The organism is Conyzicola lurida, assembly GCF_014204935.1.
In the GTDB taxonomy this organism is placed as follows: Bacteria; Actinomycetota; Actinomycetes; order Actinomycetales; family Microbacteriaceae; genus Conyzicola; species Conyzicola lurida.
On the sequence record NZ_JACHMJ010000001.1, the window covers coordinates 109932 to 223675 of the forward strand.

General features: G+C 66.6%; 116 protein-coding genes and 1 pseudogene (2 of these 117 cut by a window edge). 96 read left to right on the top strand and 21 right to left on the bottom strand.

What is annotated here, in order from left to right; translation table 11 throughout:
• The 3 genes in view from HD599_RS00590 to HD599_RS00600 are tightly spaced (at most 32 nt apart) and all read right to left on the bottom strand, a layout consistent with a single transcriptional unit that may run on beyond the window.
• Positions 1–539, bottom strand: the beginning of a protein-coding gene (locus HD599_RS00590; protein WP_246376058.1) for a PQQ-dependent sugar dehydrogenase. Its footprint begins 676 nt before the window's first position; the window shows 539 of its 1215 coding nt (coding positions 1–539); it begins with the start codon at positions 537–539; its stop codon lies beyond the left edge, outside the window.
• A 32-nt stretch (positions 540–571) separates the two neighbouring features.
• A complete protein-coding gene (locus HD599_RS00595) occupies positions 572–1429 on the bottom strand; it encodes a spermidine synthase (RefSeq protein ID WP_184232672.1) in 858 nt (285 codons plus the stop codon).
• A 27-nt stretch (positions 1430–1456) separates the two neighbouring features.
• Positions 1457–2125, bottom strand: a complete 669-nt coding sequence (locus tag HD599_RS00600; protein WP_184232674.1) for an AAA family ATPase — start codon at positions 2123–2125, stop codon at positions 1457–1459.
• A 250-nt stretch (positions 2126–2375) separates the two neighbouring features.
• Between HD599_RS00600 and rpoB the strand changes: the two genes are divergently transcribed.
• The 44 genes from rpoB (at position 2376) to map (ending at position 45225) form a co-directional block, all read left to right on the top strand.
• The gene (gene rpoB / locus HD599_RS00605) at positions 2376–5900 is read left to right on the top strand and encodes a DNA-directed RNA polymerase subunit beta (RefSeq protein WP_184232676.1); all 3525 of its coding nucleotides are present in this window, start codon (positions 2376–2378) and stop codon (positions 5898–5900) included.
• 44 nt (positions 5901–5944) lie between these two features.
• Entirely contained in the window at positions 5945–9826 is a 3882-nt protein-coding gene (locus tag HD599_RS00610; RefSeq protein ID WP_184232677.1) for a DNA-directed RNA polymerase subunit beta', read from the top strand.
• 127 nt (positions 9827–9953) lie between these two features.
• Complete coding sequence (locus HD599_RS00615) at positions 9954–11396, top strand: L-serine ammonia-lyase (RefSeq protein ID WP_184232679.1); 1443 nt, start codon at positions 9954–9956, stop codon at positions 11394–11396.
• 120 nt (positions 11397–11516) lie between these two features.
• Positions 11517–13187, top strand: a complete 1671-nt coding sequence (locus HD599_RS00620; protein ID WP_184232681.1) for a GspE/PulE family protein — start codon at positions 11517–11519, stop codon at positions 13185–13187.
• A 1-nt stretch (position 13188) separates the two neighbouring features.
• The gene (locus HD599_RS00625; protein ID WP_343061813.1) at positions 13189–15354 is read left to right on the top strand and encodes a type IV pilus twitching motility protein PilT; all 2166 of its coding nucleotides are present in this window, start codon (positions 13189–13191) and stop codon (positions 15352–15354) included.
• Positions 15355–15356: 2 nt separating this feature from the next.
• A complete protein-coding gene (locus HD599_RS00630; protein WP_184232683.1) occupies positions 15357–16595 on the top strand; it encodes a type II secretion system F family protein in 1239 nt (412 codons plus the stop codon).
• Between the two features lie 131 nt (positions 16596–16726).
• Complete coding sequence (locus tag HD599_RS00635) at positions 16727–17170, top strand: type II secretion system protein (protein ID WP_184232685.1); 444 nt, start codon at positions 16727–16729, stop codon at positions 17168–17170.
• A 124-nt stretch (positions 17171–17294) separates the two neighbouring features.
• A complete protein-coding gene (locus HD599_RS00640; RefSeq protein WP_343061814.1) occupies positions 17295–18743 on the top strand; it encodes a prepilin-type N-terminal cleavage/methylation domain-containing protein in 1449 nt (482 codons plus the stop codon).
• Positions 18744–18769: 26 nt separating this feature from the next.
• Entirely contained in the window at positions 18770–19435 is a 666-nt protein-coding gene (locus tag HD599_RS00645; RefSeq protein ID WP_184232689.1) for a type II secretion system protein, read from the top strand.
• A complete protein-coding gene (locus HD599_RS00650; protein WP_184232691.1) occupies positions 19435–21246 on the top strand; it encodes a hypothetical protein in 1812 nt (603 codons plus the stop codon). The genes HD599_RS00645 and HD599_RS00650 overlap by 1 nt, the downstream gene beginning before the upstream one ends.
• Positions 21243–22088, top strand: coding sequence for a prepilin peptidase (locus HD599_RS00655; protein ID WP_184232693.1), 846 nt, complete (start codon positions 21243–21245; stop codon positions 22086–22088). Before HD599_RS00650 ends, HD599_RS00655 begins: the two co-directional genes overlap by 4 nt.
• 31 nt (positions 22089–22119) lie before the next feature.
• On the top strand, positions 22120–23166 hold the full coding sequence (pilM, locus tag HD599_RS00660; RefSeq protein WP_184232695.1) for a type IV pilus assembly protein PilM: 1047 nt from the start codon (positions 22120–22122) through the stop codon (positions 23164–23166).
• Positions 23163–23900: a hypothetical protein gene (locus HD599_RS00665; RefSeq protein ID WP_184232697.1), complete on the top strand. Its 738-nt coding sequence runs from the start codon at positions 23163–23165 to the stop codon at positions 23898–23900. Before pilM ends, HD599_RS00665 begins: the two co-directional genes overlap by 4 nt.
• The gene (locus tag HD599_RS00670; protein ID WP_184232698.1) at positions 23900–24535 is read left to right on the top strand and encodes a hypothetical protein; all 636 of its coding nucleotides are present in this window, start codon (positions 23900–23902) and stop codon (positions 24533–24535) included. Before HD599_RS00665 ends, HD599_RS00670 begins: the two co-directional genes overlap by 1 nt.
• Positions 24536–24698: 163 nt before the next feature.
• Positions 24699–25532 (top strand): hypothetical protein, encoded by an 834-nt coding sequence (locus tag HD599_RS00675; RefSeq protein ID WP_184232700.1) that lies wholly within the window; start codon positions 24699–24701, stop codon positions 25530–25532.
• 8 nt (positions 25533–25540) lie between these two features.
• Complete coding sequence (locus tag HD599_RS00680) at positions 25541–25978, top strand: DUF6121 family protein (RefSeq protein WP_184232702.1); 438 nt, start codon at positions 25541–25543, stop codon at positions 25976–25978.
• Between the two features lie 317 nt (positions 25979–26295).
• A complete protein-coding gene (gene rpsL / locus HD599_RS00685) occupies positions 26296–26670 on the top strand; it encodes a 30S ribosomal protein S12 (RefSeq protein ID WP_184232704.1) in 375 nt (124 codons plus the stop codon).
• Positions 26670–27140, top strand: coding sequence for a 30S ribosomal protein S7 (rpsG, locus tag HD599_RS00690; RefSeq protein WP_130981948.1), 471 nt, complete (start codon positions 26670–26672; stop codon positions 27138–27140). Before rpsL ends, rpsG begins: the two co-directional genes overlap by 1 nt.
• Positions 27141–27226: 86 nt before the next feature.
• Positions 27227–29344 (top strand): elongation factor G, encoded by a 2118-nt coding sequence (fusA, locus tag HD599_RS00695; RefSeq protein WP_184232706.1) that lies wholly within the window; start codon positions 27227–27229, stop codon positions 29342–29344.
• Positions 29345–29485: 141 nt separating this feature from the next.
• The gene (gene tuf, locus HD599_RS00700; RefSeq protein ID WP_184232708.1) at positions 29486–30679 is read left to right on the top strand and encodes an elongation factor Tu; all 1194 of its coding nucleotides are present in this window, start codon (positions 29486–29488) and stop codon (positions 30677–30679) included.
• Positions 30680–30894: 215 nt separating this feature from the next.
• Positions 30895–32103 (top strand): CAP domain-containing protein, encoded by a 1209-nt coding sequence (locus HD599_RS00705; protein ID WP_184232710.1) that lies wholly within the window; start codon positions 30895–30897, stop codon positions 32101–32103.
• 432 nt (positions 32104–32535) lie between these two features.
• The gene (gene rpsJ, locus HD599_RS00710) at positions 32536–32844 is read left to right on the top strand and encodes a 30S ribosomal protein S10 (protein WP_147783478.1); all 309 of its coding nucleotides are present in this window, start codon (positions 32536–32538) and stop codon (positions 32842–32844) included.
• Between the two features lie 10 nt (positions 32845–32854).
• Positions 32855–33508 (top strand): 50S ribosomal protein L3, encoded by a 654-nt coding sequence (gene rplC, locus HD599_RS00715; protein WP_184232712.1) that lies wholly within the window; start codon positions 32855–32857, stop codon positions 33506–33508.
• Positions 33509–33512: 4 nt separating this feature from the next.
• Positions 33513–34184: a 50S ribosomal protein L4 gene (gene rplD / locus HD599_RS00720; protein WP_184232714.1), complete on the top strand. Its 672-nt coding sequence runs from the start codon at positions 33513–33515 to the stop codon at positions 34182–34184.
• Entirely contained in the window at positions 34181–34480 is a 300-nt protein-coding gene (rplW, locus tag HD599_RS00725) for a 50S ribosomal protein L23 (RefSeq protein WP_184232715.1), read from the top strand. The genes rplD and rplW overlap by 4 nt, the downstream gene beginning before the upstream one ends.
• Before the next feature lie 18 nt (positions 34481–34498).
• The gene (rplB, locus tag HD599_RS00730) at positions 34499–35338 is read left to right on the top strand and encodes a 50S ribosomal protein L2 (protein WP_184232716.1); all 840 of its coding nucleotides are present in this window, start codon (positions 34499–34501) and stop codon (positions 35336–35338) included.
• A gap of 12 nt (positions 35339–35350) precedes the next feature.
• Positions 35351–35632, top strand: a complete 282-nt coding sequence (rpsS, locus tag HD599_RS00735) for a 30S ribosomal protein S19 (protein WP_184232718.1) — start codon at positions 35351–35353, stop codon at positions 35630–35632.
• Positions 35632–36030, top strand: a complete 399-nt coding sequence (rplV, locus tag HD599_RS00740) for a 50S ribosomal protein L22 (RefSeq protein WP_184232720.1) — start codon at positions 35632–35634, stop codon at positions 36028–36030. The genes rpsS and rplV overlap by 1 nt, the downstream gene beginning before the upstream one ends.
• Positions 36030–36830, top strand: coding sequence for a 30S ribosomal protein S3 (gene rpsC / locus HD599_RS00745; protein ID WP_184232722.1), 801 nt, complete (start codon positions 36030–36032; stop codon positions 36828–36830). The genes rplV and rpsC overlap by 1 nt, the downstream gene beginning before the upstream one ends.
• A 2-nt stretch (positions 36831–36832) precedes the next feature.
• Complete coding sequence (gene rplP / locus HD599_RS00750) at positions 36833–37252, top strand: 50S ribosomal protein L16 (RefSeq protein ID WP_184232724.1); 420 nt, start codon at positions 36833–36835, stop codon at positions 37250–37252.
• On the top strand, positions 37252–37587 hold the full coding sequence (gene rpmC, locus HD599_RS00755; protein ID WP_184232726.1) for a 50S ribosomal protein L29: 336 nt from the start codon (positions 37252–37254) through the stop codon (positions 37585–37587). The genes rplP and rpmC overlap by 1 nt, the downstream gene beginning before the upstream one ends.
• Positions 37588–37589: 2 nt before the next feature.
• Positions 37590–37898, top strand: coding sequence for a 30S ribosomal protein S17 (gene rpsQ, locus HD599_RS00760; RefSeq protein WP_184232727.1), 309 nt, complete (start codon positions 37590–37592; stop codon positions 37896–37898).
• Positions 37899–38267 carry a 50S ribosomal protein L14 gene (gene rplN, locus HD599_RS00765; RefSeq protein WP_184232729.1) on the top strand — a complete coding sequence of 123 codons (369 nt, stop codon included), beginning with the start codon at positions 37899–37901 and terminating at the stop codon, positions 38265–38267. It begins immediately after the preceding gene.
• A gap of 2 nt (positions 38268–38269) precedes the next feature.
• Positions 38270–38629: a 50S ribosomal protein L24 gene (rplX, locus tag HD599_RS00770; RefSeq protein WP_184232731.1), complete on the top strand. Its 360-nt coding sequence runs from the start codon at positions 38270–38272 to the stop codon at positions 38627–38629.
• A complete protein-coding gene (gene rplE, locus HD599_RS00775; protein ID WP_184232733.1) occupies positions 38629–39207 on the top strand; it encodes a 50S ribosomal protein L5 in 579 nt (192 codons plus the stop codon). Before rplX ends, rplE begins: the two co-directional genes overlap by 1 nt.
• 158 nt (positions 39208–39365) lie before the next feature.
• Positions 39366–39764 carry a 30S ribosomal protein S8 gene (rpsH, locus tag HD599_RS00780; protein WP_184232736.1) on the top strand — a complete coding sequence of 133 codons (399 nt, stop codon included), beginning with the start codon at positions 39366–39368 and terminating at the stop codon, positions 39762–39764.
• Between the two features lie 6 nt (positions 39765–39770).
• Positions 39771–40307 carry a 50S ribosomal protein L6 gene (rplF, locus tag HD599_RS00785; RefSeq protein ID WP_184232738.1) on the top strand — a complete coding sequence of 179 codons (537 nt, stop codon included), beginning with the start codon at positions 39771–39773 and terminating at the stop codon, positions 40305–40307.
• A 2-nt stretch (positions 40308–40309) separates the two neighbouring features.
• Positions 40310–40681: a 50S ribosomal protein L18 gene (gene rplR / locus HD599_RS00790; RefSeq protein WP_184232740.1), complete on the top strand. Its 372-nt coding sequence runs from the start codon at positions 40310–40312 to the stop codon at positions 40679–40681.
• A 26-nt stretch (positions 40682–40707) separates the two neighbouring features.
• Entirely contained in the window at positions 40708–41400 is a 693-nt protein-coding gene (rpsE, locus tag HD599_RS00795; RefSeq protein WP_425489148.1) for a 30S ribosomal protein S5, read from the top strand.
• Positions 41400–41582, top strand: a complete 183-nt coding sequence (rpmD, locus tag HD599_RS00800; protein ID WP_184232742.1) for a 50S ribosomal protein L30 — start codon at positions 41400–41402, stop codon at positions 41580–41582. The genes rpsE and rpmD overlap by 1 nt, the downstream gene beginning before the upstream one ends.
• Positions 41582–42331, top strand: coding sequence for a 50S ribosomal protein L15 (rplO, locus tag HD599_RS00805; protein WP_184232744.1), 750 nt, complete (start codon positions 41582–41584; stop codon positions 42329–42331). The genes rpmD and rplO overlap by 1 nt, the downstream gene beginning before the upstream one ends.
• Positions 42332–42449: 118 nt before the next feature.
• On the top strand, positions 42450–43778 hold the full coding sequence (secY, locus tag HD599_RS00810) for a preprotein translocase subunit SecY (RefSeq protein ID WP_184232746.1): 1329 nt from the start codon (positions 42450–42452) through the stop codon (positions 43776–43778).
• Positions 43775–44380, top strand: a complete 606-nt coding sequence (locus tag HD599_RS00815) for an adenylate kinase (RefSeq protein WP_184232748.1) — start codon at positions 43775–43777, stop codon at positions 44378–44380. Before secY ends, HD599_RS00815 begins: the two co-directional genes overlap by 4 nt.
• A complete protein-coding gene (gene map / locus HD599_RS00820) occupies positions 44380–45225 on the top strand; it encodes a type I methionyl aminopeptidase (protein WP_184232750.1) in 846 nt (281 codons plus the stop codon). The genes HD599_RS00815 and map overlap by 1 nt, the downstream gene beginning before the upstream one ends.
• Positions 45226–45373: 148 nt before the next feature.
• Here the strand turns inward: map and HD599_RS00825 are convergent, their stop codons facing one another.
• Both HD599_RS00825 and HD599_RS00830 read right to left on the bottom strand, forming a co-directional pair.
• On the bottom strand, positions 45374–45817 hold the full coding sequence (locus HD599_RS00825; protein ID WP_184232752.1) for an SRPBCC family protein: 444 nt from the start codon (positions 45815–45817) through the stop codon (positions 45374–45376).
• Positions 45818–45856: 39 nt separating this feature from the next.
• Complete coding sequence (locus HD599_RS00830; protein ID WP_184232754.1) at positions 45857–46228, bottom strand: hypothetical protein; 372 nt, start codon at positions 46226–46228, stop codon at positions 45857–45859.
• A 108-nt stretch (positions 46229–46336) separates the two neighbouring features.
• Between HD599_RS00830 and HD599_RS00835 the strand changes: the two genes are divergently transcribed.
• The 5 genes from HD599_RS00835 to HD599_RS00855 are packed head-to-tail and all read left to right on the top strand — an operon-like array spanning position 46337 to position 51209.
• Entirely contained in the window at positions 46337–47149 is an 813-nt protein-coding gene (locus HD599_RS00835; protein WP_184232756.1) for a UbiA family prenyltransferase, read from the top strand.
• Positions 47146–49509 (top strand): PEP/pyruvate-binding domain-containing protein, encoded by a 2364-nt coding sequence (locus HD599_RS00840; RefSeq protein ID WP_184232758.1) that lies wholly within the window; start codon positions 47146–47148, stop codon positions 49507–49509. The genes HD599_RS00835 and HD599_RS00840 overlap by 4 nt, the downstream gene beginning before the upstream one ends.
• Positions 49499–50101 (top strand): CDP-alcohol phosphatidyltransferase family protein, encoded by a 603-nt coding sequence (locus HD599_RS00845; protein ID WP_184232760.1) that lies wholly within the window; start codon positions 49499–49501, stop codon positions 50099–50101. The genes HD599_RS00840 and HD599_RS00845 overlap by 11 nt, the downstream gene beginning before the upstream one ends.
• Positions 50089–50586, top strand: coding sequence for a GNAT family N-acetyltransferase (locus tag HD599_RS00850; protein ID WP_184232762.1), 498 nt, complete (start codon positions 50089–50091; stop codon positions 50584–50586). The genes HD599_RS00845 and HD599_RS00850 overlap by 13 nt, the downstream gene beginning before the upstream one ends.
• On the top strand, positions 50583–51209 hold the full coding sequence (locus HD599_RS00855; protein WP_184232764.1) for a diacylglycerol/polyprenol kinase family protein: 627 nt from the start codon (positions 50583–50585) through the stop codon (positions 51207–51209). Before HD599_RS00850 ends, HD599_RS00855 begins: the two co-directional genes overlap by 4 nt.
• A gap of 15 nt (positions 51210–51224) precedes the next feature.
• Here the strand turns inward: HD599_RS00855 and HD599_RS00860 are convergent, their stop codons facing one another.
• Complete coding sequence (locus tag HD599_RS00860) at positions 51225–51767, bottom strand: CDP-archaeol synthase (protein WP_184232766.1); 543 nt, start codon at positions 51765–51767, stop codon at positions 51225–51227.
• A gap of 235 nt (positions 51768–52002) precedes the next feature.
• Between HD599_RS00860 and infA the strand changes: the two genes are divergently transcribed.
• The 6 genes from infA to rplQ all read left to right on the top strand — a co-directional run bounded on the left by infA (position 52003) and on the right by rplQ (position 55115).
• Positions 52003–52224 (top strand): translation initiation factor IF-1, encoded by a 222-nt coding sequence (gene infA, locus HD599_RS00865; RefSeq protein WP_055811571.1) that lies wholly within the window; start codon positions 52003–52005, stop codon positions 52222–52224.
• 89 nt (positions 52225–52313) lie between these two features.
• Positions 52314–52427: a 50S ribosomal protein L36 gene (gene rpmJ / locus HD599_RS00870; protein WP_022883251.1), complete on the top strand. Its 114-nt coding sequence runs from the start codon at positions 52314–52316 to the stop codon at positions 52425–52427.
• A 132-nt stretch (positions 52428–52559) separates the two neighbouring features.
• Positions 52560–52934 carry a 30S ribosomal protein S13 gene (gene rpsM / locus HD599_RS00875; protein ID WP_184232768.1) on the top strand — a complete coding sequence of 125 codons (375 nt, stop codon included), beginning with the start codon at positions 52560–52562 and terminating at the stop codon, positions 52932–52934.
• Positions 52935–52998: 64 nt separating this feature from the next.
• Positions 52999–53397, top strand: a complete 399-nt coding sequence (gene rpsK, locus HD599_RS00880; protein ID WP_184232770.1) for a 30S ribosomal protein S11 — start codon at positions 52999–53001, stop codon at positions 53395–53397.
• Between the two features lie 157 nt (positions 53398–53554).
• Positions 53555–54550: a DNA-directed RNA polymerase subunit alpha gene (locus HD599_RS00885; protein ID WP_184232772.1), complete on the top strand. Its 996-nt coding sequence runs from the start codon at positions 53555–53557 to the stop codon at positions 54548–54550.
• A gap of 46 nt (positions 54551–54596) precedes the next feature.
• Positions 54597–55115, top strand: coding sequence for a 50S ribosomal protein L17 (rplQ, locus tag HD599_RS00890; RefSeq protein WP_184232775.1), 519 nt, complete (start codon positions 54597–54599; stop codon positions 55113–55115).
• Between the two features lie 203 nt (positions 55116–55318).
• On the opposite strand, the gene HD599_RS00895 is transcribed toward rplQ, so the two are convergent.
• Entirely contained in the window at positions 55319–57202 is a 1884-nt protein-coding gene (locus HD599_RS00895; protein ID WP_184232777.1) for an acyltransferase family protein, read from the bottom strand.
• A 49-nt stretch (positions 57203–57251) separates the two neighbouring features.
• Here HD599_RS00895 and HD599_RS00900 point away from each other — a divergent pair, with 49 nt between their 5' ends.
• The 4 genes from HD599_RS00900 to glmM all read left to right on the top strand — a co-directional run bounded on the left by HD599_RS00900 (position 57252) and on the right by glmM (position 60751).
• A complete protein-coding gene (locus tag HD599_RS00900; RefSeq protein ID WP_184232779.1) occupies positions 57252–58262 on the top strand; it encodes a tRNA pseudouridine synthase A in 1011 nt (336 codons plus the stop codon).
• A 143-nt stretch (positions 58263–58405) separates the two neighbouring features.
• Positions 58406–58852: a 50S ribosomal protein L13 gene (rplM, locus tag HD599_RS00905; protein ID WP_184232781.1), complete on the top strand. Its 447-nt coding sequence runs from the start codon at positions 58406–58408 to the stop codon at positions 58850–58852.
• Positions 58853–58883: 31 nt separating this feature from the next.
• On the top strand, positions 58884–59369 hold the full coding sequence (rpsI, locus tag HD599_RS00910) for a 30S ribosomal protein S9 (RefSeq protein ID WP_184232782.1): 486 nt from the start codon (positions 58884–58886) through the stop codon (positions 59367–59369).
• 20 nt (positions 59370–59389) lie between these two features.
• A complete protein-coding gene (gene glmM, locus HD599_RS00915; RefSeq protein WP_184232784.1) occupies positions 59390–60751 on the top strand; it encodes a phosphoglucosamine mutase in 1362 nt (453 codons plus the stop codon).
• A 15-nt stretch (positions 60752–60766) separates the two neighbouring features.
• On the opposite strand, the gene coaA is transcribed toward glmM, so the two are convergent.
• Together coaA and HD599_RS00925 are read right to left on the bottom strand one after the other, a co-directional pair.
• Entirely contained in the window at positions 60767–61714 is a 948-nt protein-coding gene (gene coaA / locus HD599_RS00920) for a type I pantothenate kinase (protein ID WP_184232786.1), read from the bottom strand.
• A gap of 60 nt (positions 61715–61774) precedes the next feature.
• Positions 61775–62419 carry a TetR/AcrR family transcriptional regulator gene (locus tag HD599_RS00925; protein ID WP_184232788.1) on the bottom strand — a complete coding sequence of 215 codons (645 nt, stop codon included), beginning with the start codon at positions 62417–62419 and terminating at the stop codon, positions 61775–61777.
• Between the two features lie 73 nt (positions 62420–62492).
• Here HD599_RS00925 and HD599_RS00930 point away from each other — a divergent pair, with 73 nt between their 5' ends.
• From HD599_RS00930 to HD599_RS00975, 10 genes are all read left to right on the top strand, one after another.
• Positions 62493–63794 (top strand): glycosyltransferase, encoded by a 1302-nt coding sequence (locus tag HD599_RS00930; RefSeq protein WP_184232790.1) that lies wholly within the window; start codon positions 62493–62495, stop codon positions 63792–63794.
• A gap of 99 nt (positions 63795–63893) precedes the next feature.
• Positions 63894–65744, top strand: a complete 1851-nt coding sequence (gene glmS, locus HD599_RS00935) for a glutamine--fructose-6-phosphate transaminase (isomerizing) (RefSeq protein WP_184232792.1) — start codon at positions 63894–63896, stop codon at positions 65742–65744.
• A 19-nt stretch (positions 65745–65763) separates the two neighbouring features.
• Positions 65764–66135, top strand: coding sequence for a holo-ACP synthase (locus tag HD599_RS00940; RefSeq protein WP_184232794.1), 372 nt, complete (start codon positions 65764–65766; stop codon positions 66133–66135).
• The gene (gene alr, locus HD599_RS00945; protein ID WP_184232796.1) at positions 66132–67229 is read left to right on the top strand and encodes an alanine racemase; all 1098 of its coding nucleotides are present in this window, start codon (positions 66132–66134) and stop codon (positions 67227–67229) included. The genes HD599_RS00940 and alr overlap by 4 nt, the downstream gene beginning before the upstream one ends.
• 29 nt (positions 67230–67258) lie before the next feature.
• Complete coding sequence (gene tsaE / locus HD599_RS00950) at positions 67259–67699, top strand: tRNA (adenosine(37)-N6)-threonylcarbamoyltransferase complex ATPase subunit type 1 TsaE (protein WP_184240146.1); 441 nt, start codon at positions 67259–67261, stop codon at positions 67697–67699.
• 177 nt (positions 67700–67876) lie between these two features.
• Positions 67877–68494 carry a tRNA (adenosine(37)-N6)-threonylcarbamoyltransferase complex dimerization subunit type 1 TsaB gene (gene tsaB / locus HD599_RS00955; protein ID WP_184232798.1) on the top strand — a complete coding sequence of 206 codons (618 nt, stop codon included), beginning with the start codon at positions 67877–67879 and terminating at the stop codon, positions 68492–68494.
• Positions 68494–68985 (top strand): ribosomal protein S18-alanine N-acetyltransferase, encoded by a 492-nt coding sequence (rimI, locus tag HD599_RS00960; protein ID WP_184232800.1) that lies wholly within the window; start codon positions 68494–68496, stop codon positions 68983–68985. Before tsaB ends, rimI begins: the two co-directional genes overlap by 1 nt.
• Complete coding sequence (gene tsaD / locus HD599_RS00965; protein WP_184232802.1) at positions 68982–70034, top strand: tRNA (adenosine(37)-N6)-threonylcarbamoyltransferase complex transferase subunit TsaD; 1053 nt, start codon at positions 68982–68984, stop codon at positions 70032–70034. Before rimI ends, tsaD begins: the two co-directional genes overlap by 4 nt.
• Before the next feature lie 67 nt (positions 70035–70101).
• Positions 70102–70452 (top strand): DUF4190 domain-containing protein, encoded by a 351-nt coding sequence (locus tag HD599_RS00970; protein WP_184232804.1) that lies wholly within the window; start codon positions 70102–70104, stop codon positions 70450–70452.
• Between the two features lie 53 nt (positions 70453–70505).
• On the top strand, positions 70506–70985 hold the full coding sequence (locus HD599_RS00975; protein WP_184232806.1) for a DUF4190 domain-containing protein: 480 nt from the start codon (positions 70506–70508) through the stop codon (positions 70983–70985).
• On the opposite strand, the gene HD599_RS00980 is transcribed toward HD599_RS00975, so the two are convergent.
• Positions 70982–72157, bottom strand: a complete 1176-nt coding sequence (locus HD599_RS00980) for a class I SAM-dependent methyltransferase (RefSeq protein WP_184232808.1) — start codon at positions 72155–72157, stop codon at positions 70982–70984. The two genes, HD599_RS00975 and HD599_RS00980, sit on opposite strands and share 4 nt — an antisense overlap.
• A 152-nt stretch (positions 72158–72309) precedes the next feature.
• Between HD599_RS00980 and groES the strand changes: the two genes are divergently transcribed.
• From groES to HD599_RS00995, 3 genes are all read left to right on the top strand, one after another.
• Positions 72310–72606, top strand: coding sequence for a co-chaperone GroES (groES, locus tag HD599_RS00985; RefSeq protein WP_184232811.1), 297 nt, complete (start codon positions 72310–72312; stop codon positions 72604–72606).
• Positions 72607–72691: 85 nt separating this feature from the next.
• On the top strand, positions 72692–73636 hold the full coding sequence (gene rarD / locus HD599_RS00990; protein WP_184232813.1) for an EamA family transporter RarD: 945 nt from the start codon (positions 72692–72694) through the stop codon (positions 73634–73636).
• Between the two features lie 215 nt (positions 73637–73851).
• A complete protein-coding gene (locus HD599_RS00995; RefSeq protein ID WP_343061816.1) occupies positions 73852–75054 on the top strand; it encodes an ABC transporter substrate-binding protein in 1203 nt (400 codons plus the stop codon).
• A gap of 72 nt (positions 75055–75126) precedes the next feature.
• On the opposite strand, the gene HD599_RS01000 is transcribed toward HD599_RS00995, so the two are convergent.
• The 5 genes from HD599_RS01000 to HD599_RS01020 are packed head-to-tail and all read right to left on the bottom strand — an operon-like array spanning position 75127 to position 80093.
• On the bottom strand, positions 75127–75948 hold the full coding sequence (locus HD599_RS01000) for a hypothetical protein (protein WP_184232817.1): 822 nt from the start codon (positions 75946–75948) through the stop codon (positions 75127–75129).
• Between the two features lie 47 nt (positions 75949–75995).
• Positions 75996–76733: an ATP-binding cassette domain-containing protein gene (locus HD599_RS01005; protein WP_184232819.1), complete on the bottom strand. Its 738-nt coding sequence runs from the start codon at positions 76731–76733 to the stop codon at positions 75996–75998.
• A complete protein-coding gene (locus HD599_RS01010; protein ID WP_184232821.1) occupies positions 76730–77698 on the bottom strand; it encodes an ATP-binding cassette domain-containing protein in 969 nt (322 codons plus the stop codon). The genes HD599_RS01005 and HD599_RS01010 overlap by 4 nt, the downstream gene beginning before the upstream one ends.
• Positions 77691–78719 carry a branched-chain amino acid ABC transporter permease gene (locus tag HD599_RS01015; RefSeq protein ID WP_184232823.1) on the bottom strand — a complete coding sequence of 343 codons (1029 nt, stop codon included), beginning with the start codon at positions 78717–78719 and terminating at the stop codon, positions 77691–77693. Before HD599_RS01015 ends, HD599_RS01010 begins: the two co-directional genes overlap by 8 nt.
• Positions 78720–78728: 9 nt before the next feature.
• On the bottom strand, positions 78729–80093 hold the full coding sequence (locus tag HD599_RS01020) for a branched-chain amino acid ABC transporter permease (RefSeq protein WP_343061817.1): 1365 nt from the start codon (positions 80091–80093) through the stop codon (positions 78729–78731).
• Positions 80094–80317: 224 nt separating this feature from the next.
• On the opposite strand from HD599_RS01020, the gene guaB reads away from it, so the two are divergent.
• A complete protein-coding gene (gene guaB, locus HD599_RS01025) occupies positions 80318–81820 on the top strand; it encodes an IMP dehydrogenase (protein WP_184232825.1) in 1503 nt (500 codons plus the stop codon).
• 192 nt (positions 81821–82012) lie between these two features.
• Here the strand turns inward: guaB and HD599_RS01030 are convergent, their stop codons facing one another.
• Complete coding sequence (locus HD599_RS01030) at positions 82013–82918, bottom strand: NAD(+)/NADH kinase (RefSeq protein WP_184232827.1); 906 nt, start codon at positions 82916–82918, stop codon at positions 82013–82015.
• Positions 82919–82920: 2 nt separating this feature from the next.
• Positions 82921–83958 (bottom strand): SPFH domain-containing protein, encoded by a 1038-nt coding sequence (locus HD599_RS01035; protein ID WP_184232829.1) that lies wholly within the window; start codon positions 83956–83958, stop codon positions 82921–82923.
• Positions 83959–84031: 73 nt separating this feature from the next.
• On the opposite strand from HD599_RS01035, the gene HD599_RS01040 reads away from it, so the two are divergent.
• The 7 genes from HD599_RS01040 to guaA all read left to right on the top strand — a co-directional run bounded on the left by HD599_RS01040 (position 84032) and on the right by guaA (position 91737).
• Complete coding sequence (locus HD599_RS01040; protein ID WP_184232831.1) at positions 84032–85153, top strand: GuaB3 family IMP dehydrogenase-related protein; 1122 nt, start codon at positions 84032–84034, stop codon at positions 85151–85153.
• A 47-nt stretch (positions 85154–85200) separates the two neighbouring features.
• Complete coding sequence (locus HD599_RS01045) at positions 85201–86928, top strand: glycerol-3-phosphate dehydrogenase/oxidase (RefSeq protein WP_184232833.1); 1728 nt, start codon at positions 85201–85203, stop codon at positions 86926–86928.
• Between the two features lie 103 nt (positions 86929–87031).
• Positions 87032–87559, top strand: a complete 528-nt coding sequence (locus tag HD599_RS01050; protein WP_184232835.1) for a cation:proton antiporter regulatory subunit — start codon at positions 87032–87034, stop codon at positions 87557–87559.
• A gap of 2 nt (positions 87560–87561) precedes the next feature.
• Positions 87562–88938: a cation:proton antiporter domain-containing protein gene (locus HD599_RS01055; protein ID WP_184232837.1), complete on the top strand. Its 1377-nt coding sequence runs from the start codon at positions 87562–87564 to the stop codon at positions 88936–88938.
• Between the two features lie 3 nt (positions 88939–88941).
• Positions 88942–89718, top strand: a complete 777-nt coding sequence (locus HD599_RS01060) for an SURF1 family protein (RefSeq protein WP_184232839.1) — start codon at positions 88942–88944, stop codon at positions 89716–89718.
• Positions 89719–89722: 4 nt separating this feature from the next.
• Positions 89723–90166, top strand: coding sequence for a DUF3817 domain-containing protein (locus tag HD599_RS01065; protein WP_184232841.1), 444 nt, complete (start codon positions 89723–89725; stop codon positions 90164–90166).
• A complete protein-coding gene (guaA, locus tag HD599_RS01070) occupies positions 90154–91737 on the top strand; it encodes a glutamine-hydrolyzing GMP synthase (protein WP_184240150.1) in 1584 nt (527 codons plus the stop codon). The genes HD599_RS01065 and guaA overlap by 13 nt, the downstream gene beginning before the upstream one ends.
• Before the next feature lie 215 nt (positions 91738–91952).
• Here guaA and HD599_RS01075 read toward each other — a convergent pair whose 3' ends face one another.
• From HD599_RS01075 to HD599_RS18385, 3 genes and pseudogenes are all read right to left on the bottom strand, one after another.
• Positions 91953–92753 (bottom strand): Bax inhibitor-1/YccA family protein, encoded by an 801-nt coding sequence (locus HD599_RS01075; RefSeq protein WP_184240153.1) that lies wholly within the window; start codon positions 92751–92753, stop codon positions 91953–91955.
• Between the two features lie 96 nt (positions 92754–92849).
• Complete coding sequence (locus HD599_RS01080) at positions 92850–93032, bottom strand: hypothetical protein (protein ID WP_246376059.1); 183 nt, start codon at positions 93030–93032, stop codon at positions 92850–92852.
• 3 nt (positions 93033–93035) lie between these two features.
• Positions 93036–93164: pseudogene (locus HD599_RS18385) on the bottom strand (double zinc ribbon domain-containing protein); the annotation flags it as partial.
• Between HD599_RS18385 and HD599_RS01085 the strand changes: the two are divergent.
• The 3 genes from HD599_RS01085 to HD599_RS01095 are packed head-to-tail and all read left to right on the top strand — an operon-like array spanning position 93136 to position 97261.
• Positions 93136–94149 (top strand): glycerophosphodiester phosphodiesterase family protein, encoded by a 1014-nt coding sequence (locus HD599_RS01085; protein ID WP_184232845.1) that lies wholly within the window; start codon positions 93136–93138, stop codon positions 94147–94149. The pseudogene HD599_RS18385 and the gene HD599_RS01085 overlap by 29 nt on opposite strands.
• Before the next feature lie 55 nt (positions 94150–94204).
• Entirely contained in the window at positions 94205–96649 is a 2445-nt protein-coding gene (locus HD599_RS01090) for an ATP-dependent helicase (RefSeq protein ID WP_184232847.1), read from the top strand.
• Positions 96650–97261 carry an SGNH/GDSL hydrolase family protein gene (locus HD599_RS01095; protein WP_184232849.1) on the top strand — a complete coding sequence of 204 codons (612 nt, stop codon included), beginning with the start codon at positions 96650–96652 and terminating at the stop codon, positions 97259–97261.
• A 267-nt stretch (positions 97262–97528) separates the two neighbouring features.
• Here HD599_RS01095 and HD599_RS01100 read toward each other — a convergent pair whose 3' ends face one another.
• The gene (locus HD599_RS01100; RefSeq protein WP_184232851.1) at positions 97529–98299 is read right to left on the bottom strand and encodes an oxygenase MpaB family protein; all 771 of its coding nucleotides are present in this window, start codon (positions 98297–98299) and stop codon (positions 97529–97531) included.
• Positions 98300–98456: 157 nt separating this feature from the next.
• Here HD599_RS01100 and HD599_RS01105 point away from each other — a divergent pair, with 157 nt between their 5' ends.
• From HD599_RS01105 to HD599_RS01165, 13 genes are all read left to right on the top strand, one after another.
• Positions 98457–99044: a hypothetical protein gene (locus HD599_RS01105; protein WP_184232853.1), complete on the top strand. Its 588-nt coding sequence runs from the start codon at positions 98457–98459 to the stop codon at positions 99042–99044.
• 241 nt (positions 99045–99285) lie between these two features.
• A complete protein-coding gene (locus tag HD599_RS01110) occupies positions 99286–99816 on the top strand; it encodes a hypothetical protein (protein ID WP_184232855.1) in 531 nt (176 codons plus the stop codon).
• Positions 99817–99947: 131 nt separating this feature from the next.
• The gene (locus tag HD599_RS01115) at positions 99948–100526 is read left to right on the top strand and encodes a hypothetical protein (protein ID WP_184232857.1); all 579 of its coding nucleotides are present in this window, start codon (positions 99948–99950) and stop codon (positions 100524–100526) included.
• Between the two features lie 125 nt (positions 100527–100651).
• On the top strand, positions 100652–101815 hold the full coding sequence (sucC, locus tag HD599_RS01120; protein WP_184232859.1) for an ADP-forming succinate--CoA ligase subunit beta: 1164 nt from the start codon (positions 100652–100654) through the stop codon (positions 101813–101815).
• A gap of 13 nt (positions 101816–101828) precedes the next feature.
• A complete protein-coding gene (sucD, locus tag HD599_RS01125; protein WP_184232861.1) occupies positions 101829–102719 on the top strand; it encodes a succinate--CoA ligase subunit alpha in 891 nt (296 codons plus the stop codon).
• Between the two features lie 104 nt (positions 102720–102823).
• Positions 102824–103009, top strand: a complete 186-nt coding sequence (locus tag HD599_RS01130; RefSeq protein WP_184232862.1) for a hypothetical protein — start codon at positions 102824–102826, stop codon at positions 103007–103009.
• Between the two features lie 128 nt (positions 103010–103137).
• The gene (locus HD599_RS01135) at positions 103138–104679 is read left to right on the top strand and encodes an alpha/beta hydrolase (protein ID WP_184232864.1); all 1542 of its coding nucleotides are present in this window, start codon (positions 103138–103140) and stop codon (positions 104677–104679) included.
• 55 nt (positions 104680–104734) lie between these two features.
• Positions 104735–106222, top strand: a complete 1488-nt coding sequence (locus HD599_RS01140; RefSeq protein WP_184232866.1) for a cell division protein PerM — start codon at positions 104735–104737, stop codon at positions 106220–106222.
• Between the two features lie 10 nt (positions 106223–106232).
• Positions 106233–106826 carry a phosphoribosylglycinamide formyltransferase gene (gene purN / locus HD599_RS01145; protein ID WP_184232868.1) on the top strand — a complete coding sequence of 198 codons (594 nt, stop codon included), beginning with the start codon at positions 106233–106235 and terminating at the stop codon, positions 106824–106826.
• Positions 106823–108436 (top strand): bifunctional phosphoribosylaminoimidazolecarboxamide formyltransferase/IMP cyclohydrolase, encoded by a 1614-nt coding sequence (gene purH, locus HD599_RS01150; RefSeq protein WP_184232871.1) that lies wholly within the window; start codon positions 106823–106825, stop codon positions 108434–108436. Before purN ends, purH begins: the two co-directional genes overlap by 4 nt.
• A gap of 167 nt (positions 108437–108603) precedes the next feature.
• Positions 108604–109815 (top strand): dimethylargininase, encoded by a 1212-nt coding sequence (gene ddaH, locus HD599_RS01155; RefSeq protein ID WP_281381774.1) that lies wholly within the window; start codon positions 108604–108606, stop codon positions 109813–109815.
• 356 nt (positions 109816–110171) lie between these two features.
• Positions 110172–111995: an ABC transporter ATP-binding protein gene (locus HD599_RS01160; protein WP_246376060.1), complete on the top strand. Its 1824-nt coding sequence runs from the start codon at positions 110172–110174 to the stop codon at positions 111993–111995.
• Positions 111992–113744: the 5' portion of an ABC transporter transmembrane domain-containing protein gene (locus HD599_RS01165; RefSeq protein ID WP_184232875.1), read on the top strand. It continues 62 nt past the right edge of the window; the window shows 1753 of its 1815 coding nt (coding positions 1–1753); the start codon lies at positions 111992–111994; its stop codon lies off the right edge, out of view. The genes HD599_RS01160 and HD599_RS01165 overlap by 4 nt, the downstream gene beginning before the upstream one ends.

Genomic DNA, 113744 nt, shown 5'->3' on the forward strand with positions numbered 1-113744 from the left:
CCGATCGCGTACGCGCCCGGTTCGCCGCCGAGGGGCATGCGCACGATGCGGTTGTCGTCGGCACCGGTGAAGTAGGCGTAGAGCCAGAGGCCGGCCCCTGAGCGTGTCGAAGGGCTCGTCCCATCGCCCGCACTCTCCGCCCCCAGCACCGCGAGCCCGAGCAGGCCGCCCTCGCCGCCCGGCACCACGCCCGCGACCTCGCCGACCACACGCACTGAGCCGTCCGCGGTGATCTCTTTCACGAGGGCGGTGTCGCGCTCGCTGACGAGGGTCGATCCGCTCGCGAGCCGCGCGATGGACCACGGCGACGTCAGCCCCGTGGCGATGACGACGGGGTCGCCCGACGGGAGCGCGAGCGGCTCGGCCGTGGCGGTCGGCGTGCCCGTGCCGGTCGGCACCGGAGCCGGTTCGCCCGCCGGCTGCGTCGCGCATCCGGCGAGCAGCGCCGTCACGCCGAGAATCGCGGACAATCGCGCGGCGGTGGTGTGCCGTGTGCTGTTCCGTCCCGCCGAGTCCATGTTCCAGTCTCTCCCGGGCATCCGGGAGAGACAACTGTCGTGGCGGGTGGCCCCTACGGGCGCACCTGGAAGATGCTCTTCGCGGGCGGCGGCGACTGGATGGCGGTGGCGTCCGTGACGATGGGTGCTCCGGCGATGAAGTCGCGCAGCTCGGCCCCGGCCACGACCTTCGACGGGTGCGGGCCGCCGGCCAAGAGCCGCGGCATCCATTCGAGGGGCAGGGGAGTCTGTGACCCGACGAGCACGACATTGCCGAACCGGCGGCCCTTGAGGATCTGGGTCTCGGCGAGCACGGCGACATCGGCGACCACCGAGGCGAGGGTCGATGTCTGGCCGCGGGCGAAGGCGAGGCCGGGTCCGTCGGCGACGTTGACCAGCACGATGCCGTCCTTCGACAGCAGCGAGACGGCCGACTCGTAGAACTCGAGGCTCGTGACGTGCGCCGGCGTGCGGGCGCCGCTGAAGATGTCGATCACCAGGAGGTCGACCGAACCGCGGAGGCCGGGCGGGAACTTGCCGACGACCTCCCGGGCGTCGCCGTGACGCACGCGGATCTGCGCCCGGGGCGACCACGGCAGGTTCGCACGCACGAAGTCCACGAGGTCGCTCTCGATCTCGACCACCTGCTGCCGCGAACCGGGACGCGTGGCCTCGATGTAGCGCGGCAGGGTGAACGCGCCGGCACCGAGGTGCACGGCCGTGATCGGCTGGCCCGGGTCGCCGATCTGGTCGATCACGTGGCCCATGCGCTGGATGTACTCGAAGAACAGCTCCGAGGGGTCGTCGATGTTCACGTGGGACTGCGGCGTGCCGTCCACCACGAGGGTGAACGATCCGGGAACCCAGCGGTCGGGTTCGATCACGGCGCGGTAGCCGCTGTGGGCCAGCACGATCGACGGGAGTTCTTGCATGTGATGAGCCTACGGCGGGCCGCGGGATCAGGAGACGGGAGGGCGCTCCGCCAGGACCTCGTCGATCAGGCGGATGCACTCGGCCAGCCGCTCCTCGCGGTTGCCGCGCACGAACTGGCCGCGCTCGCCGTGGATCAGCAGCTCGTCGACGAACCACTGCGTCATCGTCGCGCGGAACTGCTCTCCGTCACGAATACCGTCCTGCTGGAACTCCACGTCGCGGTGGTCGGTGAGCAGGTAGAGGGCGCGCGGCGGGAGGTCCGGCAGGGCGTCACGGGCCGCCGTCGATTCGTTGCCGAGGTAGCGCCGCTCCCAGATCTGGGTGGCGAGAGCATCGGTGTCGCAGAAAAGAACGGGCGAACCAGCGGATGCCGCGGCGTTCTCTAATCTCTGCTGCTCGAGTGCGATCACCGCGAAGTCCTCGCTGGTCCAGTCGGCGCTGCGGAATTCGGCGTCGTCTTCCCAGCCGATGCCGAGCTCGGCGATTTTGGCGACCGTGTAGTCGCGCCCGTACTCGGAGACCCAGAGGGTGTTCGCCCAGACGCCGCCGCGCGAGCGGTAGTGCTGCACCAGATCCTGCGTGAGAGTGGTCTTGCCCGTGGACTCGGCTCCGACGAGGATGACGCGTGCCGTCAGCTTCTCCCGTTCCCGGGGAAGCAGCGAATCCCAGCCGGAATAGGGGTCTGGCGCGGTCATTCCTTAGAGCTCCGTGGGTCTTATAGCCGAATCCACGATTGTGGTCAAGGAATAGCTAGACAAGGACGGTTGTTTCGTCCTATAGTTGTTCTTTGCGCTCCCAGACAACCATGCAGTCATATTGTGGACAGTTGGTGCGCCCCGAGTATAGCGGCGGGGTAGGCCTTCAGAGGCCCTGGTGAGCTTTTCATTACCGACAGTCGGTTTTTTACCGGCATAAGGCCCGACGGGGTCCACGGAGGTTATTTCCTTGGCTGCTGCGCGCAACGCGTCCACCAAAAAGTCCACTAAGAACGGCCGCACCGCATCGCGTGTGTCGTTCGCAAAGATTACCGACACGCTGACGGTTCCCGATCTGCTCGCATTGCAGACCGAGAGCTTCGACTGGCTCGTCGGAAACGACATCTGGAAAAAGCGCATCGAGGAAGGTCTGGCCCAGGGCCGCACCGACCTCCCCACGCGCTCTGGTCTCGATGAGATCTTCGAGGAGATTTCTCCGATCGAAGACCTCGGCGAAACCATGCAGCTGTCGTTCACCGGCCCCGAGCTCGAAGAGCCGAAGTACACGATCGACGAGTGCAAGGAACGCGGCAAGACCTACGCGGCTCCTCTCTACGTCAACGCGGAATTCATGAACCACCTCACCGGTGAGATCAAGACCCAGACGGTCTTCATGGGCGACTTCCCGCTCATGACGATCAAGGGAACCTTCATCATCAACGGCACGGAGCGCGTCGTCGTCTCCCAGCTGGTTCGTTCTCCCGGTGTCTACTTCGACCGCACCCCCGAGAAGCTGTCCGACAAGGACATCTACTCCGCTCGCATCATCCCGAGCCGTGGTGCATGGCTCGAGTTCGAGATCGACAAGCGCGACCAGGTCGGTGTCCGCATCGACCGCAAGCGCAAGCAGAGCGTCACGGTGTTCCTCAAGGCCCTCGGCCTGACGAGCGAGCAGATCCTCGAGGAGTTCAAGGGCTTCCCGTCGATCGAGCTCACCCTCGAGAAGGACAACATCCTCACGAAGGAAGAAGCCCTCAAGGACATCTACCGCAAGCTCCGTCCCGGCGAGCAGGTTGCCGCCGAGGCCGCGCGTGCGCTCCTCGACAACTTCTACTTCAACTCGAAGCGTTACGACCTCGCGAAGGTGGGTCGTTACAAGATCAACCGCAAGCTCGGCATCGACGCTCCGCTGTCCGACTCGGTACTGAGCCTCGAGGACATCCTCGCGACCATCAAGTACCTCGTCTCGCTGCACGACGAGTCCGCCCCCAACGTCACGGTGCACGACAACAGCCTGTCGACCGTCAAGGGCGTTCGCGACGGCAAGAAGGTCGACGTCCGTCTCGACGTCGACGACATCGACCACTTCGGCAACCGTCGCATCCGCGCGGTGGGCGAGCTCATCCAGAACCAGGTCCGCACCGGTCTCTCCCGCATGGAGCGCGTCGTCCGCGAGCGCATGACCACGCAGGACATCGAAGCGATCACCCCGCAGACCCTGATCAACGTGCGCCCCGTCGTCGCTGCGATCAAGGAGTTCTTCGGTACCTCGCAGCTCTCGCAGTTCATGGACCAGAACAACCCGCTCGCGGGTCTGACCCACAAGCGCCGCCTGTCGGCTCTTGGCCCGGGTGGTCTGTCGCGTGAGCGTGCAGGCGTCGAGGTCCGAGACGTCCACCCCTCGCACTACGGCCGCATGTGCCCGATCGAGACCCCGGAAGGCCCGAACATCGGTCTGATCGGTTCGCTCGCATCGTTCGCACGCATCAACGCGTTCGGATTCATCGAGACGCCGTACCGTCGTGTCGTCAATGGCAAGGTCACCACCACCATCGACTACCTGACCGCGAGCGAAGAGGACGACTACATCGTCGCCCAGGCAAACGCTCCGCTCACCGCCGACGCCCACTTCGCCGACCCTCGCGTGCTCGCACGTAAGAAGGGTGGCGAGGTCGACCTCATCCCCGTCGAGACCATCGGTTACATGGATGTCTCGCCGCGCCAGATGGTGTCCGTCGCAACGTCGCTCATTCCCTTCCTCGAGCACGACGATGCAAACCGCGCACTCATGGGTGCCAACATGCAGCGCCAGGCTGTCCCGCTGCTCCGCAGCGAGAGCCCGCTCGTCGGAACCGGTATGGAGGGCTACGCGGCTATCGACGCCGGCGACGTGCTCACCAACGAGAAGGCCGGTGTGGTCGCCGAGGTTTCGGCCGACGTCATCGTCGTCCAGCTCGACGAGGGCGGAACGCAGGAGTACTACCTGCGCAAGTTCGACCGCTCCAACCAGGGCACCAGCTACAACCACCGGGTCATCGTCAACGCGGGCGACCGCGTCGAGGTCGGCGAAGTGCTGGCTGACGGTCCCGCGACGGAGAACGGCGAGCTCGCGCTCGGCAAGAACCTCCTCGTCGCGTTCATGCCGTGGGAGGGTCACAACTTCGAAGACGCGATCATCCTGAGTCAGAACCTGGTGAAGGACGACGTCCTCTCCTCGATTCACATCGAAGAGTACGAAGTCGACGCCCGCGACACGAAGCTCGGCAAGGAAGAGATCACCCGCGACCTCCCGAACGTCAGCCCGGAACTCCTGGCCGACCTCGACGAGCGTGGAATCATCCGTATCGGTGCAGAGGTTCGCCCCGGCGACATCCTCGTCGGAAAGGTCACGCCGAAGGGCGAGACCGAGCTTTCCGCCGAAGAGCGCCTGCTGCGCGCCATCTTCAACGAGAAGAGCCGCGAAGTGCGCGACACCTCGCTGAAGGTTCCCCACGGTGAAGAGGGCACGATCATCGCCGTCAAGGAGTTCTCCGCGGAGAACGACGACGAGCTCGGCTCGGGCGTCAACCAGCGCGTTGTCGTCTACATCGCCCAGAAGCGCAAGATCACCGCTGGTGACAAGCTCGCCGGCCGTCACGGCAACAAGGGTGTTATCTCGAAGATCCTTCCGGTCGAGGACATGCCGTTCCTCGCCGACGGAACTCCGGTCGACATCATCCTGAACCCGCTCGGTATCCCCGGCCGCATGAACTTCGGCCAGGTCCTCGAGACCCACCTCGGGTGGATCGCGAAGCAGGGTTGGGACATCGACGGCAAGCCGAAGTGGGCCGAGAAGATTTCGGATGAAGCACGCAGTGCAGCGCCCGGAACCAAGGTCGCCACCCCGGTGTTCGACGGTGCGCTCGAAGCCGAAATCGAAGGACTGCTCGACTCCACCACGCTCACGCGTGACGGAGAGCGTCTCATCGACTCCAGCGGTAAGACCCGCCTTTTCGACGGCCGCTCCGGCGAGCCGTTCCCGCAGCCTGTCTCCGTTGGTTACATGTACATCCTCAAGCTGCACCACCTTGTCGACGACAAGATCCACGCACGCTCGACGGGTCCGTACTCGATGATCACGCAGCAGCCGCTCGGTGGAAAGGCGCAGTTCGGCGGACAGCGCTTCGGTGAGATGGAAGTGTGGGCTCTCGAGGCCTATGGAGCCGCGTACGCGCTCCAGGAGCTTCTCACCATCAAGTCCGACGACATCCTCGGCCGCGTGAAGGTTTACGAGGCCATCGTCAAGGGCGAGAACATCCAGGAGCCCGGTATTCCGGAGAGCTTCAAGGTTCTCATCAAGGAGATGCAGTCACTGTGTCTGAACGTCGAGGTTCTCTCGGCCGACGGATCCATCGTGAACCTGCGCGACACGGATGACGAAGTCTTCCGCGCCGCTGAGGAACTCGGCATCAACATCTCTACCCGGTTCGAGTCCTCGTCTATTGACGAGATCTAGACCGAACCCGACAACTACTTCAGTTATCTAAGAGAGAAGCTAAATTGCTCGAAGTTCACGCTTTTGACGAAATCAAGATTGGTCTCGCGACAGCAGACGACATCCGTCGTTGGTCGCACGGCGAGGTTAAGAAGCCAGAGACCATCAACTACCGCACCCTGAAGCCCGAGAAGGACGGTCTGTTCGGCGAACAGATCTTCGGACCCTCGCGCGACTGGGAGTGCTCCTGTGGCAAGTACAAGCGAGTCCGCTTCAAAGGGATCGTTTGCGAGCGTTGCGGCGTCGAGGTCACCAAGTCCTCCGTACGTCGCGAGCGCATGGGCCACATCGAGCTCGCCGCACCCGTAACGCACATCTGGTACTTCAAGGGCGTTCCGTCGCGCTTGGGCTACCTGCTCGACATGGCGCCGAAGGACCTCGAAAAGGTCATCTACTTCGCCGCGTACATGATCATCTCGGTCGACGTGGATGCACGTCACGAGGACATGCCCGGCCTTGAGAACGAGCTCCGCCTCGAGATCAAGACCCTCGAAGGCCAGCGCGATGCCCGCATCGCCGACCGCCTGGGCAAGCTCGAGGAAGACCTGGCTGCCCTCGAGGCAGAGGGCGCCAAGAGCGACCAGAAGCGTCGCACCAAGGACGCCGCCGAGAAGGAGATGGGACAGGCCCGCAAGTCGTTCGACGAGCAGATCGCCCAGCTCGAGCGCGTGTGGGATGACTTCCGCAGCCTCAAGGTCGGCGACCTCAAGCCGGAGGACGCTGTCTTCCACGACCTGCAGGACCGTTTCGGAACCTACTTCGAGGCCTTCATGGGCGCCGAGGCAATCCAGAAGCGCCTCCAGGCCTTCGACCTCGCCACCGAGAGCGTCGACCTGCACGACCAGATCGCCAACGGCAAGGGCCAGAAGAAGATCCGCGCGATCAAGCGACTGCGCGTGGTCAACTCCTTCCTCCAGACCGGCAACTCGCCGGCCGCCATGGTGCTCGAAGTCGTCCCGGTCATCCCGCCCGAGCTGCGCCCGATGGTGCAGCTCGACGGTGGTCGCTTCGCGACATCCGACCTCAACGACCTCTACCGTCGTGTGATCAACCGCAACAACCGCCTTCGTCGTCTGCTTGACCTCGGTGCCCCCGAGATCATCGTGAACAACGAGAAGCGCATGTTGCAGGAGGCCGTTGACGCGCTGTTCGACAACGGTCGTCGTGGTCGCCCCGTCACGGGTACCGGCAACCGCGCCCTGAAGTCCCTGAGCGACATGCTCAAGGGAAAGCAGGGTCGTTTCCGCCAGAACCTGCTCGGAAAGCGCGTCGACTACTCCGGCCGTTCGGTGATCATCGTGGGACCGCAGCTCAAGCTGCACCAGTGTGGTCTCCCGAAGCAGATGGCTCTCGAGCTGTTCAAGCCGTTCGTGATCAAGCGCCTCATCGACCTCAGCCACGCTCAGAACATCAAGAGCGCCAAGCGCATGGTCGAGCGTTCGCGCCCGCAGGTGTGGGATGTCCTCGAGGAGATCATCCGCGAGCGCCCCGTGCTGCTGAACCGCGCACCTACCCTTCACCGCCTGGGCATCCAGGCCTTCGAGCCTCAGCTCGTCGAGGGCAAGGCGATTCAGCTTCACCCGCTCGTGTGTGCCGCGTTCAACGCCGACTTCGACGGTGACCAGATGGCAGTCCACCTGCCGCTGTCCGTCGAGGCGCAGGCCGAGGCCCGCGTGCTCATGCTCGCGTCGAACAACATCCTCAAGCCGTCTGACGGTCGCCCGGTGACCCTGCCCACACAGGACATGATCATCGGTCTGCACCACCTGACCACGCTCAAGGAAGGCGCTGCAGGCGAAGGCCGTGCGTTCTCGTCGATCTCCGAGGCGATCCTCGCGTTCGACCAGCACTCGCTCGACCTCAACGCCAAGGTGCGTATCCGTCTCGAGAACCTCCACTTCGCCGAGGGCGAAGCACCCGAGGGCTTCGAGCAGGGCGACAAGGTTCTGCAGCACACCACGCTGGGCCGCGCGATCTTCAACGAGACCCTGCCGGCCGACTACCCCTACATGGAGGCAGTCGCCGACAAGGGACAGATCTCCGCGATCGTCAACGACCTCGCCGAGCGCTACCCGAAGGTGGAGGTCGCAGCAGCACTCGACCGCATCAAGGACGCCGGTTTCCACTGGGCTACCCGCTCCGGTGTGACCGTCGCGCTCTCCGACATCCTGACGCCGCCGAACAAGCGCGACATCATCCAGGGCTACGAGAAGCAGGCCACCAAGGTTCAGGACCAGTTCGAGAAGGGTCTGACGACAGAAGCAGAACGTCGTCAGGAGCTCATCGAGATCTGGAACAAGGCAACCGCCGAAGTCGCCAAGGCGATGGAAGACAACCTGCCCGACGACAACAACATCAACCGCATGGTGTCGTCCGGTGCGCGTGGTAACTGGATGCAGGTCCGCCAGATCGCCGGTATGCGTGGTCTCGTGTCGAACCCGAAGGGTGAGATCATCCCTCGCCCGATCGTTAACAGCTACCGTGAAGGCCTCTCCGTGGCCGAGTACTTCATCTCGACTCACGGTGCCCGTAAGGGTCTGGCTGACACCGCACTGCGTACGGCTGACTCGGGATACCTCACCCGTCGTCTCGTGGACGTCTCGCAGGATGTCATCATCCGCGAAGACGACTGCGGTACGTCGAAGGGTCTCGACATGCCCATCGCCGCACAAGACGCGACCGGCGCCTGGATCCTCGACAGCAACGTCGAGAACTCGGTCTACGCTCGCAGCCTCGCGACCGCAGCAGTCAACGACAAGGGCGAAGTCATCGCAGAGGCCGGAGCGGACGTCGGAGACGTCCTCCTCGACACCCTGCTCGCCGCTGGCGTTCACAACATCAAGGTGCGTTCGGTTCTCACGTGTGAGTCCGCCGTCGGTGTGTGTGCCGTCTGCTACGGCCGCTCGCTTGCGACCGGTCTTCTCGTCGACATCGGCGAGGCCGTCGGTATCATCGCGGCCCAGTCGATCGGTGAGCCCGGTACCCAGCTGACGATGCGTACCTTCCACACCGGTGGTATCGCGTCCGCTGACGACATCACCCAGGGTCTGCCCCGCGTCACCGAGCTGTTCGAGGCCCGTACCCCCAAGGGTGCGTCCCCGATCGCCGAGGCCGCTGGTCGCATCACCATCGAGGACACGGACCGTAGCCGCAAGCTCATCCTGACCCCCGACAACGGTGACGAGCCCGTCGCGTACCCGGTTCTGCGTCGTGCAACCCTCCTCGTCGAGGACGGCCAGCACGTAGAGCTCGGACAGCAGCTGCACATCGGTAACCTCGACCCGAAGGAAGTTCTTCGCGTCAAGGGTGTCCGTGCAGTCCAGCTGCACCTCGTCGACGGTGTCCAGGGCGTCTACCGCTCGCAGGGTGTGCCGATTCACGACAAGCACATCGAGGTCATTGTCCGCCAGATGCTCCGCAAGGTGACCGTGGTTGACCACGGTGACACCGGACTCCTGCCGGGTGAGCTCGTCGACCGCTTGAAGTACAACGAGCTCAACCGCGCTGTACTCACCGAGGGCAAGGCAACCGCCTCCGCTCGCCAGGAAGTGCTTGGTATCACCAAGGCCTCCCTCGCGACCGAGTCGTGGCTGTCGGCCGCTTCCTTCCAGGAGACCACCCGCGTTCTCACGCAGGCGGCCATGGAGGGCAAGAGCGACCCGCTCATGGGCCTCAAGGAGAACGTCATCATCGGAAAGCTCATCCCGGCCGGCACGGGTCTCCCGCGCTACCGCGATGTGTCTGTCGAGGCGACGGAAGAAGCCAAGGCCGAGCGTTACCCGAACCGCATCTTCACGGATGACTCGGTATTTAGCGAGGCAGACCTGAGCTTTGTCGACTTCGACACGTTCTCGTCTGACGATTACACCCCCGGTACCTACAACTAAGTAGTTAAGTAGTGCCACATGAAGGGCCCCTCACCACGGTGAGGGGCCCTTTGTGGTTTCCCGCGCGACTACTCTTTCTACAGATGCAGTCCCCACAAGGGACGCCTCGCAATGACGGGAGACAACCATGACCGCGTACGTATCGCTCTTCGACCTGCTCTCGGTGGGCATCGGCCCGTCGAGCTCGCACACCGTCGGACCCATGCGGGCGGCGCGCACCTTCGCCCTGCGCCTCGTCGATACCGGGATCATCGACGACGTGCGTTCGGTCACCTGCTCGCTCTTCGGCTCGCTCGGCGCCACGGGCATCGGGCATGGCACTCCCGACGCGGTGGTCGCCGGCCTCGAGGGACTCGATCCCGAGACCTGTGACCCGGTGCTGGTGCACGGCGCCTGGACGGGGCTGGCCGACAGCGGACGGCGTGTGCCGGTCGGGGCTGTTTCCGGCGCCCGGATGCTCGCACGAGCGTTGCCGAGAGGCACTCGCGAAACACTGCGGCTTGCCGGCACCCACGAGATCACCTTCCATCGTGACGACATCCAACTTGTCCCTCAGACGCGCCTGCCCGAGCACCCGAACGCCCTCACCCTCGCGGCCTGGGGCGACGACGCCGAGACCCCGCTGCTGAGCGAGACGTACTACTCGATCGGCGGCGGGTTCATCCGCCGCGAGGGCGAGGAGGCGAAGCTCGCCTCGCGCAAGCCACACCCGCTGCCGTTCGGCACGGCCGACGAGCTGCTCGCCATCTGCGCGCGCGACGGTATCGCGATCGACGAGGTCGCCTGGCGCAACGAGCTCGCGCTGCACCCCGACAGCGACATCGGCGCGCGTGTCGACGCGATCTGGGCCGCGATGGCGTCGTGCGTCGAGAACGGGCTGAACACGCCCGGCATGCTCCCGGGGCCGCTCGGCGTGAAGCGGCGCGCGTCGCTGCTGCGAGCCAAGCTCGAGGCCGACCTGCCGCGCATCGACCGCGAGCGGTCGGGGGAGTGGCTGCAGGCGTTCGCGCTGGCCGTCAACGAGGAGAACGCCGCGGGGGGCCGCGTCGTCACCGCGCCCACCAACGGTGCCGCCGGCATCCTGCCCGCGGTCGGCTACTACTACCTGCGCTTCGTGCCGGGCGCGAGTGCCGAGGGAATGCGCCGCTACCTGCTCACAGCGACCGCGATCGGCTCGCTGTTCAAGGCGAACGCGTCGATCTCGGGGGCGGAGGCCGGCTGCCAGGGCGAGGTCGGCTCGGCGTGCGCCATGGCGGCCGGAGCGCTCTGCGCGGTGCTCGGCGGCACACCCCAGCAGGTGGAGAACGCGGCGGAGATCGCGATGGAACACCACCTCGGCCTCACCTGCGACCCGGTCGGCGGCCTCGTGCAGATCCCGTGCATCGAGCGCAACGCGATCGCCAGCTCGACCGCGGTGAGCGCGGCCCGGCTCGCGCTGCTCGGCGACGGCACGCACGTGGTGAGCCTCGACACCGTCATCGAGACGATGCGGCAAACCGGAATCGACATGTCTACGAAGTACAAGGAGACAAGCGAGGGTGGCCTCGCTGTGAACGTGATCGAGTGCTGACACCCCGCGCCCCCCGGTAAGGGGTATGGTTATGCCTCTCTCAAAAGGTTACGTTTGCACTCTATTCTCGAGATGCCGCGCGGGGGGCCCACGGCATCCTTATTTTTGTGAGGTGATGCAATGGCAACCCTCACCGAAATTCTGATTCTGCGCGGAGTCGTCCCCATCGAAAATCTTGACTCCATCTCGGGTGCCTGGGGTGAAGACGAAGACGCCGTCAAGGCGCTCGTCGACAAAGGCATAGTCACCGAGGTGCAGGTTGCCTCGGCGCGTGCCGCCCAGGCCGAGCTGCCGTTCGTCGAGTTGATGGAGTTCCCGGTCGATCGAACGGCCGTCTCGCTCGTTCCCGCGGCCATGTGCCGGCGGTACCAGATCCTGCCGATCGGAATCATCGGCGACATCCTGACTCTGGCAATGGTCGACCCGGGTGACGTCTTCGCCATCGACGACGTGCGCGCCGCGGCCCGCATGCAGATCCGCCCTGTCGTCGCCGCGCCCAGCGACCTGCGCCAGGCGATCGACCGCTACCACCGCGCCGACGGCGAGCTGAGCGACCTCACCACCGCCCTCGAAGAAGAGAGCAGCACGACCGACGTCGTGATGGCGGGCGAGAACGACTCGATGGAAGACGACGCGCCCATCGTGCGTTTCGTCAACCTGCTGATCAGCCAAGGCATCCAGGACAAGGCGTCCGACATCCACATCGAGCCGGGCGAGCGCGAAGTGCACGTGCGCTACCGCATCGACGGCGTGCTGCACCAGATGCAGTCGGCGCCCAAGGCGATTCAGAACGGCGTCATCTCCCGCCTGAAGATCATGAGCGAGATCGACATCGCCGAACGACGCAAACCACAAGACGGCCGGATGTCGGTGACCCACGGTGGCCGGAAGATCGACCTCCGCGTCGCGACCTTGCCGACCGTCTGGGGCGAGAAGGTCGTTATGCGAATTCTCGACACCTCGTCGACGACCGTGTCGATGGACAACCTCGCGCTGCTGCCGCGCAACATGGCCGCGTACAAGTCGTCGTACACGAAGCCGTACGGCATGATCCTCGTCACCGGTCCGACGGGTTCGGGTAAGTCGACGACCCTGTACACGACCCTCGGCGCCGTGGCCCGGCCCGAGATCAACGTCATCACGGTCGAAGACCCGGTGGAATACCGCATGCCGGGCATCAACCAGGTGCAGGTCAACGCCAAGGCGGGCCTCACGTTCGCGTCGGCGCTGCGCTCCATCCTGCGTTCCGACCCCGACGTCGTGCTGATCGGTGAGATCCGCGACCACGAGACCGCGCAGATCGCCATCGAAGCGTCGCTCACGGGTCACCTCGTGCTCTCCACGCTGCACACCAACGACGCCCCGAGCGCCATCACGCGTCTCACCGAGATGGACATCGAGCCCTTCCTCGTCGGTTCCGCTCTCGATTGCGTCGTGGCCCAGCGTCTCGCGCGCCGCCTCTGCGACCGCTGCAAGGCGCCGTACCAGCACGACCCCGAGCAGCTCGCCGCACTGCGGTTCGCGTTCGACCCGAACCGCCCGCCGCCCACGCTGTACAAGCCGGTCGGCTGCACCAACTGCTCGAACACCGGATACCGCGGCCGCATCGCGCTGCACGAGGTCATGATGGTCACCGAGCAGATCGAACGCCTCGCCGTCGCCCGCGCCTCGAGCGCCGAGATCGGCAAGGTCGCCATGGAGCAGGGGCTCATCCCGCTGCGCTGGGACGGGTGGGCGAAGGTGCAAATGGGTCTGACGTCGGTCGAAGAGATTATGAGAGTGGTTGTCTAACGTGCCTACCTACGACCCCGACGGCGAACTGCCGCCGCCCCCGCCCTCGAACGCCTTCAACCCCGCGTCGTACCTGAACGCGCCGCCGCCCACCACACCGCCGGCGTCGTTCGGGAGCTACACGCAGCCCCCGCCCCCGCCCGGCTACGAGCAGCCGTTCGATCCGACGGGCTTCCCGCCGCCGTTCGCCGCCGCGGACCCCTCTGCCCCTCCTGTGCCCTTCGGCAGCGAGCAGAACTTCGACGCGGCCTTCGACCCGGCCGCGTTCGCGCCGCCGACCGGTGCCTACGAGACCACCTCGTACGACAGCGCCTTCGACCCGACCGCCTTCGCGGCCCCCGCCACCGACTACACCCAGGCGTTCGACCCCTCGGCATACACCCCGCCCACGTCGTACGACGAGGCTTTCGACCCGAACTCGTTCGCCGCTCCGCCGGCGCCGGCAGCGCCATCCTTCGAGGACGTCCTGTTCGCCCCCGTCGACGAGTCGGTTCCCGTCTTCGACACGTCGGCGTTCGACATGCCGGCCCCGACCGCGGCCGTGCCGCCGACGTATGAGGCGCCGATTCCCGAGGCGGCTGCCCCGGCAGCGCCCGCTTGGGAGGCTCCGGCCGCCGCCGCTGCTACTGCGTCGGCCGCTCCCGCCGCTCCTGCTGCTCCCGCGTGGGAGGCACCCGCAGCTACCGCTCCCGTCTGGGAGGCCCCGGCCCCGACTCCCGCCGTGCCGGCACCGGTTGCCTCCGCAGCGCCCGTCGCCGACCTGCAGCCGCCCGCCCCGGCCGTGCCGAGCTACACGCTGCCGATCCCGGTCGAGGCGCCCACCGAGGTGCTGCCGACCGCGGCCCCCGTCGTCGCGCCGGCTGCCACGTTGCCCAAACCCGCCGCGGCCCCCGTCGCATCCTCGATTCCGGGCGAATCGCTCGGCCGCCACGCGGAGCGCCCCGAGCCCACCTTCGATGCCAGCGCGCCCATCGTGCCAGCCACTCTGCCCCAAGAACTCGGCGTCGGCCAGGTCGGCAGCGACCTCGACCTCGTTGCCGCGCTCAACGCCGTCGTGCAGCTGCGCGCATCCGATCTCCACATCGGTGTCAACGCGGTGCCGATGATCCGCGTCGACGGCGGCCTGCGCCCCATCCCCGGTTTCGAGGAGTGGGACGCCGACAAGGTCATGACGGCCCTGCACAGCATCATGTCGCCCGAGCACCGCGACCTGTTCGCGAACGAGCTCGAGCTCGACTTCGCCTACACGCTCTCCGAGAAGTCGCGTTTCCGCGTCAACATCTACCAGCAGCGCAACGTGCTCGGCGCCGCCTTCCGACTCATCCCCACCGAGATCAAGCAGCTCGCCGCCCTCGGCATCCCCGAGCGCATCGGCAAGTTCGCCCAGCTGCCCCGCGGCCTCGTGCTCGTCACCGGGCCCACGGGTTCGGGCAAGTCGACGACTCTCGCCGCGCTCATCGACCTCGTCAACTCGACCCGTGCCGACCACATCGTGACGGTCGAAGACCCCATCGAGTTCATGCACGAGAACAAGAAGTCGCTCGTCAACCAGCGCGAGGTCGGCCACGACACGCACAGCTTCAACAACGCGCTCAAGCACGTGCTGCGGCAGGACCCCGACGTGATCCTCATCGGCGAGCTCCGTGACCTCGAGACCATCTCCGTCGCGCTGACCGCTGCCGAGACCGGCCACCTCGTCTTCGCGACCCTGCACACGCAGGACGCACCGCAGACGATCGACCGCGTCATCGACGTCTTCCCGCCCCACCAGCAGGACCAGGTGCGCGCCCAGCTCGCCGCCACCCTGCAGGGCGTCGTCTGCCAGACCCTGATCAAGAAGGCCCACGGCGAAGGCCGCGCGGTCGCGACCGAGGTGCTCATCACGACGCCCGCCGTCGCAAACCTCATCCGCGAGGGCAAGACGTACCAGATCCACTCGGCCATGCAGGCGGGTCGTGAAATGGGCATGCACACCATGGACCAGCATCTCGCCGACCTCGTCAACGCGCGCCAGATCACGCACCAGGCCGCGCACGAGAAGGCGCACGACCTCGAAGACCTCAAGCAGCTCATCTCTCGCAGCGAGGTGGGTGGCGGTGGCCAGGACTTCTCAGGCCAGGCATCCGGTATTAACTTCGACGACTCGTTCTCGAACAAGGGGGCCTGACAATGGCCGCCACAAATACCAAGACTTTTGCCTATACCGCTCGGGATGGCGCGGGGAAGGTCGTCAAGGGACGTGTCGAGGGCACGACCGAAGCCGTCGCGATCGGCAAGCTCCGCACCATGGGCGTCTCGCCCATCACGGTCGCCGAGTCCAGCGGTGGCACCGGCCTCAATCGCGAGATCAGCTTCGGCTCCTTCGGCCAGAAGCGCGTAGACCTAAAGGATCTCGCCGTCATGAGCCGCCAGCTGGCGACCATGCTGGCCGCCGGTCTGTCGCTCCTGCGCGCGCTGACAATCCTCGCCGACCAGACCGAAAACAAGAAGCTCGGCGAAACCCTCAACGACGTGCGGTCCCAGATCGAGAGCGGCTGGTCATTCTCGGACAGCCTCGCCAAGCACCCTGACGTATTCCCGCGGCTCATGGTCTTCCTCGTCAAGGCCGGCGAGACCGGCGGATTCCTTGACGGCGCGCTCGAATCGATCGCGGGTAACTTCGAGTCCGACGTGAAGCTGCGCGCGACGATCAAATCGGCTCTGACTTATCCAATCGCGGTGCTGATCATGGCGTTTCTCGCGGTCATCGGCATGCTCATCTTCATCGTGCCGGTGTTCGAAGCCATGTTCGCGGATTTCGGTGGGGAATTGCCGTTCGCGACGCAGGTTCTTGTCGTCCTTTCGGCGAACATGATCTGGATCGTTCCGCTTCTCGCGGTCATCATCATTGCGGGCACCGCGTGGTGGCGCAAGAACAAGAACGAAGACCGCGTCCGTGCTTTCATTGATCCACTTCGACTCAAAGTCCCCGTGTTCGGCTTGCTGTTCAAGAAGGTCGCAATCGCCCGGTTCACCCGCAACTTCTCGACCATGATGGGTTCGGGTGTGCCCATTCTGCAATCGCTTGCCATCGTCGGCGAGACATCAGGCAACTGGGTAATCGAAGAGGCCCTGCGTAAAGTGCAGGACTCGGTGCGCCAGGGTCGCTCGATCGCGGCGCCGCTCGCCGAGGAGCCCGTGTTCCCTGCTATGGTCACGCAGATGATCGCCGTCGGTGAGGACTCCGGTTCGTTGGAGACGATGCTCGCGAAAATCGCGGATTTTTACGACGAAGAAGTGCAGAGCACTGCGGAATCGCTTACGGCGCTTATTGAACCTTTGATGATCGGCGTTATTGGCGCGGTCATCGGCGGCATGATTATCGCGCTGTACATGCCCGTGTTCAGCATTTTCGAGCAGATCAACTAGGCGAATCCCCTTCAGTCCACCCCCTGTACTAGGGTCTGTCGGCCTGAACTGTTGTCATTCAATATTGCTGGTAGGGGGCAATTCTTCTTGGGGGCCACCTGTCCACATTCATCCATAGACAGGATTCTGTTATGTTCACCAGCATCAACCGGGCGCTCGACGCCTCCCGCCTCAAGCGCGAAGAGAACGAAAAGGGCTTCACCCTGATCGAGCTCCTCGTCGTGGTCATCATCATCGGCATCCTCGCCGCGATCGCGATTCCCGTATTCCTCAGCCAGCGCGAGAGCGCGTGGAAGGCTTCGGTCGAGTCCGACCTCAAGAACGCCGCAATCGTTGTCGAAACCTACGCGACCAACAACAACGGCAAGTACCCGGTTGAGGCGACTGCGAAAGCGATTAACACCGTCACCGGTCTTGACGGCGTGAAGCTCAGCGCCGAGAACAACGTTCTTTACACCGCGGCAAACGCCAACGGATACACGCTGACCGGATCGACGACCAACATCACCACCGGCAACAAGATCCTCCGCTACAACAGTGCAACGGGGGGCCTTGGCTCCTGGACCGCGAACTAGTCCGCGCTTTTCCAGCACAAATTGTGGGGCGTCGCTTCGGCGGCGCCCCGCATTCAGTTCCACGGAGGAACGGGCCGCCTTACACAGCGGCTACACACACAATGAACAGCTCGGGGGGAGCGTTGTGTTGAAGCATTATCACGACCGCATCCGAGCGGCGTCCGATCGGGAAGACGGAATGACCCTCATCGAGGTCATAGTCGCCATGTTCATCTTCAGCGTCATATCCATCGGCTTCATCTACGGCATGATCATGGTTCTTTCCGTGAGTCGCGATGCTCGCGCAACGCAGGTGGCAAGCAACCTCGCCTCGCAAGAGATCGACCTGGCTCGGGCAGCAGAAGACCTCTTCGCATACGGCGTTGGCCAGAGTGCCGTCCGTCCCGACCAAACCATCAACGGCGACACCTTCCACACCAAGATCACGGCAGCCTGGGTCTCCGATCCCGGACTCGCTCTGCAGTGCGGCAATACGGCGAGTGGAGCCGGGGCCCCGCTGCGATACAAGCGCGTCGACGTCATGGTTACCTGGGACGGCATGCGCTCATTGTCGTCCGCAGTTCACAGCTACACGATCATCAATCCCAAAGAGCGCATCAATGATCCGGCACTGGGCACGATCCTCGTCTCGGTCACCACCGATCTCGGAATCGGTGTGTCAGGCGTGACTGTCACGGCGACTCCGGCGACTCCGGCGAATGGTGCAGTCGCGCTGACAACGACACCCTCCGCAACTGACGCGCAGGGCTGCTCCTACGTTCTCAAGGTCGTGCCTGGCAACTACATCGTGTCAGTCTCGAAGACGAATTACCTGAGCAGCGGAGGAACCTCCGAGGATCAGAAGTCGACGCCGTCGGTAAACCCGGTTGTGGTGACCGCAGGCAAATCGACGTCGCAGAATTTCATCTACGACAGCCAGTTTAATTTCGGTCTCACCTACGCGTCGAACTCGAATGCAGCTGGGATCCGAATCCCCACCAATATGGACACGAGCTTTTTACACGTGCGCGGATTGTCGGTGTCGACCGCCACGTCAAATGCACTGACGCGGACAGTTTCACGATTCCCGTTTGCAAGCGGCACCTACAACATCATGGCCGGCACGTATGTCGCGCCTACTGCTGGTGACGGCGCAACGGCCGCCGCGGCCGGTTGTGTGGCCGTCAATCCAACGGCTTGGCCGCAAGTAGTCGAGGGCGCTGTGACGTACGGTCCTCCGGCGTCGACCGTTCCCGGCACCACGCCAGGGGGCAGCGCTAATGTCGGCGTTCCCATGGGAGTATTCACGCTTGTCGGAGCGAAAAACAAATATGTAAAAGCAGTTTCGCAAAATGCGAGTCCAGCCTGCGCGAACACAATGACCTATGTATTCGGCCTGCTTCCCAACACGTCCGCAGGGGATGCGGCAAGTATCGCCCTTCCCTTTGGCTCCTGGAAGTTGTACACGGGCAGCACTGCGGGCACTCAGACCGATGCGGTCGCGGGCAACAAGATGGTTCCCCTCACCAGGGGAACGTCCAATGCCGCGACAAATGTGATCCTCCTCGACCCGAGGGTGCCGGTGACGCCGTGATGCGACTTCGCCGGGACGAGTCCGGCATGACTCTTATCGAACTGTCCACCACGATTCTGGTGCTGGGAATCCTCAGCACGATCGTGGTGAGCCTCTTCGTCAATATCTCGACCAACTTCACTCGCGATCGCGCGGCCACGGACAGCACGAACATCGCTGCTATTGGCATGAATGAGATAACTCGAGTCATCCGCGCCGGAACCGAGATCCGGGTCGCCAACGTAACTCTCAACGACCCGGTTTTTGTGACCGCGAACAGGGAAGAGATGACTATCTATTCCTATCTCGCCGATTCCTCCACTGGCGTGCTCTCACCGGTCAAGGTGCAACTGGCTGTTAACGCCACTTCGCGAGAGCTCCGTGAGACTCGTTGGTCGAGCACGAAGAACAGCGCCGGGTATTGGATCTTCAGCACGACACCTGGCGCAACTCGCACCATCGCGCGCCTTATCCCGCCTATCACACCGCCGCTCACTGCGGGACAGAAGTACTTGTTCACCTACTACGACTCACGTGGCGTCGAGCTGACGATGCCGGCGTCCGGCGGCCTCACCGAGTCGCAGCGACGCGCAGTCGCGGCAGTGCAAGTGACTGTTACCGTCCAGGCGGACCTCAGCGCGCGTGCCAAAGCATTTACCCTTCAGAACACCGTGGGCATGCCTAACCTTGGCGTGTCGAGAGTGGGGCCATAATGATCCGACGACTGTACAGACGGCGACTCAAGCGGGACGGCGAAGAGGGCCTCGCGCTCATCATGGTGATCTCGATTGGGGCTGTGCTGACGATCCTGGTCGCGACGGGTGTTACTTACGCGCTTGGCGGGTTCCGTAAAGCCAATACAGACGAGGCGTGGAGCGCGGCGATGGCCGCGGCATACGCCGGCGTTGAGGAGTATCAGAGCCGTCTTGCCAATGATTCCACCTACGTGAAGTACGGCAATCCTTCGTCACTGTTCACCTCTGGCACCGGCAGTTCCGTCATCGTTCCCACAGAGGCCAATCCGGCATTCGGCATCGGCACCGCAGGCACCTGGGCGACAGTGCCACGTGATCCCGCCGCCGACGTCAATGTCAAGAACGACCCGGCACAGTTCCGGTACGAGGTCGACAACTCGAAGTACAGCACGACGGGCACACTTCGCATTCGGTCGACGGGCAAAGTAGGAAAGTCCACACGAACGATCGTCGCCGACTTGCGTCAGCAGGGTTTTATCGATTTTCTCTATTTCACCAACTACGAGATCTCGGACCCGGCGTTCACCAGCGTGAACAGCGCGTGCGTTAAGTACAAGTGGGCCGGCCGGCCCGACAGGGACACAGCAAACAGGGACTGCAGTGAAATCCAATTCGGGACGAACGACGTTATCGCGGGCCCGGTCCATTCCAACGACACGATTCGCGTCTGTGCCTCGCGCTTCAAGGACACGTTCACCACGTCGAACCCGACAAGTGGTCTCAAGTACACCTCGGTAACCGGCTGCGGAGCGGCAACTTTTGATCTAGCTGCGAATGGATACCCGGCCTATAGCCCACCCCTGACGATGCCGGCCTCCAATGGAGCGCTCATCCAGGAAACTCGATCCGACGTCGCGGCGCTCAATAGCACGCTGCCCGGATGCCTCTTTACCGGCCCGACGAGCATCGAATTTTTCGGAAACGGCACGATGACCGTGCGTTCGCCGTACACACTGAAAACGAACATTGTCGGGTCGCCGGCGACAAGCGGCTCGGTTTCTGCAAGCTGCGGTACGCCGGGGGTTCAGGGCCTGGGTTCGGCTCTCGGCCAGAACATTCCAGTGCCCGACAACAATGTGATCTACGTACAGTCCGTTCCGACGAAAGCGGCCGGCTCGAGTGACCCGAACGCGTGGGACGCGACGGGAAGCAATTCGAAGCCGGCGCAGTTCAACTGCAAGGGTCTGCCCACCACCGGCTCGAACTCGACCACCCCCGACGGCAACGGAATCGGCTACCCGACAACCAACGAGCCGGTGTCTGCGACGATCACCTACGGATGCCGTAGCGGTGACGTGTTCGTCAAAGGAAAGCTAGACGGCAACGTGACCGTCGGTGCCGACAACTACATTTTCATCACTGGAGAGCTCACCTACGAGGACTCCAACGATGACATGCTCGGTCTAGTTGGCAACAACGCCGTGATTGTTTGGAACCCTGAGGACCGCAACAACAAGAGTCTCCTTACCGACAGCGCCCGCCGAATCGACGCTGCCATCCTCTCGGTAAACCACACGTTTACAGTGCAGAACTACGAGAACGGCGACTACCGCGGGGTGCTCACTATCAACGGAGCGATCGCCCAGCAATTCCGTGGTCCGGTGGGACTCGCGGGCAACAGTTCCGGGTACTCGAAGGCATACGAGTATGACAAGCGGATGAGGTATACCGCGCCACCGAAATTCCTCTCGCCAGTGTCGACAACCTATGGCGTGAATACCTGGGTGGAGACCAATGTGGCCTTCGCCGCAGACGGGTCACCGCGATGATCGCCGAGGACGCCGCGATCCTCAATGTGATCATGATCGTGATCGTCGGCGTGCTGGGACTCGTAATCGGCTCGTTCTTGAACGTGGTGATTTACCGTGTCCCACAGGGCATGTCGGTCGTCAACCCGCCCAGCGCGTGCCCGCACTGCGGCTCCCACATCGGTGCTAGAGACAACGTCCCTGTGATTTCCTGGCTGTTATTGCGAGGCAAATGCCGGACCTGTGCCGAGCCAATCTCTGCCCGCTACCCGATCGTCGAGCTCGCCACAGGCTTGCTCTTTGCCGCAGCGGCATATCGTTTCCCGCTTCCCTACTCGGCACCTGTCCCGATAATCATTGCCACCGCGTTTCTGCTTGTGGCGTTTCTGTATTTTGCAGCGATCAGCGTCGCGCTCACCGGCATTGATATCGACACGCACAAGCTGCCGAACGCGATCGTGCTGCCTGCGTACCCCGTCGTCGCGATACTGCTGATTGCGGCATCGCTCATCTACGGTGACTACACGCAACTGCTTCAGGCAGCCATCGGTGGAGCGATCCTATTTGCGGTCTACTTCCTCATGGCGCTGGTTTATCCCGGCGGAATGGGTTTTGGCGACGTCAAGCTCGCTGGCGTGATCGGGGTCATCCTCGGGTTCCTCGACTGGGGGAGTCTGATCATCGGTGCTTTCGCAGCGTTCCTGCTTGGAGGCCTATTCGGCATCGCGCTGCTTCTGACTCGCAAGGCAGGCCGCAAGAGCGGTATTCCATTCGGACCGTGGATGCTCGCCGGTGCGTGGATAGGAATATTTTTCGGGGGGCGCGTCTGGGCCGGGTATCTCAGCCTGGTCGGGCTTGCATAACATGCACGGCATCACAACAAGGGGTAAGTGAATGGCATCACGAATAGTAGGCATTGATATCGGTAGCACTAGCGTGCGCGCCGTCGAGATTGAGGGCACGACTAAAGCTCGACCCACGATCGTGCGCATGCACGAGGTGCCGCTGCCGGACGGCGCGGCGAAGAACGGTGAGGTCGTCGAAACCCACACCGTCGCGTCCGCCCTTAAGAAGCTCTGGACCGTCGGGGGGTTCAAGAGCAAGGACGTCGTCTTGGGTATGGGCAACCAGCGGGTTATCGCCCGGGACTTGGTGATGCCGAAGGCGTCACTTGCGCAAATTCGCGAGGCATTGCCCTTCCAAGTTCAGGACATGCTTCCCATGCCTGTCTCTGAAGCGCTGCTCGACTTCTACCCGATATCCGAGTCCGATGCAGAAAGCGGTCCCATGGTGAACGGACTACTCGTCGCAGCGGTCAAGCAGTCTGTTCTCGCGAAGGTCGATGCCGCGATTCTCGCGGGTCTGCGGCCGCTCGAGGTCGACCTGATCCCGTTCGCGCTGTCCCGGCTGCAGGCGCGTTCCCACGGCGGGCCAGAAACGATTGCGCTAGTAGATGTGGGGTCGTCGACCACGAGCGTTATCATCCTCATTGCTGGTGTGCCGCAGTTCGTGCGCATCATTCCTGCGGGCGGCAACGATGTGACGCTCGCGGTATCGATGAGCCTTGAAATCGAAGAGGGTCTTGCTGAGAATGCCAAGCGAGCTCTCGGGCTGACTCCCGCGTCGATTCTTAACGAACATCGACCGATTCTCGAGCACATCCATCGGTCGACAGCGGAACTACTGAATAGCATTCGCAACACTCTCAGCTACTTTGACAACACGCACCCGGTGGGCAATGTCGAGCGAATCGTCCTCAGCGGGGGAGGCTCCCGTCTCGGGGGCTTCCCGGCGGCGCTGCAAGAACTCACGCGGGTCGAACTTGTCCAGAGCGATCCCTTCGCCACACTGACCGTTGCCAAGAGTGTTGGCACGCAGCCGATGGAGATCCGCGATTCAATGTCGGTCGCTCTCGGTCTCGCCCTGGGAGCGGCAGCATGAGCCCGCGCAGCGCCAAAGAAGCCAACCTCGTGTTGGGCGCGTCCCCTCGCGTCAATCTTCTTCCGCCGGAAGTTGCCGATCGCAAGCGTGACGCATCCATCCGGCGCTCGGTTGTGTTCGGCATCATTGGTGCCGTTCTAATCTCCGCGGCAGGTTACGGCTTCGCGAGCTGGAAATCGATCGAAACGTCGGACAAGCTCGCTGTCGCACAAGAAGAGACCACCAGCTTGCTCGCGCAGCAGAATGAGTTCGCCGAGGTGCGAAACCTCGCCCAGCAAAAGGCGACCATCGATGAGGCACTCATCGTCGGCGCGTCCACCGAGATCGACTGGAAGAGCTATTACGAGAAGATCATGGCATCGCTGCCCGCCGGCATGGTTCTCGACTCCTTCGTCGCTGATTCAAAGGCGCCGGTGGAGGGCATCGCCGCAGTGACCGCGCCGACCCAAGCGGACCGCGACGCAACGATCAGCTTCTCGATGGAGACGCCGAACTTCGGCGACGTGGATGTGTGGCTCAAATCCCTCAAGACACTGCCCGGATACGTGGACGCGACCGCGTCAGGTATTGCGCTCGACCTAAACGGGTTCTACGTGGCGTCGGTCACGCTGAACATCTCCAGCGGGGCGTACAGCAATCGCTACGCCGCGGAGGCAGAGGCTCCAGCTGAAGGCGCGGCGACCGACGAAACCGCACCTGACGGCACCACCACCGAGGGCGAAGGAACCAACTGATGATTACCAATAGCCGAATCTGGGTCATCGCCGGAGTACTCCTTATCGTCGTCATCTTCGTTCTCGGCGGCCTGCTGGGGGTCAAGCCTCAGCTCGACGCCGCCGCGGCGAATGATTCGGAACGCGCTGGCGTCGAGGTGCTCAACCTGCAACAGCGTGCCGAGCTGCTGCGGCTTCGCGAAGAGTCCGCTCAGACAGCGGCGATCACCGCCGAGGTGGCCGAACTGCAGGAGCTGATTCCCGCCGAGGCGAAGCTCGACGACCTGATCGGTGAGCTGGCGGTTTTGCAGACGACATACGGCGTCTCGATTACGGCATACTCCTCGCTTGACGAGGCGCTATTTATGCCCACCGAGGAAGCGCTAGCAACCCTGCCCGCTTCGATCACGTCGAACAACTTCACAACAACCGCCATCCAACTGAGCATCGCTGGATCGCGTGACAACATGATGGCCTTTGTCGACGGTCTCCAGAGAGGTTCGCGACTATTTCTGGCGAGCGACATCACGATGTCTTCCGTCGATACCGTCGATATCAAGGGGTTCGTCTACCGACTGCTCGAGACCCCGGTCGTTGACCCAACAGCCGCTGCGGTCGACGGGGCGGTAACCGATACCGGCGCAGTAGCGGAGTAGCGCCGACCGAAATCGCAATGCCCGCGGCCGCCCCCACCCGGCGCCCGCGGGCATCGCGCATTTAACGCGCTCCCCGGCTAGCCGTCGCGTGCTCGGAAGCTTCGATTGGTAGAGTTACCCATCAATTCGGATGGCCTCCTGGGCCTGTTTAAGGAGTACCTCGATGGCCGACAAGACTGACGAACCGATCACCCCGGCTGAGTCGACCCCGACGACGCCCGCCAGCGGCAGCCCCGTCTACGACAGCCTCGCCGACCGCGAGCCCGTGATCGCCACCGTCGACTCCGAGCCCGTCGTCGAGAAGCCCGCGCTCGTCGAGCCCGAGGAGATCGTCGTCGAAGACACGTCCGCCGTGCCCATCTCGGAGCCCGTGGTGAATGAAGAGCCAGTGGCGCCCGTCTACACGGCCCCCGAGCCCACCTACGTCGCACCCGAGCCCACGCACCAGCCGCAGGTCGTCTACGTGAACGCCCCCACTCCGCCCGCAGAGAAGGGCAACCGCGGCTTCGGCGTGCTCATCGCCGTCGCCGCGACGGTCGTGTTCATGGCCGTTCTCGTCGTCGTCATGACGATCGTCTACGGCTCGATCCTCGGCGCCGTCAACCTCGGCTTCCTCGGCCAGACCGCGTTCTACGTGCCCGCCCTCTTCTTCGTGGCCGCCCTCATCGCGCTCGTCCTGATCGTGAACCGCGCCGGCTGGTGGACCTACGTCATCGGCAGCATCTTCGTCGGCCTCGTCGTCTACCTCGGCACCATCGCCGCCCTGCTGCTCGGCTCCAACATCTTCGCGCAGACCGCCGAGGTCGCCGCCGAGCAGTTCCGCCAGGGACTCGCCGACCCGTTCACCATCGCCGCGGGCCTCGTCGCCCGCGAGGTGTCGATCTGGGCCGGAGCGATCATCGCGAGCCGCGGACGCAAGGTCAAGCAGCGCAACATCGAGGCGCAGGCCGCGTTCCAGCGCGAACAGTCCGAGCGGGCCCAGACCCGCGGTTACTAGCCGCGACCGTGGCTGACTCGCCGCGTCAGCTCCCGCCGCCGGCCGACCCGCGCATGCTCGCGGTGCTCGTCGTCGTCACCTACGCCGCCGCGGTCATCGCGCTCTGGGGCTTCGTCAGCCTGGCGCTCGACGTGAACGTGGTCGCGCAGACCGACGCGGGTCCACTGCTCGGACCGGCGATGGTGCTCGCGTCCGTGGTCGTGACCTTCGTCGCGCTGCTGCGGGTGCGGCGGCGCAGGTCGCCGGTCGTCGCGGGTGTGCTCGCCGCGGCATCCGTCTATGTGGTCATGCTTGTCGTCGGGGCCGTCGGTTACACGCTTATTCGAGCGGATGCCGCGTGGCTGGTGCTCTTCGTCGGCGCCTACGCGCTCAGTCCGTTCGTGCTCGGCGCTGCGGTGTTGGCGGGGGCGGCGGTCGTCGTGATGTGGGCCTCGACGAGGCGCTGATCTATCGCGCCCAGACCGGGGGATTTCGACAGGCTCAATCCGCCGTGACGGGGTACGCCGCAGGCGAAACCATTTGACCGCCAGCCCCGCCGGGGATAGTATTTTGCAGGTGTGCGCTTTGTCGTGCGCTCCCGTCGTGCCCTCGTGGCGCACTGGGGCCACAATCCGCCACACACAGGGTGTGATCCTCTCGGGTCTCCCCCCACGGCATACCTGACTTCGTCGGGTCCAGATGAACTCGTGATGAACCGCAAGGTTCTCCCGAATGCTAACCATCATGCAACTGTCACCGTGCAGTTATTACAAGGAGTTACTTAGTGCCCACCATTCAGCAGTTGGTCCGTAAGGGCCGTTCGCCGAAGGTCGTCAAGACCAAGGCGCCCGCCCTCAAGGGCAACCCGCAGCAGCGCGGCGTTTGCACCCGCGTCTACACGACCACCCCCAAGAAGCCGAACTCTGCACTCCGCAAGGTCGCTCGCGTCAAGCTGAGCAACGGCACCGAGGTCACCGCCTACATCCCCGGTGAAGGCCACAACCTCCAGGAGCACTCGATGGTCCTGGTCCGCGGCGGTCGCGTTAAGGACCTCCCCGGTGTCCGTTACAAGATCGTTCGTGGCGCGCTGGACACCCAGGCCGTCAAGAACCGCAAGCAGGCTCGCAGCCGTTACGGCGCGAAGATGGAGAAGAAGTAATGCCTCGCAAGGGTCCAGCTCCCAAGCGCCCCGTAGTAGCCGATCCGGTCTACGGCGCCCCCATCGTCAGCCAGCTCGTCAACAAGATCCTTCTTGATGGCAAGAAGGGCCTCGCAGAGCGCATCGTCTACGGTGCACTCGAAGGCGTGTCCGCCAAGAACGGCCAGGACGCCGTCGTCACCTTGAAGAAGGCTCTCGACAACGTTCGCCCCACCCTTGAGGTCCGCAGCCGCCGCGTCGGTGGCTCGACCTACCAGGTCCCGGTCGAGGTCAAGCCTCACCGTGCCAACACGCTCGCTCTCCGCTGGCTCACGAGCTACGCCAAGGGCCGTCGTGAGAAGACCATGACCGAGCGCCTCACCAACGAGATCCTCGACGCATCGAACGGCCTCGGCGCCGCGGTGAAGCGTCGTGAGGACACTCACAAGATGGCCGAGTCGAACAAGGCCTTCGCGCACTACCGCTGGTAACCAGCTTTATTCCGGTGACGGATGCCGCGGCATCCGTCACCGGAATCAGCACCACCCATCTACCCAAACTCTTTCGGAGGAACTCCGTGGCACAAGACGTGCTCACCGACCTGAACAAGGTCCGCAACATCGGCATCATGGCTCACATCGATGCTGGCAAGACGACGACCACTGAGCGCATCCTGTTCTACACGGGCATCACCCACAAGATCGGCGAAGTCCACGACGGCGCCGCGACGATGGACTGGATGGCGCAGGAGCAGGAACGTGGCATCACGATCACGTCCGCTGCAACGACGTGCTTCTGGAACAACAACCAGATCAACATCATTGACACCCCCGGTCACGTCGACTTCACGGTCGAGGTGGAGCGCTCGCTCCGCGTCCTCGACGGCGCAGTCGCAGTGTTCGACGGCAAGGAGGGCGTTGAGCCCCAGTCCGAGACCGTCTGGCGCCAGGCCGACAAGTACGACGTTCCCCGCATCTGCTTCGTCAACAAGATGGACAAGCTCGGCGCGGACTTCTACTACACCGTCGACACCATCATCAACCGCCTCGGCGCCAAGCCGCTGGTCATCCAGATCCCGATCGGGTTCGAGTCGAGCTTCGAGGGTGTCGTCGACATCGTCGAGATGCGCGCGCTCACCTGGCGTGGAGACTCCAAGGGTGACGTCGAGCTCGGTGCGAAGTACGAGATCGAAGAGATCCCCGCCGACCTCCTCGACAAGGCCAACGAGTACCGTGCAACGCTGCTCGAGGTTGTCGCCGAGACCGACGACGCGCTCCTCGAGCGCTTCATGGAGGGCGACACCGATTTCTCGGTCGCCGAGATCAAGGCTGCGATCCGCAAGCTGACCGTCAACAGCGAGATCTACCCGGTCCTCTGTGGCTCGGCGTTCAAGAACCGCGGCGTCCAGCCGATGCTCGACGCTGTCATCGACTACCTCCCCAGCCCGCTTGACGTGCCCGCAGTTGAGGGCCACGACGTGCGTGACGAAGAGAAGATCATCGAGCGTCACCCGATCACGAGCGACCCGTTCGCGGCTCTCGCGTTCAAGGTCGCCGTCCACCCGTTCTTCGGCCGCCTCACGTACATTCGCGTGTACTCGGGCCAGGCCGACTCGGGCGCCCAGCTGATCAACTCGACCAAGGGCAAGAAGGAGCGCATCGGGAAGGTCTTCCAGATGCACGCCAACAAGGAGAACCCCGTCGAGTCGATGGCCGCCGGCCACATCTACGCGGTTATCGGCCTCAAGGACACCACGACGGGCGACACGCTGTCCGACCCGGCGAACCAGGTCGTCCTCGAGTCGATGACGTTCCCCGAGCCCGTCATCGAGGTCGCTATCGAGCCGAAGACCAAGGCCGACCAGGAGAAGCTGGGTGTCGCCATCCAGAAGCTCGCTGAAGAGGACCCGACCTTCCGCACGGAGCAGAACCAGGACACCGGCCAGACCGTCATCAAGGGAATGGGCGAGCTTCACCTCGACATCCTCGTTGACCGTATGCGCCGTGAGTTCAACGTCGAGGCCAACGTGGGCAAGCCCCAGGTTGCGTACCGCGAGACGATTCGCCGCACGGTCGACAAGCACGACTACACCCACAAGAAGCAGACCGGTGGATCCGGCCAGTTCGCTAAGGTGCAGATCTCGCTTGAGCCGATGGAGGTCACTCCCGAGAAGATCTACGAGTTCGAGAACAAGGTCACCGGTGGCCGTATCCCGCGCGAGTACATCGGCTCGATCGATGCAGGTTTCCAGGCTTCCATGGCCGTCGGCGTTCTCGCCGGCTACCCCATGGTCGGTGTTCGAGGAATCATCCTCGACGGTGCCGCCCACGATGTTGACTCGTCCGAAATGGCGTTCAAGATCGCGGGTTCGATGGCTTTCAAGGAAGCCGCTCGTAAGGCACAGCCCGTTCTGCTCGAGCCGCTGATGGCCGTCGAGGTCCGCACGCCCGAGGAGTACATGGGCGACGTTATCGGCGACATCAACTCGCGTCGCGGGCAGATCCAGTCGATGGAAGACGCCACGGGTGTTAAGGTGATCCGCGCAAGCGTGCCACTGTCAGAAATGTTCGGGTACGTTGGTGACCTTCGGTCGAAGACTTCCGGACGTGCTGTTTACTCCATGACGTTCGACAGCTACTCCGAGGTGCCCCGCGCGGTCGCCGACGAGATCATCCAGAAGAACAAGGGCGAGTAGTAACACCACTCACCACAAGAGACCGCGGCAATCTGCGGCCCTGTGCTTTGGCGTCACTCGCCCGAGTAACATAAGTACACACCAAGTCGCGAAGCATCCGATATTTCGGATGCCGAGCACCCGAGTCCTGAGGAGGACCCAGTGGCTAAGGCCAAGTTCGAGCGGAGCAAGCCGCACGTAAACATCGGAACCATCGGTCACGTTGACCACGGAAAGACCACGCTCACCGCAGCGATTTCCAAGGTTCTCGCCGACAAGTTCCCTTCCGCAACCAACGTTCAGCGCGACTTCGCGTCGATCGACTCGGCTCCGGAAGAGCGCCAGCGCGGTATCACGATCAACATCTCGCACGTCGAGTACGAGACCGAGAAGCGTCACTACGCTCACGTTGACGCCCCCGGCCACGCTGACTACATCAAGAACATGATCACCGGTGCCGCTCAGATGGACGGTGCAATCCTCGTGGTTGCAGCGACCGACGGCCCGATGGCTCAGACCCGTGAGCACGTTCTGCTCGCCAAGCAGGTCGGCGTGCCGTACCTCATGGTCGCGCTGAACAAGTCCGACATGGTCGACGACGAAGAGATCCTTGAGCTCGTCGAGCTCGAGGTTCGCGAGCTGCTCTCCAGCCAGGGCTTCGACGGCGACAACGCTCCCGTCGTTCGCGTCTCGGGCCTCAAGGCTCTCGAGGGCGACGCCAAGTGGGAGGACGCAATCCTCGAGCTCATGCAGGCCGCGGATGACAACATCCCCGACCCCGTGCGCGACAAGGACAAGCCGTTCCTCATGCCGATCGAGGACGTCTTCACGATCACCGGTCGTGGAACCGTCGTGACGGGCCGCGCCGAGCGTGGCACGCTCGCCATCAACTCCGATGTCGAGATCGTCGGAATCCGCCCGATCCAGAAGACCACGGTCACTGGTATCGAGATGTTCCACAAGCAGCTCGACGAGGCTTGGGCCGGCGAGAACTGTGGTCTGCTGCTCCGCGGCACGAAGCGTGAAGACGTCGAGCGTGGCCAGGTTGTCGTCAAGCCCGGCTCGGTCACCCCTCACACGAACTTCACCGGTACCGCGTACATCCTTTCCAAGGAAGAGGGCGGCCGTCACAACCCGTTCTACGCGAACTACCGTCCGCAGTTCTACTTCCGTACCACCGACGTCACCGGCGTCATCACGCTGCCCGAGGGCACCGAGATGGTTATGCCCGGCGACACCACCGACATGACCGTTGAGCTGATCCAGCCCATCGCCATGGAAGAGGGCCTGCGTTTCGCCATCCGTGAGGGTGGCCGCACGGTTGGTGCTGGAACGGTTACGACCATCATCAAGTAGTACCCCGCTTTACTAGAGGGCCCGCAGCGTTCGCGCTGCGGGCCTTCTTGCGTGCGCGCAGGGAGTCGCCCATGCGCATGCGCATGCGCATGCGCCGGGCTGGGGGCAGGCATCGCGGGGGACACACCCAGTCCCCACAAAGGGTGCTACCGAAGCGAACGTGGCTCACGTAGCGTTGCTCGCGGTGCCAGGGGGCATCGGTACCCAGGGGAGTCATGAACACTGTCACACGCGCGCCACGCGCCCGAATGCGCGCCACCGCGATGATGCTGTTCGCGCTGCTCGTCGGCGCTCTGCTGGTGCCCGTCGCGGCCGGCCCGGCGTCTGCCGCGGCATCCGACATCGAGACGATCCTCGCGGCAACGAACAAGGCGCGGGTGAATGCGGGGCTCAAGCCGCTCGTTCACAACACCGCCATGGATGCCGTCTCCCAAGCGTGGGCGAAGCAGATGTCCGCCGCCCACAAGATGTACCACAACCCCTCGTACTCGAAGCAGATCCCGGCCGGCTGGACTATGGCCGCCGAGAACGTCGCCTGGAACTACAGCTCCTCGAGCGTCGTGGCGGCCTGGCTCAACTCGCCCGGCCACCGCAAGAACATCATGTCCACCGCGACCGATATCGGCATCGGCTACTACAAGGACGCAGGCGGGGACATCTGGCTCGTGCAGAATTTCGCCCGGTACGCGACGCCGACGGCGCCCATCGCGGCCGCCGTGCCGAAGATCAGCGGTGTGGCGACGGTCGGCGCGACCCTCACCGCGAACGCCGGAGCGTGGACGCCCGCCCCCACTTTCTCGTACCAGTGGAAGCGCGGGACGACCGTGATCGCCGGGGCGAAGTCGAAGACCTATGTGCCGACGGCGGCCGACATCGGCAGCCGGATCTCGGTGACCGTGACCGGCAGCAAGACGGGGTACGCCCCAGCCTCGCGCGCGTCGGCCGCGACATCCATCGTCACCGGCACGTTCACGACGGCTGGCATCCCTGCCATCTCCGGGACGGCAAAGGTCGGCAACGTCCTCAAGGTCAGCCTCGGCACGTGGAAGCCCGCGCTCGCGAGCGCCAGCTACCAGTGGCGGGCGAACGGAGCAGCCATCGCCGGCGCCACGAAGTCGACCTACACGGTGACTCCGATCACCGTCGACAAGGTCATCACCGTCGCCGTGACCGGCAGCCGCCCCAACTACGTGTCGATGGCGAAGGCGAGCGGCACCACGAAGGCCGTGACCGGCCTCGTCTATAAGAACTGCGACGCACTCAACGCGGCATACCCGCACGGCGTCGCGAAGGTCGGCACGCGGTTCGACCGGGTGAGCGGCGTGAACAAGGCGTTCAAGGGAACCCCGTTTTTCTCCAACTCGCTGTACGCGCTCAACCCGAACCGCGACGCCGACAAAGACGGAATCGCCTGCGAAAAATAGTCGTCCGCGAGGGCCGTCGGAGGGGTCGAATCGCGGCCTCGTCCGCGCCTCGGACTCGACCCGTCTGCCCCGGAATCCCGGGGCAAAATGCGACACGCCGATCGCGACACGCCCGGGTTGCACGTGGGTGAAGAGTGTGGCAAACTCGTCTAGTTCAACATTTCGCCGTCTACGGATGCGCGGATCACTCCCAGGCAGTGCATAGTCCATCGCTGAGCGATAGAGGCTAGGCCGCGGGGAGCAGAGCCAAGGCTTCATCGCCTCCCCGATTCGCACGGGCTAGAACTGTGTGCGCGGGGGCCAGATGACACAGCAGTAAACACTGGTACGGCGGCAGAAATGCCGCGCGTGCTGAAGCATCCAATAGTTACGCACGTGCCGGCCCGGCACTAGCGGCGTAGGCCACGATGCATTACAGAGAGAGAGTCAGACATGGCGGGACAGAAAATCCGCATTCGACTTAAGTCGTACGACCACGAGGTCATCGACTCGTCGGCGCGCAAGATCGTCGACACGGTCACCCGTGCCGGAGCCACCGTTGTTGGCCCCGTGCCGCTTCCGACCGAGAAGAACGTGATCGTCGTGATCCGTTCGCCTCACAAGTACAAGGACAGCCGCGAGCACTTCGAGAAGCGCACGCACAAGCGCCTCATCGACATCATTGACCCGACGCCCAAGGCTGTCGACTCGCTCATGCGTCTCGACCTGCCGGCAGACGTCAACATCGAGATCAAGCTGTAAGGGGGATCCAATGGCTGACAACAACAAGAGCACCAAGGGCCTCCTCGGCACCAAGCTCGGTATGACCCAGGTCTGGGACGAGAACAACAAGCTCGTTCCCGTGACCGTCGTTGAGATCACCCCCAACGTCGTCACGCAGCTGCGCACGCAGGAGATCGACGGCTACAGCGCCGTCCAGATCGCCTACGGCCAGATCGACCCCCGCAAGTCGAACAAGCCGGCCACCGGTCACTTCGACAAGGCAGGCGTCACGCCTCGCCGTCACCTCACCGAGGTCCGCACCGCGGACGCAGCTGACTACAGCCTCGGCCAGGAGATCGCGGTTGACATCTTCTCCGCAGGCCAGCTCGTCGACGTCGTCGGCACGAGCAAGGGCAAGGGATTCGCCGGTGTTATGAAGCGTCACAACTTCAAGGGTGTTTCCAGCTCGCACGGTTCGCACCGCAACCACCGCAAGCCCGGTTCCATCGGTGCCTCGTCCACGCCTTCGCGCGTGTTCAAGGGCATGCGCATGGCCGGCCGTATGGGTGGCGAGCGCGTTACCGTCCTCAACCTCAAGGTCCACGCAGTTGACCTCGAGAAGGGCCTCATCCTGGTCAAGGGTGCCGTTCCCGGCGCCAAGGGCCGTCTCGTATTCGTCCGCAACGCAGTGAAGGGAGCGTAGTTCCATGGCAGAAACAGCTGGCGTAGCCACGCTCGACGTCATCGACTCCAGCGGCAAGAAGGTCGGCTCCGTCGACCTCCCCGCCGAAACGTTCGACGTCCAGACCAACGTTCCGCTCATCCACCAGGTCGTCGTCGCGCAGCGCGCAGCGGCTCGCCAGGGTACGCACAACACGCTTCGCCGTGGTGAAGTCTCCGGTGCTGGCCGCAAGCCCTTCAAGCAGAAGGGAACCGGTCGCGCTCGTCAGGGCTCGATCCGCGCACCTCAGATGAAGGGCGGTGGAATCGTCCACGGACCCCACCCCCGCGACTACTCGCAGCGCACCCCCAAGAAGATGATCGCTGCAGCACTGCGCGGAGCTCTCTCCGACCGTGCCCGCGGTGAGCGCATTCACGTCATCGACTCGCTGTCCGTCGGCGAGACCCCCTCGACCAAGGCGATCGTGAGCCTGCTCGCGACCATCGCGTCGAGCAAGCACGTTCTGATCGTCCTCGAGCGTGACGACGAGCTCAGCTACAAGAGCGTCCGGAACATCCCGGCCGTCCACGTGCTGCCCTACGACCAGCTCAACGCGTACGACGTCGTCGTCAGCGATGACATCGTCTTCACCGAGGGTGCCTTCAACGCGTTCGTCGCCTTCAACACCAAGTCGAACAAGGAAGAGGTCAGCGCATGACCGCCACGCAAAAGGATCCTCGCGACATCGTGATCTCGCCTGTTGTCTCTGAGAAGAGCTACAGCCTGATCGATGACGGCAAGTACACCTTCGTCGTTGACCCCCGCGCGAACAAGACCGAGATCAAGCTCGCTATCGAGAAGATCTTCAACGTCAAGGTCGCTTCGGTCAACACTCTGAACCGCACGGGTAAGACCCGTCGTACCAAGTTCGGCCTCGGCAAGCGCAAGGACACCAAGCGTGCCATTGTCACGCTGAAGTCCGGTTCCATCGACATCTTCACGGCTGTCGGCTAGGGAACAAGGAGATAACTCATGGCTATTCGTAAGTACAAGCCCACAACTCCCGGTCGCCGCGGTTCGTCCGTCGCCGACTTCGCCGAGATCACGCGATCGACGCCGGAGAAGTCGCTGCTTCGTCCCCTGCCCAAGACCGGTGGACGTAACAACGCCGGTCGCATCACGACCCGTCACATCGGTGGTGGCCACAAGCGCCAGTACCGCGTCATTGACTTCAAGCGCAACGACAAAGACGGCGTGAACGCCAAGGTCGCTCACATCGAGTACGACCCCAACCGCACGGCTCGCATCGCACTGCTGCACTACGTTGACGGTACGAAGCGCTACATCATCGCTCCGAACAAGCTCAACCAGGGCGACATCATCGAGTCGGGCCCCTCGGCCGACATCAAGCCGGGTAACAACCTTCCGCTGAAGAACATCCCGGTCGGAACCGTTATCCACGCGATCGAACTTCGTCCCGGTGGCGGCGCCAAGATGGCCCGCTCCGCTGGTGCGTCGGTTCGTCTCGTCGCCAAGGACGGCCCCTACGCGCAGCTCCGTCTGCCGTCGGGTGAAATCCGCAACGTCGACGTGCGCAACCGCGCCACGATCGGCGAGGTCGGCAACGCCGAGCAGTCCAACATCAACTGGGGTAAGGCCGGCCGTATGCGCTGGAAGGGCGTCCGCCCGACCGTTCGTGGTGTCGCCATGAACCCCGTTGACCACCCGCACGGTGGTGGTGAGGGTAAGACGTCCGGTGGACGTCACCCCGTTACCCCTTGGGGCCAGAAGGAGGGTCGTACGCGTAAGCGCAACCTCCCGTCCGACAAGCTCATCGTTCGTCGCCGCAACGCCGGCAAGAAGCGCAAGTAGGAGTTGTAGAAGATGCCACGCAGTCTGAAGAAGGGCCCCTTCGTCGATGACCACCTGCTTCGCAAGGTAGTTGTCGCCAATGAGGCCGGAAGCAAGAACGTAATCAAGACCTGGTCGCGCCGCTCCATGATCATCCCGATCATGCTCGGTCACACCATTGCGGTGCACGACGGCCGCAAGCACATCCCCGTGTTCGTCACGGAGTCCATGGTGGGTCACAAGCTCGGCGAGTTCTCGCCCACCCGCACCTTCCGCGGCCACGTGAAGGATGACAAGAAGGGACGTCGTCGCTAATGGTTGAATCCATCGCCCGCGTGAAGCACATTCGCGTTACCGCAACCAAGGCTCGTCGCGTTGTTAACCTCATCCGCGGCAAGCAGGCAGTCGAAGCACTGGCCATCCTGAAGTTCGCACCCCAGGGTGCGAGCGAGCCCGTGTACAAGCTCGTTGCTTCGGCAATGGCCAATGCACGAGTCAAGGCCGACGCAGCGAACACCTTCCTCGACGAGCAGGACCTGTTCGTCTCCGAGGCTTTCGTTGACGAGGGAACCACCCTGAAGCGGTTCCAGCCGCGTGCACAGGGCCGCGCTTTCCAGATCCTGAAGCGCACGAGCCACATCACGATCGTCCTGTCTACGCCGGACGAAGCGGATGCCGCCAAGGCAACAACTGCGAAGGCAGGAAAGAAGTAATGGGCCAGAAAGTAAATCCATACGGCTTCCGTCTGGGAATTACCACCGACCACGTGTCGCGCTGGTTCTCCGACAGCACGAAGGTCGGACAGCGTTACAGCGACTACGTCGCCGAGGACATCAAGATCCGCAACCTGCTCAAGACGTCGCTTGACCGCGCCGGCGTGGCACGTATCGAGATCGAGCGCACCCGCGACCGCGTCCGCGTCGACATTCACACCGCCCGTCCGGGCATCGTGATTGGCCGCCGTGGAGCCGAGGCCGAGCGCATCCGCACCGACCTCGAGAAGCTCTCGGGCAAGCAGATCCAGCTCAACATCCTCGAGGTGAAGAACCCCGAAGCAGAAGCCCAGCTTGTTGCCCAGGGAATCGCCGAGCAGCTCAGCGCACGTGTGGCCTTCCGCCGCGCAATGCGCAAGGGCATGCAGGGTGCTCAGCGCACGTCGACCGTCAAGGGTGTCCGCATCCAGGTCAGCGGTCGTCTGGGTGGCGCCGAGATGAGCCGTTCGGAGTTCTACCGCGAAGGCCGTGTGCCGCTGCACACGCTCCGCGCGAACATCGACTACGGCTTCTACGAGGCCAAGACCACCTTCGGCCGTATCGGCGTGAAGGTCTGGATCTACAAGGGTGACATCACCAACAAGGAGCTTGCTCGCGAGCAGGCAAACCAGAAGTCGACCCGCCCCGAGCGTCGTGACGACCGTGGCGGAGACCGCCGCGACAACCGCGCTCCCCGCAACTCTGCCCCCAAGGCAGACGCACCGGTAGCGGCAGCGGCACCAGCAGGAGTTGAGGCGTAACCATGTTGATTCCCCGTAAGGTCAAGCACCGTAAGCAGCACCACCCCGGCCGTAGTGGCCACGCCACCGGTGGCACGAAGGTCTCGTTCGGCGAGTTCGGCATCCAGGCGCTCACGCCCGCGTATGTCACCAACCGCCAGATCGAGTCCGCTCGTATCGCCATGACGCGTCACATCAAGCGTGGCGGAAAGGTGTGGATCAACATCTACCCCGACCGCCCGCTCACCAAGAAGCCGGCCGAAACCCGCATGGGTTCCGGTAAGGGTTCTCCCGAGTGGTGGATTGCCAACGTCAAGCCGGGTCGCGTGCTCTTCGAGCTCAGCGGCGTCAGCGAGGAAGTTGCTCGCGAAGCGATGACTCGCGCCATTCACAAGCTGCCTCTCAAGGCACGCATCATCAAGCGCGAGGAGGGCGACGCATAATGGCGATCGGATCCAAGGAGCTCGCACCAACCGAGCTCGACACTTTTGAAGACACGCAACTCGTAGACGAGCTGAAGAAGGCCAAGGAAGAGCTGTTCAACCTGCGCTTCCAGTCGGCTACCGGACAGCTCGAAAGCCACGGCCGCCTGCGCGCCGTGAAGCGCGACATTGCCCGCATCTACACGGTTCTCCGTGAGCGCGAGCTGGGCATTCGTGCCACGCCTGTCGCCGTCGAGGCTCCTGCCAAGGAGACCAAGGCGAAGAAGACGACCAAGAAGACGGATGACGCGGCTGCCGCCGAGACGCCCGTCGCCGAAGAGACGAAGGAGGCATAGTCATGGCTACTGCCAAGGAAACTGCCCCCGCGGCCGAGACGGTCGAAACCGCCGAGCTCGCTCGCGGCTACCGCAAGGCCCGTCGTGGCGTTGTCCTCAGCGACAAGATGGACAAGACCATCGTCGTCGAGGTCGAAGACCGCGTAAAGCACCCGCTGTACGGCAAGGTCATCCGCCGTACGTCCAAGGTCAAGGCTCACGATGAGACGAACTCGGCCGCCGTTGGCGACTCGGTTCTCATCAGCGAGACCCGCCCGCTCAGCGCTACGAAGCGCTGGCGCCTCGTCGAAATCGTAGAGAAGGCTAAGTAAATGCTTCAGCAGGAATCCAGAGTCAAGGTCGCCGACAACACCGGCGCCAAGGTTCTGCTTACGATCCGCGTTCTCGGTGGCTCCGGCCGTCGTTACGCCGGCCTGGGTGACGTCATCGTCGCGACCGTCAAGGACGCAATCCCCGGCGGCAACGTGAAGAAGGGTGACGTCGTCAAGGCGGTCATCGTTCGCGTGAACAAGCAGACCCGCCGTCCCGACGGCTCATACATCAAGTTCGACGAGAACGCCGCAGTGATCCTGAAGGCTGACGGAGACCCCCGCGGTACCCGCATCTTCGGCCCGGTTGGTCGTGAGCTTCGCGACAAGAAGTTCATGAAGATCATCTCGCTGGCACCGGAGGTCCTTTAATCATGGCGAACATCAAGAAGGGTGACCTGGTTCAGGTCATCACCGGCAAGACCCAGGCCCGTGGCGGAAGCCGCGGCAAGCAGGGTCGCGTCATCGAGGTACTCACTGAGCGCAACCGCGTCGTCGTGGAGGGTGTCAACTTCGTCACCAAGCACGTCCGCGTCGGCCAGACCCAGCGCGGTACCAAGACCGGCGGCATCGAGACGATGGAGGCACCCATTCACGTGTCCAACGTCGCGCTCGTCGACCCCGAGACCAAGAAGCCCACTCGCGTCGGCTTCCGCACCGAGGTAGTAGAGAAGGACGGCGTCAAGCGCACCGTCCGTATCCGCTACGCGAAGAAGTCAGGTAAGGACCTCTAATGACTGACACCGCAACCACGGCTGAGAAGACCCAGCCCGCTCTCAAGGTCAAGTACCGCAACGAGATCTCCACGCAGCTGAAGGCTGACTTCGGTTTCACCAACGTTCACCAGATCCCCGGACTGGTCAAGGTTGTCGTGAACACCGGTGTCGGTGAGGCAGCTCGCGACGGCAAGATCATCGACGGTGCCATCAAGGACCTCGTCGCGATCACCGGCCAGAAGCCCCAGGTCACGCTGGCCCGTAAGTCCATCGCTCAGTTCAAGCTGCGCGAAGGCCAGGCCATCGGCGCACACGTCACCCTCCGTGGCGACCGTGCGTGGGAGTTCCTCGACCGTCTGATCAACCTTGCCCTTCCCCGTATCCGTGACTTCCGCGGGCTCAGCCCGAAGCAGTTCGACGGCAACGGCAACTACACCTTCGGTCTGACCGAGCAGTCGATGTTCCACGAAATCGACCAGGACAAGATCGACCGCGTACGTGGCTTCGACATCACCGTCGTCACCACTGCGAAGAACGACGAGGAAGGCCGCGCGCTGCTCAAGGCGCTGGGCTTCCCCTTCAGGACCGACGTCTAAATTACAGACTGAGGTCGCAGGCGAGACTCCTGCAGCTATGATGGAACGTTGCCCGAAAGGGCAACGTTCCTCATACGCACATCACGCACCACCGATTCGTATAGGTCGGCCTTCGTGTAACGGACGCCGAAACCAGACGAGATATGGATTAATCACACATGACAATGACAGATCCGGTCGCAGACCTGCTGACCAGACTGCGCAACGCTAACTCGGCGTACCACGAGACCGTGTCGCTCCCGAGTAGCAAGCTCAAGTCCCACATTGCCGAGATCCTGAAGGCCGAAGGTTTCATTAACGGCTGGAAGATCGAGGACGCCCGCGTCGGACAGACGCTGACCATCGACCTGAAGTACGGCCCCAACCGCGAACGCTCCATCGTGGGCATCAAGCGCGTTTCCAAGCCCGGTCTTCGCGTATACGCAAAGTCGACCGAGATCCCCAAGGTTCTCGGCGGACTCGGCGTCGCCATCCTGTCAACCTCCTCGGGGCTCCTCACGGACCGCCAGGCTTCCAAGAAGGGCGTGGGTGGGGAAGTCCTCGCCTACGTGTGGTAACCAGTCATGTCACGTATTGGAAGACTGCCCATCGTCATCCCTGCCGGGGTCGATGTGAAGATTGACGGCTCTGCCGTCTCTGTCAAGGGCCCGAAGGGCGAGCTCGCTCTCGTCATCGCCAGCCCCATTGAGGCCAAGATCGAGGACGGCCAGATCCTGGTCACTCGTCCCGACGACGAGCGCGCATCGCGTTCGCTCCACGGCCTCACCCGCACGCTGATCTCGAACCAGATCGTCGGTGTCACCGAGGGTTACACCAAGGGCCTCGAGATCGTCGGAACCGGTTTCCGCGTCGCCGCCAAGGGTGCATCGCTCGAGTTCGCACTCGGCTTCTCGCACTCGATCACGGTTGACCCGCCCGCCGGCATCAGCTTCTCCGTCGAGGGCAACACCAAGATCACCGTTGCCGGTATCGACAAGCAGGCCGTCGGCGAAGTCGCGGCCAACATTCGTAAGTTGCGCAAGCCGGAGCCCTACAAGGGCAAGGGCGTTCGCTACGCAGGCGAAGTAGTCCGCCGCAAGGCCGGAAAGTCAGGTAAGTAATCATGGGTCTCGGAACTAGAGGCAAGAGCAAGTCGGCCGCCAAGTCGCGCCGTCACGCACGTCTTCGCAAGAAGGTCGTCGGCACCGAGCTGCGTCCGCGCCTGGTCGTCACGCGTTCGGCCCGTCACGTCTTCGTGCAGGTCGTCGATGACAGCAAGGGTTTCACCCTCGCATCCGCATCGACGCTCGAAGCAGACCTGCGCACCTTCGATGGTGACAAGACCGCCAAGGCCCGCAAGGTCGGCGAACTTGTCGCAGAGCGTGCCAAGGCCGCTGGCGTCGAAGCCGTCGTTTTTGACCGTGGTGGTAGCAAGTACGCGGGTCGCGTCGCCGCTATCGCTGATGGAGCTCGAGAGGGTGGATTGAACCTGTGAGCGAAGCAACTAACAAGGAGCCTGTTGTGGCTGCAGAAGTAACCGAGGCGCCCGTCGTCGTCACCGCCGAGGCCATTGCGGCCGAGGTCGTCGTCGACGCCCCCGCCACCGACACCACGAACGAGCCTCGCGAGGCCCGCCGTGGTGGACGCGAGCGCAGCCCGAACCGCGACCGTGGCAACAGCCGCGACGCGGAGAAGAGCCAGTTCCTCGAGCGCGTTGTCACGATCAACCGCGTTTCCAAGGTCGTCAAGGGTGGTCGTCGCTTCAGCTTCACCGCACTCGTCGTCGTCGGAGACGGCAACGGCCTGGTCGGCATCGGATACGGCAAGGCACGCGAAGTCCCCACGGCCATCTCCAAGGGCGTCGAGGAAGCGAAGAAGAACTTCTTCCGCGTTCCCCGCGTCGCTGCGACCATCCCGCACTCTGTGCAGGGTGAGGCCGCTGCCGGAGTTGTCCTGCTGCGTCCGGCATCCGCCGGTACCGGTGTTATCGCTGGTGGACCGGTTCGCGCCGTCCTCGAGTGCGCCGGCATCCATGACGTCCTGAGCAAGTCGCTCGGTTCGTCGAACACGATCAACATCGTGCACGCCACGGTTGCTGCCCTCAAGCAGCTCGAGGAGCCTCGTGCGGTCGCCGCACGTCGTGGCCTCCCCGTCGAGCACGTTGTGCCGGCTCGCCTCCTGCGCGCCGAAGCAGAAGCTAAGGCAGGTGTCTGATGGCTCGCCTGAAGGTAACCCAGATCAAGTCCAAAATTAGTGAGAAGCAGAACCAGCGCGACACCCTGCGGAGCCTCGGGCTTCACCGCATCGGTGACGTCACGGTTCGCGAGGACAACAAGCAGAACCGTGGTTACGTCAACACGGTCGCTCACCTCGTCAAGGTCGAGGAGATTGACTAATGGCTGAAGAAGAAACGGTAGCCAAGAAGGCTCCCGCCAAGAAGGCCGCTGCTCCCAAGGCAGCTGCTGAGAAGGCACCGGCAGCCGAGAAGAAGGCTCCCGCGAAGAAGGCAGCAGCTCCCAAGGCTGACGCCGCCGAGAAGGCCCCCGCCGCCAAGGCCGCTACGACCAAGGCTCCGGCCAAGGCCAAGGCTCCCGCCGCAGCGAAGGCCGACGCCCCCTCCGAGGTAGTTGCCGACAAGGCACCCGCCGAGAAGAAGGCACCCGCAGCGAAGTCCAAGGCGGCCCCCAAGGCCGAGACCGAGGCTCGCCCGCAGGTTCTCAAGGTCCACCACCTTCGCCCGGCTGTCGGCGCGAAGAAGGACAAGACCCGCGTCGGACGCGGTGAAGGTTCCAAGGGTAAGACTGCCGGCCGCGGTACCAAGGGCACGAAGGCTCGTTACTCGGTTCGCCCGGGCTTCGAAGCCGGAAACATTGGTTTCGTCATGCGTTCGCCGAAGCTGCGCGGGTTCAAGAACCCGTTCCGCGTCGAGTACCAGGTCGTCAACCTCGAGAAGCTGGCCGACCTCTACCCCAAGGGTGGAGACGTCACGATCGCTGACCTCGTCGCCAAGGGTGCCGTTCGCAAGAACGAGAAGGTCAAGGTTCTCGGCGACGGTGACATTGCGGTTAAGCTGAACGTTGCAGTTGACAAGGTCTCCGGCTCCGCCGAGCAGAAGATTGTCGCCGCAGGCGGATCGGTCAAGTAGTACAACGCTCACGCGTTGAGACTGTCGCCCTAGCGACTGTCAACATTGGTTAGGGGTTGGGCCGCCGAAAAATCGGCGGCCCACTCCGGCCTCTGCTCTTAGAAAACCTGGAGGACTTGTGTTTAGAGCCGTCGCGCGGATCTTCCGCACGCCAGACCTGCGCAGGAAGATCGGGTTCACGCTCGGTATCGTCGCGCTGTTCCGGCTGGGATCGTTCATTCCCGCACCGTTCGTCGATTTCGGCAACGTTCAGCTGTGCCTCGCGGGTAACGCGGGAACCGACGGTCTGTACGACCTGGTCAACCTCTTCAGTGGTGGAGCCCTGCTCCAGCTGTCAATCTTCGCGCTCGGGATCATGCCGTACATCACGGCGTCGATCATCGTGCAGCTCCTCCGCGTGGTCATCCCGCACTTCGACACCCTCTACAAGGAGGGCCAGACGGGCCAGGCCAAGCTCACGCAGTACACGCGTTACCTCACCATCGCCCTGGGTATCCTCCAGTCGACGACGCTGATCACCGTGGCCCGCAGTGGCGCGCTGTTCCCCTCGAACTCCGGCATCGCCGAGTGCAACAACCTCATCACCAACGACGCCTGGTACGCCATCATGCTCATGGTCATCACCATGACCGCCGGCACCGGCCTCATCATGTGGATGGGCGAGCTCATCACCGAGCGCGGCATCGGCAACGGTATGTCGCTCCTCATCTTCACCTCCATCTCCGCCACCTTCCCTGCCGCTCTCTGGAGCATCCAGCAGTCGAAGGGCTGGGAGGTCTTCATCCTCACGATCCTCGTCGGAATCGTGATCATGGCCGCGGTCGTGTTCGTCGAGCAGTCGCAGCGGCGCATCCCCGTGCAGTACGCGAAACGCATGGTCGGACGCCGCACCTACGGCGGCAACAACACGTACATCCCGATCAAGGTGAACATGGCCGGCGTCGTGCCCGTCATCTTCGCGTCGTCGCTGCTGTACCTGCCTGCCCTCATCGCGCAGTTCAACCAGCCCGCCGTGGCCGGCGAGACTCCCGCCGCGTGGGTCGTCTGGATCCAGAACAACCTCACCTCGGGCGACAACCCGCTGTACATGGCTGTCTACTTCCTGCTCATCATCGGCTTCACCTACTTCTACGTCGCGATCACCTTCAACCCCGAAGAGGTCGCCGACAACATGAAGAAGTACGGCGGGTTCATCCCCGGCATCCGTGCCGGACGCCCGACCGCCGAATACCTCGACTACGTATTGACCCGGGTGACCCTTCCCGGTTCGCTCTACCTCGGCCTGATCGCGCTCATCCCGCTCATCGCTCTCGCGACGGTCGGCGCCAACCAGAACTTCCCGTTCGGCGGCGCGAGCATTCTGATCATCGTCGGCGTCGGTCTCGAGACCGTGAAGCAGATCGACTCGCAGCTGCAGCAGCGCCACTACGAGGGTCTGCTCCGTTGAGCCGCCTTCTGATCGTCGGCCCCCCTGGCGCCGGTAAGGGAACGCAGGCTGCCCTCATCACCACCACCTACGGCATTCCCGATGTGTCGACCGGAGACATCTTCCGCGCGAACATCAAGAACGAGACGCCGCTCGGCATGCAGGTGAAGGCGATCCTCGACCGGGGCGAGTACGTCTCGGACGAGCTCACCAACAACCTGGTCAAGAGCCGTCTCGAAGAGGATGACGCACGCGAGGGTTTCCTCCTCGATGGCTACCCCCGCACGCTCGAGCAGGTCCGCTACCTCGACGAGTTGCTGGCGAGCAAGGGACAGGCGCTCGACGCCGTCATCCAGCTCGTCGCCGACCAGGACGAAGTGGTCGCCCGACTGACCAAGCGCGCACTCGAGCAGGGTCGCGCCGACGACACCGAAGAGGTCATCCGTCACCGTCAAGAGGTCTACGCCCGCGAGACGACCCCGCTGATCGCCGTCTACGGCGACCGTGGTCTGCTCGTCGAGGTCGACGGTCTCGGCGCGGTCGACGAGGTCGCCGCCCGCATCAACGAGGCACTCGCCAGCCGCGGCATCACCGCGACCGAGTCCTCCGTAGAAACGGCGTAGTGGCTTTTCGCTCGAGCATCTACAAAACCGCGGCTGAGCTGAAGCTCATGGTTCAGTCGGGGCTGATCACGGCCGCGGCGCTCGATGCCGTGCGCGCGGCGATCGTCCCGGGCGTCACGACGCTCGAACTCGACGCCATCGCCGAGCGGGTCATCCGCGACGCAGGCGCCGAGCCGAACTTCATGCTGGTTCCGGGTTACCGTCACACGATCTGCGCCTCGGTCAACGAGGAGGTCGTGCACGGGATTCCGGGCGGCCGCGTCATCCAGCCCGGGGATATCGTCTCGATCGACTGCGGCGCCCAGCTCGACGGCTGGAACGGCGACTCGGCCTTCACCGTCGTGGTGCCGGACGACTCACGTCCCGAGATCGTCGCCGAGAGGCAGAGACTGGCGGATGTCGCGGAGCAGGCTCTCTGGCACGGCATCGCCGCGCTCGCCAGCGTGAAGCGACTCAACCAGGTCGGCACGGCGGTCGAGGAGTACATCCTGCAGAACCCGTCCCCGCTGACGGGCGACTGGGGCATCATCGAGGACTACACGGGTCACGGCATCGGACGTTCGATGCACGAGGACCCGCCCGTGTTCAACTACAGCGTGCGCGAGAAGGGGCCGGAGGTGAGGGCCGGACTGGCCGTCGCCATCGAGCCGATGCTCACCGCCGGCACGATCGACACCGTCACTCTCGCCGACGATTGGACGGTCGCGACCGAGGACGGCACCATGGCTGCGCACTGGGAGCACTCGGTCGCGGTGCATTCCGGCGGAATCTGGGTGCTCACGGCGGCCGACGGTGGCGCGTCCGGTCTCGCAGCACTGGGCGTGACGCCCGTGCCGATCGCCTGACGCTAGGCGCGCCGCGCGAGCCGCGCGCTGACCTTTGCGGCGCACGCGCCCGTTCGTGCGTCAGCGTGCGCAACAAACCTCAGCGCGCCCGCGACAAAAGCCCGCGCGCTCGACGACGCTCAGCGCCGCACAGGCAGGAACCGAAGGGCTACTCGCTCTCGAGGATCAGCTTCAGGTTGTCGAGCATCTGCTCGAGCGTGTGCTGGTTGATGCGGTCGAGCAGCTTGTTGTTGACGATCCGCTCGACGACGGTCGCCGGGATGTCGTAGATTACCTCGCTCGTGACGCGCGTCGTGCCGTCGCCGAGGTCCTCGAAGACGTAGTCCCAAGTGGCGTTGACGTCGCCGGTGGTGCGCAGGGTGACCTGCTTGTCCTTGTCGAAGGTGATGCCCTCGGCCTTGCCGCGCAGGTCGGCGCCGGCCATGTTGAAGCGCCAGTCGAAGGTCTGGTTGACGCCCGGTTCCTCGGGCTCGATGTTCGTGTTCTCGTTGAGGTTGGGGATGAACGCGGGTCCGTTGACCGCCGACGCCGTGTAGTCGAAGACTTCGCTCACGGGCGTGCGGATGACGATCAGTGCTTTCGCGGTAGCCATGGTTCTCCTCGTTGTTCGAAACGCCGGTCTGGTCTCACCCTAGGGGGAGAGGGTGTAGTTCTGGATAGTTTTCCTCAACACGTTCTGGAACAGCACGAGCTTCTTGGTGCGGCGGATGCGGAAGCCGACGAGGTGGAGCCATGGGCCGAAGCTGGTGACGTGGGCCGTCCCGATTCCGGTGAGTGTGAACGCGGCATCCGTCCTCTCGGTTTTCAGCCGCACCATGCCGGCGGCCTTCGTGACCGCGGTCTCGACCTGCTCGCGCCTGATGCCGATGACGATCCACGGCCGCCACATGATCCCCGCGAGCGCCTGCAACACGAGCAGGGACCAGAGGAACGGCAGCAGAGAGCTGAGGCATACTAGAAATAACGCGAGCGCCACCGTCGGTTCGGCACCGCGCAGGAGCACTGGACGATTTTTGGCGACTGGCACTGCCACCAGGTGCAGTACCAGGAGCAGAACGACAGCGGCAACTACACAGAGGGCGATGAGCATCGTGGTCACAGTATGAGGTCGGTGATCGTCTACATGCAAGAACGGTTCCCCCTGCCGCTCGTCGGCCTGATGGCCGTGTGCTTCGGCGTCGTGAACCTCGGACTCTTCGCGGACACACCGTCGTGGGGAGCTCTCGCGCTATTCGCCCTCGCCTACCTCGCCGTGCTGCTGCGATACCGCGTGACCGACGAGTGGAAGGACTTCGCCCACGACTCGAGCGTCTACCCCGACCGACCGCTGCAGCGCGGCGCGGTCACGGTGCGCACGCTCGTGCTGCTCGGAATCACCGCGCTCGTCGTCGAACTGGTCAGCGTCCTCGCCCTTGGCGGCGGGCCCGGCCTGCTCGCCTACCTGCCGTTCCTCGCGGTCTCCGCGTTGACCGCGGTCGAGTTCTTCGCCCGCGACCTGCTCGCGCGGCACTTCACCGCGAGCTTTTTGCTGCACGAGCTCGCCTACCTGCCGCTGTTCGGCTGGGCCGCGTTCGTGCTCGGCGCCCCCGCCGACGGGCAGACCGCCGCTGGCATCCTCGCCGTCTGCCTGCTGTTCGTCGTCGCCGAGATCGTGCGCAAGTTCAGCCCGCGCTTCGACACCGACGGTGTTCTCGTGCGCGACACCTATCCGGCGGTCTGGGGCAGGTCGCGGGCTATCGTGGTCATCGTGCTCTCCCTCCTCGCCGCCGCGGCCCTCGCCCTCGTGGCCGGCACGACCGCGGTCGCGCTCGGGGTGGCCGTCGCTTTCGCGGTCGCCATCGCGGTGAGCCGCCGATCCGACCGCGCAGTCATGGCGCTGGGCGGCGTGAGCGTTCCCGCGCTGGCCTTGGCGATGCTCGTATGAGCACCACGGTCCAGACCGCCCCCGCGCAGGGTGCCAAGGCCCACGGGCTCGAACAGCTGCGCTCCCGGTACGGGACCCTCGTGCCCGAGTTCGTCGTGCTGCCCTTCGCCGAGCTCGTCGCCGACTGGCCCGCGGTGCGCGATGCCGCCGAAACCCTGATAGCCGGTTACCTGGCCGGCGCGGTGGATGACGCGGAGTACGACGCCCGCGCCACCGGGCTCGCCGCGGGTCTCGTGCTCGGCGACATCCCGAACTCTCAGTGGCCCGCGGTGAGCGTTCGCACCTCGGCCCTCGCCGAAGACGGCATCGCCGACTCGTTCGCCGGCCAGTATCTGACGACGCTCGACTGCGCCCCGGCCGACGTGCCCGAGGCCGTGCGCGCGAGCGTGGCCAGCCTGTTCTCCCGGGCGGTCGTCAGCTACGCCCGCTCGAAGCGGATGACGCGGCTCGACATCGGCGGGTCCGTCGTGATCCAGCGCATGTTCCACGGCACCCGCACCGGCGTGCTCTTCAGCGAGAACGGCCGCGCCGAGATCGAGCTGGCCTTCTCCGAGGGGCCGCGCAACACCACGGTCGACGGCGAGGACGCTGAGAGCCTCGTCGTCTCGAAGCTCTCCGCGCTGCCGACGAAACTGCCCGTGCAGACCCGGCTGCTGGAGATCGCCCTCGAGCTCGAGGCGCAGCACGGCCGGCCCGTCGACGTGGAGTGGGCGGCCCGCGGCACCGAGCTCGCGCTGCTGCAGGTGCGCCCGCAGACCGTGGCGCAGCTGAACTACGACCTGGCCTGGGACTGCTCGAACATCGCCGAGAACTACCCCGGCGTGACCCTGCCGCTCAGCTATTCGTTCATCCGCGGGCTCTACTCGCGGGTGTACCCGAACTTCTTCCGGCTGCTCGGCGTGAGCGAGAAGCAGATCGCCGACCACGCCCACGTGTTCCAGAACACGCTCGGCTACCTCGACGGCCATGTCTACTACCAGATCGACAACTGGTACGAGATGGTCAAGCTGATTCCCGGGTCCAGTCACAACCAGTCCTTCTTTGCCGCGATGCTGCAGCCTGCCCGGGATGGCGCGCCGCGGGTCACGCCCAAACCCGGGCTCCGCGGCGGCATCATCCTCGCCGCGCTCGGCATCAGGCTCGGCCTGCTGATGACGCGCGCCGACGCCCGCAGCCGACGTTTCAAGAAGACCTTCGCCGAGCGGCTCGCCCGCTACGACGCGCTCGACTGGCGCTCTCTACGCGCCGACGCGATGCTCACCACGCTCGAGCGCATCCGCACCGACCTGCTCTCGCTCTGGGCCACGCCGATCCTCAACGACCTGCGGGTGATGGTGTTCCACGGCCTGCTCAAGACCTGGTGCTTCGGCCCCGAGCGGCACGCCGACTATCTCGCCTACCTGCGCGGCCTCACCGACCGGGCCTCGATCGCACCGCTGCGCGCGCTCGCGACCCTCGGCGAGCGGCTGCGGGAGGCAGACGGCACCTCGGTCGCCGACGTGCTCGCTTCTCCCGAGTCGGTCGCCCTCGTGCAGGAGTACCTGCGCGAGTTCGGCGACCGTACCCCCGACGAGCTGCAGCTCGAGAACCCGCGCCTCGGCGAGAACCTCTACTCGATCGTCACGCTCGCCCTCGGCACCTCGCCGTCGCGCGCCGAGCCCGCCGCGGCCCCGGCCGTCGGCAACCTGCGCTTCGGCACCGCCTTCATCGGACGCGAGACCCGCAAGGCGATCGACTGGCGCGAGCGCTTCCGCTTCAACCGCGCCCAGGTCTACGGTCTCGCCCGCTCGCTCTACGTCGCCCTGGGCGAACGGCTGGTTGCCGACGACGTCGTGGATGACGCGGCCGACGTCTTCTGGCTGACCGAGCAGGAGCTCGACGCGGCCGTGTTCGGGCACTCCTGGGATTCCGACCTGCGAGCCACCGTCGCCCGCCGCCGCGGCGAATACGACGCGTACGAGAACGCCGATCTCGCCCGCCGCATGGTCGGCAGCGGGCTGGTCGCCCCGCGCCACCTCTCGTCCGACGTCCCGGCCTCCGCGTCCGGCGAACTCGCGGGCATGGGCGTCGCCCCCGGCGTGCTCACCGGCGAGGTGCTCGTCGTCGACGCCTTCGACCCCGCGATCGACGTGCGCGGCAAGATCCTCGTCACCTCGCACATCGACCCCGGCTGGACCCTGCTCTTCGTGCAGGCCGCCGGCGTCATCACCGAGCGCGGAAACGCGCTGTCGCACGTGGCGATCATCGCCCGCGAGCTCGGCATGCCCGCGGTCGTCGCGGCGGTCGGCGCCACCGCGCGCCTGGTCAGCGGGCAGACCGTCACCATGAACGGCACCACGGGAGCGATCGATGCGGAATAGCTACTGGGTCCGCACGATCGGACCGGCCGGCGCCGTCTCGCTGCTGAGCCTCGCCGTGGCGTGGGCCGCGATCGGCCTCGCCGTCGTCGGGTCGCTCCGGGCGAGCGTGCTCTGCGCGCTGCTCGCGTTCCTGCTCGACATGGTCGACGGCTATATCGCCCGCCGCTGCAAGGTGTCGAGCGAGTTCGGGCGCCAGCTCGACAGCATGATCGACGTGATCAACTACTCCGTCTACGCGGCCGTGCTCTCCTCCTTCTACCTCGCTCCCGGCATCCTCGGCTGGGCACTCGGCTTCGTCATCGTAGCCACGGGCATCCTGCGCCTGCTCCGGTTCAACATCGAGGGCTTCACCGACGACGAGCCGATCAAGTACTACCGCGGAATCGTGGTCGTGCATCTGTCGCTCGCAGCCATCACACTGCTGCTGCTCAAGCAGTGGCTCGGCGACGTCGCGCTGCTCAGCGTCGTGGTTCTCGTGGTGCTGTCGGTGCTGCAGCTCAGCCTCATCCGCATCCGCAAGACCGGGCGCCAGGCGCTGTGGGCGAGCCTCGTGGTGCCGCTCGCCGTCGGCGCGATCCTGTGGTTGCGGTAGAGCGGCGCTTTCCGCGGTCGCGTCACGCCGGCATCGCCGACGCGGTGATCGCGCGGGCGTCTGCCGAGCCGGAGATCACCGCCCGACCGCGCCGAACCCTGCTGCGGGCGCTACGGCACGGGCGGCTCGTGGTCGCGTTCGAGGGGGCGGAACTGGTCGGCTGGTTCCTCTCGGAACCGTGCGGCCCCGGCGTGCACGAGCTCGGCTTCATTTTCGTGGCCCCGACCGCGCGCGGCGACGCGGTGCTGCTCGACCTGCTCGACGCGGCGATCGCGATCGAGCCGCGGGCGGTCGCGGTGACCTTCAACCCGTCGTTCGCGCGCTGGCTGATCCGGTCGCGCGGGTTCCGCCGCGTCTCGCTCGTCAGGGTGACGCGGGTCTCGCGCGGCTGGTTCCTCGCCCGACGGCTCGCGCCGGGCCGATTGTCCATCGCGCTGCGCCGCACGACCGCGGGCGAGGCCTGGTACCTCGTGCGTGACGCATGACCCCGTTCAGCTGGAGCGGCCTCGCGTGGTTCGGCGTCGCGACCGTCGTGCTCGTGGCGCTGATGCTCGTGCTCGAGCTGCTCGTCCGCCGCCGCGGAGTCGGCCCCGAGACTACCCGCCGCATCGCGCACGTGCTCGCCTGCCTCTACGGCGTCTTCGCGCACTCGGTTCTGCCGCCGTGGCTCTTCGTCGCGGCCTGTTCTCTGTTCGTCGTCGCCCTCGTGATCTCGCGTCGGCGCGGACTGCTGGCCGCGGTGCACACCACCCGCCGGCGCTCGCTCGGCGAGGTGTACCTGCCGGGCGGCATCATCATCGCGGCGCTCGCGGGTGCGGTCGCCGGGTCCGACGGTGTCTTCCTCGCCGCCATCCTGATCCTGAGTTTTGCGGATGTCGCGGCCGGCGTCACCGGCGACCTCCTCCGGTCGACGACCAAGACGTGGTGGGGATCCCTGGCGTTCTTCGTTGTGGCCGGGGTGATCACGCTCGTCTGCGGATTCTCCCCGCTCGCCTCCGTGACTGTCGCGCTCGCCGCGACCGCGGCGGAACGCGTCTCGACCCGCGGGCTCGACAACCTCACGGTGCCGGTAGTGGCGGGCGTGCTGCTCGCGCTGTTCGCCCGCTGACCCCGGCGAATTGCTCTAGGCGCGCCGCGACTTCAGCCGCAGCCCGTGCATCGCGACATCGGTCAGCGCGTGCACCACGAAGCCCGCGACCCCGGCGGCCGCCGCGAGGGGGAGCGGCACCCCGAGCAGCAGGTAGACGGCGAACACGACGAGGATGCCGTCGCCGAGGTCGACGCACTGCTGCAGGATGCGCCAGCGTCCGAGGGTCGACGAGCCGACGCCGAGCCGGCGCTTGACGAAGCTGTTCGCGAACTCGCCCGCGTTGTAGCCGAGTCCGACGACGAGGCCGACGAACCAGCCGGGCCAGTCGTGGAACACGGCGGCGGCGTCGGGCACGACACCGAGCAGCGCGCACACCACGACGGCGCCGACGGTGTAGAGCACGACGCCGCGCCAGGTCTTGGTCGCGCCGAGCAGCGGACGCCCGCCGAGCAGACGACCGCCGTCGACCGGCGTGTCGAGAAAACGCAGCCGGTCGAGTTTCAGCACGGCGATAAGCAGGATGCCCGGCAACAGGATGGGGAGGAGCAGACTGATTGTCTGCAGAATGGCGGGCACGGCGTCATCCTATGGCCGAAATACCGTCATCGGTTCGCTCGGAGCGCACTCGCCGGCGGCGGCACAGTATAGAACGGGCTTGGCGAAACGCCCGGGAATGACCTAAGCTTGATCTTTGGTGTTTCATGCCGACTTTCGTCGTGCCGCCACTGCGGTTTTTGCTCACGCAAAAGCCCGTGGGAAACACCATAATCCCGCACGACCAACAAACAATACTTTTAGCGACGAAGAGGCTATGGCCAAAAAAGACGGTGTCATCGAAATCGAAGGCGCAGTAGTCGAAGCTCTGCCCAACGCAATGTTCCGCGTTGAGCTGACCAACGGCCACCGTGTTCTTGCTCACATCTCGGGCAAGATGCGCCAGCACTACATCCGCATCCTCCCCGAGGACCGCGTGATCGTGGAGTTGAGCCCTTACGACCTGACCCGCGGCCGGATCGTTTACCGATACAAGTAACCGCTCGACCGCTACAAGACGTTTGCTGGAAAGTAACGGCCCTCGGCACCCCGAGAGCACGACGACAGCGACACACACAAGGAAACACAATGAAGGTCAACCCCAGCGTCAAGAAGATCTGTGACAAGTGCAAGGTCATCCGCCGCAACGGCAACGTGATGGTCATCTGCGAGAACCCTCGTCACAAGCAGCGCCAGGGCTAATAAACCTTCGGGTTTAGTAGCGCAGTACAACTACATAGCAACTCCAGATCCGCTCAGGCGGGGACACCATCGGTTGGAGGCCGGTGCACAGGAGCTGCTACAGACCTCCAATAGGTAACAGGAGAAGCCACCATGGCACGTCTAGCCGGCGTCGACATCCCGCGCGACAAGCGCGTAGAGGTCGCACTGACTTACATCTACGGTGTTGGCCGCACGAGCGCTCTCAAAACGCTCGCCGACACCCAGATCAGCGGCGAGATCCGCGTAAAGGATCTCACCGATGACCAGCTCGTTGCACTTCGCGACTACATCGAAGTCAACTTCAAGGTAGAAGGTGACCTCCGTCGTGAGGTCGCCGCCGACATCCGCCGCAAGGTCGAGATCGGTTCCTACCAGGGCATCCGCCACCGTCGTGGACTTCCGGTCCACGGCCAGCGCACCAAGACCAACGCTCGTACCCGTAAGGGCCCGAAGCGCACCGTAGCCGGCAAGAAGAAGGCGCGCTAGTCCCTGGCCTCGCCAGTGACTACGCCTTCCACGCCCGTACGTACATAAGACTTCGGAGAAAATAATGGCAGCACCAAAAGCCGCGGCTCGTAAGCCTCGCAAGAAGGAAAAGAAGAACGTCGCCGTGGGCCAGGCCCACATCAAGTCGACGTTCAACAACACGATCGTGACGATCACCGACCCCACCGGAGCTGTTATCAGCTGGGCGTCGTCGGGAACCGTCGGCTTCAAGGGTTCGCGCAAGTCGACCCCGTTCGCCGCACAGCTGTCGGCAGAGTCTGCCGCCCGCCAGGCGCAGGAGCACGGCATGAAGAAGGTCGACGTTTTCGTCAAGGGACCCGGCTCCGGCCGCGAGACCGCGATCCGTTCGCTCCAGGCCGCTGGCCTGGAGGTCGGCTCGATCAGCGACGTTACCCCGCAGGCGCACAACGGTTGCCGCCCGCCCAAGCGTCGCCGCGTCTAACTCCACCGTCGATCGAGCCTGTCGGGATTTCTCAGCGAGAAATCCCGGCAGGCTCAATCCGCGTGATCTTTCCTCTTCACAACTCAACAACTGACGGGCCGCCACCCGTCACATCCCAAGTGTCATATAGCGGACACTTTGCCGAAAGGAATCACCAGTGCTGATTGCACAGCGTCCAACTCTTGCCGAAGAGAACATCTCCGAGTTCCGTTCGCGGTTCGTCATCGAGCCGCTCGAGCCCGGCTTCGGTTACACCCTCGGAAACTCGCTTCGCCGCACCCTTCTTTCTTCGATCCCCGGCGCTGCCGTCACGAGCATCCGCATTGACGGTGTTCTGCACGAGTTCAGCACGGTTCCCGGAGTCAAGGAAGACGTCACCGAGGTCATCCTGAACATCAAGGGCCTCGTCGTCTCGAGCGAGCACGACGAGCCCATCACGGCGTACCTGCGCAAGCAGGGTGCCGGCCAGGTTACGGCCGCCGACATCTCCGCTCCGGCCGGTGTCGAGATCCACAACCCCGAGCTGCTCATCGCGACGCTCAACGAGAAGGCGAAGTTCGAACTCGAACTCACCATCGAGCGTGGCCGTGGCTACGTCTCCGCGACGCAGAACCGCAGCGAGTTCAGCGAGGCCGGCCAGATTCCGGTCGACTCGATCTACTCGCCCGTTCTCAAGGTGACCTACCGCGTCGAGGCGACTCGTGCCGGTGAGCGCACCGACTTCGACCGCCTGGTCGTCGACGTCGAGACCAAGCCGGCGATCACCCCGCGTGACGCCATCGCTTCGGCCGGTCGCACGCTGACCGAGCTGTTCGGCCTGGCTCGTGAGCTCAACACCGCCGCCGAGGGCATCGAGATCGGCCCCGCGCCGGTCGACGCCGTCCTCTCCAGCGAGCTGAGCATGCCCATTGAAGACCTCGACCTGTCTGTGCGCAGCTACAACTGCCTCAAGCGCGAGGGAATCAACACCGTGAGCGAACTCGTCGCACTGTCGGAGACGCAGCTCATGAACATCCGCAACTTCGGACAGAAGTCGGTCGACGAGGTCAAGGACAAGCTCGTCGAGATGGGACTGTCCCTCAAGGACTCGGTTCCCGGCTTCGATGGCGCCCACTTCTACGGCGGCTACGACGACGAAGAGCCCACCGCCTAATTCGGCGTTCTCGATTTCGACTTCCTCACATACTGGAGATTAACTAATGGCAGCACCTACCAAGGGACCCCGCCTCGGCGGCGGACCGGCGCACGAGCGCCTGATGCTCGCGAACCTCGCGGCATCGCTCATCACCCACAAGAGCATCAAGACCACCGAGACGAAGGCCAAGCGCATGCGCCCCCTCGTCGAGCGCATGGTCACCTTCGCCAAGCGCGGAGACCTGCACGCCCGCCGTCGCGTCCTCGCCACCATCGGTGACAAGACCGTCGTGCACGAGCTGTTCACCGAGGTCGCACCCCTGGTCGCCGACCGCGAGGGTGGCTACACGCGCATCACCAAGCTCGGCTTCCGCAAGGGCGACAACGCTTCCATGGTTCAGATCGAGCTCGTTCTCGAGCCCGTGAACCCGAAGCCCAAGTCGGCGAAGAAGACGGCAGCTGCTGCAGCGGCTTCCACTCCCGCCGCTGCTGTCGAGGAGCCCGTCGTCGAGGAGGAGACCGAAGAGGTCGCCGCCGCTGACGAGGTCACCACCGACGAGGCGCCCGCCGAGGACGCCAAGTAGTCTCAGCTCCACCCGGACCGGCCCCGCTCATCGAGCGGGGCCGGTTCTGGTTAAGCGGCCGGGGCCGCCGGGGAATCGTGCCTGCGGGTGTTCAGGATTCAGGATGGCGCGGGCCCGACGGCCGCGACGGCCCCGGTATCGCGCGGATGCCCCGGCCGTCGGCGCCGATCCAGCCTGAATGACGAACACGAGCGCGGGGCGGCTCAGCGCTCGGCAATCTTGTCGCCGCTGTCGTGCGGCCCGCCGTTGAGCTCGGGCTGCTCGACCAGCCGGGTCAGCGCGTCGGAGACCGCGCCGACGTAGATGCCGCCGCCCACGGGACCGCCCGCGTGGATCTGGTCCTGGGCGAGCAGGTCGAGGCGGGGCTGGATCGCCTCCTGCCAACGCGCGAGCTCGACGGTACGCATCCGGTCGGCGTAGCCGTGCAGGATCGTGTTCACCCCGTCGGTCCAGCCGCGCGGCGCCTGCACATCGACGAGCACGATCTGGGTGCGGCGCCCCACGATGTCCTTCACCTTCTGCAGGGTGTCGGCGCTGATCGACCCGTTCGTGCCGAGACCGAGCAGCAGGTACGGGCGCATCTGCTTCGAGTCGACGAGGCCCTGCACGATCCCGGGCGCCGCCGACATCTGCCGTGACACCACGGCGTCGATCGAGATGCCCGGGAACGCCGCGGTGAGCTCGGGGGCCACGGCCAGCATGACCGAGTCACCGATGGCGGTGATTTTGTCGCCGGACGGGAGGTCGGGCGCCACGGTGGGCGCGGGTGTCGCCTCCGCTGCCTCGCGGGCCTCGGCCTCGGCGATGGCCGCGGCCCCCGCCCGGATGCGCGCCTCGGCCAGACCGTCGCCGGGGTCGGAGGCGATCGCGCCGATGCTGAGCGCGAGCGCGGCGACGGCGGCCACGCTCACGACGGTGGCGCGGGTGAACGCCGCCCGGTCACGGCCCCAGTGGTCCCGGCGCCACTGCCGGGTGAAGCGGGAGGCACCGGCGCGCAGCCCGATGCGGCGGATCGGCTGCTCGACGAAGCGGTAGGAGAGCGCTGAGACCACCACGGTGATCGCGACCGCGGCGAGTGCGGTCACGAGCGCCGACGCGTCGGAGGGCTGGGCGGCGGTCACCAGCACGAACACCGGCCAGTGCCAGAGGTAGAGCCCGTACGAGCGCTCACCGATCCAGCGCAGCGGCTGCGCATCGAGCGAGCGTCCGAGCAGGCTGCCCGGAACCGTCACGCAGGCGATCGCGATCACGCTGAACACGGCGACGCGTGCGAGGCCTCCCTCGTACATGGAACTGCCACTCTCCGGCATCCACATGGCTATGGCGACAAGGGCGGCCACCGCCACCAGCCCGCCCGCGCCGACGAACGCACGCTCCCGCCGCGTGGTCGGCAACAGCGCGCCCGGCCAGTCGTGCCGAACGATCGCGAGCGCGGCACCGAGCGCGAGCCCGAAGCTGTGCGTGTCGGTGCCGTAGTAGACCCGGGTGGTGGCGCCGTCGGCGGCGAGAAGAGCCATGCCCAGAGCGGATGCCGCGGCGACCAGCAGCACGAACCCGAGACGGAACCGCCGCGAGGGCACCGCCCAGAGCAGCACGACGAGCAGCGGCCAGACGAGGTAGAACTGTTCCTCCACCGCGAGGGACCACAGGTTGCGGAACAGCTCGGGCGTCGTGGCATCGAGGTAGCTGCCGCCGTCGGCGATCGCGAGCCAGTTGTAGCTGAAGGTGGAGGCGCCGAGCATCTGCCGGCCGATGCCGACCAGAACGTCGCCGCCGACGAAGAACGCCGCGGCACCGCAGGCGAGCAGCACGAGCGCGAGCGCGGGCAGCAGTCGTCGTGCGCGCCGGCGCCAGAAGCCCAGAACGTCGATGCCGCCGGTGGCGGTGCGCTCGCGCAGCAGCAGGCTCGTGATCAGAAATCCGCTGACGGGGAAGAAGATGTCGACGCCGAGATAACCGCCCGGCAGGAGCCCGGCGCCGACGTGGAACAGCACGACCAGGGTCACCGCGATCGCCCGCAAACCGTCGAGGCCTGCGAGCCGGTCTCCGGTAAAACGCACCGGGGGAGAAGTAAGAGTTGACGTCATAGTGGGAGGCGCTGTCGTCGAGCGCATCCGACCAGCCTAGACTCGCTGGGTGGAAAGTGACGGGACCAGGCGAGTACGACTGGACATTTCGTACGACGGGACGAACTTCTCCGGATGGGGTGCTCAGCCCGGCCTGCGCACCGTCCAGGGGGAGCTCGAGAACGCCTTGGCCGTCATCCTGAGAAAGTACGGGGAGCCGCCCGTGTTGACCGTGGCAGGCCGCACCGACGCCGGTGTGCACGCCCGCGGCCAGGTCGCCCACGTCGACCTCAACCCGGCCCAGATCGCGAAGCTCGAGAAGCACCGCGGTGGGCCGAACGCCCCGCAGAACCAGGCTCCCGCCGCGCTCGCCCGCCGGCTCAACGGACTCGCCGGACTCGACAGCGACGTCTGGGTCACCGACGCCAGCTGGGCGCCCGAGGGCTTCGACGCGCGCTTCTCCGCGATCTGGCGCCGCTACGAGTACCGGGTCGCCGACGCCTCCGCGCCGCGTAACCCGCTCGTGCGCAACAACACCGTGTGGCACCACGCCACGCTCGACCTCGCGGCGATGCAGCTCGCCGCGTTCTCGCTGGTCGGGCTCCACGACTGGGCGTCGTACTGCAAGCCGCGCCCCGGGTCGACGACCATCCGCGAACTGCAGGAGTTCAGCTGGGAACGCCTCGACGACGGCGTGCTCGTCGCGCACATCAAAGCGGACGCGTTCTGCCACAGCATGGTGCGCGCCCTCGTCGGCGCGTGCGTCGCGGTGGGGGAGGGCAAGCTCGGCATCGAGAGCCTCGCCATCCTGCGCGACCAGCTCGAACGCACGAGCGATTTCAAGGTGATGCCGGCCAAGGGGCTCGTCTTCACCGAGGTGGGCTACCCCGACGACCACGAGCTGCTCGAGCGCGCGGAGCTCACGCGCCGCCGCCGGGGCGTCGTGGTCTGGGACGACCGCATCACCGCCATGCGTCACGCCGAGGGCCAGGCGCTCCTCGCTGCCCGCGCGAAAGAGGCGGAGGAGTTCACGCGGGGCGCATCCGGCCCGTCTTTGACTCAGACACCACCCGTGGACTAGTGTAGACCCTTGGTGTCTGTGCCCCTGTGCCCGACACCCGATCATGAGCCCTCCACCGGCGTCGTTCCCTGCTATTGCTGCAGAAACGGTCCATCGGAGCGGGATTCACGAACAACTCACTCGATCAAGAAGGCAGCACTACTGTGACTCGTACTTTTTCCCCCACGCCGGAGGATGTCCAGCGCGAATGGCTCATCATTGACGCAGAGAACATCGTTCTCGGCCGTCTTGCCAGCCACGTCGCTGCGCTCCTGCGCGGCAAGCACAAGGCGACTTTCGCTCCCCACATGGACATGGGCGACTTCGTCATCATCATCAACGCGGAGAAGGTCGCCCTCACCGGCTCCAAGCTCCTGCAGAAGAAGGCCTACCGCCACTCGGGCTACCCGGGCGGCCTGACGGCGACCACGTACTCGGAGCTGCTCGAGAAGCACCCGACCCGCGCGGTGGAGAAGGCTGTTCGCGGCATGCTCCCGAAGAACTCGATTGGTCGCGCACAGCTGACCAAGCTCAAGGTCTACACCGGCACCGAGCACCCTCACGCTGCTCAGCAGCCGAAGATCTACACCCTTTCCCAGGTCGCTCAGTAGCGCCGGCTTAGAAACTAAGGACGTAACTACCGTGGCTCAGATTTCAGACATCATCGAAGAGGCTCCTCAGAGCTACTCGACCGAGACGCCCGCCGAGGCAGCCGTCAAGGCTCCCCGCGCAGTGCTCAACGTTCCCGGCGCTGCCGTGGGTCGTCGCAAGCAGGCAATCGCCCGCGTGCGCATCACCCCCGGAACCGGCACCGCGACCGTCAACGGCCGTGAACTCGCCGAGTACTTCCCCAACAAGCTGCACCAGCAGCTGATCAACGACCCGTTCAAGGTCCTCGACCTCCTCGGCTCGTACGACGTGGTCGCGAAGATCACCGGCGGCGGCCCCTCGGGCCAGGCGGGCGCACTGCGTCTCGCCATCGCACGTTCGCTCAACGGCATCGACCGTGAGAACAACCGCGCGGCCCTCAAGAAGGCTGGCTTCCTCACCCGTGACGCTCGCGTCATCGAGCGCAAGAAGGCCGGTCTCAAGAAGGCACGTAAGGCTTCGCAGTTCTCGAAGCGTTAATCACCCTTCCCTAACGGATCATGCCTCGGCTATTCGGTACGGATGGTGTTCGCGGTCTCGCGAACGACGAGCTGACTGTCGAGCTGTCGCTTGGGCTTGCCCAAGCGGCAGCCGTCGTGCTCGGTAAAGGACGATTCGCCGACGGCCGGCGCGCTTCGGGGCGCCGGCCGATCGCGGTCGTGGCCAGAGACCCCCGTGTCTCCGGCGAGTTCATTTCCGCCGCCGTCTCGGCCGGACTCGCCAGCTCAGGCGTCGACGTCTACGACGCCGGCGTCATCCCCACGCCCGCAGCGGCGTTCCTCATCGCGGACTTCAACGCCGACTTCGGCATCATGATCTCCGCGTCGCACAACCCGGCCCCCGACAACGGCATTAAGATCTTCGCCGTCGGCGGCACCAAACTTCCCGACGTCGTCGAGGACCGCATCGAAGCGGCCCTCGGTGAAAAGAAGCTTGCGCCCACGGGCGTCGAGGTCGGCCACATCCGCCGGTTCGCCGACGCGGAAGACCGCTACGTCGTACACCTGCTCTCGACCCTGCCGCACCGTCTCGACGGCATCCACGTCGTACTCGACTGTGCCAACGGCGCGGCCGCGGGCGTCTCGCCCCAGGTCTTCACCGACGCCGGGGCCAAGGTCACCGTGATCGGTGCCGACCCCGACGGCTACAACATCAACGACGGCGTAGGTTCGACCCACCTCGACAACCTCGCCCGCGCCGTGCTGGAGCACGGCGCCGACGTCGGCATCGCGCACGACGGCGACGCCGACCGCTGCCTCGCGGTCGACGCGCTGGGCAACCTGGTCGACGGCGACCAGATCATGGCGGTGATCGCGAACTCCATGAAGGAGCGCGGCCTGCTCAAAGACGACACTCTCGTCGCGACCGTGATGAGCAACCTCGGCCTGCGCCTCGCGATGGCGGAACGCGGTATCACCGTGGTCACCACCGCCGTCGGCGACCGCTACGTGCTCGAGACCCTGAACGACAAGGGCTACTCGCTCGGCGGCGAGCAGTCCGGCCACGTCATCATGAGCGACTACGCCACCACGGGCGACGGCATCCTCACCGGTCTGCACCTGCTCGCCGAGATGGCGCGCACGGGCAAGACCCTCAACGAGCTGACCTCGATCATGACGGTGTTCCCGCAGATCATGATCAACGTGCGCGGCGTCGACCACCACTCGCTCAAGGGCAACGCGGGCATCGCCGCCGCGGTCGAGGCCGCGGAGGCGGAACTCGGCGAGACCGGCCGCGTGCTGCTGCGCCCCTCGGGCACCGAGCCGATGGTGCGCGTCATGGTGGAAGCGGCCGACCAGTCGACCGCCGACCGCATCGCGCACGAGCTCGCCGAGGTCGTGCGCGCGGAGCTGGCGCTCTAAGTCCAGCGCGCGGGCTCAGATCTTGCGGAGCAGCACGCTGTCGACCGCGTGCGTCGAGTTCTTGCGCAGCACGAGCGAGGCGCGGGCGCGCGTCGGCAGGATGTTCTGCACCAGGTTCGGTTCGTTGATGCTCTTCCAGATGCCGGCGGCCCGCGTGCGTGCCTCGTCCTCGCTCAATGAGGCGAAGCGGTGGAAGTACGAGCGCGGGTTGGTGAACGCCCCGCGCTGCAGGCTGAGGAACCGCTCCTCGTACCAGGTGGCGATGTCGCTCGTGCGGGCGTCCACGTAGATGGTGAAGTCGAACAGGTCGCTCACCGCGAGCCGGTGACCGGGCGCGGCCGGCTGCAGCACGTTGAGACCCTCGACGATGAGCACGTCGGGCTGGCGCACCACGATTTCCGCGTCGGGGACGATGTCGTAGTGCAGGTGCGAGTAGAACGGCGACCGCACCTCGGGCGCCCCGCTCTTCACCTGGGTGACGAAGCGCAGTAGTGCGCGGCGGTCGTACGACTCCGGGAATCCCTTGCGATCCATGATGCCGCGCTTCTCGAGCTCGGCGTTCGGCCGCAGAAAACCGTCGGTGGTGACGAGCTCGACGCGCGGGGTGTCGTCCCAGCGGGCGAGTAGCTCGCGTAGCAGGCGCGCGATCGTCGACTTGCCCACGGCCACGGATCCGGCGACGCCGATCACGAACGGGGTGCTGCGGGTGCGGGCCCCGAGGAACTCCGACGTCGCGGAGTGCAGGTTGCGCGCCCCCGAGACGTAGAGGTTGAGCAGCCGGCTGAGCGGCACGAAGACCTCGCTGACCTCCTGCATGTCGAGCACGTCGCCCAGCCCGCGCAGCTGCACTATCTCCTGCTGGGTGAGCGGAAGGTGGGTGTGGGGCGCGAGGGCCGCCCAGTCCTGGCGGTTGATCTCCACAAACGGCGAGAGGTGGCCGTTCGAGCCAGTGAGGTCAGTCATCGCGTACAGCCTAATGGCGGCCGGACGCGACCCGAGTCGCGCGGCCGACCACTCACGCGGTCACTCCGCGAGCACTATCCTGCGGGTCGCCTCGACCAGCCACGCCACGTAGCGGTGCTTCGGCCAGCCGGACTGCACGACCAGCTGGTCGTAACTCTCCGGCGAGAGCAGGAACGACAGCGCCGCCGCGATTTCGTCCCGGTCGTCGGCCGAGCCGACCATGCCCCGGCGGTCGAGCTCGGCGACGGCGTCGCGGTAGTCGGCGCGCCTGCGCTCGAGCAGCCCGGCCAGCGACTCGGCCACGACCGGCTCCGACGTCGCCGCGCTGAGGAAGCCGGCCCAGAGACCCGACGTGCGCTCGTTGGCGTCCGCGACGAAACCGACGAGCGCCGCGAGAAAGGCGTCGTTGTCCGGGATGTCGGTGATGGCACGCACCGCGTCGCTGTCACCCACGCTGCGGGGTCCCTCGGACCCGGCGAAGGCCAGCTCGAAGGCGGCCAGCAGGAGGTCGCGCTTGGGGCCGCTGAGTTTGACCGACTCGACGGAGACGCCGGCGCCCGCGGCGATGTCCGCCAGGGAGGTGCCGGCGTAGCCCCTGCGGGCGAAACACTCTCCGGCCGAGGCGAGGATGCGCTGCCGCGTCTGGGCGGCCTGTTCTTCGCGCAGGGACGACCGGTACGGCCGGGAAATCGGGGCGTCAGACATATTGACTGTCCTAACAGGGTAGTGAATACTTTTGTGCGGCAACCATTCTATTCCCCCAGCGAAAGAGACCCGCATGTCCGCCATCCTCATCGCCAGCACCCCCGTGCACGGCCACGTCACCCCGCTGCTCGCCGTCGCCCGGTTCCTCGTCGCCCGGGGCCACCGGGTGCGGTTCCTCACCGGTGCCCGCTACCGCGACGCCGTCGTCGCGACCGGCGCGCACTACCTGCCCCTTCCCGCCGACGCGGACTACGACGACTCGGACGTCAACGCCGCCTTCCCCGGCCGGGTCGGCCTCAGCGGGGTCGCCGGCATCCGCTACGACATCGCCCAGATCTTCCTCCGCCCGATGCCCGCGCAGCTGCGGGCGATCGACACCGCCCTCGAGGCCGAGCCGGCCGACGCCGTTCTCACCGAGAGCATGTTCCTCGGCGCGGTCGCCCTGCTCACCCGACCACGCTCCGAGCGCCCCGCCGTCGTCAACCTCGGCATCGTGCCGCTCGGCATCAGCAGCCGCGACACCGCGCCGTTCGGACTGGGCATCCCGCCGCTCGCGGGCCCCGCCGGACGCGTGCGCAACGCGCTGCTCTCGCTCGCCTCCCGCCGTTTCATCTTCGGCGGCGTACAGCGCGAGGCCGAGCGTCTCGTCGCCGAGTCCACGGGCGCCCGTCTCGATGCCTTTTTTATGGATGCCGCGGCCCTCGCCGACGCCGTCGTGCAGTTCTCCGTGCCGGGGTTCGAGTACCCGCGCAGCGACCTCCCCGACCGCGTCCACTTCGTCGGTCCGGTTTCGCGCTCCGCGACATCCGACGCCCCTCTGCCTGAATGGTGGGGCGATCTCGACGGGAGCCGCGCCGTGGTGCACGTGACCCAGGGCACGGTCGCCAACGCCGACTACGCCGAACTGATCGCCCCCGCCGTCGCCGGTCTCGCCGACGACGACGTGCTCGTGGTGGTCAGCACCGGCGGACGGCCGGTCTCGACGCTGGGTGCTCTGCCGGCCAACGTGCGGGCCGCGGAATACCTGCCGTACGACGCGCTGCTGCCGCTCACCGACGTCTACGTCAGCAACGGAGGATACGGCGGGGTACACGCGGCGATGCGGCACGGGGTGCCGCTCGTCGTCGCCGGCCAGACCGAGGACAAGGTGGAGGTCACCGCGCGGGTGGCGTGGAGCGGCGTCGGTATCAATCTGCGCACGAACCGTCCGACCGCGGCTGCCGTGCGCGACGCCGTGCGGACCGTGCTCGGCTCGTCCCGCTACCGCGAGGCGAGCGCCCGGATCGGGGCCGAGATCGACGCATCGTCCGGATTGCCGGGGCTGGAGGCGGTCGTGGTCGCCGCGGCCGGTGCGAACGAAAAAGTTTCACCCTGACACCCGTTACCAAGCCGATACGGTTCGTAGCGGATAAACGGGGTACGTGGCCGCGCACGCGCACATTTTTCCCGGGTCAGTGCCGTAAAATCTTGGCTCATGTGCGGAATCGTGGGTTATGTCGGCGACAACAAGTCGCTCGAAGTTCTTCTCGGCGGCTTGAAGCGGCTCGAGTACCGGGGTTACGACTCCGCTGGTGTCGCGATCATCGACCCGGAAGGCCACATCGGCACGCGCAAGCGCAGCGGCAAGCTGCAGATGCTCGTCGACGACCTCGAGACCACCCCGCTCGCCAACGGCGCGACCGGTATCGGCCACACCCGCTGGGCCACGCACGGCGGACCGACCGACCGTAACGCGCACCCGCAGCTGGGCGACAACGGCAAGCTCGCGCTGATCCACAACGGCATCATCGAGAACTTCTACGAGCTCAAAGAGGGCCTGCTCGCCAAGGGCGAGACCTTCACGAGCGATACCGACTCCGAGGTCGCCGCCATCCTGGTCGGCCATGCCTACCAGGAGACCGGCGACCTGACCGAGGCACTGCGCCTCGTCGTCGCGAAGCTGCACGGCGCCTTCACCCTGCTCGTCATGCACGAGGACCAGCCCGGCGTCGTCGTCGGCGCACGCCGCAACTCGCCCCTCGTCATCGGCCTCGGCGACGGCGAGAACTTCCTCGGCTCCGACGTCGCCGCCTTCGTCGAGTTCACCCGTCGGGCCGTCGCGATCGGGCAGGACCAGATCGTCACGCTGCGCACCGACTCCGTGGTCGTCACCGACTTCGACGGCAACCCGGTCGAGACCGAAGAGTTCGACATCCAATGGGACGCCTCCGCCGCGGAAAAGGGCGGCTGGTCCAGCTTCATGGCCAAGGAGATCAGCGAGGAGCCCGAGGCCGTCGCGAAGACGCTGCTCGGCCGCCTCGTCGACCACAAGGTGCGCCTGCCCGAGCTCGACTCGCTCGGCGAGGGGACGCTCGAGAACATCGACCGCATCGTCATCGTCGCCTGCGGCACCGCGGCCTACGCGGGCATGCTCGGCAAGTACGCCATCGAGAAGTGGTCGCGCATCCCCGTCGACGTCGAGCTCGCCCACGAGTTCCGCTACCGCGACCCGATCCTCACCGAGCGCACGCTCGTCGTGTCGATCAGCCAGAGCGGCGAGACCATGGACACCCTCCTCGCCGTGCGCCACGCGCTCGAACAGGGTGCCAAGACGCTCTCCATCTGCAACACCCAGGGCGCCACGATCCCGCGCGACTCGCACGCCGTGCTCTACACGCACGCCGGTCCCGAGGTCGCGGTCGCCTCGACCAAGGCCTTCGTCGCCCAGATCACCGCGCTCTACCTGCTCGGCCTGCGCATCGGCGAGGCCCGCGGCACGCTGAGTGCCGAGCAGATCGCCGAGAACGCCGCCGAACTGCTCGCCATCCCCGAGAAGATCGACGAGGTGCTCGTCGCCTCGCAGTCCATCGGCCAGCTCGCGCACTGGATGACCGACACCCAGTCGGTGCTCTTCCTCGGCCGCAACGTCGGGTTCCCCGTCGCCCTCGAGGGTGCGCTCAAGCTCAAGGAGCTCGCTTACATCCACGCGGAAGGCTTCGCCGCCGGCGAGCTCAAGCACGGCCCGATCGCGTTGATCGAGCCCGGCCAGGTCGTCTTCGTCATCGTGCCGAGCCCGCGCGACCCGAACTCGCTGCACCCCAAGGTCGTCTCCAACATCCAGGAGATCCGTGCCCGCGGTGCGCGCGTCATCGCGATCGCCGAGAAGGGCGACGCCGCCGTGCTGCCGTTCGCCGACGAGGTCATCCCGATCCCGCTCGCCGGCTCGCTGTTCGAACCGCTGCTCGCCGTCGTGCCGCTGCACATCTTCGGCATGGAACTCGCCGCGGCCAAGGGCCTCGACGTCGACCAGCCGCGCAACCTGGCGAAGTCCGTTACGGTCGAGTAATGCGTACCGGGACACCCACGTGATCGTCGGCATCGGCGTTGACGTGGTCGATCTCGCGCGGTTCGAACGAGCTCTCAGCCGCACGCCGGCGCTCAAGAGCCGCCTCTTCGCCGACGTCGAGCTGACCGACGGCGACCGCATTCTGCCGCTGCGCTCCCTCGCCGGACGCTTCGCCGCGAAAGAGGCGCTCATCAAAGCGCTCGGCGAGTCCACCGGAGTGCGCTGGCACCACATGCAGGTCGTCTCGAATTCCCACGGCAATCCCTCCCTGCAATTGACGGATGCCGCGTCCCGCATCGCCGCCCGCAAGGGAATCGGGGCCATCCACCTGTCGATGAGCCACGACGGGGGCATCGCCGTCGCCTACGTGATCGCGGAGGCCGTACAGTGACCGCGCTGCGCGAGGCACGCATCGACCTGGGCGCGATCAGCCGGAACGTCGAGACCATCCGCGCCGCGGTCGACGGCACCGACGTGATGGTCGTGGTCAAGGCGAACGGCTACGGCCACGGCGCCGTCGAGTCCGCCCGCGCGGCGCTCGCCGGGGGAGCCGTCTCGCTCGGCGTCGTCGAGATCGAGGAGGCGCTCGCGCTGCGCGCCGCCGGCATCGACGCGCCCGTGCTGTCGTGGTTGCACGGCAGCGGGGCCGACTTCGACGCCGCGACCTCCGCCGGCATCGAGCTCGGCGTGAACAACCTCGACCAGCTGGAACGGATCGCCGCGGCATCCGGGGTCTCGGTCGTGCACCTCAAGGTCGACAGCGGTCTCGGCCGCAACGGGGCGAACCCCGCCGAGTGCGCCGAACTGTTCGAGGCAGCGGTGCGCCACGAGCGTGCCGGGCGCCTGCAGGTGCGCGGGTTCTTCAGCCACCTCGCCAACGCGGGCGAGGCGGCCGACGCGGCGCAGGTCGCGCGCTTCACCGCGCTGCTCGACGAGGCCCGCGCCGCCGGGCTCGAGCCCGAGGTCGTGCACCTGGCCGCGACCGCCGCCGCGTTGCGCGTGCCGGAGTCGCGCTTCTCCCTCGTGCGCGTCGGGGTGGGCGCCTACGGGCTCTCGCCGTTCGACGATGCGACCAGCGCCGACCTCGGCCTCACCCCCGCGATGAGCCTCAGCGCCGAGATCATCTCGGTCAAGCGCGTGCCGGTCGGCAGCGGCGTCTCGTACGGCCACGACTACGTCACCGCGCGCGAGACTACGCTCGCGCTCGTGCCGATCGGGTACGCCGACGGTATTCCGCGGCACGCGTCCGGCGCGGGACCCGTCTCGATCAACGGGCAGCGCTTCTCGCTCAGCGGCCGCGTCGCCATGGACCAGTTCGTGGTCGACGTGGGCGACACCCCGGTCGCGGTCGGCGACCGCGCCGTGCTCTTCGGCGACCCGGCGACGGGTGCGCCGAGCGCCACCGACTGGGCGGACGCCGCCGGCACGATCAACTACGAGGTGGTGACCCGCATCGGCAACCGGGTCGTGCGGGAGTACTCGTGATCTCGCTGCGCATCGAGACGCCCGAGCAGATGGCCGAGCTGGGTGCGACGATCGCGGGGCAGTTGCGCGCCGGCGACCTGGTCACGCTCAACGGCGAGCTCGGGGCGGGCAAGACCACGCTCACCCGCGGCCTCGGCGAGGCGCTCGGGGTGCGCGGCGCCGTCACCAGCCCGACCTTCGTGCTCGCGCGCACCCACCCGCGGGTCGACGGTGCCCCGCTCGTGCACGTCGACGCGTACCGGCTGTCGAGCGCGATCGAGCTCGACGACCTGGACATCGACTTCGCGGCATCCGTCGTCGTGGTGGAGTGGGGCGAGGGCCTCCTCGACGGCATCACCGACGAGTGGCTGCAGCTCGACATCGTGCGGCCCGTCGGCGGCACCGTGACCGACGACGGGGTCGAGGCACGCGAGATCACCGTGACCGGCCACGGCGCGCGCTGGGCAGACCTGGCCTGGCTCGAGCGGTAGCGCCCCCGCTCCCCGCCGTGGCGCTGAGTTTTGTGGCGCACGCGCCCGTTCGTGCCCGCGCGCCCGAGACAAACCACAGCGCGCCCGCGACAAACCTCCGCGCCCGCGACGACGCTCAGCGTCGTACACCCAGCGCGGTCGGCAGCGGGGTGCGGCACCCGCGATTAAGCTGACAGGGTGCTGCTCGCAATCGATACCTCCGCCGGAACGAGTGTCGCCCTCGTCGACCGCGACGCTGGGGTCCTGGCGGAGCGCGTCTCGCCCGACCCCCGCGGCCACGCCGAGATCGTCGGCAGCCTCATCCGCGAGTGCCTCGACGAGTCGGGGGTCGCGGTAACCGCCCTGTCCGGTGTCGCCGTCGGCATGGGGCCCGGCCCCTTCACGGGACTCCGCGTGGGCATCGCCGCCGCGCGCGCGTTCGCGTTCGGCGCGGGCAAGCCGGTCGTGCCCGTGGTGAGCCACGACGCCATCGCCTTCGGGCTCGTCGTGCCCACGCTCGTGGTGACCGACGCCCGCCGCCGCGAGGTCTACTGGAGCACGTACAGCGGCACCGACGCCGAGGGGCTCCCCGTGCGGGTGAGCGGACCGGCGCTGTGCAAGCCGGCGGAGCTCGAGGGCGTGGTACCCGACTTCGCCGCGTACGAGCGGCTCGACGCGAGCGTGGTCTCCGCGGCATCCATCGGTCTGTTGGCCGAAGGCCTGTACCTGCACAAGCGGCCGTTCGCGGGCGACGAGGCCCTCTACCTGCGCTCGCCCGACGTGACCATGAGCGCCGGCCCGAAGCGGGTCAGCTGATGGTCTGGCAGCTACGGCGCGCGACGGTCGACGACCTCGACGCGATCATGGCGATCGAGCACGCCGTCTTCCCGACCGACGCCTGGTCGGTCGAGTCGATGGGGTCTGAACTGTCGAGCACGCACGGCGTCTACCTCGTCGCGTTCGAGCACTCGGAGCCGCAGGACATCGTGGCGTACGCGGGGCTGCTCGCGCCGCGCGGCGCGTCGCAGGCCGACATCCAGTCCGTCGCCGTCGTCGAGAGCGCCCGCCGCCAGGGACTCGCCCGCACGCTTGTGCTCTCGCTCATCGACGAGGCGCGCGACCGCGGGGCGCGCGAGATCTTCCTCGAGGTGCGCGTGGACAACCCGGGCGCGCAGGCGCTCTACGACTCGCTCGGCTTCGAAGGGATCGCGGTGCGCAAGGGGTACTACCAGCCAGACAACGTGGACGGACTCGTGATGCGCCTCGAGGTGCCCGCACCCAAGACCTCGCCGGCGGTGGGCGCGTGACCGCCGCAGAGCCGCTCGTCCTCGGCATCGAGACCAGCTGCGACGAGACCGGCATCGGCATCGTGCGCGGCTCGACCCTGCTCGCCAACGTGATCTCCTCGTCGATGGACGAGCACGCCCGCTACGGGGGAGTCGTGCCCGAGGTCGCCGCCCGTGCCCACCTGGAGGCGCTCGTCCCCGCGCTGAAAGCGGCGCTCGCCGAGGCCGACGTCACGCTCGACGACCTCGACGCCATCGCGGTCACCAGCGGTCCCGGGCTCTCCGGCGCGCTGATGGTCGGCGTCGGCGCGGCCAAAGCGCTCGCCCTCTCGCTCGACAAGCCGCTCTACGCGGTCAACCACCTCGTCGGCCACGTCGGCGCAGACGTGCTCGACGACGACGCCCCGCTCGAATACCCCACCATCGCCCTCCTCGTCTCGGGCGGCCACACCTCGCTGCTGCTCGTGCGCGACCTCGTCTCCGACGTCGAACTGCTCGGCGAGACCATCGACGACGCCGCGGGCGAGGCCTTCGACAAGGTCGCGCGCCTGCTCGGCCTGCCGTACCCGGGCGGCCCGCAGATCGACCGCGTGGCCGTCGGCGGCGACCCCAAGGCGATCCGGTTCCCCCGCGGGCTCAGCCACCAGAAGGACATGGAGAAGCACCGCTACGACTTCTCCTTCTCCGGCCTCAAGACGGCGGTCGCCCGGTGGGTCGAACAGACCCGTGACTCGGGTGTCGAAGTGCCGATCGCGGATGTCGCGGCGAGCTTCCGTGAGGCGGTGGCAGACATCCTGCTCACCAAGGCCGTCGCGGCCTGCGTCGACTACGGCATCCCGCGCCTGCTGCTCGGCGGCGGGGTCGTCGCCAACGCCCGCGTGCGCGAACTGGCCGCGGAGCGTTGCGCCGCCGCGGGCATCGAGCTGCGCATCCCGCCGCTCTCCCTCTGCACCGACAACGGCGCGATGATCGCGGCGCTCGGTTCGCAACTGATCATGGCCGGGCACGCGCCATCCACTCTCGGATTCGGCGCGGACTCTACTCTTCCCGCCACGGTCATCCAGGCCTGATTGACGGCGTCCCACACTGGTGGGAGCATGGCTGCCATCCGTCGAATCGTGACCTGAGGAGCCTGCAATGGCCGATCCCATCGAACCCGTCCCGCAATCCTTCGCGGCGAATCCGACGACGTACCCGGCCGGCAAATCGCCGATCCTGTCGATCCTGTCGATGATCTCCGGCATCCTCGGAGTTCTCGCCGGGGTAGTCGGCGGCGGCTTCCTGTTCTCGGTCGCGGGCGTCGTGCTCGGGCACATCGGCCAGCGCAAAGAGCCGGAGGCGAAGGGCTTCTGGCTCACGGGCCTGATCACGGGGTACGTCGGAATTCTGCTCAACCTGATCGTGCTGGGCATCTGGATAGCGCTCTGGATCCTCTTCGCCACGAGCGGTGAAATGCGAGATTTCGACGACTTCTACCGGTACCGCTAGGGCGATTTCGCGCGTCCCTCGGTAGACTTGCCCCGACCTGTGAGGAGCACAACATGACTAACTCAGAAGACCAGTCGACGCCAGCCGTGCCGCCGGTGCCCCCAGCACCCGTCACGCCGCCCGAGTCCGCGCCCGTCGCGCCGCCCGCCGGCGAGGTGCGCCCCGACCCCTACGCGGCACCCGCGTACCCCACCGCCCCGCCCGCGTACGCGCCGGCCGGCAACGCCAACCCCTACGCGCCCACCGGCCCGGTCGAGCCCAAGGGCCTGTCGATCACCTCGATGATCCTCGGCATCGTCGGTCTGCTCTCCGGCGGATTCGGCCTGCTGATCTCGATCGCCGCGGTCGTCACGGGACACCTCGCCCAGAAGCGCCAGACCGTCGCCGGCAAGCCGTTCTGGCTCACCGGCCTGATCACCGGCTACATCGGTATCGCGCTCGGCCTGGTCGTGACGATCATCATCGTCATCGTGATCATCGCCGGCATCAACGCGGGCAGCACCGGCTACAGCGAGTACTCGTACAACAGCTAGATCCGTTCTGCCACGAGAGCCACTCTCTTCCCCTCCACGCGAGTGAGGAAGAGGGTGGCTTTTCCGTTGCCCTTGAGCGACAGCTTCGATCGGAACGCGGCCGGGTCGATGTCGACGCCGCGCTTCTTGATCTCGAGTGTGCCGATGCCGAGGGTCTGCAGCCGCTTCTTGATCGCGCGTTCGTCGAGCGGCAGCGTCTCGGTGATGCGGAAGCCGACCGCGAACGGCGTCTCGACCTTGGTGTCGCTGCTGAGGTAGGCGATCTGGTCGCTGATCATGCGCGCGTCGATCGACCGGGCGAGATCGCCGATGAGCCGGGCGCGGATCACGGCGCCGTCGGGCTCGTAGAGGTACTCGCCGAGCGGACCGAGCTCGACGTCGGGGCTGTCGGCCGCGGCGGTGAGTTCGGCGGTGCCGTGCTCGCCGATCACCAGGGCGGCGCGGCCGACGCCGGGACGGGCGACCGCGCCGAACCAGACGCCGAGCTCCACGACGTCGCGGTCGACCGAGATCCACTGCGCCTCGGCGCCCGCCGGGATGAGGTCGCGGTCGACCCCGGGGCCGAGCTTGACGCCCGTCGGCAGCCGCGAGCCGATGCCGAACGCGAAGTCGAGGGAGGGCGACCAGTCCGCGGGGTCTTTCAGGCGGCGCACGCCGTCGCGGCGGGCCGGGTCCAGGTAGACGCCGTCGTAGTCGGCGAGGTCCACGTCTTCGGCGGACGCGTGCTCGATGCCCGCCTGCTCGAAGGGCGCGAGGTTGTACGCGGCGATCGCGGCAGTCACCTCGTCGCGCTCGACGCCGGTGACGCGCAGGTCGATCGCGGCCATGGCGAGCGCGTCGGCGCCGATGCCGCAACCGAGGTCGACGATGCGCGAGAGCCCCGCGTCGCGGAACCGCCCGGCGTGCATCGCCGCGACCCGCAGGCGTGTCGCCTGCTCGAGACCGGCCTCGGTGAACAGCATGCGGTCGGCGAACGGGCCGAACTTCGCGGTCGCCCGCGAGCGCAACTTCGACTGGCTGAGCACCGCCGCCACGAGCGCGGGGGAGTGCCCGGCCTTCCGCAGCGCGGCGACAGATTTGACGACATCCGCCGCCTGGTCGAACGGTGGGAGCGAATCCAGCAGCCGGAGACCCTCGGTGGACAACAGCTCGCGTAACTCGGTGGCCTCCATCCCCTCATTCTCGCCTACGACGAGGGCGGGATGACGCGGGCCGTTGGCACTCGGATTGATCGAGTGCCAATATCCGACGTATAGTTGGTCTGGCACTCTCGTACGGGAAGTGCCAACCAAAGTTTTCGTGAGTTAGAAAGAAGAGGTCAACTGTGTCGGTCTCCATCAAGCCGCTCGAGGATCGCATCGTGATCAAGCAGGTCGAGGCAGAAACGACGACCGCCTCCGGGCTCGTCATTCCTGACACCGCCAAGGAAAAGCCCCAGGAGGGCGAAGTTGTCGCCGTCGGCCCCGGCCGCATCGACGACAACGGCAACCGCATCCCCCTCGACATCGCCGTCGGCGACAAGGTCATCTACTCCAAGTACGGCGGAACCGAGGTGAAGTACGGCGGAGAAGACCTCCTCGTGCTCTCCGCTCGCGACGTGCTCGCGGTCGTCGTCCGCTAAGCAGCGACACCAGCTTCACTCCGGAACGCCCGGTGGCTCAGGCCATCGGGCGTTTCGTCGTTAAAACCGCGGATAGGCTGAACGGGTGCCAACCGCCCCCGCTCCGTCGTCCACGAGCGGAGGGTTCGGACGCGGTCTGGCCTTCGGCGTCGCCGCCTACGCCCTCTGGGGCGTGCTACCCCTCTTCTTCATCCTGCTGCGTCCCGCATCGGCGTTCGAGATCGTCGCGTGGCGCATCGTGCTGTCGCTGGTCTTCTGCATCTTGCTCATCACCGTGACGCGCGGCTGGCCGCCCCTCGTCGCGCTGGTGCGCGATCGACGGGCGACGCTGATGCTCGGCGGAGCCGGCCTGCTGATCGTGGTCAACTGGCTCACCTTCATCTACGCGACGCTCTCCGGCCACGTGGTCGAAGCGGCGCTGGGCTACTTCACCAACCCCATCGTCACCGTGCTGCTCGGCGTCTTCGTGCTGCGCGAGAGACTGCGTCCGCTGCAGTGGGTCGCTATCGGCGTGAGCGCTGTCGCCGTGCTCGTACTGGCCGTCAACTACGGACAGTTCCCGTGGATCGCGCTCCTCCTCGCCTTCTCGTTCGGCTTCTACGGCCTGGTCAAGAAGCAGGTGGGCGGCCGGGTCGACGCGCTCAGCGGGCTCACGATCGAGACCGCCTGGCTGGCCGTGCCCGCCTCCATCGTGCTAGTGGTGCTGGCCGCGAGCGGAAGCCTCGTCACCGGTACCGCGGGCACCGGCCACACCCTCGCCATGTTGCTCGCGGGTGTGGTCACCGCCATCCCCCTGCTGTTCTTCGCGGCCGCCGCCCGGCGCCTGCCGCTCGCCTACCTCGGGCTCACGCAGTACCTGACGCCCATCCTGCAGTTCCTGATCGGCGTCTTCGTGCTCGGCGAGGCCATGCCCGCCGCGCGCTGGTTCGGTTTCGGTCTCGTCTGGATTGCCCTCGTGCTTCTCACGATCGACATGTTTCGTGCGTCACGGGCAACGAAATCCGTAGCGGGTTCAGGTAACGGAATATAACGATCGGGCCGTGTTACATGGCTGTAACACCCATGTATTGTGCCGGTGCGGTTGGCCTAATAGCTTTACAGCACGCACACAGCACCGCTGCGCGCATTCAACCTCAATCACATTTCACTTCACCAAGGAGCAACATGGGTGCATTCTCCCGGGCCAACTCGGCCACTCGCCCGAAGTCGGTCAAGGCTGCGATTAGCGGCATTACCCTCCTCGGCGTGAGCGCGCTGGTTCTCAGCGGCTGTGCTTCGACCCCCGACGCCGACAGCGGCTCGGCCGAAGACCTCACCCTCAAGTTCGGATCGATCCTGCCGCAGACCGGTAGCCTCGCACAGCTCGGCCCGCCCGAGTTCGCGGGTGTCGACCTCGCCATCAAGGAGATCAACGACGCCGACGCTGGCATCGAGGTCTCTGTCGAGCACAAGGACTCCGGCGACACCACGACCGACATCGCAACCCAGTCGGCCACGGCGCTCATCGCCGACAACGTGTCCGTCATCATCGGTGCTGCATCGTCGGGTGTCTCGAAGACCTTCATCGACCAGGTCACCCAGGCCGGTATCGTCCAGATCTCGCCGGCGAACACCTCGCCCGACTTCACCGACTACCCGGACGACGGATACTACTTCCGCACCGCGCCTTCGGACGTGCTGCAGGGCAAGATCCTCGGTAACAAGATCCTCGAAGACGGCAAGACCGACGTCGCCGTTCTCTACATGAACGACGCCTACGGCATCGGCCTCTACGACAACCTGAAGCTCAGCCTCGAAGACGGTGGCGCAAGCATCGTCGGCGAGCAGATCTTCGAGCCGTCGGCAACCGACTTCACCTCGGCCATCCAGGCACTCCTCGCGACCAGCCCCGACGCTCTCGTCGTCATCTCGTTCAACGAGATCACCACGATCGCCGAGCAGCTCGCCGGCCAGGGCTTCGACTTCTCGACGCTCTACGGCACTGACGGAAACTACGGAATCATCGGAGAGGCCGACACCAACGTCGACATCGCCGGCGCGCAGTTCACCAACCCCGGTGTTCTCGCCCCCGAAGACTTCCAGACCCGTCTGCAGGACCTGGTCACCGAGCAGGGCGACCCCGAGCTCGAGGTCTTCAGCTACGCGGCTGAGGCCTACGACGCAACGGTTCTCTCGGCTCTCGCCGCGATCGCCGGTGGAGCCACCGACGGTGCGACGATCCGCGACAACCTGAAGGACGTCTCCGAGGGTGGCACCGAGTGCACCACCTTCGCCGACTGTGCCGCACTGCTGGCCGACGACGCTTCGGCTGACATCGACTACAACGGTGTCTCCGGCCCGATCACGTTCGACGACAACGGCGACCCGACCGAGGCTTACGTCTCGATCTTCCAGTACTCCACTGGAAACGTCTCCGAGGGCATCGACCAGGTCTACGGCAAGCTGTAACCACTAGTCACACGAGAAAGGCCCCGGTCGCGAGACCGGGGCCTTTTTCTGTGCCCGCGAAGTCACCCCCGGCTACCAGCAGTAGTCGGCGAAGTACGCGTAGATCTGCGCGCGCACCTCGGCACCGACGTCGACCGGCACGATTCCTGCGGTGCCGTCGTCGAGCGTCACGGCGAGCGGCAGGTAGGTGCCGCGCTTGTCCTCCGCCAGGATGTGCGGGTTGCAGTTACTCGGCACGATCGCGAGTGTGGTCGAGAGCGGGCCGGATGCCGCGTCGAGCCGCCACCCCAACGGCCACGAGTCGCCGGAGCCCTCCGGGGCGATCAGCGTCGTGCGTCCCACCGATGACACCGTCGCGACCCCCTCCGCGCCCGTGGGCGTCGCCACGAGGTCGAGGAGCGCCACCGGCCGCCCCGCGCGCTGTTCCACCCGCAGCGGGCCGCTCACGCCGATCTCGGCGACCGCGGCCGTGTGTTCGACGATGCAGTCCTCCGCCGTCACCTTGGCGACGGTGCCGAACACGTCGGCGGGGTTCGCGGTGGCCTCGCCCGCGCCATCCGCCGTTCTGAATTGGAAGACGACCTCGGGGTCGGCGACCGTGCCGTCCGCGTCGCAGACGGGCGTGCCGAGCAGCACCCGCAGGTCGCGCGTGGAGCCGACCGGGATGTCCACGTCTCGGTCCCACACGGTGCCGTCGTCGCCGAACAGCGGCGAGACGAACGCCGCCTCGGTCACCGTGACGGGGTCGTCGGAGTCGTTCGTGATCGAGATCTCGAGCGCGCGCGGCGCGTAGTCGAGCCGGTACTGCTTGATGCCGACGGTGACGCCGTCGGGCAGGGGCACGCTGTCGGGCGGCGGAGCCGCGGAGGGGCCGCACGCAGAAAGGCCTGCCACGGCGATGACACCGAGGCAGGCCTTTCCGATCGAACGGGTGCGCGTGGCTACTTCTTCTCCTGATCGGCCGCCAGGGTCCCGAGGTAGAGCTCGATGACCTTGGGGTCGTTCATCAGTTCGCGGCCGGATCCCGAGTAGGCGTCGCGGCCTTGGTCGAGAACGTAGCCGCGGTCGCAGATCTGCAGGGCGCGGCGTGCGTTCTGCTCCACGATGAGGACGGAGACGCCCGCCTTGTTGATGATCGAGATGTTGATGAACGTCTCGTCCTGGCGCACGGGGGAGAGGCCGGCGCTCGGCTCGTCGAGCAGCAGCACCGTCGGGTCCATCATGAGCGCCCGCGACATGGCGACCATCTGGCGCTCGCCGCCCGAGAGGGCACCCGCGCGCTGCTTGAGGCGCTTGCCGAGCTCGGGGAACAGGTCGGTCACGAAGCCGAGGCGTTCCTTGAACATCTTCGGCTTCTGGTACGAGCCCATCTCGAGGTTCTCCTCGATGGTGAGGCTCGGGAAGACGTTGTTGTTCTGCGGAACCATGCCGACACCGCGCGACACGAGCTTGTCGGCCTTGAGGCCGGTGATGTCGCCGCCGTTCAGCTCGATGTTGCCGCTGCGGATGTTGACCTGGCCGAAGATCGCCTTCAGCAGCGTCGACTTGCCGGCGCCGTTCGGGCCGATGATGCCGACGAGTTCGCCCTTCTCGACGAAGATGCTGCAGCCGTTGAGGATGTCGACGCCGGGGATGTAGCCGGCGACGAGGTCCGTGGTGCGCAGTACTGTCTCGGTCACTTCGTCGCCTTCTTGGTTGTCGGCGCCGCTGCGGTGCCATCTTCTTCGATTTCGTGCTCGATCTCGTGCTTGACCAGGTCGGAGTCCATCGTCTCGGCGATCTCCTGCTGTCCCGTGAGGGTGCCGAGGTCGACGTCGTGGTGGGCGCCGAGGTAGGCGTCGATCACGGCGGGGTCGGTCATCACGGTCGAGGGCGGGCCCTCGGCGACGATGCGGCCCTCGGCCATCACGACCACCCAGTCGGCGATCTCGTTGACCATGTGCATGTCGTGCTCGACGAACAGAACCGTCATGCCCTGGGTCTTGAGGTCGAGGATGTGGTGCAGCAGCGACTGGGTGAGCGCCGGGTTGACGCCGGCCATTGGCTCGTCGAGCATGACCAGTTCGGGCTCGCTCATGAGAGCGCGCGCCATTTCGAGCAGCTTGCGCTGTCCGCCGGAGAGCGACGACGCGTGGTCGTCGGCCTTGGCGTCGAGCTTGAAGCGCGCGAGCAGGTCCATCGCCTTGACGGTGATCTCGTCTTCGCGGCCGCGCCAGAGCGGACGGAAGATCGCCTTGAACAGGTTCTCCCCGCCCTGGCGTCCGGCGCCGAGACGCATGTTCTCGATCACCGTCATGCCACCGAGGGCCTTGGTGAGCTGGAACGTGCGGATCATGCCGAGACGCGCGACCTTGAACGCCGGCATTCCGGCGAGGTCCTTTCCGCCGAACGTCCACGTGCCCGTGTTGGGCTTGTCGAATCCGGTGAGCAGGTTGAAGAACGTGGTCTTGCCGGCACCGTTCGGGCCGATGAGGGCCGTGATAGAACCGCGGGGGATCTCGAGGTGCGCCACGTCGACGGCGGTGAGACCGCCGAACTGGCGGCTCACGCTGTCGGCGACGACGATCGGGTCTTTTTTGGCGACACCGGGCACGATGTTGTCGACATCGAGAACCAGGTCTGCGACTGGAGTCTTATCAGACACTGAAGAGCGCCTCCTTCTTCTTGCCGAAGATGCCTTGCGGCCGGAATATCACGAGCAGCATCAGCGTGACGCCGATGATGATGAAGCGGATCGGGCCCTGCTGAGTGCTCGAGATCGGCAGCAGCTCGTTCGAGACGAGCAGGCTGAGGATTCCGTCGGACAGCGACAGGGTGACCCAGAAGATGATCGAGCCGGCGATCGGACCGAAGACCGTCGCCGCTCCTCCGAGCAGCAGGATCGTGTAGAGGAAGAACGTCAGCTGCGTGCCGTAGTTGTCGGGCTGCAGCGACCGCGGCAGGATGAAGAGCGCTCCGGCGATACCGCCGAAGATTCCACCCAGGATGAGCGCCTGCATCTTGTAGGCGAACACGTTCTTGCCGAGGCTGCGGACGGCGTCCTGGTCCTCGCGGATTCCCTTGACGATGCGACCCCACGGGCTGCGGACGAGCAGGAAGACGAGGAGGCAGGCGATGCCGACGATGACCCAGGCGACGAGACGCACCCACCACTGGTCGGCGGAGTAGGTGAGCACACCCAGTCCGAACCGGCCTTCGGCGAGCGGGTTGACCGCGTTGAAGTTGACCGCGGCGCCGTTGATGCCCTCCGAGCCTCCGGTCACGTCCGAGAACTCCGGCGTCTTGACCGAGAGGCGGATGATCTCCGCCGCCGCGATGGTCACGATGCTGAGGTAGTCGGCGCGCAGTCGGAGTGTCGGGATGCCGAGGATGAGCGCGAAGACCGTCGATGCGATCACCGTCGCGGCCGAGGCCGCGGCGAGCAGCAGGAGCGGGTAGCCCCACTCCGGCCAGTCGAGGGCCCATCCGGGAACGGGGAGCTGGCCGAGCTGCACGGTCGTGATCGCGAAGGCGTAGCCTCCGACGGCCATAAAGCCGGCCTGACCGAAGTTCAGGAGGCCCGTGAAGCCGAAGTGCACGGCGAGGCCGAGCGCCGCGAGCGCGTATGCCGCGGTGGTCGGGGAGAAGATCTCTCCGAATGCGAGGGGGATGAAGTTGTAATCCATGTGTTTTCCCTAGCCGATTCTCTCGCGGCGACCGAGGATGCCCTGAGGTCTGAAGAGCAGGATGATGATCATGATCACGAGGGCCGCGACGTACTTGAGGTTCTCGGGGATCCAGATCGTTGACACGTTGATGAAGACACCGATGACGAGCGAGCCGACCAGGGCTCCGAACGCGGTACCGAGTCCACCGAGCGTGACGGCGGCGAAGACGAGGAGCAGGATCGAGGCTCCCGTGTCCCAGCGCAGCGACTGGTAGTAGCCGATGAAGACGCCGGAGAGGGCCGCGAGGGCCGCTCCGCCGATCCAGACGATACGGATGACGCCCTCGACGTCGATGCCGGAGGCCGCTGCCAGCGACCGGTTGTCGGCGACCGCTCGGGTGGCCTTACCGATCTTGGTGCGCAGCAGTACGAACGCCACGGCGAGCAGGAGCACGATCGCGATGACCGCTCCCGCGACATCCGTGAATCTCAAGCTCACGGAACCGATGACCAAGAACGGCTTCGGGTCGCTGGGGAGCGAGAGACGGTCGGCGCCCCAGATGAACGCGAACAGGTAGCGCAGCACGAGCGAGAGACCGATCGTGACGATCATCAGCGGGATCAGCCCGAGGCCGCGCTTACGCAGCGGTTTCCAGAGGCCGGCGTCCTGCACGTAGCCGAACACACCGCCGAGCACCACGGCGACCACGATGGCCAGCGGTGCAGGCCAGCCGAAGATGCCGCTGAACGTGTACGCCATCAGAGCACCGAAGGTCACCAGCTCGCCGTGGGCGAAGTTGTTGAGGCCGGTGGTGCCGTAGATCAGCGAGAGGCCGATGGCCGCGAGCGCGATCAGCAGACCGAAGATCAGACCCGAGACGACCTTGGGCCAGAACAGGGTCAAGAAGTCGGGGCCGGATGACGCGCTGCTGCCGCCACCGCCCGCGGACGGGGTCGGTTCCGCGCCCATCGCCGGGTTGTCCGGCGAGACCAGGAAGATGCCGGGGGCATTCTGCTGTCCGGCCGACACCGTGATGTCGCGGGGGTTCTTGTTCGGGAAGCCTGCCTCGGGAGGAAGCGTCGACTCGTCGATCGTGATCGTGTAGTCGCCGGGCTCTTCGAGGCCGATGATGACCTTGCCGTCTTCACCGGTGACCAGGTCTTCGTCCACGCCGTCGCCCGACACGTTGACGCCGATGTTCGGCATGTTCGCTTTGTCGGCGGCGAGGCGCACCCAGACTTGGATGGTCTGCTCTGCGTCTTCGGGGGGAATAACGTCGGTCGGTACTGATGCGTGCGCCGAGGCTGGCATCAATGCCAGAAGCGTCACCGCCAGACCGAATGCTCCGAGTACGAGCTTGCGGGCTCGACTCTTCTGCGCGGGCTCTGCCACGGATGGACCTCCAGGTGTCGTTCACTAACTGCTGTGTTTTGTCGAACAACGCCTGTCATCGACACCCATAAAGTACCCCGGGGATGTGTCAATCGTGTTTCGACGCTGAAACGCGCAATCGCAATCCTCACGCGGGAACATAAGGAGGTCAAGCTGGGTTAATATTGTCTACCGGTATTCAGTGTGGCATCCGGGTCATTTTCACTCTTATCTCTAGGGGACTCATGGACCAGCCTGATCCTTTCGGTTTTATCGGACTCACGTACGACGACGTCATGCTGCTCCCGGGGCACACTGACGTGATCCCGAGCGAGGCAGACACCACGTCGCGCCTCACACGCCGCATCTCCGTCGCGTCGCCGCTGCTCTCCGCGGCGATGGACACCGTGACCGAGTCGCGCATGGCGATCGCCATGGCGCGCAACGGCGGTATCGGTGTCCTGCACCGCAACCTGTCGATCGACGACCAGGCGGCGCACGTCGACAAGGTCAAGCGCAGCGAGAGCGGCATGATCACCAACCCGGTGACCACGACCCCCGACGCGACCGTGGCCGAGGTCGACGCACTGTGCGGCGAGTTCCGCGTCTCGGGCCTGCCCGTGGTCGAGGCCGACGGCCGTCTCGTCGGTATCATCACGAACCGCGACATGCGCTTCGTCTCCGAGTTCGAGAAGCACACCACCCTCGTGCGCGACGTTATGACGACGACCGGACTGATCACCGCTCCCGTGGGTGTGGGTTCGGATGCCGCGATCGCACTGTTCGCCCAGCACAAGATCGAGAAGCTCCCGCTGATCGACGCCGAGGGCAAGTTGCGCGGATTGATCACCGTCAAGGACTTCGACAAGAGCGAGAAGTACCCGAACGCCACCAAGGACGACGAGGGACGCCTGCGCGTCGCCGCCGCCATCGGCTTCTTCGGCGACGCCTGGGACCGCGCGGTCGCGCTGAACGAGGCCGGGGTCGACGTCATCGTCGTCGACACGGCCAACGGCGACTCCAAGGGCGTGCTCGACATGATCAGCCGTATGAAGAGCGACGCGGCATTCGCACACATCGACGTGATCGGCGGCAACGTCGCCACCCGTACGGGCGCCCAGGCGCTCATCGACGCCGGAGCCGACGCGATCAAGGTCGGCGTCGGACCGGGCTCCATCTGCACCACGCGCGTCGTCGCGGGTGTCGGCGTGCCCCAGGTCACCGCCGTCTACGAGGCGTCGCTCGCCGCGCGCGAGGTCGGTATCCCCGTCATCGCCGACGGCGGTCTGCAGTACTCGGGCGACATCGCGAAGGCGCTCGTCGCCGGCGCCGACACGGTCATGCTCGGCTCGCTCCTCGCCGGCTGCGACGAGAGCCCGGGCGACCTGGTCTTCGTCAATGGCAAGCAGTTCAAGAACTACCGCGGCATGGGCTCGCTCGGCGCGCTGCAGACCCGCGGCAAGAAGACCTCGTACTCGCGCGACCGCTACTTCCAGGCCGACGTCCCCTCCGACGAGCAGCTCATCGCCGAGGGCGTGGAAGGCCAGGTGCCCTACCGCGGACCGCTCTCCGCCGTCGCGTACCAGCTGCTCGGCGGCCTGCGCCAGTCGATGTTCTACACCGGCGCCCGCACCGTGACCGAACTCAAGCACAAGGGCAAGTTCGTGCGCATCACCGCGGCCGGACTCAAGGAGTCGCACCCGCACGACCTGCAGATGGTCGTCGCGGCACCGAACTACTCGAAGTAACGCTGCACCGCCGACACCCGTCGCGACCTCACCGGTCGCGGCGGGTGTCGTCGGTTAACGGAGCCGGTGGTTGGGCCGCTCGGCGACCGTATCGAAACCCGGCCTTTAGGGCGGATGACGCTAGGTGGCCAGTTTGCGCTGGTCGGTCGGGGCGATGACGTGCCGAAGTGGCCGGGTGGGGTTTCGACGGGCTCAGCCCGCGGGGACTACGAGGTTCAGCCGCCGGGCGCTCAGCCCCACCGAGATGCGCTGGCCCCAGCCCGCGATCAGGTAGTCGCGCTCGATGCCGTCGCCGAAGATCACGAGGCGGTCGCTCTCGACGAGCAGCTCGAGGCGCTGGCCCTCGGTGAGCACCCCGCCGGTGAGCGTCGTGCCGGTCGCGATCGACGGCCAGGCCTCGCGCGTGAACCACGAGATGCCCGTCGAGGTGGGCGGCGGCAGCAGGCTCGCGGCGACGTGGCGGTCGCTCGCGATCGACGAGGTCCAGCCGGTGCTGCCGGTTCCGGTGCCGGCGATGATGCCCGACGACGAGTGCCGCTCGGATCCCCGCTCGGGAACCGTCACGGTATAGCGGGCCGACTGGTGTCCGCTGTCGCCGATGTAGAGGTCGTTGAGCGCCTCGAGCGACTGCCCGTCGTCGAGCGTGGCCTGCACCATGGCGCGCGACTCGACCCGGGCGTGACCCGTTCGCACGTGCTGGACGACGGCCGCGGCATCCGTCGGTCTGTGGGCCACCAGCACGCCGGGGTTGCGCTCGGGCTCGGGGTTGACGCCGACGACCGGCTGGCCGGCGAGGTATTTGGCGACGTTGGCGACGAGCCCGTCCTGGCCGATCGGCATGACGATGTCTTCGGGTGCGAAGAGGTAGCGGTCGAGCTCGGAGCGCTCGAGCCGGGCCTGCCGCACGTCGTTCGGCAGCCGGGTGGAGACCTCGTGGATGGCCTCCTCGAGCACCTCGTGCCGCTCGCGCACCTCGTCGATCGAGCGCCCGCGCTCGCGCAGGAAGAACTCGGCCTGCCCGTAGGTCGCGTGCCGCTCGAGCAGCTCGGTGTACTCCGACCGGCGGTGCACGAGCACCACGCGCGCGGCGAGTGCCATGACTACGCCGCGGGGCCGCGGGTGATGCGGCTGAGCGCCTCGGTCACGATGTCGGGCGTGAGGTTGAGGGTGCCGATGCTGGGCAGGTTCTCGGCCAGGCTCTGCATCGCGAGCGCGGTGAGCACGGCGGGGTCGATGCCGGCGTAGGAGGCGAGGCGCGCGGTCTCCGCCTCGGCGTTCGCGGCACCGAGGGTGCGGGTCGACTCGGCCCGGGCGGCGGACTCGATCTGCACGCGCGAGGCGTCGGCGCGGGTCTGCACGTCGTTCTGCTCGGCTTTGGCCTTCGCGGCGATCAGCTGCGTGGCTGCTTCCTCCTGCGCGCGCTTCTGCGCGTTCGCGCCCTCCTGCCGAACGAGCAGCTCCTCGCGGGTGGCGAGCTCGATCTTGCTCTGCAGCTCGTTCTCGGCGATGGCCCGCTCGCGCTCGACCGCGATCGCGCGGCGCTCGTAGGTGGCCTTGTCGGCGTCCTGCTGAACGCGCTCGCGCACCGGAACCTCGAGGGCCCGCTCGAGGTCGGCCTGCGGACGGATCGACACGATGCGGACGCCGATGACGATGATGGATGTCTCGGCGAGACGTGCGTCGCCGGCGAGGCCCGCTGTCGTGACCGCACGCACCGCGGGGACACCCTGTCCGAGCAGGTCGACGAGGTTGACCGTGGTGATGTGCTCGACCGCGTACTGCTGCGCGAGCTCGGTGATGCGCGTGCCGACCTGCTCGAGCGGCTTGCCGAGCCAGCGGCCGTTGTACGGGTCGATGGAGAAGTCGATGCGGCCGGCGGCGACGGTCGGGTCGCCGAACCGGTAGGTGACGGTGGCCTGCACGCTGACCTCCTGGAAGTCGAGCGTGCGCGCGCCGAAGACCACGGAGAGCTCGGATTCGGCGACGGGGACCTCGCTGATCGCCGAGTTGAGGGCGCGGAACCAGAACGAGATACCCGGCCCCGAGTGCACGACCTTGCCGCGCTGCGCGTGCACGATGTGACTGGTGGGAATCGACCTCAGGTGGCGTGCGAACGGAAAGCTTCGGATGTCGGCCATGATTCCCCTTTATCGACTGGTCGTACTAGCTTCCCTCAGTTTAGTGAGAGCCCGTGGCCGGTAAGCTTGCCGGGTGAGTGATATCGAAATCGGCCGCGCCAAGCGCGCTCGCCGTGTGTACGCCTTTGACGACATTGCGATCGTGCCTTCTCGGCGCACGCGTGACCCTCAGGACGTGTCCATCAGCTGGACCATCGACGCGTACACCTTCCAGATCCCCGTGCTCGCGGCACCGATGGACTCCGTGGTGAGCCCCGAGACCGCGATCGCGATCGGCCAGCTCGGCGGCCTCGGCGTGCTCGACCTCGAGGGCCTCTGGACCCGCTACGACGACCCCACCTCCCTGCTGAAAGAGATCAGCGAGCTGCCGGCCGCCACCGCGACCGCCCGCATGCAGGAGATCTACTCCGAGCCCGTCAAGCCCGAGCTCATCCGCGACCGCCTCGCCCAGATCCGCGCGGCGGGCGTCACCGTCGCCGGCGCGCTCAGCCCGCAGCGCACGCAGGAGTTCTACGAGACCGTCGTCGCCGCCGGCGTCGACATGTTCGTCATCCGCGGCACCACGGTGAGCGCCGAGCACGTCTCGAAGAGCACCGAGCCCCTCAACCTCAAGAAGTTCATCTACGAACTCGACGTCCCCGTCATCGTCGGCGGCGCGGCCACCTACACGGCGGCCCTGCACCTCATGCGCACCGGAGCGGCCGGCGTGCTCGTCGGCTTCGGCGGCGGCGCTGCCTCCACCACCCGGGCGAGCCTCGGTATCCACGCGCCGATGGCAACTGCGGTGTCGGATGTCGCGGGTGCACGTCGCGACTACATGGACGAGTCGGGCGGGCGATACGTCCACGTCATCGCCGACGGCGGCCTCGGAACCTCCGGCGACATCGTCAAGGCGATCTCGGTCGGAGCCGACGCGGTCATGCTCGGCACCACCCTCGCCCGCGCCACCGACGCGCCCGGCAACGGCTTCCACTGGGGCCCTGAGGCGCACCACTCCGAACTTCCCCGCGGCAACCGCGTCGAGGTGGGCTCGCTCGCCCCCCTCGCCGAGATCCTCAACGGCCCCTCGGCGGTCGCCGACGGGCGCGTCAACCTCATGGGCGCCCTCCGGCGCTCGATGGCCACGACCGGCTACTCCGACCTGAAGGAATTCCAGCGCGTCGAGGTCGTCGTCGCGCCGTATCTGCAGAGTTAACCGAACCGGCCGCCGCGTTCCCGCGGCGACCCGATAAGGAGACACCGATGTCAACGCGCAATTCAGTCACCCGCTCGTCCAAGCTGGGAACGGAGGAGCGCGCCGACGCGATCTCCGCTCTGAAGACCAAAGAACTCGACATCCTCGTCGTCGGCGGCGGCATCGTCGGCACGGGCGCGGCGCTCGACGCGGTCACCCGCGGCTTGAGCGTCGGAATGGTCGAGGCCCGCGACTGGGCCTCCGGTACCTCGAGCCGGTCGTCGAAACTCGTGCACGGCGGCATCCGGTATCTCGAACAGCTCGACTTCAGGCTGGTGCGCGAGGCGCTGATCGAGCGGGGTCTGCTGCTGCAGCGCATCGCTCCCCACCTCGTGAAGCCCGTGCGCTTTCTCTACCCGCTGACGAAGCCCGTGTACGAACGGTTCTACGTGGGCGCCGGCATGTTGCTCTACGACCTGTTCAGCTACAGCGGCGGACGCCCGCCCGGCGTGCCGCACCACCGCCACCTCACCAAGCGGCAGATGCTGCGCGCCGCGCCCAGTCTCGACAAGGACGCGTTCGTCGGCGGTCTCACCTACTACGACGCGCAGGTCGACGACGCCCGGTACGTGGCATCTCTGGCACGCACCGCGTCCTTCTACGGCGCCCACGTGGCATCCCGGGTTCGCGTCGAGGGGTTCATCAAGGTGGGCCAGCGCGTGGTCGGCGTGAACGCGCACGATCTAGAGACGGACGAGCGGTTCGAGATCCGCGCGCGGCAGGTCGTGAACGCGACCGGCGTCTGGACCGACGACACGCAGTCGATGGTCGGGGAGCGCGGCGGATTCAAGGTGCGCGCCTCGAAGGGTGTGCACCTCGTGGTGCCGCGCGACCGCTTCCAGTCGAAGCTCGGGCTGCTGCTGCGTACCGAGAAGAGCGTGCTGTTCGTGATCCCGTGGGGCCGGCACTGGCTGATCGGAACCACCGACACGGACTGGAACCTCGACAAGGCGCACCCGGCCGCGACCGCCGCCGACATCGACTACATCCTCGAGCACGTCAACAAGGTGATGGCGGTCAAGCTGACGCGCGACGACGTGGAGGGCGTCTACGCCGGACTGCGCCCGCTGCTCGCCGGCGAGAGCGAGCAGACGTCGAAACTCAGCCGCGAGCACATCGTCGCCCACTCGGTGCCCGGGCTCGTGGTGGTGGCCGGCGGCAAGTGGACCACGTACCGCATCATGGCCAAGGACGCGATCGACGCCGCGGCGGCCGCTCTCGACGGACGCGTTCCGGCGTCGACGACGCAGGACATCGCGCTGCTCGGGGCCGAGGGCTACCAGGCCGCGTGGAACAAGCGCGCGAAGATCGCCCGCGTCTTCGGCGTGCACCGCGTGCGCATCGAACACCTGCTCAACCGCTACGGGGTGCTGACCGACGAGCTGCTCGACCTGATCCGCGAGCGGCCCGAACTGGCCGACCCGCTGCCCGGAGCCGACGACTACATCGCGGCCGAGGTGGTCTACGCCGCCACACACGAGGGCGCCCTGCACCTCGAGGACGTGCTCGCCCGCCGCACCCGCATCTCGATCGAGGCGTGGGACCGAGGCGTCTCCGCGGCACCCGTCGCCGCCGCGCTCATGGGCGCCGAGCTCGGCTGGGACCAGGAACGCATCGACAAAGAGGTGGCGAACTACCTGAAGCGCGTCGCCGCCGAGCTCGAAAGCCAGCAGCAGCCGGATGACGCATCCGCCGACCGCGTGCGCCTGGAGGCCCCCGACATCGTGGCGAAGTAGCGGGGCGGGCAGCCGCGTTCGCCGTGCGCGCACGCGGCTGCCCGCGCGGGACGCCTCCGGTAGACTGGACTTCACTGCCGCAAACCCCCTGAAGGAGCACACCATGGTCGACGTTCGACGGGTCAAGCTCCCCGGTGTGGGTGTACTCCATACGTTCGTCACCGACGACGGCGGCAAGGTCGGCGTCATCACGCACCGCTCGGGCCACAGCGATCTCATCTCGTTCGCGGACTCCGACGACGGCGACTCGAGCAAGGTCTCGCTGCGTCTCGACGAAGACGAAGCGCACACGCTCGCCGAACTGCTCGGCGGAACGCGCATCACCGAGTCGCTCTCCAGCCTCGACCAGATCCCCGGACTCTCCATCGACTGGTTCACGGTCGACTACGAAGACCACATCGCCGGACAGGAGCTCGGCAACCTGGCGAGCCGCGGCGTCGTCGGTCTGACTGTCGTCGCCGTCGTACGCGGCGAGTCCGCGAACCCGGCCCCGGCCGACGACTTCAAGGTCTTCCCCGGCGACACCCTCGTGGTGGCCGGTTCTCCCGAAAAGGTTGCCAAAGCGTTCGCGTTCTATCGCACCGGTGAGTTCAAGGCGAAGACGCCGGTCGATTCCCCGCCCGGGGGCTAACCGTGCATATCGGCGAAGAACTCCTGACGCTGGGTGTCCTGTTCGTCATTTCCTATGTGCTGGGGCGACTCGGCAAACTCATCGGGCTGCCCGCGATCCCGATCTACATGCTGGTCGGCCTCGTCGCGAGCCCGCACTTCGAGCTGTTCCCGCTGAGCTTCGAGTCGGCCGACGTCGAGTTGATCGCGGTCTTCGGGCTGATCTTCCTGCTGTTCAGCCTCGGCCTCGAGTTCGATCAAGACGAGTTCTACGGCAACGCCGGCAAACTCCTGATCTCGGGCGGTACCCGGGTGGCGATCAACATGGTCGTCGGCTTCGCCCTCGGCATGTGGATCGGCTGGGGCACCCGCGAGGCCCTCATCATCGCGGGTATGACGGCCGCGTCATCCAGCGCCATCATCACCAAGCTCTTCATCGAGCTGCGCCGCCTCGCCAACCGTGAGACGCCGATCATCCTCGGCATCATGGTGCTCGAAGACGTCTTCATCGCGATCTACCTCGCGATCGTGGCCGTCGTCATCGGCGGCGAGGTCGACCCGTGGACGGTCGCGCTCGAACTCGCGATCTCGTTCACCTTCCTGATCGTGATGTTCGTGGTGGCGAGGTACGGCGGCAAGATCGTCTCCCGGCTCGTGCGCACCAAGGACGACGAGCTGTTCACGATCCTGTTCTTCGGCCTCGCGGTCGCGTTCGGCGGCATCGGCGAGCTGCTCGGCGTCTCCGACGCGATCGGCGCGTTCCTCATCGGACTGGTGCTCGGCGCCACCCGGTTCCGCGGACGCATCGAGCAACTCGCCCTGCCCCTGCGCGACGTCTTCGGCGCGTTCTTCTTCCTCAACTTCGGCCTCGCGCTCGACCCGTCGACGTTCGGTGCCGTGCTCGGGCCGGTCGCGGTCGCGGTCGTCGTCACCCTCGTGGTCAACACGCTCGGCGGCCAGCTCATCGCCTGGCAGAACAAGCTCACGCCGGCCGAGGGGCTCAACGCGAGCGCGATGCTGCAGAACCGCGGCGAGTTCGCGCTGATCCTCGCGACGCTCGCGGTATCGGCGGGGCTCGACGAACGCCTCACCCCGTTCGCCGGCCTCTACGTGCTCAGCATGGCGATCATCGGCCCGGTACTCGCGGTCAACTCGGAGAAGATCGGTGCGAAGATCTTCCCCGCGAAGCCGGTGGTGAAGGAGAAGCACGAGCGCATGGACGCCGAGAACTTCGCCCTCATCGACGCCGCGATGTCGGGCGCCGACGTGCCGACGACGGCCGAGGACGACGAGTTCGACATAGAACCCGAGCGCCCCGCGAAGGTCGACCCGTTGGTCGAGCAGGCCATGCAGCAGTCCGACGAACAGCAGCGCGAACGCACCCGCGACCCGGAGTACTAAACCATGTGGTCACTTGCCCGCCGCCCCCGTTGGATCGCGGCCCTCGTCCTCTGCCTCGCCATCGCGGCCGCCTTCGCCGCGCTCGGGCAGTGGCAGCTTTCGCGGAGCATCGACCGCGGGACGCCCGTCGACGAGACCACGGAGATCCCCGTGGCGCTCTCCGAGCTCTCGGTTCCGCAGGAGCCCCTGACCGCCGCGGCCGCAGGGCGCATCGTCACGGTCGAGGGCGAGCTGCTCCCCGGCGACTACGTGCTGCTGAGCGGGCGCCTGCACGACGGCACCGCCGGTTACTGGGTGGTCGGCCACCTGGTCGAGACCGGTCTCGACGAGGGAACCCCGTCCCTGGCCGTCGCGCTCGGCTGGGCCGCGACAGAAGCGGACGCGTCATCCGCCGTCTCTGATCTGGAAAAGAACGCGCCGCAGTCGTTCGCCGGGCGCTATCTGCCGAGCGAGGCCCCGCAGGAGGACGACTTCGAGAACGGAGAGCAGAATTCGCTCGCGGTGTCGGCCCTCGTCAACCAGTGGGGGACGGCCCCCGACGGCGTGTACCCCGGGTATCTGATTGCGGATGACGCGGCCGCCGATCTCGTACTGATCGACGCACCGCCTCCCAGCACTGAGGTATCGGTGAACTGGCTGAACATCTTCTACGCCGTCGAATGGGCGGTGTTCGCGGGGTTCGCGGTATTCCTCTGGTTCCGCCTCGTGAAGGACGCCTGGGAGCGCGAGCAGGAAGAGCTCGAAGAGAGCGAATCGGCCGCGTCGACGGAAGTAAACTAGAGCAATGGCCCTCAAACCGAAGCTCTCCAATCTGCCTCGAATTCGGAACGCGCTTCGTCTCTACCGCGTGACCTCGATCGTCACCGGCGTCTTCCTGCTGCTGCTCGTGCTGATGATGGTGACGCGCTACGGATTCGGCGTCGACATCGAGCTGAACGGGCCCTACGGTTTCCTCGCGCTCACGCCGAAGGAGCAGATCGTCGGCATCAACCTGTCGACCATCATCCTGATCCTGCACGGCTGGTTCTACGTCGTGTACCTGTACAGCGACTTCCGCCTATGGAGCCTGATGCGCTGGACTTTCCCGCGCTTCCTGCTCATCGCCCTCGGCGGCGTCATCCCGTTCCTGTCCTTCATCGTCGAGCGCCGCACTCACGCGCAGACCGAGAAGGAACTCGAAGCCCTGCAGTCCGCACAGAAAGTGGAGACGATCCCATCAGCGAAATAAACTCGACCGCCGCGCAGCCGGTCCTCGTCGTCGACTTCGGCGCGCAGTACGCGCAGCTGATCGCGCGTCGCGTCCGTGAGGCGAACGTCTACTCCGAGATCGTGCCGCACACGATCACCGCGGCCGAGGTCGCGGCCAAGAACCCCATCGGCATCGTGCTGAGCGGCGGACCGTCGAGCGTCTACGACGCGGGCTCGCCCTCCCTCGACCCGGGAATCCTCGAGCTCGGCGTTCCGACTCTCGGCATCTGCTACGGCTTCCAGGTCATGGCGCAGCAGCTCGGCGGAGAGGTCGCGAACACCGGCCTGCGCGAGTACGGCGCCACCGCCGTGACCCTCGCGCCCGGTGCGTCGACGCTGCTCGGCGACCAGCCCAGCGAGCAGACCACCTGGATGAGCCACGGCGACTCGGTGTCGAAGGCCCCCGAGGGCTTCACCGTTCTCGCGTCCAGCGCGTCCACTCCCGTCGCCGCGTTCTCGAGCGACGAGAAGAAGATGTACGGCGTGCAGTGGCACCCCGAGGTCAAGCACTCGGAGTACGGCCAGCGCGTGCTGGAGAACTTCCTGCACGACGCCGCCGGCATCCCGGCCGACTGGAACAGCTCGAACGTGATCGAGGAGCAGGTCGCCCGCATCCGCGAGCAGGTCGGCACCGGCAAGGTCATCGTCGGTCTCTCCGGCGGTGTCGACTCTGCCGTCGCCGCCGCGATCGTGCACAAGGCGGTCGGCGACCAGCTCACCGCGATCTTCGTCGACCACGGCCTGCTGCGCCAGGACGAGCGCCGCCAGGTGGAAGAGGACTACGTCGCCTCGACCGGTGTGCGCCTGATCACCGTCGACGCCGTCGACCAGTTCCTCGACGCTCTCGCCGGAGTCACCGACCCCGAGCAGAAGCGCAAGATCATCGGCCGCGAGTTCATCCGCAGCTTCGAGGGCGCCGCCGAGGCGCTCGTACTCGAGGCGCAGGGCGACGGCACGACGATCGACTTCCTGGTGCAGGGCACCCTGTACCCCGACGTCGTCGAGTCGGGCGGCGGTAGCGGCACGGCCAACATCAAGAGCCACCACAACGTGGGCGGCCTCCCCGAGGACCTGCAGTTCAAGCTCGTCGAGCCGCTGCGCACCCTGTTCAAGGACGAGGTACGCGCCATCGGCCGCGAGCTCGGACTGCCCGAGGTCATCGTGAGCCGCCAGCCGTTTCCGGGGCCAGGCCTCGGAATCCGCATCGTGGGCGAGGTTACCCGTGAGCGTCTCGATCTGCTCCGTAAGGCGGACGCGATCGCCCGCGCCGAGCTGACCGCCGCCGGCCTCGACAACGAGATCTGGCAGTGCCCGGTCGTGCTGCTCGCCGACGTGCGTTCGGTCGGCGTGCAGGGCGACGGCCGCACCTACGGTCACCCGATCGTGCTGCGCCCCGTCTCGTCGGAAGACGCCATGACCGCCGACTGGACGCGCCTGCCGTACGACGTGCTGGCGCGCATCTCCAACCGCATCACCAACGAGGTGGCCGGGGTGAACCGCGTGGTGCTCGACGTCACGTCGAAGCCGCCGGGCACCATCGAGTGGGAGTGACCAGCTGAAGGGCGGGACACGAGAGTGTCCCGCCCTTCGTGGTTTCCGGGCCTGGCACGCCCTACCGCTCGACCTCTCAACAGGACGCAACGGCCCCGTCGCCCACTCGACAGGACAGAGTGGCCGGATGACGCCCGCCGAACCTGTTGGAGGTGCGAGGCCGCACGCAAAAGGCCCCCGGCGCGAACCGGGGGCCTTTTGCTGTACTAAAAGCGTTACTCGCGGAAGATCGCGAGGAAGCGCAGGATCTCGGTGTACAGCCAGACGACGGTCACCATGATGCCGAACGCGGCCTGCCAGCCGTAGATACGGGGCGCACCGCCCTCGACACCGCGCTTGATGGTCGTGAAGTCCATCACGAGCGAATACGAGGCGAGCAGCACGACGAGGATTCCGACGCCGATGTTGACGAGCGGGTTCGACTGCAGTCCGCCGAACTCGGAGACGACGCCGGTCAGACGCAGCACGAGGTTCACGAGCTGGAAGGCCATGTAGCCGAAGATCGCGACGGTGAAGATCTGCGTGGCGCGCTTGGATTCGCGGATCTTGCCGGTCGCGAAGAGCGCGAGCGTGACAGCGACGACGCCGAGCGTGCCGAAGACGGCCTGGGTGGCGATGCCGCTCCACTGCGACTCGAAGAGGAAGGTGATGCCACCGACGAACACACCCTCGAAGGCCGCGTACGCGAGAACGAGCGCGCGAGACGGCTTCTTCTTGAAGATGTTGACGAGCGCCAGCACGAAGCCGACGATCGCGGCGGGGATCGCGAGGACGGGGACGACCCAGCCGACAGCGGCACCGGCGAGCAGCACCACGAAGGCGATGACGATCTTGCGGATCGTGTCCTCGTAGGTCATGCGGTCGGTGTCGGTGGGGGTCGCGGACGGACGGCCGTAGAGCTCGTCGAGCTGCTCGGGCGTGAGCGTCTTGCCGTTCACCGTGGTCGAGTGCACGACGGCCTTCGTAGTGAACGCGGGCGAGTTAGTGAACGCGGGGTTCGTGCTGGCGGCGGCCATGACATCCTTCGTGGTCGTAGAAGCGAAAGTTTCGCTCACCACGATTTTACGCGGAACCACCTGAGTAAACAGGGTGATCGCCGAGAGCTTAAGGAGCTAGGAGTTCAGAACGACGGCCGCGACCACGGCGAGTGCGACGAGTAGCGCGCCGAGTCCCCAGCCGAAGAGCCCGAGCACGGTGACCTGCCGTCGCGGGGCGTCGGCTGCGTCATCCGTCGCCCACATCTCTGGGCTGAAATCGTGGCGGATCGCCGGCGGAACCGGGGGCGCGATGGGCACCTTCGTGCCGCAGTGGATGCAGTACTTCCATTCAGGTTGAAGTTCTGCTGAACAGCTGGTGCACCGCGACATGACAAGAATCCTATGCGCGTAACGTGGACGCGTGACCACCACCTCGCGGCCCCTCGTCATCGCCCACCGCGGAGCGAGCGGCTACCGCCCCGAGCACACCCGGTCGGCCTACGAGCTCGCCTTCGCCCTCGGCGCCGACGCCGTCGAGCCCGACATCGTCGCCACGAAGGACGGCGTGCTGGTCCTGCGTCACGAGAACGAGATTTCAGGCACCACGGATGTCGCGGCTCACGCCGAATTCGCATCGCGGAAAACCACTAAAACGATCGACGGTGTCGCGCTCACGGGGTGGTTCACCGAGGACTTCACCTGGGCCGAGCTGTCGACCCTGCGCGCGGTCGAGCGCATTCCCGAGCTGCGACAGGCGAGCGCGAGTTTCGACGGCCACGAGGGGATCCTGCGGCTGAGCGACCTGCTCGACATCGTCGACGCGGCGACGCTCTCCGCACGGCGGCCGCTCGTGCTCGTGGCCGAGATCAAGCACGCGACGTACTTCGAGTCGATCGGGCTGCCGCTCGACGAACTCTTCGCCGACGCCGTGCGCGACTGGGCTACCGCCGACAACCTGATCGTCGAGAGTTTCGAGCAGACCGTGCTGACGAAGATCCGCGCCCGGGGCATCCCCGGCAGACTCGTCTTCCTCGCCGAGGCGAAGGGCGCGCCCGCCGACCTCGTCGCGGCCCACGGCGCCAAGGCGCGCAGCTACGCCGACCACCTCACCGCCGCCGGGCTCGACCGTCTCGCGCGCGAGGTCGACGGCGTGAGCGTCACCCGCAAACTGATCCTGCGCCTCGACCTCACGAAGAAAGCCGTCGGCGTGACCGACCTCGTGTCGCGCGCGCACGGGTCGGGGCTCATCGTCTTCTGCTGGACCCTGCGGGCCGAGAACAAGTTCCTCGCCAAGAACAACCGGGTCAAGGGCGAACCGCGCGACTTCGGCAACTGGCGGAGCGAGTTCGAGCTCGTGCTGTCGAGCGGCCTCGACGGCGTCTTCGCCGACCAGCCCGACCTCGCGCTGGCAGTGCTGGCTGCTCCCCGCGCCTGACCGCCGCCGGCAGCGCCGGGCCGGCGTCGGCGGTGGCACCTAGAATTGGGGGCAAATGTCGTTCGTTCCCAACATCATCGAGCCCGAACCGTCTGACGACGGCGCCTTCGACGACGCCCTGCTCCGGGGCCTCAACCCGCAGCAGCGCGAGGCGGTCGAGTTCCGAGGGCAGTCCCTGCTCATCGTCGCCGGTGCCGGGTCGGGCAAGACCAGCGTGCTCACCCGCCGCATCGCCGGCCTGCTGCAGAGCCGCGAGGCGTTCCCGAGCCAGATCCTGGCCATCACCTTCACCAACAAGGCCGCGGCCGAGATGCGCGAGCGCGTGCACCAGATCGTCGGCAACGAGGCCGAGGGCATGTGGATCTCCACCTTCCACTCCGCCTGCGTGCGCATCCTCCGCCGCGAGGCCGAGCACTTCGGCTTCACCAAGAGCTTCACCATCTACGACTCGGCCGACAGCCGCGCGCTGCTCAAGCGGATCCTCAAAGAACTCGAGGCCGACCAGTACGGCTTCACCGTCTCGAGTGCGTCCGGCAAGATCTCGAAACTGAAGAACGAGCTGCAGGATGTCGAGAGCTACGCCCGCGGAGCGAATTTCTCCGATCCCGCCGAGGTCATGTTCCTCGAGATCTTCCGTCGCTACACGCAGGCGCTGAGCAAGGCCAACGCGTTCGACTTCGACGACCTCATCGGCCAGACGGTGTACCTGTTCCGCGCGTTCCCGGTCGTGGCCGCGCACTACCGCCGCCGGTTCCGCCACATCCTGGTCGACGAATACCAGGACACCAACCACGCCCAGTACTCGCTCATCCACGAGCTCACCCGCCCGGTACGCCCCGACATCGCCGACGAGGTCGAATCGGCCGGCGGCCTCGTCAAGACCAAGCGCGACTCGCTCGGCGCGATCCCGGGCGCCTCGCTCACCGTGGTCGGCGACAGCGACCAGTCGATCTACGCCTTCCGCGGTGCCGACATCCGCAACATCGTCGAGTTCGAGCGCGACTTCCCGAACTCCAAGGTGATCCTGCTCGAGCAGAACTACCGGTCGACGCAGAACATCCTCGACGCGGCGAACGCGGTCATCTCGAACAACTTCGACCGCAAAGACAAGAAGCTCTTCACCGACATCGGCAAGGGCAACAAGATCGTCGGCTTCACCGGGTACTCGGGCCACGACGAGGCGCAGTTCATCGCCGACGAGATCACCAAGATGCACGACGAGGGCATCGCCTACAAAGACATGGCCGTCTTCTACCGCACCAACGCGCAGACGCGTGCGCTCGAAGAGATCTTCATCCGCTCGGCCCTGCCCTACCGCGTGCTCGGCGGCACCAAGTTCTACGAGCGCGCCGAGATCAAGGACGCGATGGCGTACCTCATCGCCGTCGCCAACCCCTCCGACCCGCTCGCGCTGCGCCGCATCATGAACGTGCCCAAGCGCGGAATCGGCCCGGCCACCGAGACGGCGCTGCAGTCATGGGCCGACGCGCACGACACCAGCCTGCGCGACGCGGTGCGCAACGCGGGCGAGCTCGGGCTCGGCCCGAAGGTCACCGGCGAGATCCTCGAGTTCGGGTCGATCCTCGACGAGGTCATGGCGACCGTCACGGCGAGCGACGACTGGGATCCCACGACCGGCACGGGCCGTGCCGCGGCGAAGGTCTCCGACATCCTCATCGCCCTGCTCGAAAAAACGAAGTTCGTCGAGACGCTGCGGGCCAGCCGGGACGCGCAGGACGAGGCCCGGGCCGAGAACGTTGAAGAGCTCGTCGCGGTGACGAAGGAGTTCCAGAAGAACAACCCCGACGGCACGCTGCTCGACTTCCTCACCGAGGTCTCGCTGGTCGCCGCGGCCGACGACCTCGACGACTCGAGCGGCACCGTCTCGCTCATGACGCTGCACACCGCGAAGGGCCTCGAGTACGAGGCCGTCTTCCTGACCGGCGTTGAAGAAGACCTGTTGCCACACCGGATGTCGGCGGGAGAACCCGGCGGACCGGCCGAGGAGCGCCGGCTGTTCTACGTGGGCATCACCCGTGCCAGGCAGCGCCTCTTCATCTCGCTCGCGATGACCCGTGCCGCCTACGGCAACGTCAACGTGGCGATGCCGAGCCGGTACCTGCAGGAGATCCCGGCAGACCTGATCGAGTGGCGCCAGTCGCCCGGCATGGCGAACTCGCGCGGAGGCACCGAGCCGCGCGCGCTCAACGCCCGCCGCGACGGATCGGCGTGGGGCTCGTCGCTGCGCGAGGCCGCCGCGCTTCCCCCGGGTAAGCCGAAAGAGAAGACGCAGTGGGCCAACATGGTCACGAACGTCGTGCGCGACAACAGCGCGCTCGAACTGAGCGCGGGCGACCGCATCAGGCACACCGACTTCGGTGAGGGCCGCGTCACCGCGGTCACCGGCGAGGGCGCCAAGCGCGTCGCCGAGGTGCAGTTCGAAACCGCCGGCCGCAAGCGGCTGCTGATCAAGATCGCTCCTATTGAGAAGGTCGAATAGATGTCTGACGAACTGACCGTGCTATTCATCGGCGACAGCGTCACGGATGTCGGCCGGCGCGACGACCCCGAGGCGCTCGGGCACGGCTATGTGCGACTGATCGACGAGGCGTTCCGCGCGGGCGGCACCCCGGCCACCGTGGTCAACCGCGGCACGAGCGGCAACCGCGTGCGCGACCTCAAGGCGCGCTGGCAGAAGGACTGCCTCGACCTCGCGCCGTCGCTCGTCTCCGTGATGATCGGCGTCAACGACACCTGGCGCCGCTACGACGACAACGACCCGACGACCCCGGAGCAGTTCGCCGCCGACTACCGCGCGATCCTCAGTGCGCTGCCCGGCCGCGAGGAGACCGCGCTCGTGCTGATGGAGCCGTTCCTGCTGCCTGTCACCCCGGCCAAGCTGACCTGGCGCGACGACCTCGAAGAGAAGATCGCGGTCGTGCGCGAGCTCGCCGTCGAGTTCGGCGCCGTGCTGGTGGAGACCGACGACTACCTCAACGGGTTCGACGTTCCGCTCGTCGACATCGCCGCCGACGGCATCCACCCCACCGAGCTCGGCCACCAGCTGCTCGCGAAGCTCTGGCTCGAAACGATCGAGAACGCGGCGGAGTAGCGCCGACTCGTAACGTCGCGCCGGGCGTGAGTGTGCGGCGCTGAGCGTCGTCGACCACGCTGAGGTTTATGCGACGGTGCCGCCGGGCTCCTAAGAGGCGCGCTGCGGTTTGTGGCCGACGCGTATGTTCGTGCCTCCGCGTGCGAGACAACGCTCCGCGCGCTCGACAGCGCTGAGCGTCGCACTCCACGACAAGGGTCCGCGTGCGAGACAGAGCGCCGCGCCCGTGACGACGCTGAGCGCCGCAAACCTAAGTACCGCGACCGCCTACCGCGCGTGGGCGCGGAAGGCCGCCAGGTAGTGGCGCGCCGGCCAGCGCCGCAGCCGCTTCGGCAGCCGCGGGTAGACCGCGGCGAGCACGCGCAGGGTGCGGCGGAAGCGGCGCTCACGTCGGTCGTCCCACGGCAGGTCGAACGCCCGGCGTAGTTCGGGGGAGAGCAGCCCCGCCGTCAGGAACCGCACGGGAGGCATCACTGCCTTCACCCAGAGCGGACCCGTCGCCGGGTGCAGCAGGTCGCGCGATACCCGGCGGGCCTCGTCGTCGACGCGTAGCCCGGCGACCGTCTCGCGCCAGTACCCGGCGAACGCGGACCGGTCCCGTGGCCAGAGGTCGGCCGGCATCTGCAACGCCGTGCCGACGACCGCGTACTCGGCGTAGAGGGAATCCGCGTCATCCGGGGACAATCGGCCGAACACCCGCTCGTAGACGGCGATCGCCGAGTCGTACAGGGTCGCCGCCACCCAGAGCTGCTGGTCGGGGTCGAACGCGTTGTAGGCGGGATCGGAATCCGAGCGGACCGGCCCGTGGGCCCGGTTCACGTAGCCGGTGATGAGCTCGATCTCGGCGTCGCTGCCGTAGACGAGCACGTAGAGATAGCTGAGCGTGTTACGGAGGCGGCGCAGCGGGTCGGCGGTGAAGTCGCTGTGGCGGGCGACGCCGTGCCCGACCGCCGGCAGGGCGATCTGCAGCAAGATGGCGCGGGCACCCCCGGCGAGGAGGACCGCCTCGTCGGAGATGTCGCGCATGGTGAGGGGCACCGTCCCAGTCTCGCGGATGCCGCCGGCCGGCGCCCGCGTGCCCCCAGCACTGGGGTACAGGAAATCCGGAACGCCCCTGCCGGTGAAGTGTGAGCAATGCTAGCGTCGGTGCACGGGCCAGAGCCGACCGGCCCGACGCCACAACGAAGAGGTGCTTATGGTTCGGGGGAACCACGTTCGAGCGGCGGCCACGCTGGCCGCGGCCACGCTGTCGATCGCGATGCTGAGCGCGTGCTCGCCGCCCGTCGCCGCGGGTGCGAGCGGCGGCCTCACCCTCGCCGACACCAAGTCGCCCGTGCAACTGCTGCGCAACGAGGCGGCGTCGCGCATCCCGACCGCGGCCATCGAGTCGGTGAGCGATGCGGAAGACTTCTCTTTCAGCTGCAAGACGGAGGCGGAAGACCCCGACGGACTGCGCCGGTCGTGGCACTCCAACGCCCAGGTCGTGGTCAAGGAGGCGAGCGTCTGGCGTGTGGACGCGATCGTCGACGAGATCGCGCAGAGCTTCGTCGACCAGGGCTGGTCGGCCACCCCGCTCGAGGCCCGCGAGCGGTCGCACGCGGTCAAGCTCACCAAGGACGACGTGTCCACCGCGATCCGTATCTCGGCACACCGGCCGCCCGACGGCGAGGCGCTCCTGCCGGACGAAGACCCGGTGACGATCGACCTCGAGCTGAACGGCCCCTGCGTCGACACCGCGGGGGCCGATTCGGACGAGGTCACCAAGCTCGAGGGACAGGACTGAGCCGCCCCCTGTCCCCAGCACTGGGGTAGGTCTCGAGCAATATTCGTGGGTCGCGGCCCGTATCGGGCGATCGGGCGCTGCTAGGTTTTTGGCAACGGCTGATGAAGTCGGGATGAATTCCACGCGCGGTTGCCTAGAACCCCGCATGAACAGCGGTCCACGCGCCGCACTTACCCGAAGAGGTGCAGTTATGGTCTGGGGGGACCTCACTAGAAAGTTCGCGGCAATAGCGATAGTTTCCGTGTCGCTCACGACACTCAGCGCGTGCGCGAGCACGTCGACGGCCGGTACCGGCGGCGACGCGACCACGCTCACGCTCGCCCAGACGAAGTCGCCGGTGCAGCTGCTGCGCAACGAGGCGGCGAGCCGTCTCGACGAGTTCGTGGTCGAGACGGTCAACGAGACCGAAGACCTGTCGGTGCCGTGCAAGACCGCGGAGGTCGACCCGCTCGGCCTCAGCCGGTCGTGGACCTCGAGCGTCGAGGTCAGCTTCAAACCGGGCAGCGCCTGGCGCGTCAGCATCGTCGCCGAAGACCTCACCGTCTCGTTCGAAGAGCAGGGCTGGGTCGCCTCGCGCGGCGCGCCCTCCGCCGTGACCTACACCGCTCTCAAGAGCGAAACCTCGGCGGCGACAATCGGGTTCACGGTGACCACCGAGAACCTCGAGACGGCGACGCCCGCCAAGCTGCAGATCACCACCAAGGGCCCGTGCGTGGCCACCGGCGGTGCCGAATCCGACGAAGTGAAGAAACTCGAAAGTCCCGTCAGCTAGCACCCGCGACATCCACCCCTCGTAGGTGTCTCCGCGCAACCTCGCGTTTACCTCACATATGTAGCGTCCTCAGCGATCAGCTACATACGGGGGAGCAACACATGGTCGGTGGGGACCGCACACGCAGATTCGTGACGATCGCGGCGGGGGCCGCGGTGCTGGCGACGGTGCTGGGCGCGTGCGCCAGCGGCGACGGCGCCGAGCAGAGTCAGAACATCTCGAGCGCGCTGGGCGACGTCACGCTCGCGCAGTCGAAGTCGTACGCGCAGCTCCTGCGCAACGAGGCGTCGTCGCGTCTGCCCGAGATCATCCTCAAGGAGGTCTCGGAGACGACCGACGTGTCGGTCGCCTGCGAAGACGAGAGCGTGGACCCCGAGGGTCTGGCCCGCAGCTGGAGTTCCACCACCAGCATCCTCATTACCAACTCGACGGCCGCGCGCGTGCAGTCGGTTTCCGAAGACCTCATCGCCACCTTCGTCGACCAGGGCTGGACCTCGACGCTCGAGGAGGAGTCGACCGACACCCTGACGATCGCCGACCTGCGCAATGACTCGTCGCTGGCCTGGATCCAGATCGCGACCGCCTCGAAGGCCGACGGCCAGGTGCCGTCGATCGTCATCACCGCCCGGGGCGCGTGTGCGATGACCGAGGGTCCGTTGTCCGACGAGGTCGTCCTGCTCGAAGGGCAGGATGCCGCGACCGCCGGCTGACCGAGAAATCGCCAGCGCCCGAGCGGGTAGGGTTATTGGTGGTCAAAGTCTCTTGACATCGAACAATCTCGCAGTCGAGATGACCCGGCCTTCCATCTCAACCGACGTGCGATTGGATAAGCCTCGTGGATCTTTTCGAGTATCAGGCTAGGGACCTTTTCGAGTCCTACGGTGTGCCTGTACTTGCCGGCATCATTGCCGACAGCCCAGAAGAAGCAAAAGCAGCTGCCGAGAAAATTGGCGGCACTGTCGTCGTCAAGGCCCAGGTCAAGGCGGGTGGCCGCGGCAAAGCGGGCGGCGTCAAGGTCGTGCACAACGCGGATGACGCGTTCACGGCCGCCGAAGCCATTCTCGGCCTCGACATCAAGGGCCATATCGTCAAGCGCGTTATGGTCGCGGCCGGTGCCCGCATCGCCCAGGAGTTCTACTTCTCGGTGCTGCTCGACCGTGCCAACCGCTCCTACCTCTCGCTCTGCAGCGTCGAGGGCGGCATGGAGATCGAGGAGCTCGCGGTCGAGCGCCCCGACGCCCTCGCCCGCATCGAGGTCGACCCCATCGCCGGCGTCGACCTGGCCAAGGCCACCGAGATCGCCACGGCCGGCGGCTTCCCCGCCGAGCTGGTCGACAAGGTCGCTCCCGTGCTCGTGAAGCTCTACGACGTGTACAAGGGTGAGGACGCGACGCTCGTCGAGGTCAACCCGCTCGTCCTGACCGAGGCGGGCGACATCGTCGCCCTCGACGGCAAGGTGTCACTTGACGAGAACGCCGGCTTCCGTCATCCCGCACACGCCGACCTCGAAGACGCCGAGGCCGCCGACCCGCTCGAGGCGAAGGCCAAGGCCAACGACCTCAACTACGTCAAGCTCGACGGCGAGGTCGGCATCATCGGCAACGGCGCGGGACTCGTGATGTCGACCCTCGACGTCGTCGCCTACGCGGGCGAGAAGTGGGGCGGCGTCAAGCCGGCCAACTTCCTCGACATCGGCGGCGGAGCATCGGCCGAGGTCATGGCCGCCGGTCTCGACGTCATCCTCGGCGACGCGCAGGTCAAGAGCGTGTTCGTCAACGTCTTCGGCGGCATCACCGCCTGCGACGCGGTCGCCAACGGCATCGTCGGAGCGCTCGCCGTGCTCGGCGACACCGCGAGCAAGCCGCTCGTCGTTCGCCTCGACGGCAACAAGGTCGAGGAGGGCCGCGCGATCCTGATCGCCGCCGCCCACCCGCTGGTCACGCTCGCGACCACCATGGACGAGGGCGCCGACAAGGCCGCCGAGCTGGCATCGAAGTAAGGGCACCGGAAAAATGTCGATCTACCTCAACAAAGACTCCAAGGTCATCGTCCAGGGCATCACCGGCGGCGAGGGCACCAAGCACACCGCGCTGATGCTCAAGGCCGGCACCCAGATCGTCGGCGGCGTGAACGCGCGCAAGGCCGGCACCACGGTCTCGCACGACGGCGGCGTCGAGCTGCCCGTTTTCGGCTCGGTCTCCGAGGCCATCGCCGAGACCGGCGCCGACGTGTCGATCGTCTTCGTGCCGCCGGTGTTCGCCAAGGACGCCGTCGTCGAAGCGATCGAGGCCGGTATCCCGCTGGTCGTCGTCATCACCGAGGGCATCCCCGTGCAGGACTCCGCCGAGTTCTGGGCGCTCGCCAAGGCCAAGGGCGGCACGACCCGCATCATCGGACCGAACTGCCCCGGCATCATCACGCCCGGCGAGGCGCTCGTGGGCATCACCCCCGCGAACATCACCGGCAAGGGCCCGATCGGCCTCGTCTCGAAGTCGGGCACCCTGACCTACCAGATGATGTACGAGCTGCGCGATCTCGGTTTCTCGACCGCGATCGGCATCGGCGGCGACCCCATCATCGGTACGACGCACATCGATACGCTCGAGGCGTTCGAGGCTGACCCCGAGACCAAGGCGATCGTCATGATCGGCGAGATCGGCGGCGACGCAGAAGAGCGCGCGGCCGACTACATCAAGGCGCACGTGACCAAGCCGGTCGTCGCCTACGTCGCGGGCTTCACCGCTCCCGAGGGCAAGACCATGGGCCACGCCGGCGCGATCGTGTCGGCCGGCGCCGGCACCGCGCAGGGCAAGAAGGAGGCCCTCGAGGCCGCCGGAGTCAAGGTCGGCAAGACGCCGAGCGAGACGGCCGCCCTCATGCGCGAGGTCTTCGCTTCGCTGTAACGGCTCGATTGCGCGACGGCCCGACCCCTCGTGGGGCGGGCCGTCTCTCGTTAACGCGGCCCCGCGGCATCCTGCCACCCCGGTACCCCGCGCGGGCCGGCGGCGTGCAGCCACGCGCGGTCGGACTCCATGCGCAGCGACCCGTCGACCACGGCCACGGAGAGCCGCACCTCGAGGCCGCCGCGGCGGCCGAGGAAGTCGTGGATGCGTCCGTCGACGACGTGCCCGGGCGCAGCCAGCGGTGGCGCGAGCCCGCGACCTCGAAGACGCCGCTGCCGCGTCCGACCTAGTCGGCGGGCGGTGCCGAGAAGTAGGTGCGCAGCTCGGGGGAGAGTGCAGCGAAGCCGTCGCCCAGAACGCGGGCGGAGACGGATAGTGGCACGCCCAAAGTGCAGGCGGTGCAATAAGCTCCATCGCAATGAGAAACTCACAGCGCAGAGCCATCGCCGTCCTCGCCACCGCGGCCGCTGCCGGCCTGCTCGCGGGGTGCACGCTCATCTCTCCGACCCGCACCCAGACCGAGAGCGAAGTGCCGATCCCGGCCGGTCTCGAGTCGTACTACCAGCAGGAGCTCGAGTGGTCGCCGTGCGAGCCCGAGGGCCGCGAGTGCTCCACCGTCACGGCGCCGATCGACTACGAGAACCCGGGCGACGGCGACATCGAGCTCGCCGTCGTGCGCGTCGCGACCGACTCCGACGACCGCGTCGGCTCGCTGCTGATGAACCCCGGCGGACCCGGCGGATCGGGCGTCGAGCTCGTGCAGCAGGCCGCCGAGTACGTGACCAGCGACGCGCTGCGCGAGAGCTTCGACATCGTCGGCTGGGACCCCCGCGGCGTCGGCCTCTCCACTCCCGTGCAGTGCTACGACGACGCCGACATGGACGCGTTCCTCTACAGCGTTCCGGCCAACCCGACCGGCTCCGACGCCTGGCTCGCCGAACAGGTCGACCGCGAGAAGGCCTTCGCCGACGCCTGCCTCGAGAACACCGGCCCGCTGCTCGGCTTCATCGACGTCGAGAGCAACGCGCGCGACATGGACCTGCTGCGCGCCGTGCTCGGGGACAAGAAGCTCACCTACCTCGGCTTCTCCTACGGCACGTCATTCGGCGCCCACTACGCCGAGCTCTTCCCTGAGAATGCCGGACGCCTCGTGCTCGACGGCGCCATCGACCCCTCGCTCGAGTCGCCCGAGACCTTCACCGTGCAGATGGCCGGCTTCGAGAACGCCTACCGCGCGTTCGTCGAGGACTGCCTGCTGACCTCCGCGTGCCCGTTCACCGGAACGGTCGACACCGCCCTCGCCCAGTCGAAGACACTGTTCGACGGCGTCGAGGCCCGCGAGCTGCGCTCCGACGACGGCCGCCAGCTGACGGCGTCCACTCTCGGTACCGCGCTCAGCTACCCGCTCTACGACGAGGGGTCGTGGCCCGCGCTCAGCCAGATGATCTCCGAGCTCGAGGAGGGCGACGCCACCCTCGCGCTCCAGCTCGCCGACGGATACAACAGCCGCAACGACGACGGCACCTACGCCGACCAGGCCACCGCCGTGTACACCGCCGCCACCTGCCTCGACGGGCAGTTCACCGGCGGCCTCGACGGCACGCGTGCGACCCTGGACGCGATCGACGCCGCTGCCCCCACCATCGGCGCCTTCGTGAGCTACGCCGACTGGGCGCACATCTCCATCGCCTGCCAGAACTGGCCGTTCCCGTCGTCCATCGAGGCGCACGCGATCACGGCCGACGGCGCCGCCCCGATCCTCGTGCTCGGCACGACCAACGACCCCGCCACGCCGTACACGTGGGCCGAGGCGATGGCGAGCCAGCTCGACAGCGGCGTGCTGATCACCCGCGAGGGCGAGGGCCACACCGCCTACGCGCAGGGCAACGCCTGCATCGACGAGACCGTCGACGACTACCTCGTCGACGGACTGGTGCCGGTCACCGACCCGCTCTGCTGAGTGCGGGGCGCGGCGAGCCACAAAGGCCGGTGACCGCGGGTACGCTCGCTCCGGTATGAATCGCTCGCTCACCGCCCTCTTCGCCGCCTTCGAGGCGGCCCTCGTCGTGGCGATCGGCATCGGCATCAGCCTCGCCCCGCTCACCATCCTCTGGGCCGCGCAGTTCGGATTCCAGATCGACTGGATCGTGTTCTGGCGTGCCTCGGTCGACATCTGGCTGATGGGCCACGGCGTCGACTCGATTTTCACGCTCGACCCCACCACGGCCGTGACCCTGGGGCTGGCAGGGGCGGATGCCGCCTTCCGCGTCACCCTCGCCGCCATCGGGTTCTCGCTGCTCACCGTCGCCCTCGGCGTGCGCGCCGGCCGCCGCGTGGCGGAGACCAAGTACCTGTTGCTCGGCGAGCTCGTCGCCGTCGGCACGTTCGGCCTGCTCTCGACGGCCGTCACGTTCAGCGCGCTGCACCCGCTCGCCCGTCCCTCGGTCGTGCAGGGCGCGCTGTTCCCCACCGCGATCTTCGCCGTCGCCGTGGTCATCGGTTCGCTGCGTTCGAGACGGCCGTCGGCGGATGCCGCGATCTCGCCGATCCGCGACCGGATCACCGGTTTGCTGCTCCGGCTGCCGCGCGAACTCCGCGTGACGCTCGCCACGTCGCTGCGCGGCGGGGTCGCCGCCGCCACGGCCGTGATCGGCGTCTCCGCCGTGCTGCTCGCCGTGCTGCTCGCGATCAACTACGCCACCGTCGTGCGGCTCTACGAGGGACTGCATTCCGAGGTTCTCGGCGGCTTCGCGCTCACCCTCGCGCAGATCGCCTTCGTGCCGACCTTCGTCATCTGGGTCGCCTCGTGGCTGGTCGGGCCCGGCTTCGCGATCGGTGTCGGCTCCAGCGTCAGCCCGCTCACCACGGCCCTCGGCCCTACCCCGGCGATCCCCATCCTCGGCGCGCTGCCGGCCGGCGACCCCGCCTTCGGATTCGTCGGGCTGCTCGTGCCCGTCGTCGCCGGATTCCTCGCCGGGGCACTGCTGCGCCCCGGGTTCTCCCGCGCGCTCTCCGGCATCCCGTCGATGCGCTGGGTCGTCGCGGCCGGCGTCGGCATCGGCGCGGCCGGCGGACTGACCCTCGGCCTGCTCGCCGCCGCGGCCTCCGGCGCGGCCGGCCCCGGCCGCCTCGCCGACGTCGGACCCGACGCCCTGTCGGTCGGCCTCTGGGCCGCGCTCGAGATCGGGCTCGCCGCGATCGTCGGGCTGCTCGCGTCGCCGCAGCGGATCGCGCTGCCGCGGCGCACCGGAGCGTCCGAGAGCTCGGGCACGGCCGGGCCGTCGGTGCCCAGCACGCCGTCGTCACCCGCGACGCCGCAGCCTGCGGCCCCGTCGCAGCCGGCTCCCTCTCAGTCGGCCCCGTCGGTGCCCGTCTCCGCGCAGCCTGCCCCCGAGGCGGCCGACCGGCCCGCGGCATCCGACCGCCCTGCATCGGCAGCGCCGTTCGATCCCAACGCCACCGAGCAGATCACCCCGATCAGCCGCCCGATGCCCCCGCGCTAGGCTGTATCCCGTGCTATCGCTGGTTGTACTCATCTCTGGCGGAGGCTCGAACCTGCGCGCCCTGCTCGAAGCCGCCCAGGACGCCGAGTTTCCGGCCCGCGTCGTCGCCGTCGGCGCCGACCGGGATGCGGAGGGGTTCGACCACGCGGAGGAGTTCGGCATTCCCACCTTCTCGGCCGCGCTCTCGAACTTCGAGAGCCGTGACGCGTGGGGCGAGGCCCTGCTCGAGCAGATCCAGGTCTGGAAGCCCGACCTCGTGGTGCTCAGCGGGTTCATGAAGCTGCTGCCGCCCGCCGTCGTCTCGGCGCTCAGCCCCAACCTCATCAACACCCACCCCGCCTACCTGCCCGAGTTCCCCGGGGCGCACGGAGTGCGCGACGCGATCGCCGCCGGCGTGACCCAGTCGGGAGCTTCCGTCATCGTCGTCGACAACGGCGTCGACAGCGGGCCGATCATCTCGCAGGAGCGCGTCGCCGTGCTGCCGGGCGACACCGAGCACACCCTGCACGACCGCATCAAAATCGTCGAGAGGGAACTGCTCGTGCAGGCCGTTCTCGACATCGCCAACGGACACATCAACCTGAAGGAGCTGTCACTCGCATGAGCGGCCCCACGCACGACCCGGCCCTGTACCGTCCCCGCGATGTCGTCGCCATCCGGCGCGCGCTCGTCTCGGTGAGCGACAAGACGGGGCTCGTCGAGCTCGCGTCCGCGCTCGCCGCCGCGGGTGTCGAGATCGTGTCGACCGGCGGATCCGCCGCGGCGATCGCGGCCGCCGGGCTTCCGGTCACCGAGGTCGGCGACGTCACCGGCTACCCCGAGTCGCTCGACGGGCGCGTGCGCACGCTGCACCCCGTCATCCACTCGGGTCTTCTCGCCGACCTACGCCTCGAGTCGCACGAGAACGAGCTGGCCAGCCAGGGCATCGCGCCGTTCGAGCTCGTCGTCTCCAACCTGTACCCCTTCGTCGCCACGATCGCCGCCGGCATCACGGGCGACGCCGCGATCGAGCAGATCGACATCGGCGGCCCCGCCATGGTGCGTGCCTCGGCGAAGAACCACGCCAACGTCGCGATCGTCACCTCGCCCGCGAGCTACCCGCAGATCGTCGACGCGCTCGCCGACGGCGGGACCACCCTGGCCCAGCGCCAGAACCTCGCCGCCGAGGCGTTCGCGCACACCGCGGCCTACGACGCCGCGGTCGCCGCCTGGTTCGCCGCCAACGTCGCCTCGGTCGGGCCCGCCGCCACCGAAGCGTCGGAGGTCGCCGACACCTTCACCGTCTCCGCGTCACTCAAGCAAGTGCTGCGCTACGGCGAGAACTCGCACCAGAGCGCCGCGCTCTACGTGAGCGAGCACGGAACGGGCATCGCCCAGGCCGAGCAGCTGCACGGCAAAGAGATGTCGTACAACAACTTCGTCGACGCAGACGCGGCCGTGCGTGCCGCGTGGGACTTCGACGAGCCCGCCGTCGCGATCATCAAGCACGCCAACCCGTGCGGAATCGCCGTCGCCCGTGGCGCGGGCGACCCGATCCTCTCGGCGCACCAGCGCGCACACGCCTGCGACCCGGTCTCGGCCTTCGGCGGCGTCATCGCCTCGAACCGCATCGTGACCCTCGCCGCCGCCGAGTCGATCCTGCCGATCTTCACCGAGGTCGTCGTGGCCCCCGGCTTCGAGCCGGAAGCGCTCGAGCTGCTCTCCACCAAGAAGAACCTGCGCCTCATCGAGCTGCCCGCCGACTTCGCCCGCGAGACCACCGAGTTCAAGCAGATCTCGGGCGGACTGCTCGTGCAGTCGGTCGACAACTACGACGCGTTCGACTCCTCCGCCTGGACCCTCGTGGCCGGCACCGAGGCCGACGACGCCACCCGCGCCGACCTGGAATTCGCCTGGCGCGCGGTGCGCTCGGTCAAGTCGAACGCCATCCTGCTCGCGCACGACGGCGCCTCGGTCGGCGTCGGCATGGGCCAGGTCAACCGGGTCGACTCGTGCGGCCTCGCGGTCACGCGCGCCGGCGAGCGTGCGGCCGGTTCGGTCGCGGCGAGCGACGCGTTCTTCCCGTTCGCCGACGGGCTCGAAGTGCTGCTCGAAGCGGGCGTGCGCGCGGTCGTGCAGCCCGGCGGATCGATCCGCGACGACGAGGTCATCGCCGCGGCGACCGCGGCCGGCGTGACGATGTACTTCACGGGAGAGCGTCACTTCTTCCACTAGGCCACGTCTCAACCGCGTTCGTGATTCAGGATGGCGCGGCCGGCTCGCCCGCGGAGTCCCCGGGTTTCCGCGGGGCGGACCGCCGCGGCATCCCATCTGGCCTGAATGACGAACGGCGGGTAGGGTTTCGACGGGCTCAACCACCGGGGGCGGATACGCTCGTCCTCATGCCTTTCTCGCTCACCCGCCGACTCGTCGCCTCCGTACTCACCGCCCTTGCCCTGAGTCTCACGGCGCACGTGGCCGCGGTCGTGGCCTTCTCGATCGCGAACAGCTTCGCCGCCGACAGCCTCGCGCAGATGAACGCGTACTTCCTGCCGGCGTCGCTCATCTCGTTCGTGATCACGTTCCTGTTCGCCGCGCTCGGGTCGTTCCGCCTCTGGTACACCGCGCTCGGCGCCGGCATCGTGACGGGCGTCGTCTCGGGAATGATCGGCTCCCTCGTCGGCGCCAGTGCCGCGGGCGCGACGCTCACCCCCGACATCCTCGGACCGCTCTTCGGCACCATCACGACCATCAACCTGGTCTTCTTCCTCACCACGGCAATCACGGCGCCGACGCTCGCCCGACGCGTCTGGCTGCTCGTGCTCGACGCGCCGGCCAGCGCCCGCGACGGCGCGGCGCACTACGCGCTCGTGCGCCAGCCCTCGACGAACCTCGCCGACGGTGTCGTGACGCACATCGAGCGCGTACAGATCGACACCGACCTCGCCGACGAGCAGTGGGACAACTACGTCAGTGTGCTCGACGCCCACGGGTTCACCACGGTCGAGGTCGACCCCGCGCCCGAGCTCGCCGACGCCGTCTTCATCGAGGACGCGGTCATCGTCTTCGGCGACCTCGCGGTGATCGCGAGCCCGGGCTCCGAGCACCGCCGTGACGAGATCGTCGGGGCCGAGGCGGCGGTCGTCGGGCTCGGCCTCGAGGTCACCCGCATCGAACTGCCCGGCACCCTCGACGGCGGCGACGTGCTCAAGGTCGGCAGCACGGTCTACGTCGGCCGTGGCGGCCGCACGAACGGGGAGGGCATCCGTCAGCTGCGCGCGATCCTGACACCGCGCGGGTACGACGTCGTCGCCGTACCGGTGACGAAGGTGCTGCACCTGAAGAGCGCCGTGACCGCGCTACCCGACGGCACCGTCATCGGCTACCCGCCGCTCGTCGACGACCCCGCGATCTTCGACCGCTTTCTCGCCGTGCCCGAAGAGGGCGGCGCGCACGTGGTCGTGCTCTCGGCCGATACGGTGCTCATGGCGGCATCCGCACCTCAGAGTGCCGCGCTCATCGGCAACCTCGGATATCGCGTGGTCACGGTCGACATCAGCGAGTTCGAGAAGCTCGAGGGCTGCGTCACCTGCCTCTCGGTGCGGGTGCGCTAACTCCGCGGTAAGTAATCCTTGCCTCTCAGGTTATTCACGGCTTATTCTGGAGGGCTGTCTGGTCGTCCGCCATCCGCGGGGTAGACCGGGGAGCGACGTCCGTGCCAGGCGGACCGTCACACCCACACGCCGGGAGGACACCATGACAAAGACAGCCACCGCCGCAGCCAACGGCCCTCAGATCTTTGCCCGTGCCCTCGGAACCGCGAAGCGACCGCACTAGCTCCACGCGCCTAGCCCCGCCCCGATTCCGCGGCCGCGTCCTCCGACCGGCCTCCCCCTTCTCCGCCCTTCGACCGCCTAGCGGTCGCGCCCTATTTCTCTGGGACTGTTTTATGCCTGCATCATCGACCCCCATGGGTCACACGTCCAAGCGCGGCGGCACCGTCGCCTCGATCGCGCGCCTGTACCCCTACGCGAAGCCGGCCCTGCCGCGCATCTACCTCGGCATGGCGTCCGCCCTGCTCGCGGGCATCGTCGCCCTGCTCATCCCGCAGGTGCTGCGCCAGCTCGTCGACGGCCCGCTGTCGACCGGCGACGAGTCGCAGATCTGGCCCGCGTTCGCGATCGTGCTCGGTCTGGGTGTGCTCGAGGCGATCCTCATCGCGCTGCGCCGCTGGTTCGTGCTGACCCCCGGCACGCACATCGAGGCGCGCATGCGCAACGCGCTCTACGCGAAGCTGCAGGACCTGCCGGTGAACTTCCACGACCGGTGGGCCAGCGGCCAGCTGCTCTCGCGCGCCGTCAGCGACCTCGGCCTGATCCGCCGCTGGATCTCGTTCGGCATCGTGCTGCTCGTCGTCAACGTCATCACGATCGTCGTCGGATTCGTGTTCCTGGTGAACATCTCCTGGATCCTCGGCGTCGCGTTTATGGTCTGCTCGATCCCGCTCTGGATCTACGGCTACCTGTTCGAGAACAAGTACTCCACCGTCGCGCGCCGCAGCCAGGACCAGTCCGGCGACCTCGCCACCACGGTCGAGGAGTCAGTGCACGGCATCCGCGTGCTCAAGGCGTTCGGCCGCGGCAAGTACGCGCTGAAGAACTTCGCGACCCAGGCCGAAGACCTGCGCGGCACCGAGATCGAGAAGGCCCGTGCGATCGCGGGCATCTGGCTCTGGCTGCTGCTCGTGCCCGACGTCACCTTCGCGCTCTGCCTGCTCGGCGGCGTGTGGCTGGCGGCCGACGGACAGATCTCGGTCGGCGAGCTCGTCGCGTTCTTCGCGACGGCTACCGTGCTGCGCTTCCCGGTCGAGTCGATCGGCTTTTTGCTCTCGATGACCTTCGACGCCCGCACCGCCACCGACCGCTTCTTCGAGGTCATGGACGCGCCGAACACCATCGTCGACCCGGAGAACCCGAAGACGATCACCGATCCCCGGGGACGCCTCGTCTTCGACGACGTGCATTTCCGATATCAGGATGCCGCGGCAGACCGCCCCGACATCCTCGACGGGATCCGCCTCGACCTCGAGCCGGGCGAGACGATGGCCATCGTCGGCATCACCGGTTCGGGCAAGTCGACGCTCACGGCGTTGACCACCCGGCTGTACGACGTCACCGGCGGCGCCATCCTCATCGACGGCGTCGACGTGCGCGACCTCACCCGCACCGAGCTGCGCACCCACCTCGCGATGGCGTTCGAGGACGCGACGCTGTTCTCGGCGTCGGTGCGCGAGAACGTGCTGCTCGGCCGGCCGGAGTCGACCGAGGCGGAACTTGAGCGCGCGCTCGACGTGGCGCAGGCCCGGTTCGTCTACGACCTGCCCGACGGCCTCGACACGATGGTGGGGGAGGAGGGCATGAGCCTCTCCGGCGGTCAGCGTCAGCGGCTCGCCCTCGCGCGCGCCGTCGCCGCCCAGCCGTCGGTGCTCGTGCTCGACGACCCGCTGTCGGCGCTCGACGTCGACACCGAGGCGCGCGTCGAGGAGGCGCTGCGCGAGGTGCTCGCCTCGACGACGGCGCTCATCGTGGCACACCGCCCGTCGACCGTGACGCTCGCCGACCGCGTGGCGCTGCTCGAAGAGGGCCGCATCACCGCGGTGGGAACGCACTCGCACCTGCTCGCCACCAACGAGCACTACCGGTTCGTCATCTCCAATCTCGAAGACGAGGAGAAGCGGGAACGGGCCGACGAACAATTCATCGCAGACGAGACGGAAGAGGAGGTGGGCGCGTGAGCATCGTCGGAGTAGAGGGAGTCGAGGGCGAAGAGCGCAACGACTTCAGCAAGGCGGAGAGCAAGCAGATCCGGCAGCGGTCGCTGCGGCTGCTCGGCTCGTTGCTGCGCCCGGAACGGGCGCGCGTCATCCTGACCATGGTCGTGGTCATCGTCAGCACGGCCGCCCAGGTCGCTGGCCCCGCCCTCGTGGCGTACGGCATCGACAAGGGTCTGCCCGCGCTGCTCGACCAGGACTGGGTGCCGCTCGGTGCGACCGTGGCGGCGTATCTCGTCGCGGGCGTCGTCGGCGCCGGGCTCATCGCCTGGTACACCGTGCTCACGGCGAAGATCAGCCAGGCGATCCTGTTCGACCTGCGCACCCGCGTGTTTCTGCACACGCAGCAGCTGAGCCTCGAGTTCCACGAGAGCTACACCTCGGGCCGCATCATCGCGCGCCAGACCAGCGACCTCGACGCGATCAAGGAGCTGCTCGACTCGGGCGTCAACCAGCTGATCCAGGGCGCGCTCTACATGGTGTTCATCGCCGGGGCGATGTTCCTCGTCGACGGCGTGAGCGGGCTCATCCTGCTCGCGGCGCTCGTGCCGCTCGGCATCCTGACGCGCTGGTTCCAGAAGAAGTCGCAGCAGCTGTTCCGCCGCACGCGCGTGGCGTCGGCCCGGCTCATCGTGCAGTTCGTCGAGACCATGACGGGTATCCGCGCGGTCAAGGCGTTCCGCAAGGAGCCGCGCAACGAGCAGGTGTTCGGCGCGCTCGTCGAGACGTACCGCAACGTCAACGCGAAGGTGATCCAGCTGTTCGGCGTCTTCGACCCGGGGCTCGTGCTGATCGGCAACGTGACGCTCGCGGTCATCCTGGTGGCGGGCGGCCTGCGCGTCGCCGGGGGCACCCTCGCGATCGGCGCGCTGCTCGCGGCTCTGCTCTACACGCGGCAGTTCTTCGGCCCCGCGCAGGAGATGGCGATGTTCTACAACTCCTACCAGTCGGCCGCGGCCGCGCTGGAGAAGATCTCCGGTGTGCTCGAGGAGAAGCCGGGCGTGCCCGACCCCGTCACGCCGACCGATCTGTGGAGCGCGAAAGGCGCCGTCGATTTCGAGGGCGTCGAGTTCGCGTACACGCGGGACCGCGTCATCCTGCCCGAATTCGATCTGCGGATCCCGGCCGGGCAGACCATCGCCCTCGTCGGTTCGACCGGAGCGGGCAAGTCGACGCTGGCGAAGCTGATGGCGCGGTTCTACGACCCGTCGAAGGGCAGCGTCACGCTCGACGGCATCGACCTGCGACAGCTGCACCCCAAGGATCTGCGGCGCGCCATCGTCATGGTGACGCAGGAGGCGTACCTGTTCTCGGGCTCGGTCGCCGAGAACATCGCCCTCGGCAAGCCGGAGGCGACCCGCGAGGAGATCGTGGGCGCCGCGAAGGCGGTGGGCGCGCACGAGTTCATCGAGTCGCTGCCCGACGGGTACGACACCGACGTGAACAAGCGCGGCGGGCGGGTCTCGGCCGGCCAGCGGCAGCTGCTGTCGTTCGCGCGGGCGTTCCTCGCCGACCCGGTGGTGCTGATCCTCGACGAGGCGACGGCGTCGCTGGATATCCCGAGCGAGCGGCTCGTGCAGGAGGGTCTCACCACCCTGCTCGCCGACCGCACCGCGATCATCATCGCGCACCGGCTGTCGACCGTGGCGATCGCCGACCGCGTTCTCGTGATGGAGCACGGCCGCATCGTCGAGGACGGCACGCCGCGCGACC

What these genes read in the sequence shown, in the direction of transcription:
- HD599_RS00595 (WP_184232672.1), bottom strand. Translation starts at nt 1,429, where the DNA reads ATGCAAGAACTCCCGTCGATCGTGCTGGCCCACAGCGGCTACCGCGCC.
- HD599_RS00600 (WP_184232674.1), bottom strand. Translation starts at nt 2,125, where the DNA reads ATGACCGCGCCAGACCCCTATTCCGGCTGGGATTCGCTGCTTCCCCGG.
- HD599_RS00615 (WP_184232679.1), top strand. Translation starts at nt 9,954, where the DNA reads ATGACCGCGTACGTATCGCTCTTCGACCTGCTCTCGGTGGGCATCGGC.
- HD599_RS00620 (WP_184232681.1), top strand. Translation starts at nt 11,517, where the DNA reads ATGGCAACCCTCACCGAAATTCTGATTCTGCGCGGAGTCGTCCCCATC.
- HD599_RS00630 (WP_184232683.1), top strand. Translation starts at nt 15,357, where the DNA reads ATGGCCGCCACAAATACCAAGACTTTTGCCTATACCGCTCGGGATGGC.
- HD599_RS00635 (WP_184232685.1), top strand. Translation starts at nt 16,727, where the DNA reads ATGTTCACCAGCATCAACCGGGCGCTCGACGCCTCCCGCCTCAAGCGC.
- HD599_RS00645 (WP_184232689.1), top strand. Translation starts at nt 18,770, where the DNA reads ATGACTCTTATCGAACTGTCCACCACGATTCTGGTGCTGGGAATCCTC.
- HD599_RS00650 (WP_184232691.1), top strand. Translation starts at nt 19,435, where the DNA reads ATGATCCGACGACTGTACAGACGGCGACTCAAGCGGGACGGCGAAGAG.
- HD599_RS00655 (WP_184232693.1), top strand. Translation starts at nt 21,243, where the DNA reads ATGATCGCCGAGGACGCCGCGATCCTCAATGTGATCATGATCGTGATC.
- pilM (WP_184232695.1), top strand. Translation starts at nt 22,120, where the DNA reads ATGGCATCACGAATAGTAGGCATTGATATCGGTAGCACTAGCGTGCGC.
- HD599_RS00665 (WP_184232697.1), top strand. Translation starts at nt 23,163, where the DNA reads ATGAGCCCGCGCAGCGCCAAAGAAGCCAACCTCGTGTTGGGCGCGTCC.
- HD599_RS00670 (WP_184232698.1), top strand. Translation starts at nt 23,900, where the DNA reads ATGATTACCAATAGCCGAATCTGGGTCATCGCCGGAGTACTCCTTATC.
- HD599_RS00675 (WP_184232700.1), top strand. Translation starts at nt 24,699, where the DNA reads ATGGCCGACAAGACTGACGAACCGATCACCCCGGCTGAGTCGACCCCG.
- rpsG (WP_130981948.1), top strand. Translation starts at nt 26,670, where the DNA reads ATGCCTCGCAAGGGTCCAGCTCCCAAGCGCCCCGTAGTAGCCGATCCG.
- HD599_RS00705 (WP_184232710.1), top strand. Translation starts at nt 30,895, where the DNA reads ATGAACACTGTCACACGCGCGCCACGCGCCCGAATGCGCGCCACCGCG.
- rpsJ (WP_147783478.1), top strand. Translation starts at nt 32,536, where the DNA reads ATGGCGGGACAGAAAATCCGCATTCGACTTAAGTCGTACGACCACGAG.
- rplC (WP_184232712.1), top strand. Translation starts at nt 32,855, where the DNA reads ATGGCTGACAACAACAAGAGCACCAAGGGCCTCCTCGGCACCAAGCTC.
- rplD (WP_184232714.1), top strand. Translation starts at nt 33,513, where the DNA reads ATGGCAGAAACAGCTGGCGTAGCCACGCTCGACGTCATCGACTCCAGC.
- rplW (WP_184232715.1), top strand. Translation starts at nt 34,181, where the DNA reads ATGACCGCCACGCAAAAGGATCCTCGCGACATCGTGATCTCGCCTGTT.
- rplB (WP_184232716.1), top strand. Translation starts at nt 34,499, where the DNA reads ATGGCTATTCGTAAGTACAAGCCCACAACTCCCGGTCGCCGCGGTTCG.
- rpsS (WP_184232718.1), top strand. Translation starts at nt 35,351, where the DNA reads ATGCCACGCAGTCTGAAGAAGGGCCCCTTCGTCGATGACCACCTGCTT.
- rplV (WP_184232720.1), top strand. Translation starts at nt 35,632, where the DNA reads ATGGTTGAATCCATCGCCCGCGTGAAGCACATTCGCGTTACCGCAACC.
- rpsC (WP_184232722.1), top strand. Translation starts at nt 36,030, where the DNA reads ATGGGCCAGAAAGTAAATCCATACGGCTTCCGTCTGGGAATTACCACC.
- rplP (WP_184232724.1), top strand. Translation starts at nt 36,833, where the DNA reads ATGTTGATTCCCCGTAAGGTCAAGCACCGTAAGCAGCACCACCCCGGC.
- rpmC (WP_184232726.1), top strand. Translation starts at nt 37,252, where the DNA reads ATGGCGATCGGATCCAAGGAGCTCGCACCAACCGAGCTCGACACTTTT.
- rpsQ (WP_184232727.1), top strand. Translation starts at nt 37,590, where the DNA reads ATGGCTACTGCCAAGGAAACTGCCCCCGCGGCCGAGACGGTCGAAACC.
- rplN (WP_184232729.1), top strand. Translation starts at nt 37,899, where the DNA reads ATGCTTCAGCAGGAATCCAGAGTCAAGGTCGCCGACAACACCGGCGCC.
- rplX (WP_184232731.1), top strand. Translation starts at nt 38,270, where the DNA reads ATGGCGAACATCAAGAAGGGTGACCTGGTTCAGGTCATCACCGGCAAG.
- rplE (WP_184232733.1), top strand. Translation starts at nt 38,629, where the DNA reads ATGACTGACACCGCAACCACGGCTGAGAAGACCCAGCCCGCTCTCAAG.
- rpsH (WP_184232736.1), top strand. Translation starts at nt 39,366, where the DNA reads ATGACAATGACAGATCCGGTCGCAGACCTGCTGACCAGACTGCGCAAC.
- rplF (WP_184232738.1), top strand. Translation starts at nt 39,771, where the DNA reads ATGTCACGTATTGGAAGACTGCCCATCGTCATCCCTGCCGGGGTCGAT.
- rplR (WP_184232740.1), top strand. Translation starts at nt 40,310, where the DNA reads ATGGGTCTCGGAACTAGAGGCAAGAGCAAGTCGGCCGCCAAGTCGCGC.
- rpmD (WP_184232742.1), top strand. Translation starts at nt 41,400, where the DNA reads ATGGCTCGCCTGAAGGTAACCCAGATCAAGTCCAAAATTAGTGAGAAG.
- rplO (WP_184232744.1), top strand. Translation starts at nt 41,582, where the DNA reads ATGGCTGAAGAAGAAACGGTAGCCAAGAAGGCTCCCGCCAAGAAGGCC.
- HD599_RS00825 (WP_184232752.1), bottom strand. Translation starts at nt 45,817, where the DNA reads ATGGCTACCGCGAAAGCACTGATCGTCATCCGCACGCCCGTGAGCGAA.
- HD599_RS00840 (WP_184232758.1), top strand. Translation starts at nt 47,146, where the DNA reads ATGAGCACCACGGTCCAGACCGCCCCCGCGCAGGGTGCCAAGGCCCAC.
- HD599_RS00845 (WP_184232760.1), top strand. Translation starts at nt 49,499, where the DNA reads ATGCGGAATAGCTACTGGGTCCGCACGATCGGACCGGCCGGCGCCGTC.
- HD599_RS00855 (WP_184232764.1), top strand. Translation starts at nt 50,583, where the DNA reads ATGACCCCGTTCAGCTGGAGCGGCCTCGCGTGGTTCGGCGTCGCGACC.
- infA (WP_055811571.1), top strand. Translation starts at nt 52,003, where the DNA reads ATGGCCAAAAAAGACGGTGTCATCGAAATCGAAGGCGCAGTAGTCGAA.
- rpmJ (WP_022883251.1), top strand. Translation starts at nt 52,314, where the DNA reads ATGAAGGTCAACCCCAGCGTCAAGAAGATCTGTGACAAGTGCAAGGTC.
- rpsM (WP_184232768.1), top strand. Translation starts at nt 52,560, where the DNA reads ATGGCACGTCTAGCCGGCGTCGACATCCCGCGCGACAAGCGCGTAGAG.
- rpsK (WP_184232770.1), top strand. Translation starts at nt 52,999, where the DNA reads ATGGCAGCACCAAAAGCCGCGGCTCGTAAGCCTCGCAAGAAGGAAAAG.
- rplQ (WP_184232775.1), top strand. Translation starts at nt 54,597, where the DNA reads ATGGCAGCACCTACCAAGGGACCCCGCCTCGGCGGCGGACCGGCGCAC.
- HD599_RS00895 (WP_184232777.1), bottom strand. Translation starts at nt 57,202, where the DNA reads ATGACGTCAACTCTTACTTCTCCCCCGGTGCGTTTTACCGGAGACCGG.
- glmM (WP_184232784.1), top strand. Translation starts at nt 59,390, where the DNA reads ATGCCTCGGCTATTCGGTACGGATGGTGTTCGCGGTCTCGCGAACGAC.
- coaA (WP_184232786.1), bottom strand. Translation starts at nt 61,714, where the DNA reads ATGACTGACCTCACTGGCTCGAACGGCCACCTCTCGCCGTTTGTGGAG.
- HD599_RS00925 (WP_184232788.1), bottom strand. Translation starts at nt 62,419, where the DNA reads ATGTCTGACGCCCCGATTTCCCGGCCGTACCGGTCGTCCCTGCGCGAA.
- HD599_RS00930 (WP_184232790.1), top strand. Translation starts at nt 62,493, where the DNA reads ATGTCCGCCATCCTCATCGCCAGCACCCCCGTGCACGGCCACGTCACC.
- glmS (WP_184232792.1), top strand. Translation starts at nt 63,894, where the DNA reads ATGTGCGGAATCGTGGGTTATGTCGGCGACAACAAGTCGCTCGAAGTT.
- tsaE (WP_184240146.1), top strand. Translation starts at nt 67,259, where the DNA reads ATGGCCGAGCTGGGTGCGACGATCGCGGGGCAGTTGCGCGCCGGCGAC.
- rimI (WP_184232800.1), top strand. Translation starts at nt 68,494, where the DNA reads ATGGTCTGGCAGCTACGGCGCGCGACGGTCGACGACCTCGACGCGATC.
- HD599_RS00970 (WP_184232804.1), top strand. Translation starts at nt 70,102, where the DNA reads ATGGCCGATCCCATCGAACCCGTCCCGCAATCCTTCGCGGCGAATCCG.
- HD599_RS00975 (WP_184232806.1), top strand. Translation starts at nt 70,506, where the DNA reads ATGACTAACTCAGAAGACCAGTCGACGCCAGCCGTGCCGCCGGTGCCC.
- HD599_RS00980 (WP_184232808.1), bottom strand. Translation starts at nt 72,157, where the DNA reads ATGGAGGCCACCGAGTTACGCGAGCTGTTGTCCACCGAGGGTCTCCGG.
- HD599_RS01015 (WP_184232823.1), bottom strand. Translation starts at nt 78,719, where the DNA reads ATGGATTACAACTTCATCCCCCTCGCATTCGGAGAGATCTTCTCCCCG.
- guaB (WP_184232825.1), top strand. Translation starts at nt 80,318, where the DNA reads ATGGACCAGCCTGATCCTTTCGGTTTTATCGGACTCACGTACGACGAC.
- HD599_RS01030 (WP_184232827.1), bottom strand. Translation starts at nt 82,918, where the DNA reads ATGGCACTCGCCGCGCGCGTGGTGCTCGTGCACCGCCGGTCGGAGTAC.
- HD599_RS01035 (WP_184232829.1), bottom strand. Translation starts at nt 83,958, where the DNA reads ATGGCCGACATCCGAAGCTTTCCGTTCGCACGCCACCTGAGGTCGATT.
- HD599_RS01045 (WP_184232833.1), top strand. Translation starts at nt 85,201, where the DNA reads ATGTCAACGCGCAATTCAGTCACCCGCTCGTCCAAGCTGGGAACGGAG.
- HD599_RS01050 (WP_184232835.1), top strand. Translation starts at nt 87,032, where the DNA reads ATGGTCGACGTTCGACGGGTCAAGCTCCCCGGTGTGGGTGTACTCCAT.
- HD599_RS01060 (WP_184232839.1), top strand. Translation starts at nt 88,942, where the DNA reads ATGTGGTCACTTGCCCGCCGCCCCCGTTGGATCGCGGCCCTCGTCCTC.
- HD599_RS01065 (WP_184232841.1), top strand. Translation starts at nt 89,723, where the DNA reads ATGGCCCTCAAACCGAAGCTCTCCAATCTGCCTCGAATTCGGAACGCG.
- HD599_RS01075 (WP_184240153.1), bottom strand. Translation starts at nt 92,753, where the DNA reads ATGGCCGCCGCCAGCACGAACCCCGCGTTCACTAACTCGCCCGCGTTC.
- HD599_RS01090 (WP_184232847.1), top strand. Translation starts at nt 94,205, where the DNA reads ATGTCGTTCGTTCCCAACATCATCGAGCCCGAACCGTCTGACGACGGC.
- HD599_RS01095 (WP_184232849.1), top strand. Translation starts at nt 96,650, where the DNA reads ATGTCTGACGAACTGACCGTGCTATTCATCGGCGACAGCGTCACGGAT.
- HD599_RS01105 (WP_184232853.1), top strand. Translation starts at nt 98,457, where the DNA reads ATGGTTCGGGGGAACCACGTTCGAGCGGCGGCCACGCTGGCCGCGGCC.
- sucD (WP_184232861.1), top strand. Translation starts at nt 101,829, where the DNA reads ATGTCGATCTACCTCAACAAAGACTCCAAGGTCATCGTCCAGGGCATC.
- HD599_RS01135 (WP_184232864.1), top strand. Translation starts at nt 103,138, where the DNA reads ATGAGAAACTCACAGCGCAGAGCCATCGCCGTCCTCGCCACCGCGGCC.
- HD599_RS01140 (WP_184232866.1), top strand. Translation starts at nt 104,735, where the DNA reads ATGAATCGCTCGCTCACCGCCCTCTTCGCCGCCTTCGAGGCGGCCCTC.
- purH (WP_184232871.1), top strand. Translation starts at nt 106,823, where the DNA reads ATGAGCGGCCCCACGCACGACCCGGCCCTGTACCGTCCCCGCGATGTC.
- ddaH (WP_281381774.1), top strand. Translation starts at nt 108,604, where the DNA reads ATGCCTTTCTCGCTCACCCGCCGACTCGTCGCCTCCGTACTCACCGCC.
- HD599_RS01160 (WP_246376060.1), top strand. Translation starts at nt 110,172, where the DNA reads ATGGGTCACACGTCCAAGCGCGGCGGCACCGTCGCCTCGATCGCGCGC.